Origin of the sequence: Couchioplanes caeruleus (assembly GCF_003751945.1) — a bacterium.
Lineage (GTDB): Bacteria > Actinomycetota > Actinomycetes > Mycobacteriales > Micromonosporaceae > Actinoplanes > Actinoplanes caeruleus.
In genome coordinates this window covers 276,822-389,559 of the sequence record NZ_RJKL01000001.1, presented here as the reverse complement: position 1 = coordinate 389,559, position 112,738 = coordinate 276,822, and the positions used below count along the sequence as shown (strand labels likewise).

The 112,738-nt window shown below is 70.7% G+C and carries 111 protein-coding genes, 1 tRNA gene and 2 pseudogenes (2 of these 114 only partly in view); 61 read left to right on the top strand and 53 right to left on the bottom strand.

The window, feature by feature from the left end:
- Positions 1–363, bottom strand: the 5' portion of a protein-coding gene (locus EDD30_RS01930) for an MFS transporter (RefSeq protein ID WP_244945069.1). The gene continues 1,182 nt to the left of window position 1, outside the view; the window shows 363 of its 1,545 coding nt (coding positions 1–363); its start codon is at positions 361–363; its stop codon lies off the left edge, out of view.
- A gap of 146 nt (positions 364–509) precedes the next feature.
- On the opposite strand from EDD30_RS01930, the gene EDD30_RS01925 reads away from it, so the two are divergent.
- On the top strand, positions 510–959 hold the full coding sequence (locus EDD30_RS01925; RefSeq protein ID WP_211278061.1) for a MarR family winged helix-turn-helix transcriptional regulator: 450 nt from the start codon (positions 510–512) through the stop codon (positions 957–959).
- Between the two features lie 515 nt (positions 960–1,474).
- Here EDD30_RS01925 and EDD30_RS01915 read toward each other — a convergent pair.
- Positions 1,475–1,726, bottom strand: a complete 252-nt coding sequence (locus EDD30_RS01915) for a hypothetical protein (RefSeq protein WP_143163054.1) — start codon at positions 1,724–1,726, stop codon at positions 1,475–1,477.
- On the opposite strand from EDD30_RS01915, the gene EDD30_RS38130 reads away from it, so the two are divergent.
- Positions 1,712–2,248, top strand: coding sequence for a hypothetical protein (locus tag EDD30_RS38130; RefSeq protein WP_143163055.1), 537 nt, complete (start codon positions 1,712–1,714; stop codon positions 2,246–2,248). The genes EDD30_RS01915 and EDD30_RS38130 overlap by 15 nt on opposite strands.
- A gap of 124 nt (positions 2,249–2,372) precedes the next feature.
- Here EDD30_RS38130 and EDD30_RS01905 read toward each other — a convergent pair whose 3' ends face one another.
- On the bottom strand, positions 2,373–2,759 hold the full coding sequence (locus EDD30_RS01905; protein ID WP_071809737.1) for a hypothetical protein: 387 nt from the start codon (positions 2,757–2,759) through the stop codon (positions 2,373–2,375).
- A 177-nt stretch (positions 2,760–2,936) separates the two neighbouring features.
- On the opposite strand from EDD30_RS01905, the gene EDD30_RS01900 reads away from it, so the two are divergent.
- A complete protein-coding gene (locus EDD30_RS01900; RefSeq protein WP_071809716.1) occupies positions 2,937–3,407 on the top strand; it encodes a hypothetical protein in 471 nt (156 codons plus the stop codon).
- Between the two features lie 117 nt (positions 3,408–3,524).
- Here EDD30_RS01900 and EDD30_RS41345 read toward each other — a convergent pair whose 3' ends face one another.
- The 3 genes from EDD30_RS41345 to EDD30_RS01885 form a co-directional block, all read right to left on the bottom strand.
- Positions 3,525–4,088 (bottom strand): sugar O-acetyltransferase, encoded by a 564-nt coding sequence (locus EDD30_RS41345; RefSeq protein ID WP_280526119.1) that lies wholly within the window; start codon positions 4,086–4,088, stop codon positions 3,525–3,527.
- Positions 4,089–4,910: 822 nt separating this feature from the next.
- Positions 4,911–5,171: a hypothetical protein gene (locus EDD30_RS38125; protein WP_143163056.1), complete on the bottom strand. Its 261-nt coding sequence runs from the start codon at positions 5,169–5,171 to the stop codon at positions 4,911–4,913.
- Between the two features lie 326 nt (positions 5,172–5,497).
- Entirely contained in the window at positions 5,498–6,082 is a 585-nt protein-coding gene (locus EDD30_RS01885) for a hypothetical protein (RefSeq protein WP_071809718.1), read from the bottom strand.
- Between the two features lie 211 nt (positions 6,083–6,293).
- Here EDD30_RS01885 and EDD30_RS01880 point away from each other — a divergent pair, with 211 nt between their 5' ends.
- The gene (locus EDD30_RS01880; protein WP_071809719.1) at positions 6,294–6,602 is read left to right on the top strand and encodes a hypothetical protein; all 309 of its coding nucleotides are present in this window, start codon (positions 6,294–6,296) and stop codon (positions 6,600–6,602) included.
- A 233-nt stretch (positions 6,603–6,835) separates the two neighbouring features.
- Here the strand turns inward: EDD30_RS01880 and EDD30_RS01870 are convergent, their stop codons facing one another.
- The 3 genes from EDD30_RS01870 to EDD30_RS01860 all read right to left on the bottom strand — a co-directional run bounded on the left by EDD30_RS01870 (position 6,836) and on the right by EDD30_RS01860 (position 9,364).
- The gene (locus EDD30_RS01870) at positions 6,836–7,159 is read right to left on the bottom strand and encodes a transposase (RefSeq protein WP_244945068.1); all 324 of its coding nucleotides are present in this window, start codon (positions 7,157–7,159) and stop codon (positions 6,836–6,838) included.
- Between the two features lie 796 nt (positions 7,160–7,955).
- A complete protein-coding gene (locus EDD30_RS01865; RefSeq protein ID WP_071809720.1) occupies positions 7,956–8,699 on the bottom strand; it encodes an ABC transporter permease in 744 nt (247 codons plus the stop codon).
- The gene (locus tag EDD30_RS01860; protein WP_211278062.1) at positions 8,696–9,364 is read right to left on the bottom strand and encodes an ABC transporter ATP-binding protein; all 669 of its coding nucleotides are present in this window, start codon (positions 9,362–9,364) and stop codon (positions 8,696–8,698) included. Before EDD30_RS01860 ends, EDD30_RS01865 begins: the two co-directional genes overlap by 4 nt.
- 189 nt (positions 9,365–9,553) lie before the next feature.
- On the opposite strand from EDD30_RS01860, the gene EDD30_RS01855 reads away from it, so the two are divergent.
- Together EDD30_RS01855 and EDD30_RS01850 are read left to right on the top strand one after the other, a co-directional pair.
- Positions 9,554–10,705 carry a sensor histidine kinase gene (locus EDD30_RS01855; RefSeq protein WP_123678020.1) on the top strand — a complete coding sequence of 384 codons (1,152 nt, stop codon included), beginning with the start codon at positions 9,554–9,556 and terminating at the stop codon, positions 10,703–10,705.
- Positions 10,702–11,304 carry a response regulator transcription factor gene (locus EDD30_RS01850; RefSeq protein WP_071809723.1) on the top strand — a complete coding sequence of 201 codons (603 nt, stop codon included), beginning with the start codon at positions 10,702–10,704 and terminating at the stop codon, positions 11,302–11,304. Before EDD30_RS01855 ends, EDD30_RS01850 begins: the two co-directional genes overlap by 4 nt.
- 105 nt (positions 11,305–11,409) lie before the next feature.
- Here EDD30_RS01850 and EDD30_RS01845 read toward each other — a convergent pair whose 3' ends face one another.
- Positions 11,410–12,813: a DHA2 family efflux MFS transporter permease subunit gene (locus EDD30_RS01845; RefSeq protein WP_071809724.1), complete on the bottom strand. Its 1,404-nt coding sequence runs from the start codon at positions 12,811–12,813 to the stop codon at positions 11,410–11,412.
- 88 nt (positions 12,814–12,901) lie between these two features.
- On the opposite strand from EDD30_RS01845, the gene EDD30_RS01840 reads away from it, so the two are divergent.
- Positions 12,902–13,444 (top strand): TetR/AcrR family transcriptional regulator, encoded by a 543-nt coding sequence (locus EDD30_RS01840; protein ID WP_071809725.1) that lies wholly within the window; start codon positions 12,902–12,904, stop codon positions 13,442–13,444.
- Here EDD30_RS01840 and folP read toward each other — a convergent pair.
- Positions 13,441–14,325: a dihydropteroate synthase gene (gene folP / locus EDD30_RS01835; protein WP_071809726.1), complete on the bottom strand. Its 885-nt coding sequence runs from the start codon at positions 14,323–14,325 to the stop codon at positions 13,441–13,443. The two genes, EDD30_RS01840 and folP, sit on opposite strands and share 4 nt — an antisense overlap.
- A 44-nt stretch (positions 14,326–14,369) precedes the next feature.
- On the opposite strand from folP, the gene EDD30_RS01830 reads away from it, so the two are divergent.
- A complete protein-coding gene (locus EDD30_RS01830; protein ID WP_244945067.1) occupies positions 14,370–14,729 on the top strand; it encodes a hypothetical protein in 360 nt (119 codons plus the stop codon).
- A 58-nt stretch (positions 14,730–14,787) separates the two neighbouring features.
- Positions 14,788–15,285 (top strand): hypothetical protein, encoded by a 498-nt coding sequence (locus tag EDD30_RS01825; RefSeq protein WP_123678019.1) that lies wholly within the window; start codon positions 14,788–14,790, stop codon positions 15,283–15,285.
- A gap of 38 nt (positions 15,286–15,323) precedes the next feature.
- Here the strand turns inward: EDD30_RS01825 and EDD30_RS01820 are convergent, their stop codons facing one another.
- Positions 15,324–16,130 carry a tyrosinase family protein gene (locus EDD30_RS01820; protein WP_071809728.1) on the bottom strand — a complete coding sequence of 269 codons (807 nt, stop codon included), beginning with the start codon at positions 16,128–16,130 and terminating at the stop codon, positions 15,324–15,326.
- Between the two features lie 56 nt (positions 16,131–16,186).
- Positions 16,187–16,621 carry a tyrosinase family oxidase copper chaperone gene (locus EDD30_RS01815; RefSeq protein ID WP_170047703.1) on the bottom strand — a complete coding sequence of 145 codons (435 nt, stop codon included), beginning with the start codon at positions 16,619–16,621 and terminating at the stop codon, positions 16,187–16,189.
- Between the two features lie 241 nt (positions 16,622–16,862).
- On the opposite strand from EDD30_RS01815, the gene EDD30_RS01810 reads away from it, so the two are divergent.
- The 5 genes from EDD30_RS01810 (at position 16,863) to EDD30_RS01785 (ending at position 20,911) form a co-directional block, all read left to right on the top strand.
- A complete protein-coding gene (locus EDD30_RS01810) occupies positions 16,863–17,273 on the top strand; it encodes a tyrosinase family oxidase copper chaperone (protein WP_071809730.1) in 411 nt (136 codons plus the stop codon).
- Positions 17,274–17,994: 721 nt separating this feature from the next.
- Entirely contained in the window at positions 17,995–18,843 is an 849-nt protein-coding gene (locus EDD30_RS01800; RefSeq protein WP_071809731.1) for a hypothetical protein, read from the top strand.
- A complete protein-coding gene (locus tag EDD30_RS01795; RefSeq protein WP_071809732.1) occupies positions 18,840–19,262 on the top strand; it encodes a phage holin family protein in 423 nt (140 codons plus the stop codon). Before EDD30_RS01800 ends, EDD30_RS01795 begins: the two co-directional genes overlap by 4 nt.
- A complete protein-coding gene (locus tag EDD30_RS01790) occupies positions 19,238–19,876 on the top strand; it encodes a DUF3618 domain-containing protein (protein ID WP_071809733.1) in 639 nt (212 codons plus the stop codon). Before EDD30_RS01795 ends, EDD30_RS01790 begins: the two co-directional genes overlap by 25 nt.
- Positions 19,877–19,948: 72 nt before the next feature.
- Complete coding sequence (locus EDD30_RS01785; RefSeq protein ID WP_071809734.1) at positions 19,949–20,911, top strand: TIGR03557 family F420-dependent LLM class oxidoreductase; 963 nt, start codon at positions 19,949–19,951, stop codon at positions 20,909–20,911.
- A gap of 8 nt (positions 20,912–20,919) precedes the next feature.
- On the opposite strand, the gene EDD30_RS01780 is transcribed toward EDD30_RS01785, so the two are convergent.
- The gene (locus EDD30_RS01780; RefSeq protein WP_084557815.1) at positions 20,920–22,317 is read right to left on the bottom strand and encodes an aldehyde dehydrogenase family protein; all 1,398 of its coding nucleotides are present in this window, start codon (positions 22,315–22,317) and stop codon (positions 20,920–20,922) included.
- Between the two features lie 139 nt (positions 22,318–22,456).
- On the opposite strand from EDD30_RS01780, the gene EDD30_RS01775 reads away from it, so the two are divergent.
- The 15 genes from EDD30_RS01775 (at position 22,457) to EDD30_RS01710 (ending at position 36,478) form a co-directional block, all read left to right on the top strand.
- Positions 22,457–24,100, top strand: a complete 1,644-nt coding sequence (locus tag EDD30_RS01775) for a carbamoyltransferase family protein (RefSeq protein WP_071809735.1) — start codon at positions 22,457–22,459, stop codon at positions 24,098–24,100.
- Positions 24,101–24,111: 11 nt separating this feature from the next.
- Positions 24,112–25,110, top strand: coding sequence for a glycosyltransferase family 2 protein (locus EDD30_RS41340; protein ID WP_071809741.1), 999 nt, complete (start codon positions 24,112–24,114; stop codon positions 25,108–25,110).
- Complete coding sequence (locus EDD30_RS01765; protein ID WP_123678743.1) at positions 25,107–26,684, top strand: HAD-IIIA family hydrolase; 1,578 nt, start codon at positions 25,107–25,109, stop codon at positions 26,682–26,684. The genes EDD30_RS41340 and EDD30_RS01765 overlap by 4 nt, the downstream gene beginning before the upstream one ends.
- The gene (locus tag EDD30_RS01760; protein ID WP_071809551.1) at positions 26,681–27,616 is read left to right on the top strand and encodes a glycosyltransferase; all 936 of its coding nucleotides are present in this window, start codon (positions 26,681–26,683) and stop codon (positions 27,614–27,616) included. The genes EDD30_RS01765 and EDD30_RS01760 overlap by 4 nt, the downstream gene beginning before the upstream one ends.
- On the top strand, positions 27,601–28,824 hold the full coding sequence (locus EDD30_RS01755) for a glycosyltransferase (protein WP_071809552.1): 1,224 nt from the start codon (positions 27,601–27,603) through the stop codon (positions 28,822–28,824). The genes EDD30_RS01760 and EDD30_RS01755 overlap by 16 nt, the downstream gene beginning before the upstream one ends.
- Positions 28,824–29,438 carry a D-sedoheptulose-7-phosphate isomerase gene (locus EDD30_RS01750; RefSeq protein WP_071809553.1) on the top strand — a complete coding sequence of 205 codons (615 nt, stop codon included), beginning with the start codon at positions 28,824–28,826 and terminating at the stop codon, positions 29,436–29,438. Before EDD30_RS01755 ends, EDD30_RS01750 begins: the two co-directional genes overlap by 1 nt.
- On the top strand, positions 29,435–30,832 hold the full coding sequence (locus tag EDD30_RS01745) for a PfkB family carbohydrate kinase (RefSeq protein ID WP_071809554.1): 1,398 nt from the start codon (positions 29,435–29,437) through the stop codon (positions 30,830–30,832). The genes EDD30_RS01750 and EDD30_RS01745 overlap by 4 nt, the downstream gene beginning before the upstream one ends.
- Positions 30,833–30,834: 2 nt before the next feature.
- Positions 30,835–31,515: an SDR family oxidoreductase gene (locus tag EDD30_RS01740; protein ID WP_071809555.1), complete on the top strand. Its 681-nt coding sequence runs from the start codon at positions 30,835–30,837 to the stop codon at positions 31,513–31,515.
- A complete protein-coding gene (locus tag EDD30_RS01735) occupies positions 31,512–32,441 on the top strand; it encodes a glycosyltransferase family 9 protein (protein ID WP_071809569.1) in 930 nt (309 codons plus the stop codon). The genes EDD30_RS01740 and EDD30_RS01735 overlap by 4 nt, the downstream gene beginning before the upstream one ends.
- Positions 32,425–33,393 carry a DNA topoisomerase IB gene (locus EDD30_RS01730; protein ID WP_071809556.1) on the top strand — a complete coding sequence of 323 codons (969 nt, stop codon included), beginning with the start codon at positions 32,425–32,427 and terminating at the stop codon, positions 33,391–33,393. The genes EDD30_RS01735 and EDD30_RS01730 overlap by 17 nt, the downstream gene beginning before the upstream one ends.
- A 63-nt stretch (positions 33,394–33,456) precedes the next feature.
- Positions 33,457–34,005 carry a hypothetical protein gene (locus tag EDD30_RS01725; protein ID WP_071809557.1) on the top strand — a complete coding sequence of 183 codons (549 nt, stop codon included), beginning with the start codon at positions 33,457–33,459 and terminating at the stop codon, positions 34,003–34,005.
- Between the two features lie 247 nt (positions 34,006–34,252).
- Positions 34,253–34,417 (top strand): hypothetical protein, encoded by a 165-nt coding sequence (locus tag EDD30_RS38660; RefSeq protein ID WP_170047695.1) that lies wholly within the window; start codon positions 34,253–34,255, stop codon positions 34,415–34,417.
- Between the two features lie 102 nt (positions 34,418–34,519).
- Positions 34,520–34,954: a hypothetical protein gene (locus EDD30_RS38120; RefSeq protein WP_143163044.1), complete on the top strand. Its 435-nt coding sequence runs from the start codon at positions 34,520–34,522 to the stop codon at positions 34,952–34,954.
- 479 nt (positions 34,955–35,433) lie between these two features.
- Positions 35,434–35,943, top strand: a complete 510-nt coding sequence (locus EDD30_RS38115; RefSeq protein WP_143163045.1) for a hypothetical protein — start codon at positions 35,434–35,436, stop codon at positions 35,941–35,943.
- A gap of 100 nt (positions 35,944–36,043) precedes the next feature.
- Positions 36,044–36,478 carry a hypothetical protein gene (locus tag EDD30_RS01710; protein ID WP_123678016.1) on the top strand — a complete coding sequence of 145 codons (435 nt, stop codon included), beginning with the start codon at positions 36,044–36,046 and terminating at the stop codon, positions 36,476–36,478.
- 247 nt (positions 36,479–36,725) lie between these two features.
- Here EDD30_RS01710 and EDD30_RS01705 read toward each other — a convergent pair whose 3' ends face one another.
- On the bottom strand, positions 36,726–37,763 hold the full coding sequence (locus EDD30_RS01705) for an FAD-dependent monooxygenase (RefSeq protein ID WP_071809559.1): 1,038 nt from the start codon (positions 37,761–37,763) through the stop codon (positions 36,726–36,728).
- 152 nt (positions 37,764–37,915) lie between these two features.
- On the bottom strand, positions 37,916–38,914 hold the full coding sequence (gene selD / locus EDD30_RS01700) for a selenide, water dikinase SelD (protein ID WP_071809571.1): 999 nt from the start codon (positions 38,912–38,914) through the stop codon (positions 37,916–37,918).
- A 288-nt stretch (positions 38,915–39,202) separates the two neighbouring features.
- On the opposite strand from selD, the gene EDD30_RS01695 reads away from it, so the two are divergent.
- A tRNA-Sec gene (locus tag EDD30_RS01695) sits at positions 39,203–39,298 on the top strand.
- A 142-nt stretch (positions 39,299–39,440) separates the two neighbouring features.
- Here EDD30_RS01695 and EDD30_RS01690 read toward each other — a convergent pair.
- From EDD30_RS01690 to EDD30_RS01625, 16 genes are all read right to left on the bottom strand, one after another.
- Positions 39,441–40,835 (bottom strand): tyrosine-type recombinase/integrase, encoded by a 1,395-nt coding sequence (locus EDD30_RS01690; RefSeq protein WP_071809560.1) that lies wholly within the window; start codon positions 40,833–40,835, stop codon positions 39,441–39,443.
- Positions 40,832–41,020, bottom strand: coding sequence for a helix-turn-helix transcriptional regulator (locus EDD30_RS01685; RefSeq protein WP_071809561.1), 189 nt, complete (start codon positions 41,018–41,020; stop codon positions 40,832–40,834). Before EDD30_RS01685 ends, EDD30_RS01690 begins: the two co-directional genes overlap by 4 nt.
- Positions 41,021–41,355: 335 nt before the next feature.
- The gene (locus tag EDD30_RS01680) at positions 41,356–42,552 is read right to left on the bottom strand and encodes a DUF3631 domain-containing protein (protein ID WP_084557748.1); all 1,197 of its coding nucleotides are present in this window, start codon (positions 42,550–42,552) and stop codon (positions 41,356–41,358) included.
- Positions 42,549–43,433, bottom strand: coding sequence for a bifunctional DNA primase/polymerase (locus EDD30_RS01675; RefSeq protein WP_071809562.1), 885 nt, complete (start codon positions 43,431–43,433; stop codon positions 42,549–42,551). Before EDD30_RS01675 ends, EDD30_RS01680 begins: the two co-directional genes overlap by 4 nt.
- A gap of 447 nt (positions 43,434–43,880) precedes the next feature.
- Complete coding sequence (locus tag EDD30_RS01670) at positions 43,881–44,234, bottom strand: hypothetical protein (protein WP_071809563.1); 354 nt, start codon at positions 44,232–44,234, stop codon at positions 43,881–43,883.
- 364 nt (positions 44,235–44,598) lie between these two features.
- Entirely contained in the window at positions 44,599–46,617 is a 2,019-nt protein-coding gene (locus tag EDD30_RS01665; RefSeq protein ID WP_071809564.1) for a hypothetical protein, read from the bottom strand.
- Positions 46,617–46,985 (bottom strand): hypothetical protein, encoded by a 369-nt coding sequence (locus EDD30_RS01660; protein WP_071809565.1) that lies wholly within the window; start codon positions 46,983–46,985, stop codon positions 46,617–46,619. Before EDD30_RS01660 ends, EDD30_RS01665 begins: the two co-directional genes overlap by 1 nt.
- A gap of 127 nt (positions 46,986–47,112) precedes the next feature.
- Positions 47,113–47,622 (bottom strand): hypothetical protein, encoded by a 510-nt coding sequence (locus tag EDD30_RS01655; protein WP_071809566.1) that lies wholly within the window; start codon positions 47,620–47,622, stop codon positions 47,113–47,115.
- A gap of 44 nt (positions 47,623–47,666) precedes the next feature.
- On the bottom strand, positions 47,667–48,182 hold the full coding sequence (locus tag EDD30_RS01650) for a hypothetical protein (RefSeq protein WP_071809567.1): 516 nt from the start codon (positions 48,180–48,182) through the stop codon (positions 47,667–47,669).
- Between the two features lie 79 nt (positions 48,183–48,261).
- Positions 48,262–48,756, bottom strand: a complete 495-nt coding sequence (locus EDD30_RS01645; RefSeq protein ID WP_071809568.1) for a single-stranded DNA-binding protein — start codon at positions 48,754–48,756, stop codon at positions 48,262–48,264.
- 93 nt (positions 48,757–48,849) lie between these two features.
- The gene (locus EDD30_RS38655) at positions 48,850–49,008 is read right to left on the bottom strand and encodes a hypothetical protein (protein WP_170047696.1); all 159 of its coding nucleotides are present in this window, start codon (positions 49,006–49,008) and stop codon (positions 48,850–48,852) included.
- Complete coding sequence (locus EDD30_RS38650) at positions 49,008–49,178, bottom strand: hypothetical protein (protein ID WP_170047697.1); 171 nt, start codon at positions 49,176–49,178, stop codon at positions 49,008–49,010. The genes EDD30_RS38655 and EDD30_RS38650 overlap by 1 nt, the downstream gene beginning before the upstream one ends.
- A gap of 84 nt (positions 49,179–49,262) precedes the next feature.
- Positions 49,263–51,014: a DUF2637 domain-containing protein gene (locus tag EDD30_RS01640; RefSeq protein WP_123678015.1), complete on the bottom strand. Its 1,752-nt coding sequence runs from the start codon at positions 51,012–51,014 to the stop codon at positions 49,263–49,265.
- On the bottom strand, positions 51,011–51,340 hold the full coding sequence (locus EDD30_RS01635; protein WP_071809400.1) for a hypothetical protein: 330 nt from the start codon (positions 51,338–51,340) through the stop codon (positions 51,011–51,013). The genes EDD30_RS01640 and EDD30_RS01635 overlap by 4 nt, the downstream gene beginning before the upstream one ends.
- Entirely contained in the window at positions 51,337–51,597 is a 261-nt protein-coding gene (locus EDD30_RS01630) for a hypothetical protein (RefSeq protein ID WP_071809399.1), read from the bottom strand. The genes EDD30_RS01635 and EDD30_RS01630 overlap by 4 nt, the downstream gene beginning before the upstream one ends.
- A gap of 23 nt (positions 51,598–51,620) precedes the next feature.
- Positions 51,621–51,863, bottom strand: a complete 243-nt coding sequence (locus EDD30_RS01625) for a DUF6284 family protein (RefSeq protein WP_071809398.1) — start codon at positions 51,861–51,863, stop codon at positions 51,621–51,623.
- 934 nt (positions 51,864–52,797) lie between these two features.
- Between EDD30_RS01625 and EDD30_RS01620 the strand changes: the two genes are divergently transcribed.
- A complete protein-coding gene (locus EDD30_RS01620) occupies positions 52,798–53,811 on the top strand; it encodes an NsdA family TPR-like regulatory protein (RefSeq protein WP_211278034.1) in 1,014 nt (337 codons plus the stop codon).
- Here EDD30_RS01620 and EDD30_RS40210 read toward each other — a convergent pair.
- The 4 genes from EDD30_RS40210 to EDD30_RS38110 all read right to left on the bottom strand — a co-directional run bounded on the left by EDD30_RS40210 (position 53,768) and on the right by EDD30_RS38110 (position 56,407).
- The gene (locus tag EDD30_RS40210; RefSeq protein WP_244945066.1) at positions 53,768–54,622 is read right to left on the bottom strand and encodes an NUDIX domain-containing protein; all 855 of its coding nucleotides are present in this window, start codon (positions 54,620–54,622) and stop codon (positions 53,768–53,770) included. The genes EDD30_RS01620 and EDD30_RS40210 overlap by 44 nt on opposite strands.
- Positions 54,623–55,232: 610 nt before the next feature.
- Positions 55,233–55,628 (bottom strand): sigma-70 family RNA polymerase sigma factor, encoded by a 396-nt coding sequence (locus tag EDD30_RS01610; protein WP_084557636.1) that lies wholly within the window; start codon positions 55,626–55,628, stop codon positions 55,233–55,235.
- 138 nt (positions 55,629–55,766) lie between these two features.
- Entirely contained in the window at positions 55,767–55,940 is a 174-nt protein-coding gene (locus EDD30_RS38645) for a hypothetical protein (RefSeq protein ID WP_170047685.1), read from the bottom strand.
- Complete coding sequence (locus EDD30_RS38110; RefSeq protein WP_143163019.1) at positions 55,925–56,407, bottom strand: hypothetical protein; 483 nt, start codon at positions 56,405–56,407, stop codon at positions 55,925–55,927. The genes EDD30_RS38645 and EDD30_RS38110 overlap by 16 nt, the downstream gene beginning before the upstream one ends.
- 346 nt (positions 56,408–56,753) lie before the next feature.
- Between EDD30_RS38110 and EDD30_RS41890 the strand changes: the two are divergent.
- Together EDD30_RS41890 and EDD30_RS01605 are read left to right on the top strand one after the other, a co-directional pair.
- Positions 56,754–56,927: pseudogene (locus tag EDD30_RS41890) on the top strand (HNH endonuclease); the annotation flags it as partial.
- A gap of 99 nt (positions 56,928–57,026) precedes the next feature.
- Positions 57,027–58,034 (top strand): hypothetical protein, encoded by a 1,008-nt coding sequence (locus tag EDD30_RS01605; protein ID WP_244945065.1) that lies wholly within the window; start codon positions 57,027–57,029, stop codon positions 58,032–58,034.
- Positions 58,035–59,048: 1,014 nt separating this feature from the next.
- On the opposite strand, the gene EDD30_RS38105 is transcribed toward EDD30_RS01605, so the two are convergent.
- On the bottom strand, positions 59,049–60,341 hold the full coding sequence (locus tag EDD30_RS38105; RefSeq protein WP_143163018.1) for a hypothetical protein: 1,293 nt from the start codon (positions 60,339–60,341) through the stop codon (positions 59,049–59,051).
- Between the two features lie 381 nt (positions 60,342–60,722).
- Here EDD30_RS38105 and EDD30_RS41335 point away from each other — a divergent pair, with 381 nt between their 5' ends.
- Positions 60,723–60,854: a hypothetical protein gene (locus EDD30_RS41335; protein ID WP_280526117.1), complete on the top strand. Its 132-nt coding sequence runs from the start codon at positions 60,723–60,725 to the stop codon at positions 60,852–60,854.
- Positions 60,855–61,320: 466 nt separating this feature from the next.
- Here EDD30_RS41335 and EDD30_RS01600 read toward each other — a convergent pair whose 3' ends face one another.
- The 3 genes and pseudogenes from EDD30_RS01600 to EDD30_RS01590 all read right to left on the bottom strand — a co-directional run bounded on the left by EDD30_RS01600 (position 61,321) and on the right by EDD30_RS01590 (position 63,735).
- Positions 61,321–62,220 (bottom strand): SRA domain-containing endonuclease, encoded by a 900-nt coding sequence (locus tag EDD30_RS01600; protein WP_071809401.1) that lies wholly within the window; start codon positions 62,218–62,220, stop codon positions 61,321–61,323.
- A 342-nt stretch (positions 62,221–62,562) separates the two neighbouring features.
- Positions 62,563–62,862, bottom strand: a pseudogene (locus EDD30_RS01595) (integrase); the annotation flags it as partial.
- A gap of 15 nt (positions 62,863–62,877) precedes the next feature.
- The gene (locus EDD30_RS01590; protein WP_071809394.1) at positions 62,878–63,735 is read right to left on the bottom strand and encodes a hypothetical protein; all 858 of its coding nucleotides are present in this window, start codon (positions 63,733–63,735) and stop codon (positions 62,878–62,880) included.
- A 180-nt stretch (positions 63,736–63,915) separates the two neighbouring features.
- Between EDD30_RS01590 and EDD30_RS01585 the strand changes: the two genes are divergently transcribed.
- On the top strand, positions 63,916–66,945 hold the full coding sequence (locus EDD30_RS01585; RefSeq protein WP_123678014.1) for a tetratricopeptide repeat protein: 3,030 nt from the start codon (positions 63,916–63,918) through the stop codon (positions 66,943–66,945).
- A gap of 37 nt (positions 66,946–66,982) precedes the next feature.
- Here the strand turns inward: EDD30_RS01585 and EDD30_RS01580 are convergent, their stop codons facing one another.
- Complete coding sequence (locus EDD30_RS01580) at positions 66,983–67,417, bottom strand: hypothetical protein (protein WP_071810331.1); 435 nt, start codon at positions 67,415–67,417, stop codon at positions 66,983–66,985.
- A 415-nt stretch (positions 67,418–67,832) separates the two neighbouring features.
- On the opposite strand from EDD30_RS01580, the gene EDD30_RS01575 reads away from it, so the two are divergent.
- From EDD30_RS01575 to EDD30_RS01530, 10 genes are all read left to right on the top strand, one after another.
- A complete protein-coding gene (locus tag EDD30_RS01575) occupies positions 67,833–69,083 on the top strand; it encodes an IS256 family transposase (protein ID WP_394328335.1) in 1,251 nt (416 codons plus the stop codon).
- A gap of 105 nt (positions 69,084–69,188) precedes the next feature.
- Positions 69,189–69,581 (top strand): hypothetical protein, encoded by a 393-nt coding sequence (locus EDD30_RS01570; protein WP_071810333.1) that lies wholly within the window; start codon positions 69,189–69,191, stop codon positions 69,579–69,581.
- A gap of 646 nt (positions 69,582–70,227) precedes the next feature.
- On the top strand, positions 70,228–70,887 hold the full coding sequence (locus EDD30_RS01565; protein WP_143163090.1) for a hypothetical protein: 660 nt from the start codon (positions 70,228–70,230) through the stop codon (positions 70,885–70,887).
- A gap of 98 nt (positions 70,888–70,985) precedes the next feature.
- Positions 70,986–71,477: a hypothetical protein gene (locus EDD30_RS01560; RefSeq protein ID WP_148088107.1), complete on the top strand. Its 492-nt coding sequence runs from the start codon at positions 70,986–70,988 to the stop codon at positions 71,475–71,477.
- Positions 71,478–71,522: 45 nt separating this feature from the next.
- Positions 71,523–72,851, top strand: coding sequence for an L-seryl-tRNA(Sec) selenium transferase (gene selA, locus EDD30_RS01555; RefSeq protein ID WP_123678013.1), 1,329 nt, complete (start codon positions 71,523–71,525; stop codon positions 72,849–72,851).
- Between the two features lie 2 nt (positions 72,852–72,853).
- Positions 72,854–74,593: a selenocysteine-specific translation elongation factor gene (selB, locus tag EDD30_RS01550; protein WP_071806804.1), complete on the top strand. Its 1,740-nt coding sequence runs from the start codon at positions 72,854–72,856 to the stop codon at positions 74,591–74,593.
- An 83-nt stretch (positions 74,594–74,676) separates the two neighbouring features.
- The gene (gene glgX, locus EDD30_RS01545) at positions 74,677–76,785 is read left to right on the top strand and encodes a glycogen debranching protein GlgX (RefSeq protein WP_071806805.1); all 2,109 of its coding nucleotides are present in this window, start codon (positions 74,677–74,679) and stop codon (positions 76,783–76,785) included.
- A gap of 99 nt (positions 76,786–76,884) precedes the next feature.
- Positions 76,885–77,616 (top strand): hypothetical protein, encoded by a 732-nt coding sequence (locus EDD30_RS01540; RefSeq protein WP_071806806.1) that lies wholly within the window; start codon positions 76,885–76,887, stop codon positions 77,614–77,616.
- Positions 77,617–77,731: 115 nt separating this feature from the next.
- Positions 77,732–78,661 (top strand): FAD-dependent oxidoreductase, encoded by a 930-nt coding sequence (locus EDD30_RS01535; protein ID WP_071806807.1) that lies wholly within the window; start codon positions 77,732–77,734, stop codon positions 78,659–78,661.
- Positions 78,662–78,740: 79 nt separating this feature from the next.
- A complete protein-coding gene (locus EDD30_RS01530; RefSeq protein WP_071806808.1) occupies positions 78,741–80,819 on the top strand; it encodes a PhoX family protein in 2,079 nt (692 codons plus the stop codon).
- Positions 80,820–80,930: 111 nt separating this feature from the next.
- Here the strand turns inward: EDD30_RS01530 and EDD30_RS01525 are convergent, their stop codons facing one another.
- The 6 genes from EDD30_RS01525 to EDD30_RS01500 form a co-directional block, all read right to left on the bottom strand.
- Positions 80,931–81,503: a GAF domain-containing protein gene (locus EDD30_RS01525; RefSeq protein ID WP_170047410.1), complete on the bottom strand. Its 573-nt coding sequence runs from the start codon at positions 81,501–81,503 to the stop codon at positions 80,931–80,933.
- A gap of 134 nt (positions 81,504–81,637) precedes the next feature.
- Positions 81,638–82,723: a hypothetical protein gene (locus tag EDD30_RS01520; protein ID WP_071806810.1), complete on the bottom strand. Its 1,086-nt coding sequence runs from the start codon at positions 82,721–82,723 to the stop codon at positions 81,638–81,640.
- Positions 82,720–83,427 carry a TIGR03943 family putative permease subunit gene (locus EDD30_RS01515; RefSeq protein WP_071806811.1) on the bottom strand — a complete coding sequence of 236 codons (708 nt, stop codon included), beginning with the start codon at positions 83,425–83,427 and terminating at the stop codon, positions 82,720–82,722. Before EDD30_RS01515 ends, EDD30_RS01520 begins: the two co-directional genes overlap by 4 nt.
- Positions 83,424–84,413, bottom strand: coding sequence for a permease (locus EDD30_RS01510; RefSeq protein ID WP_211277859.1), 990 nt, complete (start codon positions 84,411–84,413; stop codon positions 83,424–83,426). The genes EDD30_RS01515 and EDD30_RS01510 overlap by 4 nt, the downstream gene beginning before the upstream one ends.
- A gap of 110 nt (positions 84,414–84,523) precedes the next feature.
- Entirely contained in the window at positions 84,524–85,198 is a 675-nt protein-coding gene (locus tag EDD30_RS01505) for a GGDEF domain-containing protein (protein ID WP_071806812.1), read from the bottom strand.
- Between the two features lie 71 nt (positions 85,199–85,269).
- Positions 85,270–88,287: a putative bifunctional diguanylate cyclase/phosphodiesterase gene (locus EDD30_RS01500; RefSeq protein WP_071806813.1), complete on the bottom strand. Its 3,018-nt coding sequence runs from the start codon at positions 88,285–88,287 to the stop codon at positions 85,270–85,272.
- Between the two features lie 396 nt (positions 88,288–88,683).
- On the opposite strand from EDD30_RS01500, the gene EDD30_RS01495 reads away from it, so the two are divergent.
- The 7 genes from EDD30_RS01495 (at position 88,684) to EDD30_RS01470 (ending at position 95,599) form a co-directional block, all read left to right on the top strand.
- A complete protein-coding gene (locus EDD30_RS01495) occupies positions 88,684–89,616 on the top strand; it encodes a 5'-3' exonuclease (protein WP_071806814.1) in 933 nt (310 codons plus the stop codon).
- A gap of 10 nt (positions 89,617–89,626) precedes the next feature.
- Positions 89,627–90,769 carry an acyl-CoA dehydrogenase family protein gene (locus EDD30_RS01490; RefSeq protein WP_071806815.1) on the top strand — a complete coding sequence of 381 codons (1,143 nt, stop codon included), beginning with the start codon at positions 89,627–89,629 and terminating at the stop codon, positions 90,767–90,769.
- Between the two features lie 92 nt (positions 90,770–90,861).
- The gene (locus tag EDD30_RS01485) at positions 90,862–91,314 is read left to right on the top strand and encodes an Lrp/AsnC family transcriptional regulator (protein ID WP_071806819.1); all 453 of its coding nucleotides are present in this window, start codon (positions 90,862–90,864) and stop codon (positions 91,312–91,314) included.
- A gap of 232 nt (positions 91,315–91,546) precedes the next feature.
- Positions 91,547–93,307 carry an ABC transporter ATP-binding protein gene (locus EDD30_RS01480; RefSeq protein WP_123678012.1) on the top strand — a complete coding sequence of 587 codons (1,761 nt, stop codon included), beginning with the start codon at positions 91,547–91,549 and terminating at the stop codon, positions 93,305–93,307.
- Complete coding sequence (locus EDD30_RS01475) at positions 93,304–95,076, top strand: ATP-binding cassette domain-containing protein (RefSeq protein ID WP_123678011.1); 1,773 nt, start codon at positions 93,304–93,306, stop codon at positions 95,074–95,076. The genes EDD30_RS01480 and EDD30_RS01475 overlap by 4 nt, the downstream gene beginning before the upstream one ends.
- Positions 95,077–95,102: 26 nt before the next feature.
- On the top strand, positions 95,103–95,270 hold the full coding sequence (locus EDD30_RS38640) for a hypothetical protein (protein WP_170047570.1): 168 nt from the start codon (positions 95,103–95,105) through the stop codon (positions 95,268–95,270).
- A 137-nt stretch (positions 95,271–95,407) separates the two neighbouring features.
- A complete protein-coding gene (locus tag EDD30_RS01470; RefSeq protein ID WP_071808287.1) occupies positions 95,408–95,599 on the top strand; it encodes a CsbD family protein in 192 nt (63 codons plus the stop codon).
- A gap of 35 nt (positions 95,600–95,634) precedes the next feature.
- On the opposite strand, the gene EDD30_RS01465 is transcribed toward EDD30_RS01470, so the two are convergent.
- Both EDD30_RS01465 and EDD30_RS01460 read right to left on the bottom strand, forming a co-directional pair.
- On the bottom strand, positions 95,635–96,753 hold the full coding sequence (locus EDD30_RS01465; protein ID WP_071809189.1) for an IS630 family transposase: 1,119 nt from the start codon (positions 96,751–96,753) through the stop codon (positions 95,635–95,637).
- A gap of 190 nt (positions 96,754–96,943) precedes the next feature.
- On the bottom strand, positions 96,944–98,317 hold the full coding sequence (locus EDD30_RS01460) for a KamA family radical SAM protein (RefSeq protein WP_071807955.1): 1,374 nt from the start codon (positions 98,315–98,317) through the stop codon (positions 96,944–96,946).
- Positions 98,318–98,450: 133 nt separating this feature from the next.
- Between EDD30_RS01460 and kdd the strand changes: the two genes are divergently transcribed.
- From kdd to EDD30_RS01415, 9 genes are all read left to right on the top strand, one after another.
- A complete protein-coding gene (gene kdd, locus EDD30_RS01455; protein ID WP_071807956.1) occupies positions 98,451–99,509 on the top strand; it encodes an L-erythro-3,5-diaminohexanoate dehydrogenase in 1,059 nt (352 codons plus the stop codon).
- Between the two features lie 5 nt (positions 99,510–99,514).
- Entirely contained in the window at positions 99,515–101,056 is a 1,542-nt protein-coding gene (locus EDD30_RS01450; RefSeq protein WP_071807957.1) for an amidohydrolase, read from the top strand.
- Positions 101,057–101,058: 2 nt separating this feature from the next.
- A complete protein-coding gene (gene kamD, locus EDD30_RS01445) occupies positions 101,059–102,612 on the top strand; it encodes a lysine 5,6-aminomutase subunit alpha (protein ID WP_071807960.1) in 1,554 nt (517 codons plus the stop codon).
- The gene (gene kamE / locus EDD30_RS01440; RefSeq protein ID WP_071807958.1) at positions 102,609–103,343 is read left to right on the top strand and encodes a lysine 5,6-aminomutase subunit beta; all 735 of its coding nucleotides are present in this window, start codon (positions 102,609–102,611) and stop codon (positions 103,341–103,343) included. Before kamD ends, kamE begins: the two co-directional genes overlap by 4 nt.
- Positions 103,340–103,705 (top strand): 3-aminobutyryl-CoA ammonia lyase, encoded by a 366-nt coding sequence (gene kal, locus EDD30_RS01435; protein ID WP_071807959.1) that lies wholly within the window; start codon positions 103,340–103,342, stop codon positions 103,703–103,705. Before kamE ends, kal begins: the two co-directional genes overlap by 4 nt.
- Positions 103,702–104,970 (top strand): glutamate mutase L, encoded by a 1,269-nt coding sequence (locus tag EDD30_RS01430; protein WP_123678010.1) that lies wholly within the window; start codon positions 103,702–103,704, stop codon positions 104,968–104,970. Before kal ends, EDD30_RS01430 begins: the two co-directional genes overlap by 4 nt.
- A 525-nt stretch (positions 104,971–105,495) precedes the next feature.
- Positions 105,496–107,157, top strand: a complete 1,662-nt coding sequence (gene lnt, locus EDD30_RS01425; protein ID WP_123678009.1) for an apolipoprotein N-acyltransferase — start codon at positions 105,496–105,498, stop codon at positions 107,155–107,157.
- A gap of 14 nt (positions 107,158–107,171) precedes the next feature.
- Positions 107,172–107,963: a polyprenol monophosphomannose synthase gene (locus tag EDD30_RS01420; RefSeq protein WP_084557013.1), complete on the top strand. Its 792-nt coding sequence runs from the start codon at positions 107,172–107,174 to the stop codon at positions 107,961–107,963.
- Between the two features lie 177 nt (positions 107,964–108,140).
- Positions 108,141–108,689 carry an FxsA family protein gene (locus EDD30_RS01415; protein ID WP_071808140.1) on the top strand — a complete coding sequence of 183 codons (549 nt, stop codon included), beginning with the start codon at positions 108,141–108,143 and terminating at the stop codon, positions 108,687–108,689.
- A gap of 252 nt (positions 108,690–108,941) precedes the next feature.
- Here EDD30_RS01415 and EDD30_RS01410 read toward each other — a convergent pair whose 3' ends face one another.
- The 4 genes from EDD30_RS01410 to EDD30_RS01395 form a co-directional block, all read right to left on the bottom strand.
- Positions 108,942–109,280 carry an RNA polymerase-binding protein RbpA gene (locus tag EDD30_RS01410; RefSeq protein ID WP_015622005.1) on the bottom strand — a complete coding sequence of 113 codons (339 nt, stop codon included), beginning with the start codon at positions 109,278–109,280 and terminating at the stop codon, positions 108,942–108,944.
- A gap of 682 nt (positions 109,281–109,962) precedes the next feature.
- A complete protein-coding gene (locus EDD30_RS01405) occupies positions 109,963–111,372 on the bottom strand; it encodes a coiled-coil domain-containing protein (protein ID WP_244945064.1) in 1,410 nt (469 codons plus the stop codon).
- 68 nt (positions 111,373–111,440) lie between these two features.
- The gene (locus EDD30_RS01400; RefSeq protein ID WP_071808873.1) at positions 111,441–111,992 is read right to left on the bottom strand and encodes a histidine phosphatase family protein; all 552 of its coding nucleotides are present in this window, start codon (positions 111,990–111,992) and stop codon (positions 111,441–111,443) included.
- Positions 111,989–112,738 carry the 3' portion of a CbtA family protein gene (locus tag EDD30_RS01395; protein WP_084557420.1) on the bottom strand. 54 nt of this gene lie beyond the right edge of the window, so only the last 750 of its 804 coding nucleotides appear in the window; the start codon falls outside the window, past its right edge — the gene reads right to left on this strand; its stop codon occupies positions 111,989–111,991. Before EDD30_RS01395 ends, EDD30_RS01400 begins: the two co-directional genes overlap by 4 nt.

Below are 112,738 nucleotides of genomic sequence, written 5' to 3'. Positions count from 1 at the left end.
GATCGCCGTGGCGGCGCCCTGCAGCACCCGGGCGACGATCAACCAGCCCAGCGAATGGGTGGTCGCGGCCAGCACACTGCCCGCCACCATGACCACCATGACGGCGACCAGGGTGGACTTCTTGCCGTACTGGTCGCCGAGGCGGCCGAGCAGCGGGGTGAAGACGGCTGCGGAGAGCAGAGTTGCCGTGGTTACCCAGCTGACGTTCCCGGCGGTGGTGTGCAGCGTCTGTTGGATCAGGCCGAGGATCGGCACGACGAGGGTCTGCATCGCAGACACGATCATCGTTGCCACACCGAGGGCCAGGATCAACGCGGTGTCACCGCCGCGTCGCGACCGGACGCCGGAGGAGGGCAGTTGCACTGCACCGTATCCCTTCGCAGGCTGTGTCTGGCCAGGTCCACGCCCGCCAGCGGATACTTGATGAGTTGGAAACTTGATCTCCTCAAGCAAATCGACGGTAAACCTCTATGGTTGAGGTCGTCAAGCTTTTGTTCTACGCTTGCGACGTGAGCCACTCCTCTTCGGCCGCATCAGCCGCACCGACCACCCTGCAGCTCATGGAGCTGTTCGCGGTGGCCAGCACCGCCTACTTCCAGGAATTCACCGCGGCCGCGGCGCACCACGGCCTCACCCCGATGCAGGCGAAGCTGCTCAGCCAGCTGCGTCAGCCGCTGCCCATGCGACAGCTCGCCGAGCGCCTGGTCTGCGACGCCTCGAACATCACCGGCATCGTCGACCGGCTGGAGGCCCGTGGACTCGTGCGCCGGGAGATGAATCCCGACGACCGACGGATCAAGAACGTCGTGCGCACCGACGCCGGCACCGACGTCGTCCGGCGGGTACGCGCCGAGATGCAGGCCACCCACCAGGCGCTGGAAGACCTCAGTGCCGCCGATCGCGTCCTCCTGACCGACCTGCTGCAGCGCCTGCGAGCCTCCCTGGACCACCGCGGCTGACCGCCCGGTGGTCCGCTCTGGCCGGTGGCCGGCCGACGACATGGGCGTGCATGGTGGTGCGGTGACCTCCCGGCTTTCCGCGTTCGGATCGGCGTCATCGTGACGGTGACAGCCACGGCAGAGACTGAGCTCAGCCGGCCAATTCTCGCGCCAGCTATGGAAGCGGCTTGCGAGACTTGGCGACGGCATCCGCATCGCCTTACTCGCCCTCATCCCCCTGCATCCGGACGAGCTAGCGTCAAGATCGAAGGCGGGACTGAGGCGTTGATTGAAGTGCTCGATCGCGGTCGCGTCACGGAGTTGCTGGATCCACTCCGGCCGTCGTACGCCTGACACCTTGATCACGGTGTCCTGCAACGTTCAGGTGCGCTGATCTGCCGCCGAGAGCGGAATCGGCCGCTTGGTATCGGCCAGGCGTCGGAGCAATCAACTGCCAGGGATGCCGGCTTTCCGCTCGGTGCCGGTGTCGAGGAAGGTGGTGAGGTAGGCGTCCGGGGCGAGGGCGCTGTCTCGCATCAGGAAAAGACCTCGATGCCGTGACCGGGGCATTCCGGCAAGCGATACGCCTGAGCGAGACCGATGAAGACGCACCCGGGGATCGAACCGGCATGGTCATGGGCTTCGGACTCGGCGGCCTCGACAGCCGTCTCGAAGTCGGGAGCCGCCCATAGAGTCAGCCGCTCCTCGTAGGTGCTCAGGTCGGGCCTGCCAAACTGCAGCACCGTACGAACGCAGTACCAGTCGCGTTGTCCATGCTGATCGGCCATGTATCGAGCATCGCGCAGACCGAAGAAGGCCCGGTCCCATTCGGGCGTATTCTTCTGCCGCCGTCCGTGCACGGCGAGCAGCGCAGGCCGACACACGCCGTGATCGGCCGCCTGCTGCCTGATCTGCCGAAAGTAGTGCGTCGATCAGGCCAGGAGAGTCAATGCTGTCCTTGCCAACATCCTGACCTGATTCCATTCCGTTCTCCTGGCCAAGGCCTCGACTTGCCACAGGCCGGCGTTGTGCTCTCCGCTCATGAAACTGAGGTGTTGGTCGATCTCGGCCAGTACGGGCAACGCCGTGGCGTTCAACCAGCCACGCTCGATGAAGGTCGGTACCAGCCGGAAACCGTCGTCAAACTCCAGCGCCAGCTCGTCCACCAGTGGGAGACCTTTCTCTCCGAGCCAAGCGATCTGCGCGTCGCCCTCCAGGGCAAGCACGGCGACACAACGGACGAAAGCGGCAACGAATCTGGGGCCGGGCTGTTCCACGAGATCAGCCTATTGGCTCGCCCCGAGGGCTGACGCGGCGTGCTCATTTCGCCGCTGAGCACTCGCCGACGTCCGTCCGCCGTCACTCGCCGTAGGGCAGCGCCGACCCCTCGCGCGGAGGCGCACTTCTGCCGATGAGCGGACCGCCCGGTCGGACTCACTCTGGGGGGCCGTCTCCCGTTCGCGCCAAGCGCTCGCGACTCAGATACCGAACCGGCTTGCCGAGCGACTCCGCGTAGGCAATCTCCCGTCGGGTTGACTCACCTACGTAGCCGCCCGGATCCACGATGTACACCTCGTCAGCCATGCGAATCTTTTGGAAGTGCACGCCGCCGAGCCGCCCCTTCAGGTCCGAGCTGTCGGCTGTCCAGTCGTAGTCCGGCAGATCGGGGAGGCTGAACATTCCGAGGCTGATCACGACGCAACCTTCCATCGTGAGCCGCTGGTTGACCTTCGCGAACTCAGCCTCAAACTTGGTCGAGCCGCAGAGCGTGATGACCTTCGCCTCAGCCTCGGCCGACTGCGGCGCCTGCTGGTCCTCCATGCGGTTCATGATCGCTGAACGGCAGGACGGGTCTATCGCCGCCTCCTGGACGTCCGCTGATGGCCGCAAGTCGCGCGCTACACAGCGTTACGGCAGCCTACGCTGACCGGTGCCGGCTCGTGCCGAGTAGCGGGAACATGCGTGCCACGCCCGTAAGATCCGCGGATGCCGCCTTGTATGGACGTGTACGTTTGGCTGCCTCGCCCCGACGCGGGCCTTCTCCACCAATTCATCGAACGCTACGTTAACCGCGAGGATCCAGGCGATGACCGGCTCGCCGCCTTCAGCCGTGTCTATGTCGAGAACGCTGCGAGCGATGACGATCGAGCGGCTCTCGCTGATCTCAGACGCGGCGATGCGCTCGGCGACGGCTTTTCGCTGTACGTGAAGGCACGTACGCACTACGGAGCAATTCTCACGATCACGCGTGAGGGGGCCGCAGTGCTCGGCCTAAGCATCGACGATCCGGACGGCTCTGCGCATGTCCAACTACAGGCCCGCGCCTTGATCGAGCACCTGCGCGCTGAGTTCGCGTCTCCGGCCGGATGTGCGGGCGTGGAGCTAGCTCCACCTCACTCCCGGCAGGAGTGGGAGGACGATGGGCTGGTGCAAATTCGAGTAGGCCAGTTGCACCAGAAGGCGCCGTAGGCGTCCGGATCCGCCGCGATCCGCACGTGCTGAGGTTTGCCGTGGTTAACGGTCAGGGGTTGCGCGGTCGCCGGCCCGCAGCCTTTTCGGGCGCTGTACGCGGAAGGGCGACAACTTTCACGGTGCGGCGGAGGCCGGCTTGAGGCGTTTTCTCTCGACGATCGTGGTTGCCGTTACCACACTCAGCGGCGGCACGTCCTTGGCGACAACGGCGCCCGCGCCGACGACTGAGCCGTGACCGATCGTCACTCCCGGGGTGACGGTGGCTGCCGCGCCGATCCACACGTCGTCTTCGATGACGATGGGCGCATGCGTGATGAATTCGCGCCGCTCATCGAGTTCGACGGGGTGTCCGGCGGTGCTCAGAGTAACGCGGGGACCGATAAGGACGCGGTCTCCGATGGTGATGCCCCCGAAGTCGAGAAAGAAGCATCCCTGGTTGATGAAGACACGTTCGCCGAATGTAGCGCCCAGCCCGTAGTCGCAATGGAATGGGGGCAGGATGGACAGCGAATCAGGGACCGGCCGTCCGAAGATCTCTGTCAGCATCGTACGGCGTGCGTCGAGATCGTCGAACGGCAGCATATTGAGGCGGGATGTCAGCTTCATGACGATCTGCACCCGTTCCGCGAATGCTCGTGATTCGGGCGTCCGTGTCGGAAGGCGTCGCTCGTTGCGCACGAGCCGATGTTGGCACGGCGAGTCAACGACTGACTTCCTCATCTGCCGCCGCCCGTGCGCGCTGGCTGCCACCTCAGGGATCACGCTGCGTGTGCTCACCTCCGGCTCGCCGGCGCGAGCTCTTGGCTCCCCTCTGTGTGAGTACATGCTCACGCGATCCCACACAGTGGTGCGTCGTATGACGGTCATGGCTTGCGCGGCAGAGGCTGGCGCGGCGGCGTAACCTGTGAATTCAAGGCAGTTGATGGTGAGTAGGCGTCGATGCGCCGTGTCCTTTCGGCTGGTCCGAGCCCGGTGCCGAACGGGCGAGCGCTGCCCCGCCCCGATGGTGTCGCCGACGGACGACAGCGACAACGAGGCTGGTCCACAGCAGAAGGGCAATTGCTCCCTTCCCCACTCGCTCAAACGGTGGCCGGCCATCGCCTGCTGCCGCGTCACCCGTCCACATGAGCAGCATGAGCAGCAGCGGCCAGTACTTACCGGGACCCGGTAAGTGACCGGCTTTGGTGCGAATCGCGGCGGCCAGTACCCCGAAGCTGCCAACCACCGCCAGAAGAACGGCCAGCCCGTAATGCCACGTCTCAGGACGAAGGTTCACACCACCAGTATCAACAGGCCAGTTGCGCCGCCGTGCTCGCTTTGCCGTCGAACCCGCGTCCGTATCCTCAGTCGTCAGGTGCATTGATCTGCCGCCGGCCGTGCGTGCGGCGGGCACGGCCGTCACACTCCGTACGACCAGTTCCGGGCTCAGGCGCACGCTCGTGCCGAGTGGAGTGCGTCCGCCATGCCGAGGTTCGAACCTTGGTCAGAACGACGATCACGTCAGCACGCCTCTTCGATCACGAGCATGATTTGTCGATCTTCGTTACGAAACTCAGCCAGCCAGAAGGCGCTGTGGGGTGGGGCTTCGCCAACGGCGAACCGGTTCACTCGCTCCAGAAGCGAGTGGCGCTCCTGGTCGGACACCTCCCGTGGATGGGGACCGTGGGCGTGTATAACGCGTAGGCCGGACCGCTTCAGCAGTCGCCGCAGTGCCGGATTCCTTGCCAATGGGGCAGGCGCCTTGCCGGCCAGGAATTCCATTCAGCCAATAGTTGCCGTCGAACTCATCTTTTCATGGCCTTACAGGCCAGATGCCCGTATGGGCGCACTGTGATCAACAATCAGACTGAGGTGGCCTGATGGAAACGGCCAATTGGTATCTGTGGCAGAAGGAAGAGTCCCATGACCCCCCGGTGGCCCAGCGGCGCCATAAGCGCGCTGGGACCGGAGGGCAGAGACGACGCCGCTGAGCACAGCGTAGACGCATTGCCCCTCAGGGGAACCCTCAACGGCACCGGCCGACCTGGGCTGCTCGCGCCTTTCTGGGAACGCCGAGCCGGCACCAGCGCCCGCCGCGTCCCCGCCACCTACGCCGTCGCGGGCTCCGTCGCCAGGTTCACCGTAACCGGGGCCGCGTCGTTGGCCGGGTCGACATCGCGGCACTCGGCAGCGTCGCAGTTCAGGTGGGCGGTCAATGAGCCGGGCAACACCTCCGCCTCGTTGATCTTCAGGTCGAACGTCCACGTCCCGATTTGCCCAGGCATGTAGCCGTCCAACTCGATGACCGGTCCCTGGCACCAGTACATCGACTGTCCCGGCATCCGCCAGTTCGCGATATCGATGCGGCCGTCGACAACGGCGATGCACCCGGACGGGACAGCCGTCACCGCGGTGCCGCTGGGCACCGCGAAGAAGGCCCCCGGCTGGTCAGCGGCCTCGGTCGTCGCCGGGTAGATGTAGGCCGTGCCGGCATGGCGGATCTGCAGCGACAACGGCACGGTCTCACCAACGACGCCCGACACGGTCGCGGCATCCGCGACGAGGTCCACAGTCTCCGCCGGCTGATCGGCCGCGAACGCCGGGCCCGCGCCCACCGTGGCAGCGAGCCCCGCGGCACCGGCCGCGGCCGCCAGCCATTTCATTGAATTGATGAGCATCATGCAGTGCAGCATAGTAATCCGCGCAAACGATTAAACCCGGCGCTGCCAGCGTGACAGCCTCTTCTGCCGCCGTGCGTGTGCGCTGGGTAGCGCGGGCGGGTAGCGGTCGGTAAGCCGGCGGGGTGACTTCTTGCGGGACGGCCCGCTGTAGACCGGCGCCGCGCAGCTGGGTAGACCTGAACTGCCGGGACTGTTCGCTCAGATCGCCACTATCCTGTGACGGATGCCGTCTCCTGCACAGGTCGAGGTAAACGATCTCCGCCTAGAGGTCCACCAGGTCAAGGTCGACGCCAGCGGATCGCTCGTCGCGATCGTCCGGTGCCTAGCCGAACCGGTACCCGTGAGAAGCAGGATCTACCGGATCGGCGCGACGGGCGGAGCCGTAGACCTTGAGCTGACTGCCATCCACCGGTACGAGCGCAGCGTTGACGAGCTCGACACTGCGCATTCCGCCTGTGTCACGCTGAATGGCATCGGCGTCGACCTCGTGGCGGCCGGCCAAGTCCTGCACGCCCTAGCTGCCAATATCTAACCTCCGCTCCGATTCGGGCTGATTGACGAACGTTCGTCGAGGTGCGCTCATTTAGCCGGGACGTGGGCGGGGGTGTCCCAGCCGTGAGGCCCGCGATCAGACGGCCCGTCAACATTGCCAGAGGAACGCGGCGGTCGTGCATGCGCGGCAGTGGAAGCCATAGCCGCATCCGCCGCCGCCAAAGTTCATCGAGGTGTGGTGGTCGTGACCTTCCTCAAGCTGTACGACGAACGTCATCGGTTGCGCGCAGCTATCGCAGGTAGGCGTCTCATCGCTCTGCAGCCACGCGGGCCGGCCACCAACTGCCGGGTCAGCGACTCGACATCGATGCGGCCGTGGTGGAGCGCGTCATACATGGCACCGTGGCCGCGGCGGTGCTCCGGGGCAAGCGACAACCCGACCAGCGTCTTGACCGGCCCGTCGGTGCACGACAGCGCCTCGGTCAGCGCGAACGAGGCGTCTGCCCGCCGGGTCATGCATTGGTAGAGCTGCTCACGAAGCTCCGCCAACACATCGATCGCTTCTGCTCGGTCAGCCTTGACCGCCGCGACGATCATCGATAGGAGCGGACACGGTTCCGAGCGCCTCAGCATGCCGAAGCGTCACCCACCCAGGCACGAGATGACGCTCAGTCACAGTCAGCCGGCTCGAAGGCGGACCCTTCGAGTGCACGGATCTGGCCGATGTGCGGATGCCGACGACAGTCGTCCGCCGGTCGACAGGAGCGCTGTTGTCTCGTCGTATCCTCGCTAGGTGACAGAGGAAGAAGCTGCGGAGAGTGTCATCGATCGCCTGCTCCTGGCGCTGGCGGCGCAACTCGCTCTGTCAAAGGAGCCGGTCCTAGCCGCATAGAACGCGCGCTCGGCCCCACCTCTGCCCGCACAGGGCTCGCCCGTCGTACCTACCGTGGTCACCCGTAATGACGCTCGTGCTAGTCCGAGGGGACGCCGGGTAGGGCCGGAGGTTAAACGGCAAGCTCAGGTAGGCTCAGGTGTCGGTGGTGAGCTGATGCCATCCTGGGCCGGGGGCGCCGAAGAGCTTGCCTACCTGGCCGATCCTCCTGACCCGCACGTACGCGACACCCTCGCAAGCACCCTTCGGGTGTACCGCGGCCGCCAAGCGCGACGGCTCCGCGAGCGGCGGCAGCTCGACGACTCATCGGCGTCCGATCCCGGCACTCGCTGATCGACACCCTTGCACGACGCTCCACACGCGCCGGTGGCCCGCCGGCCGGCTCGCGGAGCTCCGGCCACAGCATCGCGGTGCCGTAGAGGCGTGAACTGCTCCGACGCCCGAAGCCGGCATGCCCGGGCCCCACGCCGCCCCGGCGAGAGGTGGCGGCGTGGGGCCGGTTCAGCGCCGGGAGTCCCAGCTGAAGACGCGTACGGCCACCGGGGTCACGACGGCGGCGAGCAGGACCAGCGCCGCGAGGGCCCCCGCCGAGCCGCTCGGCTCCGCCTCGTGCCAACCGATCCGGGTGAGCTGGGTGACGCCGACGCCGGGCAGTGCCAGCATCTTTGCTCCCACCTCGGCCGCCGGGATGGTCAGCGCCCAGAAGCCGCCACCGACGAACGCCAGCGCGATCGGTGTCGTCGTCAGCTGCGCGAGCTCCGGCGAGGAGGTGTACGCCGCCGTCGCCACCGCCATGACGCAAGCGACCGCGATTCCGGCGCCGAGCGCGGCGAGCAGTGGCAGCGGCCGGAGCGACGGGGGCCCGTCCGCGACGACCACGATGCCGAACAGGACGAGCGACTGCAGGACGGTCAGCAACGCGTACGGGGTCAGCACCCCCGCGATGACGGCCAGGTCGGGCGCTCCCGACGTCCGGAGGCGCTTGAGGACGAGCTGCTGCCGTCGCGCCGCCAGGGCTGTCGTGCCCGGCACGTAAGCGGTGAACACCAGCAGAGTGACGAGCAGCAGCCCCACGGAGCCGCCCCGGCCGGCCTTGCCCGTGTCGCCCTCCGCCCAGATGATGAGCAGTCCGATCGCGAACGGCAGCACGGCCGCCATCACCACGGCGAACGCACTGCGCCGCAGGGACCTCAGCTCGGCGCCGGTGATCAGCAGCCAGGCCGCCGGGCCCGCAGCTCGGCTCATCGGGTCCCCCGCTCGGTGGTGGGGCAAGCGGCTACCCGGTCGAAGGCCTCGGCGAGCGTTCCGGCGCCGCGCACCTGCGGCACCGTGCCGGCGACCGCGACGGTTCCGGCGTTCATGATGGCGACGTGTGAGGCTGCTACCTCCGCCTCCTCCAGGTAGTGGGTGGTCAGCAGGATGGTGACGCCGCGGTTCACCCGATCCCGCAGCACTCGCCAAGTCCTGGCCCGGGACTGCGGATCCAGGCCGGAGGTCGGCTCGTCGAGCAGCAGCAGTGGGGGATCGCCGCAGAGCGCGACGGCCAGGTCCAACCGGCGACGTTCGCCGCCGGAGAGCTGCCGCACCGGCACGTCGGCACGGGAGTTCAGGTCCAGTTCCTCGATCAGTGCTTGCACCGTACGGGCCACCGCATGCTGTCCGCGCAGGCGTAGCCACAGCCGGACCGTCTCGGCCACCGTCAGCTCGGGGCTGCAACCGCTCTCCTGCAGCACGACTCCGACGTGCGCGGCGAGGCGGCGCCGGTCCCGAAGCGGGTCGTGTCCCAGCACCCGAATGGTGCCCTCGGCGGGACGGCGATGTCCGAGCATCATCTCCATCGTGGTCGTCTTGCCGGCGCCGTTCGTGCCGAGCAGTGCGAACAGTTCGCCCGGACCGACGTCCAGGTCCACGCCCCGCACCACTTCTGATGCACCGTAGGAGTAACTCAGCCCATGACAGACGATCGGATTCATGCCCTTGAGTCTCGGCAGCGATCAGGCGAGGCCGTAGTGGCCTTCGTGCATCGGATCTGATGACAGATGTCATCAATGTGCCGGGCGAGGCGGCTTCCGCGCCGTGCCAGCGCGCAGAATGGTGGCGTGACCGCGTCGACCGAACCCTCCACTGGCCTGGTCCTGCTGCGCAAGCTCACGTGGTGGGGACTCGTCGGCTGCCTGGTGGGAATGGTGGTGATCCTCGCCTCCGAGGTGCGGACCGACCCCGCTCCGGCGGCCGCGGGCATGGTGCTCGCCGTCGCGCTGACGGTGTGCGCGGTCTCCGGTCGCCTCTTCGCCGTGCCGGTCCTCGGTACTCCGCCCCCGCCGGCCGTGGTCACCGCCGTGGCCGCGACCGGCGCTGGCGCGATCCTGCTCTACGCGCAGCGGGTGCACTCCGGCGGATTCCCCTGGGCACTGCCGTTGGCCGCGGTACTCGCCGCAGTACATGCCGGTGCCGGATGGCCCGGCCGCGTCGTCTGGCCGGCCGGGACCGCACTGGCGTTCGGCGCATCGCTGGCCGGCTCCTGGTCGATCGAGCCGGCCGCAGCGGCAGACGCCCTGACCGATGCGGGCATCACCGTACTGTGCGCCGCGGCCCTGTACGCGCAGGTGTGGATGTCTACTGTCGCGGAGCGCCTCGAGCAGGCCCGCAGAGCGGAACGAACCACCGCGATCACCGACGAACGGCAGCGTTTCGCGGCCGAGCTGCACGACATCCAAGGGCACAACCTGCAGGTCATCGCGCTCAAGAGCGAGCTGGCGGAACGGCTGGCTGACATCGATCCGGCACGGGCCGTCGCGCAGATGCGTGAGGTGCAGGTGCTGGCCCGCAGAGCCCTGGGCGACACCCGCGAACTCGTCCGCGGCTACCGCGCGGTGTCGCTGGAAACCGAGATAGCCAACGCCGCCCGGGTACTCGAGGCCGCCGGCATCGAGTCGACGATCTCCCGTCCCGACGGCCTACCGCTCCTACCGCCCACGGTGGGGAACCTGCTCGGCCTGGTGGCCCGGGAGTGCACCACCAACGTGCTGCGGCACAGCACCGCCCGTCGCTGCGACATCGTCCTGATCGCCGAAGCCGGCACCCTGGTGCTGCGCTTCGTCAACGACGCGCCGCTGGAGCCGACCGGGCCGGCGGGCGGCCTGGCCGGGTTGCGGGACCGCCTGACGGCCGCCGGCGGCTGCCTGCGATCCACCCGCACCGCGGACAGCTTCACCGTCCAGGCCAGCCTACCGATGCCGGCCGCCCGATGATCCGGCTGCTGCTGGCCGACGACGAGGACCTGCTCCGCGGCGCGCTGGCCGCCTTGCTCACGCTGGAACACGACCTGACCGTGGTGGCCGAGGCGTCGGACAGCGTCGCCGCGGTCGAGGTGGCCGTACGGCAACGGCCCGATCTGGCCGTCCTCGACCTGGAGATGCCCCCAGGCGACGGATTGCGTGCCGCATCCGAGATCCGGACCCGGCTGGCCATCCCGATAGTCCTGGTCACCCGGCATGCCCGCCCGGCGGTACTGCGGCGCGCACTCACCGCCGGGGTCAGCGGCTTCGTCCCGAAGACCACACCGGCCGCGCGGCTCGCCGAGATCATCCGGACCGTGCACGCGGGCCGCCGGTACGTCGACCCGGAGATCGCGGCGAGCGCCCTGACCGAGAACGAGTGCCCACTGACGCCCCGCGAACTGGAGGTCCTCGGAGCCGCCCGTGGTGGCGCCCCGATCGCCGACATCGCTGCGGCGGTCCACCTGGCGCCCGGCACCGTGCGCAACTACCTGTCCGCGGCGATGGCCAAGCTCGGCGCCGACACCCGGCACGCGGCGGCGTACCGAGCGTGGGAACAAGGCTGGATCTAGGGCGTGTATCGAAGTCATAGCCACTCGTTGATCGCGGCGATGGTCACGGTTGCTGCGTAGCGCACGGCGAGTTTCTCGAAGCGGGTGCAAGCGCCCGCGGACCGGCTAGTCCCGGGGCGCGGGCCGTGCGGGGAGCAGAGTTGCCACGACGGCGCCCACCGCGATCACGGCGGCGCCGACGATGACCGCCGGCACGACGCCGTCCACGAAGGACTGCGGCGAGGTGTAGCCACCGTACTCGCTGAAGACCGAGGCCAGGACCGCGACGCCGACGGCGATGCCCAGCTCGCGGATGGTGTTGTTGGCGCCGGAGGCGACGCCGTTCTCCTGCGGCCGCACGCTTGCCAGGGCCATCGTGCTGATCGGCGCGAAGGTCAGGCCCATGCCGACCCCGGCCAGGACGAACGCGACCACCAGGTCGCCGTAGGAGACGGTGGTCGTGGTCGCCACGGCGATCCAGAGCACGCCCGCGGCGAGCAGTGCCTGCCCGGCGACGATGAGGTTGCGCAGTCCGAGGCGGTCGGCGAAGATGCCCGCCAGCGGAGCGACGACCATCGGGGCCATGGTCCACGGCAGCGTGCGTACGCCCGACGCCAGCGGGCTGAGCCCCTGCACGACCTGGAAGAACTGGGCGAGCAGGAACACCGCGCCGAACGTGCCCGCCGAGAAGGTCAGGGTGACGACGCTGACCAGGCCGAACCCGCGGGAGCGGAACAGGCTGAGGGGCAGCATCGGCGTGGGGTTGCGCCGCTGCCACGCGACGAAGAGGGCGAGCAGGGCGCCGCCGGCGCCGAGCATGCCGAGCACCCGGGCCGACGTCCAGCCGTGCTCGGGGCCGTCCACCACGCCCCAGACGAGCGAGAGCATCCCGGCCGCGGACAGCAGCAGGCCGAGGGGGTCCAGCCGGGGTGCACCGCCGCGCGACTCGCGCAGCACGGTCGTCGCCAGCACGACGGCGAGCACCCCGACGGGCACGTTGAGCCAGAAGATCCACGACCAGTGCAGACCCTCCACGACGGCGCCGCCGACCACCGGGCCGACGGCGACGCCGAGGCCGTTGATGCCACCCCAGATGCCGACCGCGGCGTTGCGCAACTTCTCGGGTACGGCCTGGGCCAGCAGCGTCAGCGACAGGGGAGCGACGGCGGCGCCGGCCAGCCCCTGCACCGCCCGCGCCGCGGTGAGCATCCACGGCTCGGTGGCGAGCGCGGCGGCCGCGGACGCGAGCGTGAAGACGACGATCCCGGCGATGAACACCCGCCGGCGCCCGAGCCGGTCGCCCAGGGCGGCGGCGGTGAGCAGGAAGGCGGCGAAGGGCAGCGTGTACGCGTTGACGAACCACTGCAGGTCGGCCAGGGAGGCGCCGAGCTCGGTGCGGATGACCGGAAGCGCCGTGGTGACCACGAGGTTGTCGAGGGTGACCATGAAGGTGGGGATGCCGACGGCGGCCAGCACCGCGGCCAGCGGGCGGGTGGCCGGAGGTGCCGGCCGGTCGAGGACGGCGGTCATCGCGCGCTCCTAGTTGTTATTCACTGATAACTAACGACGCCGCCACCTTAGTTATCAACCGATGCCTTGGCAAGGTAGCGTCGGGAACGTGGCCCGCACCCGCCTTACCGCCGAGGAACGCCAGGAGCAGTTGCTCCGCGCCGCCCTGACCGCCTTCTCCGCCGGCGGCTACTCCGGCACCACCACCGACCAGGTCGCCCGGCTGGCCGGGGTGTCCCAGCCGTACGTGATCAGGATCTTCGGCACCAAGCAGCAGCTCTTCCTCGACACCGTCCGGCGCGCGGGCGACCGCATCGAGCAGCGGTTCCGGCGGGCCGCCGCCGAGGAGCCCACCCTGGCCAGCCTCGGCGCCGCCTACGACGACCTGCTCGCCGAGCGGGAGCTGATCACCGTGCTACTGCACGGCTTCACCGCGAGCGCCGACCCCTCGATCGGGCCGGTCGTGCGGGACTGCTTCGGCCGGATCTACCGTACGGTCCGGGAGCTGACCGGCGCCGGCGAGGACGAGGCCCGCGGGTTCCTCGCCGAGGGCATGCTGCTGACCTGCCTGGGCGCGATGCGCGTGGTCGGCCCGGACGCGGTGCCCCGCGAACCGTGGATGATCGAGCTGCTCGGCCCCGACAAGGCCTAAGGCATGTTGTGCCGGGTGTACGCCGGCTCGCGCAGTCCCAGCATCGCCTCGGTCATCCGGACCGCCTCCACCGCCGGACGCACGTCGTGCACGCGGACGATGCGGGCGCCGCGCAGCACGCAGAAGACGACCGCCGCCAGGGTGCCGGAGAGGCGTTCGCGCTGCGGCAGGTCGAGGGTCTCGCCGATGAAGTCCTTGTTGCTCACCGCCGCCAGCAGGGGATGGCCGATGTCCGCGATCTCGTGCAGGCGCCGGGTCACCTCCAGCGTGTGGAGCGTGTTCTTGTTGAGGTCGTGGCCGGGATCGATGATGATCTGCTCCGGGCGTACGCCGCGGTCCAGCGCCAGCCGGACCCGCCGCCGCAGGTAGTCCGCCACCTCGGCGGTCACATCCCCGTACGTGGGACCCGGGTACGGCGTCCGCGGCGCGGCCAGGCTGTGCGTGATCACGAGGGCGGCGTCCGTGCCCGCGACCACGTCCGCCATCGCGGGGTCCCGCAGGCCCGACGTGTCGTTGACGACCCCGGCACCCGCCTTGATCACCTCGCGGGCGACCTCCGGCCGGAAGGTGTCGACCGAGACCACCGCCATCCCCTGCGCCGCCTCGACCACCGGCAGCACCCGGTCGAGTTCCTCGCTCGTCGACACCTCCGGCCCCGGCGCGAACGGCACGCCGCCGATGTCGATCCAGTCCGCACCCGCCTCCGCGGCCGAGCGCACCGCCTCGGTGGCCCGGTCCAGGGCGAACGTGCGGCCCCGGTCGTGGAAGGAGTCCGGCGTACGGTTCACGATCGCCATCACCGCCACCCGGCGGGAGAAGTCGTACCGGCGGCCGCCGATGACCCGTTCGGCGCTGATCAGCGGGGGTGCGTAGTCACTCACGCCGGGAGACTAGCCCGGAAGTCCCGGCGACGTCCGCCGATGGGATGATCATCATCATCATGGAGCCGAGGTCATTGACCCAGCGGGAGCAGGCCGTGCTCGTGGCGCTGCTGGCCGTCGACTTCGCCGGTGTCGAGAACCTGCGGCGCCAGGCTCCCGAGGCGAGGGTGGTCGGCGTGTGCGGCTGCGGTTGCCCGTCCGTCGACTTCCAGCAGGACCTCGGCCGGGGGATGACGATCCAGGTCGACGCGGGCGTCCGTGATGGCTCGGACGGCCTGTTCCTGTACACGGTCGAGGACGCCCGGCGCGGGGAGCTCCTCGGTGGCATCGAGTGGGTCGGCGCCGAAGACGAGCATCCGGACGAGTTCCCCCCACCGGAGCTGCTGGACGTCCGGCCGGCGTGATCCTCCGGGATTCGGCGAACGCGCAGGGCCGGCCCGGGTCCTCCGCAAGGATGGGTACGTGTGGGGGTGGCTGCGGCGCCGCGTGCTGGCGCCCGTCGACATCGGGTTCATCGCCGACGACCCGGCCCTCGAGTACGAGGGTGCGACGCTGGCCGGTGAGCCGGCCGTAGTGGCGGCGCTCGCCCGGGCGCCGCGGGTGTTCCTCGCCATCGCCGACGACCCGGGAAACGCGGAGCTGGCCGTCGACCGCGAGGATCTTCCCGGCCTGCTGGAGGTGGTGACGGCCGACGGGCGGGCGTGGGAGCTTCTGATCGACTGCGGGGTCAAGGCCATCGTCGACACCGGCGGTTACACCGAGGTCTCCGACGACCTCGTGGAGCTGGCGCTCGCGCGGGGGCCCGGCGTCATCTCCACCGCGCACCTCGAGCGGGAGGTGTACTGGCTGCGCCTGACCCGGCCCGAACCGCCGGAGCGTGTGCTGGCGCGCTTCGTCGGCGCGGTCGTCGACGCACACCGGGAACTCGCCCGGCGGCTGGACATCACGCTGCCCGGCTGAGGCGGCACCCGCCGGGAGTGCCGCCTCGGGATCCGGGGTCAGGCGTAGCTGTAGTTGAGGGTGCTGATGTCGCGCACCGCCGACGGCGTCCGGCCGGTGGCGAACGGGCGCATCGTCTCGGCGTTGTCGATGACGCCGGTCGTGCCCGTGCGCGGCAGGTAGGTGTCGACGCCGCGGCTGCGCTGCCACTGCCACCACAGCCGGTCGACGTTGCAGTGGTGCAGCCAGAAGACCGGGTCGTTGGGCGCCTCGCGGGTGCCCATGTGACCGCCCACGTAGTTGTGCACCCGGTTGTGCAGGTCGATCTCGTTGCGGTTGCGGTAGCTGTTGATCACCGTCGAGTTCCACGGCGACTGGTCGTACACCGAGTAGCCCTGGACCGTGCTCACCGTGGTGGCGGTGGGGCGGGTGGCGTTCTGGCCGAGCCGGCGCTGCAGGAACGTGGTGGCGATGCTGCTCCGGTAGATCGCCCAGCCCCAGGACGGGCTGAAGTTGCCGCTGGAGACGCTGCCGCTGGTGATCGCGCCGAGGAAGTCGGCGGTGAACGGCGTGGCGCTGGCCGTCCAGTCCCAGTACGGGATGAAGATGTTCGGGTTGTCGCTGACCGTCTGCAGGTCGAACTCCAGCAGCCGCAGACACTCGCGGTGCCACGGGAAGAACGACGGTGACTGGTGCGCGTGGCTGATGTTGTCCGAGGTCCGGGCGAAGAATGCGATGTGCTGGTCGATGTACCAGTTGTAGTTGCGCCCGTTGGCGGACGTCGTCTTGAACTGGCGGAGTGCGTTGATGAACGCGGTCTTCTCCGTGGAGGTCAGAGCGGCGACACTCTTGCGTGCGACAGCCATTGTTCGGTCACCTTTCGAATGGTCGAGGAGGGGGGTGGGGCGTGTGGACACCGTGGTCAGTGGTGGTGCGCCAGGCCCGCCTCGTCGCTGAGCTCGAACTCGCCCAGGGTGTCGACCACCTTCTTGGCCAGCTTCTTCAGGCCGTCCTTGTGCTTGTCGCCGTCGATCTCCATCGGGTCGTAGTGGTTGACGGCGCTGATGTAGCCGACGCCCACGTGCGGTGCGGACCCGTCCTCCGGCACGAACAGCGTGTCGATGGGGGTCAGCGCGAGCTTCTTGTTGTTGATGTGCAGCTCGTGCTTGCCGTTGGAGTTGTGTTTACCCTTGATCTTCTTGCCTTTGTAGATCTCGTCGAAGTCGCGCGGATCCGCGGCGGCGCGCTGCGGTGCCGCGTCGGACCGGGCGGCGGTGATGCTCTGCACCCCCACCGCGACGGTCGCGGCGCTCACCGCTGCGGCGGCGCCGTAGCGCAGGACCTCACGTCGGCTCATGTCGGCCATAGGAATCCTCTTCTGGAAGAAAGCCATTCGGTACGGGCATCTTGTGGTCGCCCTTTTCCATCGACCGCGTCGACTGGAGAAAAGCTACTGCCAGTAGCCGGTGGCTCGCAATTGGACGGTCGTGGCGGATGACGAGCCTTTCAGCCATTGGGGATCGACATTCGTCACTGATAGGTGGACGATGGACTGCCCGTGCCTGGACGGAAAACAGGCAAGAATCCGAGGAGTTTCCATGCGAGCAATCCCCACCCTGGCGGCCGCGCTGGTGGTCACTGCCGGCCTGGTCGGCACCGCCGGCCCCGCCGGCGCGGCCGCCGCGCCGGAACCGGTCGCGCAGGCCGTCGCCGCATCGGCCGGCGCCGACCGGACCGGATTCTTCGCGCAGCGCTACGGCGGCCACCACATCATGGGCTGGGGCCGGGACGAGTCGGCCTGCGCCTACATCGACGGGATACAGCTAGTGCTCTACCCGCTCGGTAACAACCGGTATGTGAGCGCGCTGCAGGCGTACGAGGACGAGCGGGGGGTCAGGAACATCACCAAGGCCTCGGCGGACGTGCTCGGCGATGCCCACCTCGTCCCGCCCGCGGATCCGGTCGCGCACTGTCCCGTCTTCGTGGCCGGCCTGCCCGCGGGGAGGTAGTCGCCCCGGCGGTCGTCCTCAGGGCGACCGCCGTTCTCTTGCCAGACGCGAGCTCGACGCGTCGCGCTTCGCGGACCTGATCGCGTGGCTGGGCCGGTTCACCCGCCCCACGGGCGGGGAGCACCGCGCGCTGGTTCGGACCGTGGGAGGGCGACGCCGCTCCCGGCCGCACGATCAAGATGCAGAGGGCGAACGAGGACCAGGCACCCTGGTTCGACGTACGGATCGACGCCTGCGACCCGCCGCACCGGCTGGCCCTGCCGACGACCGGCGATTTCCGGAAGTTGGCGGATCGAGCTGCTGCTGTCGCGCGCCGGCGACCGGACCGAGCTGAGGCTCGTGCACCACCTCGACACCACCGACGGGGTCGGCGAGATGGGCCCGGGCTGGGAGTTCTACCTCGACATGCTGGTGGCGACGCGGGGAGGGCGCACCGGCGCCGAGCTTCGACGACTACTACGCGGCGATGAAGCCCTACTACGAGGCGCTCCGAAAGTGACCGTCTCCTGTGCACGATACGCAGCGTGATCACCGGGCGCGGCGGCGCCGGGCCTGGAGAACCGCGGCGCCTACGGTGGTGAACCGCCCGGGATACCCCGGGAGAGGCGAATCATGCAGCGAAAATACATTCATTGTGCCATGGCAACTATGTTCGGCGGGCCGCCGCGATGGGTAGCGAAAGGAGCGATGCACCAACGGACGAACCATCATGGAGGTAGCGATGAGTGACCCCGCTACGGGAGCCCGTGCACCGGACGCCACCCTCGGCTACGGCGAGGTGCCGGTCCAGCCGGTCGTCCCGGCCCACCCCGCCACCGAGGTGCCTTCCGGCACCCGGACGGACGAGGGAACCAGGGAGCAGGTCAAGCAGGCCGCGGGGGAGAGCGCGCACGCCGCCGGACAGGCCGCGGGCGAGGTCAAGGACACCGCCAGGGAGCAGGTCCAGCGGGTCGGTGCCGAGGCGAAGACCCAGATGAGGTCCGTCGCGTCCGACGTCCGCGACCGGGTCGGCAGCCAGGCCCGTGACCAGAACGACAAGCTCGTCGGGAGCCTGCGGCAGGCCGCCGACCAGCTCGACGAGATGCGCGGCGACCGGCAGGACTCGCCGGCCGCGGCGGTCGTCTCCCGGATCGCCGACGGCGGCCGGCAGATGGCCGACTACCTGGACCGCAACGGCCCCGAGGGCGTGCTGCGCGAGGTGACCGACTTCGCCCGCCGCCGTCCGGGCGCCTTCCTCGCCACCGCGCTGGCGGCCGGGTTCGTGGCCGGCCGGCTCGGCAAGGGCATCATGAAGGCCGACGAGCCGCGGGCGGGCGACACCGGCAAACCGCGGACGGACGCCTTCGTCTCCGGCACGGGCACCAGGAACGACGGCGGCTACGGCACGGGCGACCCGTACGACAGTGGCTACGGCACCGGCTCGACCGCCGCACCCGGTGCGACCACGGCGTACACCGACCCGGCCGGCACCACCACCGGCGGATATCCGGTCGCCGGCACCGAGTACGCCTCCACCGGCACGGGCAGGCCCGTGGTCGTGGACGAGGAATATCCGGGTGGCACCCGATGACCGTGCCGTACCCGACCGGCCACGACCGCGCCGAGGAGGTTTCCGCGACCTCCGTCGGCGAGCTGATCGGCAACATCAGCGACGACCTGTCCCAGCTCTTCCGCCAGGAGGTGGAACTGGCCAAGGCCGAGCTCAAGCAGGAGGCCGCCAAGGCCGGCAAGGCCGCCGGGATGCTCGGCGGCGCCGGGTTCGCGGGCTACCTCGCGGTGGTCCTGCTGAGCCTCGCCGTGGTCTTCGGACTGGGCAACGTGATGGACCTGGGCTGGGCCGCCCTCATCGTCGCCGTCCTCTGGGGCGCGGCGGGCGCGGTCCTCTACGTCACCGGGCGCAAGCAGCTCAAGACCGTCGATCCCATGCCCCGGCGCACCGTCGACACGATCAAGGAGGACGCGCAATGGCTGAAGAACCCGACCGGCTGAGGCAGGAGATCGAGCAGACGCGGGCCTCGCTGACGCGTGACGTGGACCTGCTGACCGAGAAGACGAGCCCGCGGCAGGTGGCCAGGCGCCGCTGGACCGCGGTGAAGGAGAAGGTCATGGGCACCTCGGAGCACGGAGCGCACGCCGCCGCGGGCATGGTGCAGGACACCAGGGCGCAGCTCGGCGACAAGGCGTCCCAGCTCGGCGACAAGGCGTCGGAGCTGGGCGACCGGGCCTCCGAGAAGGCGCACGACGTCGCCGGCGCCGTGAAGGGTGCACCGCAGGCGGTGACCCGGCAGACCCAGGGCAACCCGCTCGCCGCGGGCATCATCGCCTTCGGCGTGGGGATGCTCGCCGCCACGCTGATCCCGGTCACCGAGGCCGAGAAGCAGGCCGGGGAGCAGCTCAGGGAGCACGGCGGCGAGCTGACCGACCGGGTCAAGGAGGCCGCGACGGAGCTCAAGGACGACGTCACCGGCACGGTGCAGCAGGCGGCGGGGCAGCTCAAGGAGACCGCCCGCGACGCCGCGGAGACCACGAGGGAGCAGGCCCGGTCCTCGGCGCAGGACGCCAAGGACCAGAGCAAGCAGGCCGTGGCGGACGCCCGCTCCTAAGGCACCCACCACCGCGTTTGCCGCTTCCTGCCCGGGGCACACCTGGCAGGAAGCGGCAGACGAGGGGGCGGCATGAAGATCGGGTACAAGCTGGCGTCCGAGGGTTTCGGGCCCCGGGAGCTCATCGCGCAGGCGGTCGCCGCCGAACGCGCCGGGTTCGACTTCGTCGAGATCAGCGACCACTACCACCCCTGGCTGGACGCCCAGGGGCATTCGCCGTTCGCCTGGACGGTGCTCGGGGCCATCGCGGCGCGTACCGAGCGGATCGGCCTGGCCACCGGCGTCACCTGCCCGTCGGTGCGCTACCACCCGGCGATCATCGCCCAGGCCGCCGCCACCCTCGCGATCATGTCGGACGACCGCTTCACCCTCGGCGTCGGTTCCGGGGAGCGGCTCAACGAGCACGTCGTCGGCCAGGGCTTCGGCAACGTCCGCGTGCGCCAGGAGCGGCTGCGCGAGGCGTTGGAGATCATCAGGCTGCTGTGGCAGGGCGGCTACCAGTCGTACGAAGGAAAGTATCTGCGGCTCGACGACGCCCGCGTCTTCGACCTGCCCGACCGGCTCCCGGTGATCGCGGTCGCCGCGGGCGGCCGCGACGCCGCGACGATGGCGGCCGAGCTCGGCGACGGCCTGTTCGTGACCGAGCCGCGCGCCGACCTGGTGGAGACCTACCGCGCGGCCGGCGGCGCCGGTCCGCGCTACGCCGAGGTGCCGGTGGCCTGGGCGCCGACCGCGGAGGAGGGCGTACGGGAGGCGCACCGGACCACCCGCTGGGCGCTGACCGGCTGGAAGGTGATGAGCGAGCTGCCGAACCCGGCGAACTTCGAGGCGGCGTCGCAGACCGTCCGCGAGGAGGACGTCCGCGAGAAGTTCGCCGCCGGGCCCGACCCTGAGCCGTACGTGGAGGCGGTCGGAAATTACCTGGCGGCCGGCTACGACCACATCGTCCTGCAGAATGCGGGCCCGGACCCGGACGGCTTCATCGACTTCTTCCACAAGGAGCTCGGCGACCGGCTGCGCCACGCCGAGGGCTGAGCCCCCGCTCACCAGCCGGTGGGCGGGGCCTCGAGGTGGACCGCCTTCGTCACCGTCAGCTCGTCGAGCAGCTCCGGGCCGTACCCGAAGCCCTGCCCGCTGCCGCGGCGCGGGTGCGCGGCGCCGCCCGGGGCGCCGCCGAAGACCGCGTTCACCTTCACCGTGCCGACCGGCAACTCGCGCCAGGCGCGCTGAGCGTGGCTCATCTTGCCGGTCAGGACGGTGGCGGCCAGCCCGTACGGCGAGTCCGCCGCCCGCGCCAGCGCCTCGTCGAACGAGTCGACGGTGACCACCGGCGCGACCGGGCCGAACGTCTCCTCGCGCACCACGGCCATGGCGTCGGTGCAGCCGGCGAGCACGGTCGGTGGGTAGTACGCGCCCGGCCCGGTAGGCACCTCACCGCCGGCGAGCACGCGTGCGCCCGCCGCTACGGCGTCGCTGACCTGCGCGTGCACCGCGTCGCGCAGCCGGGTGTCGACCAGCGGGCCGATGGTCCAGCGCCGCGCCTCGGCGCCGAGTGCCGCCAGGAAGGGCTCGGCCACGTCCCGGTGGACGTAGATCCGCTCGACCGCCACGCAGATCTGCCCGGAGTTGGCGAACGCGCCCAGCGCGGCCTGTTGCGCCGCCCATTCGGGGTCCACATCGGCGTCCACGACGAGCGGGTCGCTGCCGCCGTTCTCGAGCAGCGCCTTCGCGCCGGTGCGGGCGCACGCCGCGGCGATCGACCTGCCGGTCGCGGTGGAGCCCACGTGCGCGACGACGTCCACCTCCGCCGCCGCGAGTGCCGCGCCGACCGGGCCGTCGCCGTGGAGCAGGGAGAGGACCCGGGCGGGGAAGTGCGGGGCGAGGAGCTGCGTCAGCCGCCAGCCCGTCGCCGGGGTGCGCTCGCTGGGCTTGTAGATCACGGTGTTGCCGGTGACCAGGGCGGCGCCCAGCAGTCCGCACGAGACCGCCACCGGGTCGTTCCAGGGGGTGACGGCCGCGACGACGCCGCGGGGGGCGTACGCCATCAGATCGATCGCCTCGTCGTTGCCGGCCAGGGCGCGTCCGCGGTGGACCGGGCCGAGCTCGGCGTACTGGCGCAGCGTACCGACGCCCGCGCCGATCGAGTCCCTGGCGTCGCCGGTGGGCTTGCCCATCTCCGCGTTCATGAGGCGCGCGAGCTCGTCCGCCGCCGCCTCCACCGCGTTCGCCGCCGCGTGCAGTGCCGCGGCCCGCGCCGCCGGTGCCGTACGCGCCCATCCCGGCGCGGCGTCGCGCGCGGCCTTCACCGCCGCCGACACGTCGGCGTCGGAGGCCACCGGCACGGTGGTGACCGGCTCGCCGCTCGCCGGATTCAGGACGGTCGTCGTGCGTGTGCCGCTGCCCGGACCCCAACTGGCATTGATGAGATGCTCCACGTTCATGCGCGCGGGGTTGCCCCCTCCGCCGTGGTCCAAACCTGACAAGTGCTTCTATCAGTGCTGGTCAGTGACTCGATCAAGAAGTTTGAAGAAGTCGTTGATCATGTGAGTAAGTCGGGGAGAGTGGGGTACCCGGGCGCCCATGCGTGTCCTGGGAATCAATGCGATCTTCCACGACCCGGCCGCCGCCCTGATCGTGGACGGCCGGATCGTCGCCGCCGCCGAGGAGGAACGCTTCAGCCGTCGCAAGCACGGCAAGCGTCCCGTGCCGTTCGCCGCCTGGGAGCTTCCCGAGCTCTCCGCCGCCTGGTGCCTCGAGGAGGCCGGGTTGAAGCCGGGCGATCTCGACGCCGTCGCCTACTCCTTCGACCCGGGACTCACCCGCGACGCGGCGAGCCTCGGGCTCAGCGACCCGTGGGACCACCTGCGCGTCGACTACGCCCGCCGGGCACCGCAGTTCCTCGCGGGCGCGCTGCCGGGGCTCGACCCGGAGCTGGTCCGCTTCGTGCCGCACCACGTCGCGCACGCCGCCTCGGCGGGACTGTCCGTCACCGAGGACAGCGCGGTGCTGGTCCTGGACGGGCGCGGCGAGGTCGCCAGCCACCTCGCCGGCGCCTACCGCGACGGGCGGCTCACCACGCTGGCGAGCCAGGAGCTGCCGCACTCGCTCGGCCTGCTCTACGAGGACCTCACCCGCCACCTCGGCTTCCTGCACTCGTCCGACGAATACAAGGTGATGGCGCTGGCCTCCTATGGCCGGCCGAGGTACCTCGACCTGTTCCGCGAGTGGGTGCACGCGAACGACGACGGCGGCTTCACCGTCGAGCGCATCGACTGGTCCGCGCTGGCCAAGGCGCGCACGGCCGAGGGCGAGATGACCGAGGCCCACGCCGACCTCGCGTCGAGCGTGCAGGTGCGCCTGGAGGAGGTGTTGCTCGACCTCGCCCGCTGGACGTACGAGGCGTCCGGTGGCCTCAAGACCCTCACCATGGCCGGAGGCACCGCGCTGAACTGCGTGGCCAACGCGCGCGTCGCCGCCGAGGGGCCGTTCGACCGGGTCTGGGTGCAGCCGGCCGCCGGCGACTCCGGCACCGCACTCGGCGCCGCGTGCGCGGTGGCCCGCGATGCCGGCCCGATCGCCGCGTTCACCGGCGCCGACCTCGGTCGTGGTTGGAGCGACGAGGAGCTGGAGGCCGAGCTGAGGCGGGCGGCGCTGCCGTACACCCGGCCGGAGTCCATCGCCGCCGAGGCCGCGCGGGTGCTCGCCGCCAACGGCATCGTGGCCTGGTACCAGGGCCGCAGCGAGTACGGCCCGCGCGCCCTGGGGCACCGCTCGCTGCTCGCGCACCCGGGCGACGCCGACACCCAGACCCGGATGAACAACGTCAAGGGCCGCGAGCAGTTCCGCCCGATCGCGCCGATGGTGCGCGCCGAGCGCTTCGCCGACATCTTCGACGGGGTCTACCCGAGCCCGTACATGCTCTTCGTGCACCGGGTCAAACCGGAGTGGAAGGACCGCATCCCGGCCGTCACGCACGTCGACGGCACCGCGCGGGTGCAGACCGTCCACACCGACACCGAGCCGGTCGTGGCGGAGATGCTGGCCGAGTTCGAGCGCCTCACCGGGCTTCCCGTGGTGGTGAACACCTCGCTGAACACCGCCGGTCGGCCGATGGTGGACACGCCCCGCGAGGCGATGGAGCTGTTCGGCTCCGCGCCGGTCGACCTGCTCGCGCTCGGCCCCTTCGCGGTGCACCGCGCGAAGGCCTTCGGAGACGGCCGATGAGCGGACGGTCGATGACCGGAATCTCGGTGGTGGTGCCCACCCTCGGCCGGCCCAGCCTGACCGCCCTGCTGGCGGCGCTCGCCACCGCGGAGCCGGCGCCGGTGCCGGTCGAGTTCCTGCTGGTCGACGACCGGCGCCACCCGGCGCAGGAGCTGCCGGTGCCGCCCGGCATCGACGTCAAGGTCCTCACCGGCCGGGCCGCGGGCCCGGCCGCCGCGCGCAACGTCGGCTGGCAGGCGGCGAGCCACGAGTGGGTGGCGTTCCTCGACGACGACGTGGTGCCGGACCCGGACTGGCTCGCCCGCCTGCACGACGACCTGACCGGCGCCGGCCCGCACGTCGGGGGAGTGCAGGGCGTCCTGCGGGTGCCGCTGCCCGCCGGGCGCCGCCCCACCGACTGGGAGCGGGTCACCGCCGGGCTCGCCGACGGCGCCTGGATCACCGCGGACATGGCGTACCGCCGCGGCGCGCTGGCCGCCGCGGGCGGCTTCGACGAGCGGCTGCCCCGGGCGTTCCGGGAGGACGCGGAACTCGCGCACCGGGTGCGGCAAGCGGGCTACCAGCTTGTCCAGGGGGTGCGGACGGTCACCCATCCGGTGCGTCCGGAAGACCGTTGGGTGAGCGTACGCACGCAGCGCGGCAACACCGACGACGCCCTCCTGCGCCGCCTCTATGGCCGCGACTGGCGTACCCGTCTCGAGATTCCACCGGGCCGCCGCCGCCGGCACCTGACGGTGAGTGCCGCCGGGATCCTCGCCGCGGCGTTCACCGTTCCCGCCCTGCTCACCCGGCGCCGGGCCTGGTCCGCCGCCGTGTCCGCCGCGGCCGTGGTCTGGGCCGCCGGGACCGCGGAGTTCGCCGCCGCCCGGATCGCGCCCGGACCGCGTACCGCCCGTGAGGTCACCACGATGGCGTTGACCAGCGTGGCGATCCCGCCGGTCGCCACCGTCCACTGGCTGCGGGGCTGGGTCCGGTGGCGCGGCGCCCGCCCGCTGGGGTCCGCCCGGTGAGCGGGCTGTACGACGCCGTCCTGTTCGACCGGGATGGCACGCTGGTCGTGGACGTCCCCTACAACGGCGATCCCACGCTGGTGCGGCCGATGCCCGGCGCGCGGGCCGCCCTCGACCGGCTGCGGGCCGCCGGACTGCGGCTGGGGGTGGTCACCAACCAGTCCGGGTTGGCCCGGGGCCGGTTCACCGCCGCGCAGCTCGACGCCGTCCACGCGCGGGTGGAGGAACTGCTCGGCCCGTTCGACGTGTGGCAGATCTGCCCGCACGACGACGCGGCGGCCTGCCGCTGCCGCAAGCCCGCGCCGGGGATGATCGAGGACGCCGCGGCCGCCCTCGGCACCGCCGCCCCGCGCTGCGTCGTCGTCGGTGACATCGGCCGGGACATGGTCGCCGCCGGTGCCGCCGGCGCCACCGGCATCATGGTTCCCACCGCGGTCACGCTGGCCCCCGAGATCGCCGCCGCCCCCGCCGTGGCCAGCGACCTGGGCCGCGCCGCCGACCTGATCCTGCAGCGGCAGGCGCTGGTCACGCCGGTCGTCGGTCGTCCACGCGCGGGCACGGTGCTGGTGGTGCGGTCCGACTCCGCCGGTGACGTGCTGCTGACCGGTCCCGGCATCCGCGCGGTCGCCGCGGGCGCCGAGCGCGTCGTGCTGCTCTGCGGCCCGCGCGGCCGGGCCGCCGCCGAGCTGCTGCCCGGCGTCGACGAGATCGTCGAGGCCCGGCTGCCCTGGATCGACCCGCAGCCGCGGGACGTCGACGCCGCCTTCGTCCGGCAGCTCACCGATCGGCTCGCCGCGACCGGCGCGGAGGAGGCCGTCGTCTTCACCTCGTTCCACCAGTCGGCGCTGCCGCTGGCGCTGCTGCTGCGCGCCGCCGGGGTACGCCGGATCACCGCGATCAGCGAGGACTATCCCGGGTCGCTGCTGGACGTGCGGCACCGCGTGCCCGCGGGACTGCCGGAGGCGGAACGGGCCCGCTCGGTCGCCGCCGCGGCGGGGTTCGCGCTGCCGGACACCGACGACGGCGGCCTGCGGGTCATCCTCGGGCCGGTCCGCGACGACGGCGACTACGTCGTGGTGCACCCCGGCGCCTCCGTCGAGGCCCGCTCGTGCCCACCCGAGACGATGCGGGCCGTCGTCGCCGCCCTCGCCGCCGACGGGCACAGGGTCCTGGTGACCGGTGGACCGGGGGAGCGGGATCTCGCCGCCTTCGTGGCCGGCACCGTCGCCACCGACACCGGACCGACCAGCATGGCCGGCCTCGCGGGCCTGCTCGCCGGGGCGGCCGCCGCGGTCGTGGCCAACACCGGGCCGGCCCACCTCGCCGCCGCGGTCGGCACCCCGGTGGTGAGCCTCTACGCCCCGACCGTCCCCTTCGGGCAGTGGGGTCCCTACCGCGTGCCGCACGTGCGCCTCGGCGACCCCGCCGCCGCCTGCCGGGACACCCGCGCCACCCGCTGCCCCGTCCCGGGGCACCCCTGCCTCTCGACCATCCGGCCCGCCGACGTCCTCGCCGCCCTGCGGCTGCTCGGCGTGCGGACCCCCGAGAACCGAACGGAAGAGGTCGCCGCGTGAACATTCTGCTCTGGCACGTGCACGGGTCCTGGACGACGGCGTTCGTCCAGGGCAAACACCGCTATCTCGTGCCGGTCAACGCCGGGCGCGACGAGTGGGGGCGCGGCCGGGCTCGCACCTTCGACTGGCCGGAGACCGTCGAGGAGGTCGACGTGGGCGCCCTGCGGCCGGACGACGTCGACGTGGTCGTGCTCCAGCGTCCCGAGGAGCTGGAGCGCGTCGCGCACCTGCGCGCGCCGAAGATCTACGTCGAGCACAACACCCCCAAGGGCGACGTCCCGCACTCGAGGCACCCGATGGCCGACCGGGACGACCTCGTCGTCGCCCACGTCACCCACTTCAACGAGCTGTTCTGGGACACCGGGTCGGCCCGCACCACCGTGATCGAGCACGGCATCGTCGAGCCCGCGGTGCGCTGGACCGGCGAGCTCGCGCGGTTCGCGGTCGTCACGAACGAGCCGGTCCGGCGCCACCGGGTCACCGGCACCGACCTCATGCCGCGGTTCGCGGCCGTCGCCCCGCTCGACGTGTACGGCATGGGCGTCGCCGGACTGCGCATGGAGAACGTCACCACGTACGACGATCCGCCGCAGGCGCGGATGCACGAGGCGATCGCCCAGCGGCGGGCGTACCTGCACCTCTGTCGATGGACCTCGCTGGGACTGAGCCTGATCGAGGCCATGCAGATCGGGATGCCGGTTCTGGCGCTGGCCACCACCGAGGCCGTGGCCGCCGTGCCCCCCGACGCCGGCGTGCTCTCCACCCGTGTCGACACCCTGGTCGAGGCGGCGCAATGGTTGATCGACGAGCCGGAGGCGGCCCGCCGGCTGGGCGAGCGCGCCCGCCAGGTCGCCCTGGCCCGCTACGGCCTCGACCGCTTCCTCGCGGACTGGGACCGACTGCTGGAAGAGGAAACATGCGCATCGCGATGATCTCGGAGCACGCCAGCCCGCTGTCCGCCCTCGGCGGCGTCGACGCCGGCGGTCAGAACGCCCACGTGGCCGCCCTGGCCGCCGCGCTGGCCGAGCAGGGCCACGAGGTCCGCGTCTACACCCGCCGCGACGACCCCGCACCGCCCCCGGTCGTCGAGGTCCACGGCTTCGAGGTGGTGCACGTGCCGGCCGGGCCCGCCATGACGCTGGCCAAGGACGACCTGCTGCCGTACATGGGCGACTTCGCCGAGTGGACCGCCGCCGACTGGCGCGGCACCTGGGCGCCCGACGTCGTGCACGCGCACTTCTGGATGAGCGGGCTGGCGGCGGTGACCGCCGCCCGGGCCTGCGACGTGCCGGTCGTGCTCACCTACCACGCGCTCGGCTCGGTGAAGCGCCGCCACCAGGGCGCCGCCGACACCAGTCCGGCGCACCGGATCTCCTACGAGCGCCAGCTCGGCCGGGTCGTCGACCGGGTCGTCGTGCAGTGCCAGGACGAGATCCGCGAGCTGCTGCTGATGGGCGTGCCGCGCACTCAGATGACGCTCGTGCCCTCCGGCGTCGACACCGCGCTGTTCTGCCCCGAGGGGCCGGCCGAGCCCCGCGACCCGCAGCGGCCGCGGATCCTCACCGTCGGGCGCCTGGTCCCCCGCAAGGGATACGAGGACCTCATCTGCGCCCTGCCGTCGGTTCCCGGCGCGGAGCTGGTGATCGTCGGCGGCCCGCCCGATGGCCGCCTCGACGACGACCCGTACGCCCGCCGCCTGCGCGCCCTGGCCGGGCAGTGCCGCGTGGCCGACCGGGTCCGGCTGGCCGGGGCGGTCGCCGCCGCGGACATGCCGCGCTGGTACCGCTCGGCGGAGGTGCTCGCCGCCGCGCCCTGGTACGAGCCGTTCGGGCTCACCCCGCTCGAGGCGATGGCGTGCGGCGTACCCGTGGTCGGCACCGCGGTCGGCGGCCTGACGGACACGGTCGTCGACGGCGTCACCGGCGACCTCGTGCCCCCGCGGGAGCCCCGCGAGCTCGGCCTGGCCCTGCGCCGGCTGCTCGGCGACGAGGTGCGCCGCATCTCGTATGCGGCGGCCGCGGCCGACCGCGCCGCGCACTCCTACTCGTGGCGGCGCGTCGCCACCCGGCTCGCGGCGGTCTACGCGTCCGTCGCCGGCCGGCACCTGACCAGCACGGAGTCCCGAGAGGCGGTTGTGTGATGGATCCGTTGGACACCCATGTGCGCGGCATGGCGGCGGCGCTGGGGCCGTACCGGGCCGCGGCGTCCGGGCGTCTCGCCCGCTGGGGCGCCCAGCTCGCCCGCCACCTCGGCACCGGCGGACGGCTGCTGGTCGCCGGCAACGGCGGCAGCGCGGCCGAGGCCCAGCACCTCGCGGCCGAGCTGGTCGGACGGCTGCGCGACGAGCGGATGCCGCTGTCCGCCATCGCCCTGACCCCGGACTCCTCGACGGTCACCGCGATCAGTAACGACTACGGCTACGACGAGGTGTTCGCCCGCCAGGTGCGCGCGCACGGCCGCCCCGGCGACGTGCTCATGCTGATGTCGACCAGCGGCCGCAGCCCCAACCTGGTGCGGGCCGCGCACGCCGCCCGGGAGCTGGGCGTGCGCACCTGGGCCCTGGTCGGCAACGGCCCGAGCCCGCTCGCCGAGGCGTGCGACGAGGCGCTGTGCTGCCCGTCGGACGACTCGCAGGTGGTGCAGGAGCTGCATCTCATCTCGGTCCACGTGATGTGCGAGTACCTCGACCGCGCGCTGCCCGCAGTGCTGGGAAAAGCCGTGGCCGCCCGGCGCGAGGCGGTGCTGGTGTCATGAGCGGCCGGCCCCTGCTGGTCGTGGTCGGCGACACCCTGCTCGACCGCGACATCGACGGCGCCGTACGCCGGGTGGCGCCGGACGCGCCCGCCCCGGTGCTCGACGAGAGGTCGGTCGCCGACCGGCCCGGCGGCGCCGGCCTCGCCGCCCTGCTCGCGGCCGGCCAGGACCACGACGTCGCGCTGGTCACGGCCCTCGCCGACGACCCTGCCGCGGCCCGGCTCAGCGAGCTGCTCACCGCCGCGGGCGTCGCAGTGTACGCGCTGCCGCTGCCGGGCGCCACCCCGGAGAAGATCCGCCTGCGCGCCGGCGGCCAGGTCCTCGTGCGACTGGACCGCGGCGGCGACCCGGAACCGCCCGGCGCCGCGCCCGAGGCCGCCCTCGAGGTGCTCCGCGCCGCCACCGCCGTCCTGGTCAGCGACTACGGCCGCGGCGTCACCCGGCACCCGGAGCTGCGCCATGCCCTGGAGCAGACCCGGGCGCCGATCGTGTGGGACCCGCACCCGCACGGGCCCGCGCCGGTGCCGAACGTGCGCCTGGTGACGCCGAACGAGTCCGAGGTCCGCGCGCTCACCGGCGACGCGGGCGGCGGCTCGATGCTCGCCGCCGTCCAGCGCGCCGGACATCAGCTCCGCCAGCGCTGGCGTGCCGGCGCGGTGGCGGTCACCGTCGGCCGGGCCGGCGCGGTGCTCTGCCACCACGGGCCGACGCCGCTGGTGGTGCCGGCCCCCGACGAGGCGGACGGGGACACCTGCGGTGCGGGGGACAGGTTCGCCGCCACCGCCGCCCTCGCCCTGGCCCGGGGCGCCCTCGTCTCCGAGGCGGTCCAGGAGGCCGTCGCCGCCGCTACCGCGTACGTGGCCGCCGGCGGTGTCACCGCGGCGCTGGCCCCCGAGCGCAAGCCCGAGAGCCCGGAGCGGATCGGCGCCGAGGAGGTGGGTCGGCTCGTCGCCGAGATCCGGGCGCGAGGAGGCACGGTGGTGGCCACCGGCGGCTGCTTCGACCTGCTCCACATCGGACATCTTGCGACCCTGAAAGCGGCACGCAAGCTCGGCGACTGCCTGGTCGTCTGCCTCAACTCCGACCGCAGCGTCGCCGCGCTCAAGGGGCCGGAGCGGCCGCTGACCGGACAGGCCGACCGGGCCCGGCTGCTGGCCGCCCTCGACTGCGTCGACGCGGTCGTGATCTTCGATGAGCCGACGCCCGAGGCGGTGCTCACCTGGCTGCGCCCGGACGTGTGGGTCAAGGGCGGCGACTACGCCGACGGCGGTCCCGACCTGCCCGAGGCCGCACTCATGCACCGCTGGGGCGGCCAGACCGTGATCGTGCCCTATCTCGACGGCCGCTCCACCACCGGAACCATCGCCGCGGCACGGGCCGCCACCAGGAGGTAACCATGGATGCAGTCATCGTCACCGGCGGCTCGAGCGGCCTCGGCGCCGCCGTCGTCGACGCCGTCACCAAGGCCGGCGGCCGGCCGTTCGTCATCGACCGGCAGCCGCCGAAGGAGGGCGTCGACTGGATCGAGTGCGACCTCGCCGACACCCGCGCCGCCGAGGCGGCCACCCGGGAGCTGATCGCACGGGCCGGCGGCAGCATCGACGGCGTGGTCACCGCGGCCGGCATGGACGTGCCCGGTGCGCTCGCCGACATCCCCGGCGAGATCTGGGACCGCATCGTCACCATCGACCTGCTCTCCACCGCCGCGGTCATCCGTGCGGCGGTCCCGGCGCTCGAAGAGACGCACGGCGGCGTGGTCACCATCGCCTCCACGCTGGGCATCAAGGCGGTCAGCGACGCGACCGCGTACTGCGCCGCGAAGTTCGGCGTCGTCGGCTTCACCCGGGCGCTCGCTGCCGAACTGGCCGGTCAGGTCAACGTCACCCTGGTCATCCCGGGCGGCATGCGTACGAAGTTCTTCGACGACCGCGACGAGCAGTACAAGCCCGGGGCGGACGCCATCCTCAACGACCCTGCAAACGTGGCGAACGCCGTCATGTTCGCCCTCGGCCAGCCGGCCGGCTGCGCGGTGCGCGAGCTGGTCATCGCCGCCGAGCAGGAGACCTCGTACCCGTGATCCTCGTGCTGCGCGCCCTCGGCGTGGGCGACCTCGCCGCGGGCGTGCCGGCACTGCGGGCGCTCCGGTCCGCCTTCCCGGCCCGGACCCTCGCGCTCGCCGCACCCGCCTGGCTGACGCCGCTGATCGAGCTGGTCGGCGGCGTCGACCGGATCGTGCCCGCCGACGGGCTCGGCGCGCCGCTGCCCGCGCTGCCGCCGGTGGAGGTGGCGGTGAACCTGCACGGCCGCGGCCCGCGGTCGCACCGCCTGCTGCAAGCGGTGGAACCGGCGAAGCTCTGGGCGTTTGCCAGCCCGGAGGCGGGGCATCTCGACGGTCCGGCCTGGATCGAGGAGGATCACGAGGTGCATCGCTGGTGCCGGCTGCCGCGTCACTACGGCGCGGCCGCCGATCCGTCGGACCTGATGCTGGCGGTCCCCGCCGTGGACGTGCCGCACGACGTCACCATCGTGCACCCGGGCGCGAAGTCGCCGTCGCGCCGGTGGCCGCCCGAGCGGTTCGCGGCCGTGGCCCGGGCCCTGGCGGCGGCCGGGCACCGGGTGCTGGTCACCGGTACGGACGCCGAGCGGGAGATCGTCCGGCGGGTGGCCACCCGCGCCGGACTGGGCCCGGACTCCGTCGTGCGCACCGGCCTGGACGAGTTGGCCGGCCTGGTCGCCCACGCCCGGCTGCTGGTCAGCGGCGACACCGGCATCGCCCATCTCGCCAGCGCGTACCGTACGCCGTCGGTGGTGCTCTTCGGCCCGATGCCGCCGCGGCGCTGGGGGCCGCCGCCGCGGCCGTACCATCGCGCGATCTGGCACGGCACCCGCGCCGAGCGCGGCGACCAGCCCGGTCCGGACGTCCACCCGGCCCTGCTGGCCGTCACGGTGGAGGAGGTTCTGGAGGCCGCCCGCGACGTGGAACGTCATGCGGTTAAGGCGTAGCGACCTCACCCGGCCGGGCTTCTCCCGCCGGCGCTGCGGCAAGGGCTTCCGCTACCTGGACGCCGACGGCGAGCCGCTGAAGGACGAGGCGGCGCTCGCCCGGATCAAGGACCTCGTCATCCCGCCGGCCTGGACCGACGTATGGATCAGCACCGACCCGCGCGGGCACGTCCAGGCCACCGGGCTCGACGCCGCCGGGCGCAAGCAGTACGTCTACCACCCGCGGTGGCGCACCGCCCGCGACGAGAAGAAGTTCGACCACGCCCGGGCGGTCGCCGAGCGGCTGCCGGAGATCCGATCCCGCTTGTGCACCGACCTCAGCGGCCGCGGCCTCAGCCGCGCCCGGGTGCTGGCCGCGATCACCCGCCTGCTCGACATGGGCATGTTCCGGGTCGGCAGCGACCAGTACGCCCAGCGCGAGGAGGACCCGTCGTTCGGCCTGTCCACCCTGCGTCCCGAGCACGTACGCACCCGCGGCGCCTACGTGGTGCTCGAGTTCACCGGAAAGTCGGGCAGGGAGCATGCCCACCCGGTGAGGGACGGCGAGGTCTGCCAGGTCCTGCGCGACCTGCGGCGGCGGCGCCGGGGCGAGGAGCGGCTGTTCGCGTACTGGGACCCGTCGGCGCGGCGTTGGCGCGAGATCCGCGCCGAGGACGTCAACGACTACCTGCGCGAGATCAGCGGCGAGGAGATGACCGCGAAGGTCTTCCGCACCTGGCACGGCACCGTCAAGGCCGCCGGGGAACTCGCCGAGGTGGGACCGAAGGAATCGGACACCGCGCGGAAGAAGGCCGTGTCACACGCCATGGAGGAAGCCGCCGGATTGCTCGGCAACACCCCGGCGGTGGCACGCAGCTCCTACGTGGATCCGAAGGTGATCGAGGCCTACGAGGAAGGCCGCACCGTGGCGGAGCCCACCGAGGAAGCGGTGATCGACCTGCTCACCGACTGAATCGGTCGCCGTGTCCGTTCGGGTGATTTCCCCCGTCCCCGCCGGACCGGGGAGGATGGTGCGGTGAGCGACGCATCGGTGACCACCGGCAAGCTGCTGCTCGTGGAGTACGAGCGGCTCAAGGAGGAGCAGAAGACCCGCATCGGCTTCCGCGACAACCTGATCTACGCGACGCTGGCCTCGATGGCCGGCGTCGTCGCGGCGACCCTGACCCCACGCGGCCACAGCGGCCTGCTCCTGCTGCTGCCGCCGGTCTGCGTGGTGCTCGGCTGGACCTACCTCGTCAACGACGAGAAGGTCTCGGCACTCGGGCGCTACCTGCGCCTGACGCTTGCACCCCGGCTCGCCGAACTGGCCGGTGCCCCGGGTGAGGAGGTCTTCGGCTGGGAGATCGCGCACCGCTCGGACCCCGAACGCCGGCTGCGCAAGGTGTCCCAGCTCGTCGTGGACCTGGGCACCTTCTGCCTGCCCGCGGTGAGCGCCCTGGTGGTCTTCTGGGTGGACGGCCCCGGCCGCGGCGACCTCACCGTCGTGTCGGTGATGGAGCTGCTGCTGGTGCTCGCCCTGGGCGTGCAGATCGTCCGCTACGCCGACCTCGCCCAGGGGCGCTGAGCGCCCTTCTCCGGTGGCCGGTGGGGCGCTCCGGCCAGACCTTGGAGTCTCACCCTTGAGCTTGTGATCTAACCTCCGGCGCCAACCCGACGTCGCTGCCGGCCACCCCGCCTCGTCACCAAGAGTGACTACGATGAGTGCCGGTGGAGGAGTCTGCGCGGGGTGGTGACGAGACCGAAGGTTCTCGTCGACGACCAACCGCCGGCCCGCCTCGGGCAGCGCCGGCGGCAGCGACCCTGGCTCGCCGGTGTCGCAGGGCACGGGCCAGTTCGTTGACGGCCCGGTGCAGCGCGGTGGCGTCGGCCGGGTCCGGCCCGTGGGTCTGCCAGCCCTCGTCCTGGGCAGCGTGGACCACATCGCGGGCGCGCCTAATCGCATGGTCGCCAAGAAGGAGGACATCTGGCGGAGGTAGTTCCCTAGCGTCGTCGAAGGAGGCAGAGACAGTCCATCGCGCAGCAGCCCCTGACTACAGCGGATCTCACCGGCCGCATCCACCGAAGGCGCTCAGCGGGTCTTGGCCGTCCTAGACAGCGCTTGGGTCCGCGTTGCTCGTCTGGCTGTCGATCTCGCGCTGGTCCGCGTCCCTGTCGCGGCTGTCAGCCTGGCTGTCCCGCTCGTTTGCCTGCCGGTCGCGTTCGTCGGCTCGCGCGTCGCGTCGGTTGGCCTGCCGGTCGCGTTCATCGGCTCGGCTGTCCCGCCTGTTTGCCTGGTGGTCGCGTTCGTTAGCTCGACCGTCTCGCTCATCGTCGCGCGCATCACGATAGTCCTGCCGTTCGTCCAGCCGCCGCTCTCGGCCATCCAATATCGCGGCGCGGTCATTCAACGCCGCGGTACGCAAGACCCTCTCAGTGTCGCGCTGCTCCGCGTCGATCTCCCGCTGTTCGTCGGATCGCTCCATGCAGAAAATATCGCTCAGGCCGAGCACCAACGCTACTCAAGCGCCTATTGATCGCCAGCGCTCGCACCGCAGTCACGGATTGCCTGCCGGACCTCTTCCGATGGCAACTTGTGACTTCGGAACGCTGAAGCTGATGCTCTCTCCGCCGCAGCGAAGCGGCGGGCGCGTGCAGCATGCTCGATCGCGCCCGGAAGGTGCGCCGCCGCGTTCTCGTAAAACCCGGCGCGCTCCTCCTCCGTGCACGCGATGGCGTCGGCCGTCTGCGCCAGCGTCTCGAAAAGTCTGGCCTGCTGGCCTTCAGCCCGGCCCGGGTAGCCTCCGCCGTGGGCAGCCGAACCTGAGCCGGCTGTGTTGCGTCCAGTCCCATCTTGATGACTATCCACTAGTCGCGTCGGTGCGCCACCGCACCCGCAGCGCTCGGCGGGCCGTGGCGGCAGTATTTCCGGAGTCGTCGAGGGAGGCGGAAGCTAGACAGCGCTTGGGCCCGCGCTGCTCGTCTCGGCATCGATCTCGCGCTGATCAGCGTCCCTGTGTCGCTCGTCGGCCTGCCTGTCTCGCTCGTCGGCCTGCCTGTCTCGCTCGTCGGCCTGCCTGTCTCGCTCGTCGGCCTGCCTGTCTCGCTCGTCGGCCTGCCTGTCTCGCTCGTCGGCCTGCCTGTCTCGCTCGTCGGCCTGCCTGTTGCGCTCCGATGCCTGCCTGTCGCGTTCCTTGGCTCGATGGTCCCGCTCGTCGTGACGGGCATCGCGATAGTCCTGGCGCTGGTCCAACCGCCGCTCTCGGTCATCGAGCTCAGCATGTCGCGCGTCAGCAAGAGTGTCGCGCTGCTCCGCGTCGATCTCGCGCTGGTCGTCGGCTCGGCCCATCCCAGGAATATCCCTCAGGATGAGCTCCGGCCGCTACGCAGGTCGCTGAGCTGCAACAGATCGATGGAGTCGGTAACTCTGGCGTCGTCGAGTGAGTCGGAAACACACCCGAGGCCGGCCGAGTATTCGCAGGTAGGGCAGCATCCGGTCGGTGGGCGGGCCTTCAGGCGGTCATAGAGGCGAACAAAACCGGACCATATCGGCGTACCCGAACGGACGAGACAGCGTTCGACGAAACGTGAGTGCTCCAGATCGGCGATCGCGCGATGATCACTTCATGACTGTGTTCGCCTGCCTGCGGTGCGGTGCCGTGCTGACAGAGGACCTGGAGGCGTTACCCCTCTCGGAACTCGACGAACCGGTGGCACCGTGCGACCTTGAGCCTGGTGAGGACTGTCCGGCATGGGTACCGCTGGGGAGGTTTGCCGTCGATCCCGATCCGTTCGGCCCTCCCCACGTGCCCAGTTCCACGGACGAGAGGATTCACGTCTCCGCGGGGCCCCGGAACACGGTTCTGATCCACCCGGACGATCTGATTGTGCGTCGTCTGCATCCTGACCTCAGCCGGCGGAATGGCTGCTGCGGCCTGGACGGATGCGACGGTCCCAATCTCGTGTGTGACTGCGGCAACGAGATTGCGACCGAATCGTCGGACTGCTGGACCTCGCGCGTTGTGCGCCTGGAACCGCTCGCCGTCGTCAGGACCGCGTAGCCCTCAGATGTGGCGACGCCATCCCGCTCGCCGCCGGTCCTGCCCGGCGGTGCACGTCCACTTCCTGCCCCAGGTCGACTGGCGGCGCCCGGGTAGGGCCGCGTCAGGGTTCTGGGTTCTGGCCCACTTCCGGTGATCGCTCCGGCTCGTCCCCGGACGCCGTGTGGGGCTTCTGTAAGGTTTCCGCGAAGAATCGCCAGCGGTGGTCGGACATCCTGATCTGTCGCCGGGCGTGCGCGGCGGTCCCTCACCGGGAGCCCAGGCGGGCGCTCGCGGCGACCGTCTCCTCCGTCTCGGCACGGCGGCGGTCCTCGTAGGCGGCGAAGGCGGTCGTCGGGTCGTCGTGGTCGTGCAGCGCCGTGGCCAGGGCCACGGCGTCCTCGATGGCCATCGACGCGCCCTGGGCGGCGGCGGGGACCGCGGCGTGGGCGGCGTCGCCGGCCAGGACCATGCGGCCGTTGTGCCAGTGCGGGGTGGTCGGGATGTCATAGGAGTCGCCGCCCACGATGTCCGCGCCGGAGGCCGCGATGAGCGCAGGGGCCGGGGTGGCGTCGTCGCGGCACATCGTCAGGGCCAGCTCGCGCCACTGCTCCGGGCGGAGCCCCGCGGCCGGCTCCTCGCCGTGGACGCGGGCGAACCACCAGGTCCGGCCGTCACCACCGGGCACGGTGAGGCCGAAGAACGCGCGGCTGCCGCGGACCATGTGGTACTCGTCCGGGTCGAGACCGGCCGGGTTGCCGGGCGCGTAGCCGTACACGACATGCTGGCCGGAGTATCGGGGCTCGGGCGCGTCCGGGTCGATGAGCCGGCGGGTCCGCGAATGGATGCCGTCCGCCCCGACCAGCACGTCGCCGGTGACCCGGCTGCCGTCGGCGAAGCCGACCTCGACGCCGTCGGGGCCGCTCGAGGCCCCGGTCATCCGCTTGCCGTGATGCACCCGGATGCCCCGCGTGATCGCGAGCTCCTGCAGGGCCCGGTAGAGCGCGGCGCGGGTGAGCGATCGGGCCGGGCCCTCGATCGGCCGGTGCCCGAGCCGCCGGCCCTGGGCGTCGAGCAACGCCACCGCCCGCGCCGGGAACGACACCGCGTTGACCGCCTCGGCCGCGCCGATCCCCGCGAGCGCGGCCATGCCGTTACGCATCACGGTGAGGAAGGCGCCCGCATCCGCGCCTCCGGACGCGTGTGCCTCGTACACCTCGGCCTCGATGCCGGCTTTCCACAGAGCGAGCGCGGTCGCGGTCCCCGCGACACCACCACCGGCGATGATCACTTTGTGGACGGTCATGCCCCCATCCTCCCGTACGATCCACTTCGTCCGCCGCCCTCACCCGCAGCGGATACGGAGGCTCCGATCGCCCATGCCCCGCGGACCCTGCCGATCGCACCCCTGTCCCGCGCGGAGCGCGGTGTGGGCGCCGCTGCGCGTCGCCGACCCGTTCACCGAATCTCCAGCGTCGTCCCGTCCGCGCGGGCCGCGACCAGCTCGCCCACCACCGGATAGCCCGGCACGACCCCGGCGACCAGCAACCCGCCGGAGGTCTGTGCGTCCGCCAGCAGCAGCAACTCGTCGGCGCTCACGCCACCGGCGTCGGCGTACGGCAACACCCAGTCGAGATTGCGTCGCGTTCCCCCGCTGACGTACCCGGCCGCCAGCGCTTCGCGCGCGCCGTCGAGGTACGGCACCGCCGCCGCCTCGATCCGGGCCGTCACCCCGCTGGCCCGGGACAACTTGTGCAGATGACCGAGCAACCCGAACCCGGTCACGTCGGTGGCACACACCGCCCCCGCCTCCAGGGCCGCCTCAGAGGCGGCCCGGTTGAGCTGGGTCATCGCGGCCACGGCCTGCGGAAAGACCTCGCCGGTCGCCTTGTGCCGGCTGTTCAGCACACCGATTCCCAGCGGCTTGGTCAGCGTGAGCGGCGTCCCGGCCACGCCGGCGTCGTTGCGCATCAACCGGTCCGGGTCGGCGACGCCGGTCACCGCCATGCCGTATTTGGGCTCGGGATCGTCCACACTGTGGCCCCCGGCGACATGACACCCGGCCTCCCGCGCCACGTCCAGCCCACCCCGCAAGACCTCACCGGCAAGCTCCATGGGCAGCTTCTCCCGCGGCCAGGCCAGCAGGTTCACGGCGACGACGGGGCTGCCGCCCATCGCGTACACGTCGGACAGGGCGTTGGCGGCGGCGATCCGCCCCCAGTCGTACGCATCATCGACCACCGGCGTGAAGAAGTCGGCGGTGGCGACGACCGCAAGTCCGGCCCCCCACCGCACCACGGCGGCATCGTCGCCGTCGTCGAGACCGACCATCAACTCCCCGGGCCCGTCCGGCGCCGCGGACCCGATCAGCCCGGCGACCACGGACTCAAGCTCGCCGGGCGGAATCTTGCAGGCGCACCCGCCACCGTGCGCGTACTGGGTGAGTCGTTCGCTCATCGTCACCCCCGCACTGTCCCACGCCCCACGCCTACCCGCGGGGCGCCTCGTGCCTGCTCTGATCCGGGGACATCATGGAAGGGCCTCTCCCGGGATGCAGCGAAGCATCTCGCGATATCCACGGGGGCTCGTCAATGGGACCGCCGCTGCGGCATTGCTCGCCGCGACGGTCGCGACGGGCGGTGGGCCCGCGCGCGCCGTGGGCGCGGCGACCACGGCCTCGGGCTCGCGTCATGCCCACGCTCCCGGCTGCAGGGCGCGGTGGGCCCAGGGGCTAGGGTGATCAACGGAGGCGTTCAGGTGGCTGGTGCCCCTCCCGGTCTTCAACACCGGTGTGACGCGGTATCCGGGTCAGGCGGGTTCGATTCCCGTCCGCCTCCGCCAACCAGCGAACACCCCGCCTGAGCTGCTCACAAGCGCCCAGGCGGGGTCTGCGGATCAATCTGGTTGGGATCTCACTAAGTCCCACTCATGACCGCTGTGGCCCACCGGTTGTGGCAAATGCGTGGCAAAGTTTGGCTCGGGATCATGTGTCGAGTTCGTTCGCGCCAAGGGCATGTTCGATGCGGCGACGAGCGGCCTCGTCCTGTCCCTCGATGCATTTCGCGTACACCTTGAGCAGCACGTTGACGCTGTGGCCCGCCCACTCCGCGACCTGAGTCGCCGGCACACCCGCATTGAGCCACAGGGACACGGCTGCGTGCCGAAGGTCGTACGGGCGTGCCGCGAGAGGAGAACGCTGCTGCGCTTCGGTGAAAGTCGCCCGGCGGGCGTGGCGCCACGCGTAGGCATAGGCCCACTTCGAGATGGGCCTCCTGCCGTAGGTCGAGCTGGAGAACAGCCTGCCGTCAGGTGCGGTGCCGTAACACGCGACGTGCCACCGCAGGGCCCGAACCAATATCGGAGGTGCCGGGACCGGGCGAGTCGCGGTCTTGGCGCGATGCTTCAACTCACGGTCCTCCAGGATCACACCGGGATCGTCGCCCCAATCCAGACCTGCGTGCTGAGTAGACCCGGTGAGGCGCAGGAGACCCCAGCCGGAGTCAGGCAGCTTGCAGTCATCGATCCGAAGGTGCACGACCTCTGCTGGACGCATGGCGGCGTAATACATGCAGGCGAAGAACGCGACCAGCCGTGGCGCCTGACGGCTTACGGCGGTCAAGAGTTGCAGCGCTTGGGCGGGGTTGATTACCGAGCGGCGGTCGACCTCGTCCTCCGACCGCGGTGCGATCCACTGAACGTGTTCCATCGGATGCGACGGCAGCCGGCGGAGCTCAACGGCGTACCGCAACGCGCTGTAGAAGACGCCTCGTTTGCGCGCCACTGTGGTGGCGGCAGCCGCTCTGCCATCCTGTCTGAGGCTCAGAGTATCGAGCGCCTTCCTAATGACCTCTGCATTGTTGAGGTCCGTAAGCTTCATCGTGTGGGCTTCGAGCCAGCGCACGGTTGGTGCCAGCTCGGCGGGTGGTGATCCGCCCTCACGGCGGGTCTTGTTGAACGACCAGGCGTAGAGCGCGCGCTGGATTTCAGCGTCGCTGGGAGATCCGTGGGTGGACGCGAGCAATGCTGGTGTCACGTTGGCAAGGGTCTCGGCGATGCTCCGGCGATGGCTCGCAGCAGCCCGCGGCCACTTCATGTCTACGAATTCGACGGCGTGCTCGTACCAGGACTTGCTGTTCAGCTTGCGGGCCATCGGTTCGGGCAGACCACTTGCGGTATCAAATGCAATGCCCTCGCGCTGGGCGGTGAGCAGCTTGGCCCGGAAGCTCTCAGCCAAAGGGCGAGTCTGGAAGGTTTCCCCGAAAGGCCGCGCTTCCACTCGCCATCGAGCGCGGAAGCTGTTGCGGGGCTTGCCCGTCTTGCGATCTTTGCCTTTGTGCTCGCGGATACCCCAGACGCGAACGTCGTAGGTGGTGTTCATGCGGCTTGCGGCTCCTCTCGACTCTCCAGCCAGGTGTCGTAGTCGGTGCGTCGGATGCGGAGTTGGCCGTTGGGCAGCTTGTAGGTGCGGGGTGCTTGGCCGAGGGCTTTCCAGCGGAAGAAGGTCGACTTGGGTACGTCCAGCTCGGCGAGGAATTCGGGCAGGGTGAGGAAGGTGCGCGCCATCGGGTTGGCCTCCCACTGCGGTGCGGTGCGGGGGCGCAGAACGGCCCTACGCGCCCGTCCTGCGCCTGGGGGTGATGCGTCGAGGGCGGCGGGTTCGCCGTGGTGAAGGGCTTGAGAGTGGCCCGTTGAGAGCGCCGTTCAGCCATGATCCGACCCTCGGGTGGGTGGTGGGGTGCGTCGATGCGGCTGTGGGGCTCTCAGCGGGCGGTCTTCGCGGGTTCGTGGAGGGGTGGTACGGCTTGTGGGGTGCTGTGGAGGGGGTCAAGCCGTACAAGCCGTACCGGGGGCCTGTTTTCGCAGGTCAGCCCCGGTACGGCTTTTCGGGGCTGGTACGGCTAAGCCGTACCGGCCTGGTCGTGGTACGGCTCAAGCCGTACCGGGCGTAGTAAGCCGTACCGGGGGTGAGCTGCGGATACGTCGTCTTGGTACGGCTTGTACGGCTCGGTGACTGCGTCCGGGTCAGGTGGCGGGCAGTAGCGTTCCCACGCGTCGGTGAACGCGTGCCGGTAGAACCCCTTGACCCGGCCGGTCGGAAAGCGGATGTTCTCCGAGCCGATCTCGTACTCGCGCAACAGCACGCCGAGCTTCATCGCAGTCAGGCCAATGCCGTTGAGCTCGGCCCACGGGGACTCGGGCAGGGCCTTGAGCCGCTCGAGCAGCACGATGGACGGGATGACGTCGAGGTCCCCGAACGCGGTGCGGCAGTCGATGAGCAGACGGAGCCGGTCGGAGTATTCGGCGTCGCCGTCGCGGGCCGCGTTCAAGGCGAGCGCGGCGGTGCGGGCGCGGGCGGGCCAGTTGCCGCCGGCCAGGTCGGCAACCGCGATCAGCGGCTCCCAGGTGTCGGCGGCCCGGTCTTCCAGCGGCATCGCCGGTTCGGCCTTCTCCAGTTCGATCATGTTGGTGCGCAGCCAGGCGGTGAGGTCGGCGGCGATGGTGCGCAGGGCGGGGCCGTCGCGGCGTTGCCGAAATGGGGCGACCTTCTCCGCCGAGGTGCGGCGGCGCATCTTGATGACCACGGCGCGGTCCTCGATGGTGTCGGGCATGGAGCCGATCCCGGCGAGCGCGGCCATGGCGAAGGTAGCGATCTGTTCGACCTGCTGTTTCTGCTGGTTCCATCGGATGGTGGGTCGTCCGCGTTGGTGGCCGGCGTTGAGCAGGCCGCGGAGGTCTTCGTTGGCTTCGGCTTGTTTGCCGCCGAAGATGGTGTCGGCCTCATCCAAGAGGATGGTGGGTGGGTCGTCGGTGCCGATCGACCGGTAGATCGCCGGGGTGGACGCGTTCACTGTCATGATCGGCTTGTGGCAGGTCTCGCTGACCACGTCGAGGAAGCGGGATTTGCCGCACCGCTTCTCCGGCGCTTTGATCACCATCCGTGGGGCGTGCGTCCACGCCGGTTGGGCGTGGCTGGCGGCGATCCACAGTACGGCTGCGTCGATGGCCTCGGGCGAGGGCAGGATCACGTACCGGGTGAGGGCACCGTGGAGGCGGTCGAGGATGGCGGCGCCCTCGATCGGCTGGGGGTCGGTCATGCGGCAATCCCTTCGGTAGCAACGGATTCCGCGCGGAACCCGCCGACGATCGCGGCGTGAATGTCGCGGTGGACCTGTTCGGCGCGCAGCCCGGCGTCGTAGAGCGCCGCGTAGGCGTCGTGGTGGGTGAGCGCGCCGGCAGCGACCATGCGGGCGACGCCGCGTGCGGCGCCGTAGAGGGTGGTGCGGCGACGGCCCTCGGGGGCGCGGGCGACCGCGTCGAGGTGCGCGGCGAGTAGGGCGGGCGGGGATGAGATGCCCTGCCCGTTCGTCGTCGGGGTCGGGCGGGCGGCGGGTGTTGCGGCCGGCGGCGCCTCGGCGGGTCGGGCGGAGGCGATCAGCGGCGCGGGCATCTCATTGACCGGCCAGTGACCCACCCACCTGTACGGGCGTCGAGTGCTCGGGTGAAGGGAGGGTGGGGCGACGACGTAGCCGCCGTCGGCCTTGATGTCGATGCCCGGGTACCCGCGCAGCTTGGCGGCGAGGGTGCCGCCGGGGTGGCGGTAGTACAGGTGCCAGCCCCCGGAGCCGGTGTAGACGCACCGGGTGGGCGTCATCAGGTCAGGCAGGATTCGGCCGCCGTTGCGTGGGTCGATGTCGATGACCGCCAGGTCACTGACGTGGCCGGTGCGGATGGCGAGCATGCCGCCGGGCACGGCGTGGACCATGGCGGTGATGCGGTGGGGGTCGCGGGTGGCGGCGTAGAAGCCGTGGCAGGTCAGGCACTCGCAGGCCTCGGGGTCGTGGCGGGTGTGCTGGCCGGCTTTCGGGCAGGCGGGGCAGTTGGCGACGGGTCGTTTGGTGCGGCCGAGCAGGAACACGGGCCAGCCGTCACGGGCGAGCGTGAGGGCCGCTTGGAGCAGCTGCGGAGGTTCGGGCATGGGTAACTCCCAGAACGAGGTCGGGGCCGCGGACCCGGGCGGGTGGTCTTCGGGCCGGTGGGCGGGGTGAGCCGCCGCGGAATCCGGCGGTGTATGCCGGAACCGCGGCGGGATAGGCGCGGTGCATAACGCCGTGGCGGGCCATGCGGGCGGTGTAGCCGTCGACCGGATCGGATAGCGACACGGCGGTGGCCGGGCAGGCGAAGCGTTCATGCAGGCGGATGAACGCCATGGCCATCGCGGAGGAACCGGCACGGCCGTTGCTGGCGCAGTACACGCAGGCCCACCGCACTTGCGGCGGACCGACTGCCGCGGCTTGCGGGTCGCATCCGGGGTGGGTGCTGTGCCCGCCCGCGGCGGCGGCCGGATGCAGTGGCACCCCACACCCGGCGGCGCAGAGACGCCACCCGTCCGGGCGCGCAGGTGGGCCGCTGATGGGTGGGCGCATTAGAGCAGGCAGTAGACGACCGTGCCGAGCACGCCGGCGAAGGCGATCAGGATGGCGGCCAGCGTGGCGAGCCGGGGCAGCCCAGCGCGCAGCTCCCACCGGTAGCGGTGAGCGAGCCCGGTGACGAGGACCAGGGTCGCGGCGAGGGCAGCGACCGCGGCGAGTCGGGGCAGCCACCAACCTGCGGTGCGCACCGCGAACCACACCGCGGCGGTGAGCAAGACGAGGAACAGCAGGACGGGCAGGGCCCGCCGGAGGGACCAGCGGATGATCTCGAAGGCTGCGAACCAGCGCCACAGACGCCGACCGAATTCGTGGGCGGCGCCGCGCCGGGCGTGACGGAACCAGGACATGCCGGAATGTCACTTTCTGTAGATGCCGGTGAGATTTCACGGACGGCACTTCACGGACTTCACGGGAGGCTTGCGCGCGCGCACGCGCACGCATAGACGGGCCTGTACGGGTATGCGTGAAGTCCGTGAAGTGCGTGAAATACCCGCCCGCACCCGTGACCGTGCGTGACGGGCAACGCGGGTTTGCGCGGGGGCGGATTGGGCTAGCCGGTGCCGACGCAGCGGCGGCAGCCGTGTGCGCGGCTGCGGAACTCACGCGGCCGGCGCCAGGTGCTGCACAGCGGGCAGCGGATTGCGGTGATGCGGGCGCCGCGGGCGCCGGGCCACCGTGCGGCAGCCCGGCGGATCCGGGCAGCGAGGCCGGTCATGCGGTGGCGCCCGCAAGGGCGGGCACGCCGTCGGGTTCCGGCGGCACGATCTCGTACACGCCCCTCGCCTCGGAGCGGCGCAGCAGCGGCGCCGGTCCATGGCAGAACTCGCCGAGGATCTTCGTCAGGGTGGGCGGCTTCAAGCCTTCCTCCCCGACCAGACCAACGATCGGGGCGAAGTTCGACGGGCGGACTTCGCGGCGGCCGTTGCCGTAGGCGGTGACAATCGCTTTGCGGATCATCGCGCGGATCTCGGCCGGGCTGTACGTGCGGCCGTTCTCGGGTTCGAGGTCGAGCGGGATCCGCCGCCGGGGTGGGACGGTGATCGGTTCGTGCGGGTCCTCGTCCGGCGGGCAGTCCGGATCGACTGGCGGCGGCGCCAGTTCGGGATCGTTGTCGAGGTCCGGGTCGTCGCGATCATCAGCGGTGTCCTGCGCCGCAGCAGTGGATACCGCTGGCGCGACCGGCACGGCGGTCGCCGCGGTACCGGCCGGGGCCTCGCCGATGCTGGCCAGGTAGGCGACCAACTCAGCGACCACCTGGTCCCGATCGATCTTGTAGGTGCGTCCGGGCAGGGACCAGTCGTCGGGGTCGGTGCCGGGTAGCTCGGCGTAGAGGGCGCCGGGCTTGCGGTTCTTCCACGACGGGTCGGCACCTGCTTCGATGGTGTCCTCCGACAGCACCCGGGCGGCCTCGGCGATGTCGCGCACTCCCATGCAGAGCACGCCACCGATGGTGGAGCGCACTGAGGTGGGGAGCCGGTCGCCGGTGGCGCGTTGGATACCGAGCAGCACGAACATGCCCACCGAGCGGACGGATTCGGCCAGCTCGACCAGGGTGTCTTCGGCCTCGATGAACTTCGACGCTTCGTCCACGATGACCACCCGGAACTTCGGGCACCTCGCGCAGCCGGCGACCCACTGGTCATGGCCGTGCCCGCCGATCTGCGCGGCCCGCTTCGCGACCTCCGGGATGAGCCCGTCGAGGTAGCGCTCGCCCTCGGCCGGGTCGTGGATCATGACGTGCATGGCGTCGCGGAACGCCTTGGGCAGTTGCAGCCCTTTGCGGCCGTCGATGTAGACGACCTCGGCGTCGCGGCGTGAGCGGGCCTCGCAGGCCAGTTCGAGTTGCAATGCGGTCTTGCCCGAGCCGGCTACGCCGAGTGCGACCAGCACACCGATCGCGTTGCGATCCTGCTTCGGGTCGCCGGGCAGGATCAGCGGGATCACCGATCCGGTCTGATACACGGCGATCCGGATGGGTGCGGCGATGGATCCGCCGGGCGCGGACAGGCCGGGCCAGGCGGGCGGGTTTTCCAGCATGTCGACCGGGGAGACCTCCATACGCCCGACCCGAGGGGTGTTGCGGTCCGGGATCATCCGCACCCCACCCACCGGCACATCCAGCGACGACGCGATGGCGGTGCGGACCTCCTTCTTCGCCAGGTCACCGAAGTTCCCGCCATGCACCATCTCGGTGTGGGTGACGATCCGCCCGTCAACCACCTTGGGTTTGCCGGTCTTGCCGATGTCCTGCAACTCCCGGACCCGCTCACCCAGCTCACCGAACGCAGTGCCGCGGGCGTCGTCGCCGTGCCCGCGCAGCAGTTTCGTGGTGGCCAACAGGATCGAGGCGGTGACCATCACCAGCAGGTACACCATCACCGAGTCGCGGCTCCAGCCGCGGAAGGTGAGCACGAACAGGCCGACACACGAGCAGCTCGACATGAGCAGCGATGCCACTCGTAGCTCGAGTTTGCGGGCGCGGCCGACGCCCCAAGTGGTCCACACGATGGCCGCGGAGCAAGCGACGATCAGCGCCGAGCGCCACGCGGCCTCCCACACGGTGGGTTGGGCGTAGGCGCCCCAGATCAGCGACAACACTCCGGACAGGATCAGGTTGATGACCGCGGCGAGGGGTGGGACGACGTAGGGCAGCGGGTTGCCCTTGACTTCGTACGCGGCGCCACGGGCCACATCGCCGTAGCCGGCAGTGCGATGGGTGCGGCGGGTCATCAGGCCGCCTGCCCGTTGCGGTTGTCGCGGCTGGTCACGGTGAAGTCCGAGACGCCGGGCCTTTCGTCGTCGAGGGCGATCAGGAACGCCTCGAACCGGTTGCGGCACACCCGCGCGTAGGCGGCGATGGTCAGGAACTCGTCGGCGGCCTTGACCAGGGGCCGGGCGACCTGGCGGCCCCAAAACTTCGCGCGCATCCGCGACAGGCCGTTGCGCCGGCCGTAGCGTTCGATCTTCATCCGGATCAGCCCGGCCAGCTCGTCGATCTCGTCGTGACCGGCGATGCCGAGCTGCCGGAGGCCTTCCAGCAGGTGCAGCAGGTCTTCATCGGTCTTGATGTCCACGTCGGGCATCAGGCGGCGAGCCATCACGTGTCCTTCCATGAGGGTCCGGGCAGCGCCGCGCCGAGGAGACGCTCCCGGCGCGGCGCGGCCCATCACGGGCTACAGGGCAGGCGCTACACGGCGCCGGGAGCGGTGGAACTGGTGAAGCGGGTTAGCGGGGCAGGTACTCGGCGCCCTTGTCGGTGAGCCGCACGATGAAGATCTCGGTGCACCGACGCGCGTCGGGGGTCAGTTCGAACTCCCCGAAGTCGAGCAGTTCCACCGCGATCAGCCGGCGGCGCTGCATGGTGATCACGTCGTCGATGACGATGGTGTTGCCGACGAACAGCGTGGACAGCCGGATCGGCGTCCGGTAGGCGCCGAGGGTGAACCGGATTTGGTTGCCCGGGTCGTCGAGCACGGTGTGCAGGCCGGGGCGGCTCAGCCGCAGCCGCAGCCGGGCGACGAGCGTGGTGTTCATCAGTGCGGCCAGGCCGGCTCGCTGGATTTCGTCGTTGCCGAGGATGGCGGTGATCAGGCCGCGGTCTTCCAGGTCGATCAGGTCGGCGTCGCCGACGTACTGCAGCTTGCGGAGGTGCAGCAGGGACGGCCGTAGCGTGTGCATCTTGTGGTGGTGCAGGTAGTTCAGGACGCGCCATTGTTCCGGGCTGAGCGGTGTCACGGCGAGGTTCCTTCCGCACAGGGGTGGGCTGGTCGGTGGCTGGCTCAGAGGTAGGCGAGGAAGGCCCGGCCATGCTTGGTCATCAGTGCGTGGGCGTGGCTCGGACAGTCCCACATCTGGCTGACCGACACCTCGATGTCGGTGCCGAGCGCATAGGCGGTGATCAGGCCGTTGTTGGCGATGTCGCACAGCTCGTCGTGGCTGACCGGCGTGGCGAGCCGGTGCATCAGGAAATCGAGGCTGAGCGTGCGGTGCACGCGTAGGGCGCACAGCACCAGGTGTTGCGGGTCGTGGTGTGCGCGGTAGATCCCGGCCCGGGTCAGCCGCAGCCGGATGGCCTTCTCGGGCAGCCGCTTGAGCGGTCCGCGGGTGCACTCCTCGCCGCCGACGCGGCTCTGCACGAGGCCGCGCTCGACGACCTCGACCACGTCGTCGCGTGCGACGGCCTGCTTGGTCATGACGTCGGCCAGGCTCGGGCTGGTGCGGCGGCTGAGCTGGTCCGGGTGGTACAGGTAGCTGATCACGCGCCATTGCTCGGCGCTGAGTTTGCAGGTACTCACGAGCAGAGGTCTCCGATCAGGTGTCGGATGGTGCCGGCTCGAAGCTCATGCCGGCCGCGGGTGCGGCCGGCGAGCCAGATCAGAACGGGGGCTTGTCGTCGGCCGCGGTGCCGGCCAGGGCGCCGACCGTGGCGGGCACAGAGAACGGGTCGTCGGCGGATCCACCACCAACGACGGGCGCCATCGCGCCGCTCGGCGCGGCGCCGGTGCGGGTCAGCTTCATGACCTTGGCGCGGGCGTAGCGCAGCGACGGGCCGACCTCGTCGGCTTCCAGCTCGATGACGGTGCGCTTCTCGCCCTCGCGGGTCTCGTACGAGCGTTGCCGCAGCCGGCCGGTCACGATGACCCGAGCGCCCCTCTTCAGGGACTCGGCGACGTTCTCCGCCGCGTCGCGCCAGATGTGGCAGGACAGGAACAGCGGCTCCCCATCGCGCCACTCGCCGGACTGGCGGTCGAGCTGGCGTGGGGTCGAGGCGATGCGGAAGTTGGCGACCGCGGTCCCGGACGGGGTGAAGCGCAGGTCGGGGTCATCGGTGAGGTTCCCGACGACCGTGATGGTGGTCTCTCCAGACACAGCGGATTCCCTTCAGAGGGTGGGATTCAGGGCGCCGCCGGGCGGCCGCGCCCTGCAGAAAGGGCGGATCAGGAGGGCGAACCCGAGGACGGTTCAGGCGGCCGTGTCGTGGCGGGCAGCGCCCTCGGCGACCTGCCGGCGGTAGTCCTGCGCGCGTGGGTAGCGGGCGTCCGGGTCGGTGTACGGCCGGGACTCGGAGTCGACTGAGGCCAGCAACCGGACGGTGGCCGGGTCGACGCGTCGGCGGCGCATCAGCCGCGTGAGCGCGGCCGGATCACCGGCCGCCGGTGCTCAAGGGCAAGGGTGTCGCAGCCGTGCGGGCAGCGTGCTGGGGCGGTCGTCTGCGGGACGCGGGCGGTGTGGCCGCAGGCGGAGAACGTCGTCTCCACCAGCAGCCGGACGGGAACGGTGGTGGCGGACATACTGAGCACCTCTGTGGTCTCAAAGGGCTGTCGAAGACGCGGCACAGCACGGTTTGCGGGCCAGGACTGTGCCGCCGGGCGCGGTTACGCGGCTCTGCTGCGGGTGAAGAAGTCCGGTGCGGCGGCGCGCACCGCGCGTACCGTGCGGTCGGTCGTGCCGGCCAGCGACGCGATGTGTTTCTGGCTGGCGCTCGGGTTGTCCCGGTAGGCGGCCAGAACTTTGAGGACCGTTTCGGGGCTGGTGCGCGCGACGGCCGGCAAAGGCCGGCCGTCGAACTGCGGCACGGCTCGAGCCGCCGCTAGTTGCTCGCGCAACACGGTGACCTGCTCGTTCATACTGCTCAGCGCGCTGGTCAGTCGGTCGCGCTCACGGCCGCGGTCCGCGGCGGCCTGCTCCGCGACCAACGCTCGGGACTCGGCCAGCGTCCGGTCTTGCTGTTCGCGGATCACCTGCTGGCTGAGCCGCTCGACGTCGCGGCCGATCGTGTCGGTCTGCCCGCGCAACTGCGCCGCCCGGACGGTCTCGGTTTCGACGCGGTGGCGCAACGCGGTCAGGGCTGCTTCCGCTTCCTGCCGACGGGCCACCTCCGCCCGGGCCGTGGCGGCTTCCGCGTCCGCCCGGCGTTGCGCGTCGCCGCAGTGAAGTGCTTCTGCTTGCGCCCGTTGCCGCTCAATGGCGGCCGATGCCGCTTCCGTTTCCGCCCTGGCGGTTGCAGCGGAAGCACGTGCTTCCGCTTGCCCGAGCGCCATGCGCGCCGCGTCGGCTTGCCTCCGCGCCGTCTGCGCGTCGAGGTGCGCCCGTGACGGCAACGCCAGCAGTGGCGCCGGGGTGCCGGTGTGCGACAGCCGGACCAGCGCGGCGAGCGCCGCCCCGGCGTCGCCCTTGCCCGCCGCCTTACAGGCCGCGCGGCGGGCCAGCCTAGCGACCTCTTCCGCCAGCTTCCGGCGGTGCCGGGCGGCGGCCTCCGCCTCGATCCGGCGCCGCCGCGCGGCCGTGGCCTGCTCGACGCGAGCGATCAGGCCGGCGGCACCGGGCGACAGCCGGTCCCGCACGTCGAGCTGCCACGCGGCGAACGTCTCGCGCGGAAACGCCAGCCACCGGCGGATCCCGAACCGCTCCCCGGGCTCGGCGATCATGCCCATGGCGCGCAGGGCCTTGCGGTGCTTGGCGCCCGAGCGGATCTCGAACACGATGATCCCGACCGCCGACAGCGCCGACAGCCCGACGGCCTTGACCATGTCTGGCTGGTGGCCGAGGTAGTTGATCGCGACCGCGGCGGCCGTCGCGACCGCCACCAATGCGCGCGCCGCGACGGCGCGTTCCCCGGCGAGTCGCTGCTGTTGCGCGGTCAACGCCATCGCCAGGCCGGTGCCCTCAATCGCGATCGAGGCGACGACCGCGGCCGGCATCCACACATGGTGGATCCGGGCCGCGTCGATCTGCCCGTACACGGCGCCGGACACCGCCAGCCCGTAGATGGTCGAGGAGTAGACCGCGGCAGCGTTCGCGCGCACGTACCCGCTCGCGGCGGCCCGCCGGTCGGTCCACCGGGCGTGAGTAGCCTGCCGGCGTTCGCGCTTGCGGGCACGCCGGGCCTCGCGCTTGGCCGCCCGACGCTCGTCACGGCTCGCCTTCAGCTTGTCACGCTCGGCGGACAGCCGTAGCTTGCCCTGCGCCTCACGGAGCCGACGCTCGGCCGCCGCATCCTGATCGGCGCGCCGCTGTTCGGCCTGCATCCGGGCGAATTCGCCGTCGGCCAGCGACCGGGCAATCCGCCGGTTCGACGCGGCCAGCTCCGCTAGGCCCGGCGTGCCGGTCGTCGGGTAGAGGCTCATGGGGCCGCCTCACGGGGAACCCACGTGCCGTTGTGCCAGGCCGGGTCCCGCGGGTCGGCGCCCTCGGGCGGCTGATACTTGGCGAGCTTGCACAGTGCCGCCCAGTACCGGTCGCGCTGCTGGTGGTGGTGGAGCACTGCCGGGGTCTTGGCCAGCCAGCGGCGGATGATCTCGAAGCCGATCCGGGAGACCGCTTCCCCGGCGAGGTAGTCGCCGTGCGGCGCCGGATTCGCCTGCGCCACATGCCACAACATCGCCAAATGCTCATCGGTGTAACGAGCAAGCCGGTCTAGATCGAGGCTGATCGTGATGTCCAGGGCGGTCACCGCGCCACCGCCGTCCGGATTTCCGAAGCGTCGCGAAACACGCACGGGTACAGCGGCTCGCCGTTCTCGTCGCCGGTCGGCCGGGCGCCGTCCACGCAGACGTCCCACTCGTTCGGGCCGCACTGGCCGAGGATGTAGCCCGGCACCCACGGCCACGTGTCGCGGTCACCGTTGCACTGCTCGTCGGTGAGCGGGTACCGGACCTCGACGGCGGACTCGTCGGGAAAGCTGCCGTCGTTCTCCGCGTACAGGTTCATGGATTGGTTCTCCTCACCAAGGGTCAGGCCGCGGACCGCAGCTCGGCCACCGGCCGCGTCGCGCGGGTGGCCGTGCGGGTTACCTGGGCGGCGCTGCGGCGCGTACGCCGCCAGTCCAGCTCGGTCGGGCCCCCGCGATCCGCGGCGTAGATCTCACGAATTTCGGCGTCCAGCTCGGCCAAGTCCGCCTCGATCTGCGGCCACTCGGCCTCGATCGCGGCCAGTTCACCCGGCGACGGTTCGCCGGTCTCGAAGTCGATCGACATGGGTAGGAAGTCCTTCCGGATTAGGCGGCCCGGACCGGCCGGCGGCGCGTCGCGCGCTGCCGCGGCCGGTCCTGGCACCCCAGGCAATGGGTCTCGTTCGGCGCCAGCGACGCCAGGCCGCCACAGCCGTCACATTCACGCCAGCACGTGCCTTGAGGTGCAGAAACACGGAGCATCGAAGCGAGAGCAGGCATGGCACTGGCCTCCTGGCTCGATCGGAAAGTCGAAGAAGAAGGGCGCCGCGCGGCGGCGCACCCATGTTTGGGCGCTGCCTGCCGCGCGGCGCGGCACAAGATGTCAGCGACGGCTTCCGGTCTCGCTCGCCTCGCTCACCCGGGACCTACCGGGGTCGGCCGCCATGCGGCTCAATGCGAGGTAACTACCGCTTACGGCGTAGCCCTGTCGCTGTGCTGCTGGCGCCGCCCGCATGCCGTCTCCCGACGGACTGGGTAGAGCGCCTGACCGTTCGGTGTGCAGGTCCGGTCAACGCTGCCTCTATGGAATTCAGCAATGAACAAGCCCAGCCGTGCGGCCCGAACTGGTCCTCAAAGGAACCGTGTAGAGGCACAGTACTAACAAAGTTAGTACTGTGCAACCGGCCATTCTGCCGCCGTTGGCGTCAGTTGCTGGCTGTGAGTTCAGCTTGGCGGACCGAAGGGCTGCCGGGCAGAGGACTCCGGGGGACTCCGGGGGACTCGTCCGCCGGGCGGCTGCCTGCCATGATGGCCGAAGAGGGATCGTGATCCGCCGATGGGTGGGAGCCGCCGCGGTGATGTACGGAACCGATCTTGATGAGTTGTGCAGGGAGCGCGGTTGGGTGAGCCGCGCTCGGCTCATGCACGAGCTTCGAGCGGCGACGCGCCGCTTGGCAGCTACTGCGCCCACCGGTCACAAGAGGCGCACGGAACTGCCTGGCGACGACAGCCTGGCGAAGATGATCCGTGACTGGGCACGCGGAAGACGCGCACTCGGAAGTGAGTACGCAGAGATCTTCACCGAGACGTTCGGCGTGCCGTTCTCGACCGAAACACCCGCGGCCGTAAGCGAATCTACAGGCATCGACTTGAATGCCGAGCTGGCGGCACGACTGACCTCCTCGGCCGCACTCGACGCCAGCCTCATCAAGCTGTTCGAGGATCAGACATCGTCGTTCCGCGTACAGGACCGGCAGCTCGGGGCCTCCAGGCTGATGCAGCAAACCGAGGCCCACGTGGCACAGATGACCGACCTGTTGGAGTACTCGCTACCCGGCGCGCTTCGCACCGCGCTGGCCGCCGCCGTCGCTGAGGCAGCGGCGCTGGCCGGCTGGCAGGCACTCGACCTCGGCGACCCAGGCAAGACGTGGGCCATGCATGAGAAGGCGAAGAGCGCCGCTCGGGAAAGCGAAGAGCCATCGATCATTGCGCACGTCACCGCGCAGCAGGCGTACGCGCTGCTCGATCTCGATCGCGCTCCGGAAGCTGTGAACTTGATTCAGCACGCCCGGCAGGAGGCTGCCGATCGAGTGCCGTCCCTGCTGCGATCGTGGCTTTGGGCGGCCGAAGCGGAAGCGCTCGCCTCAGCGAGGGAACCGGACGCGGCCAGGGTAGCGCTCGACAGTGCTGCTCAGTTCCTACCCTCGGGCGGTCCTGACGAGACGTTGCCGTTCCTCTTCCTCAGCGACGTTCACTTGGCTCGCTGGCGCGGGCACTGCCTCGCTCGACTTGGCATGAGCGAGGCCGTCGATGATCTCTCTGTAGCAGTCAAGAGCCTTGATCCATCATTCACTCGCGCCACCGCGGGTCTCCGGTGCGATCTAGCCTTGGCCTATTCCGTGCGGGGCCAGCACCACGAGGCACGCGCCGAGGCCCGCATGGCCGACGAGCTGGCCACGCGAACCTCGTCGGTACGTCAGCGCAGGCGGATCAACCGGCTGCTCCAGAGCGGTACGGCGCACTCGGGCCGCTGATCGCGAGGACGTGGAGCAGCGCGACCAGCGTCCCCGAGTTGCTGACTTGTCCCTCAGCGATGATGCTCGGGACCTGGGGGAGCGGCACCCACTCCATGCGCTGCATCTCCGTGGTCTCCGTCGGCTCGCCGATTCGTTCCGCACCGCGCGCGATGAACACGTGGTGAGGCGTGTTCGCCATTCCGATCATGGGCTCGAATGTCACGAGGTGTTCCACGTTGCGCGGCCGGTAGCCGGTCTCTTCCTCGACCTCGCGGGCAGCGGTCACCGCGGGTTCTTCCCCGGCGTCGACCAGCCCTCCGGGGAGCTCCCAATTCCACAGGTCAGGCACGAAGCGGTGACGCCACATCAACAGCACATGCGTGAGGTCGTCATTCAGTACGGCGGTCATCGCGGCGGTAGGCATCCAGACCGTGTGGTGCTCGAATCGCTGGCCGTCAGGCAGCTCGACATCGGTCTTGTAGAGATTGATCCACTCGCTCTCGTACAGCGGCCGACGGCCGTGCACGATCCAGCGACTGTCGTCGTCAGGCGCAGGCGTCTTGATCGGCGGAAAGTCGGCGGCCGAAACCGGTCGTCCCTCGCCACGAGGCCGACCACCGACACCGGCACGCGTCCGCGAGGCCTGCCAACTGGTGATCCGAGCCGGCTTCCACAGGTGGGTACGGCTACCGATGGTCTGATCCGGCGCGGGCATCTGCCCGCGCTTGCGATAGCTGCTGACGGCCCCCGGCTCAATGCCGAGGTAAGCCGCAACGTCCTTGGTTGTCCACCAGTCGGCTGCCGGGTCCGGCCGCGATGTCGTAGTCACCCACTCATCCTCTCCGATCGCGGAGGGTACTCGACCGACTAGCGGCCCGCTCGCTTCGTTTGACAGTCGGCATGTTGGCACCTGACCTCAAAGGCGCCGGAAGGCGTACGCCAAGTGATCTTGACTTCGGGAAGCCTCGGTCGGTCCAAGACGACGGGCTTCAGTAGAGGCGGCGTGCCACATGAGTGTCACTTTAAGCGCGACGCCCTCATCGGGTCATACATCTGCCTCAATCAGCAGCTCGTCACCGAGCAGGCAAAACACGTCCATTCCGAGCGCATGCACAGCAGCAATCAATGCGTCAGTTGGCGGCCAAAGTTAGCTCCTATCCATGGCTGGGCCTGCCTAGGCCGGATCCCGAAGGGCCTGACCCAGGCTCATCGCAGCCTAGAGCAACGTCCTAGCGGCATTGCAAGAACCGTAGAATAGCTTTGGGAGCAAGACTTTCCAATTGCTGAATTCTCTCCATTGCCCCGCCGCACTGTGAGGCCGACGGACAGCGGGAACCCTCTGCCATGAACTCGTTTATGTTTCGCCCGACCTCGCTCACGATGGACAACGCGCTCTCAAGGGTGAGTGAACCCTCGGTTATCCCCTTCACGCTTGTCAGTCATCGGCTTCCCTTTCCCTGAGTCAACCGCTCGATCAATGATCGGCGGGCTTTGCGCAGACTGCTCCTGACTGCCTCGGGGGTAATGTCGAGTTCTTCGGCGATCTCAGCCGGAGCATATCCGTCGTATGTCCAAGCCATGATCTGCCGCTGCCTGGGTGGCAACTCCTGGATCGCAGCGACAATTCGTCTACTTTGCTCGGAAAGATCGGCGTTGTTTGCCAACAACGCAGGACGTTCGGGGACTTGGTCCGTCAAGATCTCGTAGTCCAGCTCCGCCACTCGACGCGCTAGCTCTCGCGCCGCAACGCGGCGGGCCCAAGCGCGCGGCGTCGCAAGCGACGGGCCCTGCGGGCCGCCCTTGACCTTGGAACCTCTGCGGACCCTCGGGCAGATTGGTCAATGGGCAGGCCGATGGCCTGCCCCATCAGGTCGCGCACCGCCGCACCCGGCACCGACTCGGCAACCATGTGGGCCGGCGTCAAGACAGGATCGACACCCGGGCGCAGCGGACAACAACGTCCACTTCCCAAGTCAGGCATCGTTGGTTGTGGAACCCTTTTTTACCATCTTGAGCAACACATCTAAGTAGTCACGTTTAGCGAGCTTTGCGGCCTTGGCTGCCCTTCGTGCAGATAAAGCCGAGATCAATGTCGAGGCTGCGGCGGACGCGCCTGCAACGACGGTCGCAATCACTTCCGGGTCCACCGCGCCACCTCCGCTTCAGCGTCTCTGCCTACGCCGATCATGATGTTTGCGATAGTGGCAATTGCGGTTACGACAGTTGCAACAATTGCGCTGCCCCATTTTTCGAAGAACTGCACCTCATTGGACCCTGATGCGGATAGGGCCCAAGCAAGAACCAAGTATATCATTGCGCCAGCATTTGCGCCCAGCGAAGCGTGCATCCGGCGATGATGCTTATTTCCTTGCGTCAATGCTTCGCCGAAGCCGGACAACAGGATGCCTATGTTGAGTGTGTAAAGATTCTGAACTTTGATGGCTTCGACGTGCAGGAGGCCGCCGAGCACCAGAAGCACTACAGGCAAGCCTAGTGTCCAGACGGTAAAGCTCGTGAGCTTATCGCCAAGCTTTTCCTTATATAGCTCCTTCTCGGTTTTTGGTGTGCCGTTTTCCGTGACGTTCGGATCTGGAGGAGGTGTTGAGCCTTCCATCTATAGGCACCTATGTGATCATGTTTGGATGGCGGACGACTCGGAACTTCGGGACAGGATTGTACGCCACAACCTGCATAATTCATCGGGCACCACCCGAACGATTCCTCGGGGCTGGTGCCGGACCGCTATGCCCAGAGGGGGCGGCGGCAAAGCGGGATCCTGGTCACGGCAGCCGCAACGGAGCCGGATCATGGCCACGGCCGGACATCCGCAGGCGTGGATGAGCGTTAGGAGCGTCCACAAGCCTTGAAGGGTGTCCTTTATGGCCCGTGTACGCCTGAAAGTACGATTGCGGTCTAAAGGGGAGGCGCTCATGATGAGATACGCCTGAGGGGAGCAGTCCGTGGCGGTCAGCAAGCGTCTGCGCTTCGAGGTCTTCCGAAGGGATAACCATACTTGTCGGTACTGCGGTCGTACCGCGCCAGAAATTGTCTTAACTATCGATCATGTAACGCCTGAGGCGCTGGGTGGTCGTGACGAACCGAGCAACCTTGTCGCGGCCTGCTCCGACTGCAACGCCGGCAAGACTTCTGTCCCGCCCGGCGCAGACTTAGTTGATGGCGTGACTGATGACGCTTTGCGGTGGAGTAGAGCGCAGTGCAGAGCTGCTGCTGCGATGCTCGCTGACCTGGAGAGAAGGCAGGCGGTTAGGTCCGCTTTCGAGGAGGCATGGAGCAAGTGGGGATCGGGCGAGGGTAAGGGCCGGGTCCCGGTTCCCAAGCCGACCGGTTGGGTTAATTCCGTCGATAACTTCGCTGCGGCAGGACTTCCGGTGCCGATCCTCCTTGAATGCCTTGATAAGGCAATGAGAACCGAGAAACTTGCACCGGATTCCATCTTCCGATACATGTGTGGAATAGCGTGGAATAAAGTGACGGAACTTCAAGAAGCGACGGCTGGCATCCTCATCTCTTCCGACGATGACGGCGACGCTGGAGATCTGCAACCCGCAGAAGATTTCGCGAAGGAACTATTGCAGTATTTTGAAGATGATGAGGTTGAACGGTTCACTGCGGTAGCAACCGACCTAGCGGAGGAGTCAGCCGACAACATCAAAAATACGGCCGTCTTGACGCAGGCTCTTGACGGTCTATTGTACGAGCGTCACTTTGTGCGACATGCAATATCGGGCCTTCTCGAAAACCTGCCCAGTGAAGAAAGGGCTAGGTACGGGGAGGCAGTGAATGCCGAGGGTCGGGACAGCTCAGAGTCCGAGCGACTTGCCTCCATGTTGTGGCACGTTGCCGCCCAGCTTGCAACCGAGTTCTTGATGCGGCTGCCGAAGGCTGAACGGATTGAGTGGCTACAGGGGGCTGAGGCGGGCTCGCCTTACGCTGCTCCGCACATGCTTCTCGTATCTGCGGCTAGAGCCGCCCGACTATGGAAGTTTGAAGGCCGCGTGGCCACCGGTATGTGCCATGGTCCCGGTGACCATGGTGGGCGATGCCCCACGAAGGCTAAGTATAAGGTTTGGTACGAGGCCTGCGCGGATTGCCAAGTAAGATGTGTTGGTCACGTCGACTACTGCGAGAGGCACTTGGGACAGCTTGTCGACAATGCACCGGATGGGTCGAGCAACATCGCAAACTATGAGGAAATTTCAGATGACCCTTGGGCGTTCTAACTTTGCACAGTTCGCCCGACGACGGCTTTCGTAATTGTAGTAAACGCGGCGGCTCCAAAAGTTGCCTCGATTCCGCGACCGGTCGGCGTAACCGATCACGGGGATTTCGAGGCTCTGCCCCTCGATACCGGTAGCACGTCCCCGACGAGTAATACTTCGGGGGCCCGGGGGATCGACCAGCTCAGCCACCCGATCGGGATATGACTGAACCGGTTCGGTGCTGGGCTGGTCATACTCAGCCGCGCCCATAGGACGAGGCGGTACCGCATCGCTCCCAGGCGAGCCGCCCCCAGTCGCCACATATTGGGGGTGGAGGCTTCACCACGGAGGCGATCAACGCGCCTTTCCGTAAAGATGCCCGGACTGGGGAGACGGGCGGTGGCCGATACTTCTGCTGCTCAGATCAGGTCAAGCTCGACGCTGACACTTGACTGCTGTCCTCAAGCCGGGAGAATGGGCCCCTGTCGAAGAAGCTGCCGGAAGAACCGAACTTTGACTGTGTCGTCGCTACAGACTGGGGCTACCGGAACCAACAGATCTGGACGCGAGAGTCGACAGACGTATGGACCAGCAGCTCATACGGGTACCTCAGTTGGGCCGAACTCCAAGAGCAAGGCGAGATCACCATCCTGACGCCAAGCAACCCTGACGCATTCGAGGCCGGCCGCAAGGAAGGCCGGTTCGAGGTGTTGCGAGAGGTTGATGCAAGCCTCAGGAAGATCGGCGAAGCCACGTACAAGATTCAACAGTGATGCGCTGGCCTACGCCCGAGTCAGCGCCGCTTGGGTGACTAACTGAGTTACAACACGACGCTACGAGGACGGACGAGCACGGACGTCGGCGGACCGTCTCCGCAGTTCATAGCGGGGAAGCCCACAGCTGAGTACGCCATGATCGTTCCTTGACAGGGAAGAGTTAGCAGGCCCTAGGCTCGGCGATCTTGCCGACCATCGCCCTAGCAGTGGCGATCGACATCGTAGTGGATTCTATCGGTGCGATGTCCCAATGGTTGATTCACTGCCCGTGGTGTGCGTCAATGATGATCCTGATGATGCGGTCGAGTTCTGCCCAATCCTCGTCTGGGAGTGGGCCTCCCCGAGCTATGGCGGCCTCAGCTTTACGCTGAAAGTTCCGCTGGATGGCCCGTTTGTTCGTCACTTCGCCCTGGTAACGCCCAAGGCGGCCATCGAAGCCTTTCAGCTCTACAGGAAGCAAGTTCCCATCGTCTCCTGTCAGGACGTCTCGGCCCACATACATCTCGATGCTGCAAGCAACACCGTTGACGTCCGTTGTGCGCAACATGCCGCCAGCAGACATGCGAGAGCCGGGAGGGTCGACAGTGGGGTACTCCCTCCCCAGGTCTAAGGTGGGGTACCGCCGAATAGCGATGTTATCTGCTACGTCCCTCTGGTTCAGCGACCGCAGCTCGTGTTCCGCTGCGGTGTCGTTATCGAAGAGCGCTACAACCCGGTTCGAGACTCCGGCAGAAGAGAACGCTTTCACCATCCGTACCAGTGCTGACGCTCCACCCTCAGGCTTAGCCGGCGAGCGAAAGTCCATGAACTTGATCAGATCGCTCATGTGAGGATAGAGGACTTGCAGGGCTGCGCGGAGGATCGCTACGTCGGTAGAGCCTTCCGTCAGCACCACAGTTGGCGAGTATTTAGAGCCTGCCGCCTGGAATGCTCGAAGGGAGTCAGAAACCGCTGTGGTCGCGTTCGTCAGGGGTTGGCTAAGCAGGTCATTGGGGATACGAAGCGTGACCTCTTCTCGCGGGAAGGCGAGAAGTAGTAGTCGGAATGCAATTAGGCAGTCCAAATCGCGGAGCAGTCCCACAAGCCATTCGATGCGGTCAGGGGCGATACCTACCATCAATCCGCGGTGTGCCTCACGCTTGGCTGCAGCCCGTACCAGCGAGATCCATTTTGGCAGGTCTAGATTGAGTAGAATTAGCTCTTGCCGAGCGTGATCTTCGAAGTGCCGCCATCTCTTCTCTGTCTCCTCCCACAGTGGATCGGGATAGAGAATATCTAGATCGGAGACTTCCCGATCCTTGCCGCCGGCTGATAGGGACTGCGTCAGTTTCGCGTCAAATGCCGCCTCAGCCTCGGCTGGGCCAATGCCTAGAAGGTCTAAGCGGTCAGCTATCTGCTGAGCCGGCATCCTGTAGCGAGTCTCTCCCACTGAATGCTCCACCGCGTCGTCGCGAAGCGCGATGAGGAGTCTCGGCAACTGGTCGCTGCCGACGTTGAAGACTCTGTGGTGGCCGATCTCCAGTCGAGTCGACCTCAGTCGGATGCTAGCCACGACAGGAGTAAGAACAGCCTTCCACGGCTGGGGTCGGCGTTTGCCGAGCCACCAGAGGCGCACGGACCGAGTCAACGACCGAGGGCTCCGTCGCACTGTCAGTGCCACCATCGGGCTGGTAGGTGGGAGTTATGACCAGCTGTTTGCTGCATACAACGCACTGTAGGCCGATCCTGACCTACCGTGCGGCTATAGAGGGCTCGGCCGTTGCCTGTTGCCCACGGCGTGGGGAAGATCAATAAGGCATCGACGATCATTAACACTGCCGGCACTGTCATCCTTGCGGCGTTCGGCGGAGGAATGACCGTGGCTGGCCAGGGCGGTGACTTGTCGGCCGTACCACTGCCGGCAGCCCCTTATGCAGCGCCGGGAGCGTGAGTCATGACCAGCGATCCGATCGATGACGAACTGAACCGGATGGCCGGTAACCCGAAGGTGGCCAAGGCGATCAAGGAAGGCCTTGAGCGGCTGGGCAAGGGGGCCGCCGGGCCAGACCTGCAAGAGATGGCGTAGGAGCTGCTGGCCGGGCGGACCAGCTTGCGGACTGTCGGTGCCAGCTCGGCCTATGCGGCGCAGCTGACTTCAGCCACTGAGGCCTTCACCAGGTGGCGCGCCGAGCTTTCACCTTAGGAGCGTCTGGAGATGGAGCGGGCGGCGAAGGAAGAGTTCGGTGCTGGAAGACGCGGGACCCTCGATAGAGTAGGCGACGAAGATCGCTAACCATTGACGAAGCAGGGCGGGGACGTTCACGCAGCACCTCGGCACCTGAGTTGTCAGCTGCCGGCTCCCTGGGTGACTAAGTGAGTGACAATCGCCAGTGATTTCGCCGGACACCGGTGGACGGCGGTGGACGCTTAAGAGTAGCTCAAACGGCCAATGTGCCTGGCTACACAAGATCCAAAAGTGCCTGGGGTCAAGGAGTCCCTTAGGGGACAGTAGGGCGGAGCCCGACGTACCACCCGGACCCTGATAGGACCGGTCACGGCTCAATCCGAATGAAGGTCCCGGCCGTAGCTTCGTACACGCAAGCGATGTTGACGCTGCGAAGCAGGTCCACCAGGTCCGGCCCTGGGTCGGAGGGCAGCAGGACGGCGCGGGACTGATGTTCGACATGCCGCGCGTAGTCCAGCACCTGGCCCAGCGCCAGCCGGACGTGATGCCGTGCGGCCGTACTCTTCGCCTCGACGAGCTCGAACCGGCCGCCGTCATAGAGATCCGTGTAGAGAGCATGCCCAAGGTGGGGGAGCCGGATTTCCTTGCGGGTAACCGTTGAACCGGTCGCCTCGAGCCACGCGGTGTAGCGGCGGACAAGGTCCGCCTCGCGTCGTTCTGCGATCGTGGGCTCTCTCCGTGGCTCCGTCTGGAACGTCTCCGCTTGATAGGCCTCCATCGGTACATCCCGGACCGATGGCTTCGTGGCCGCTGGTGCCACATTCGAGCTTGTCGGTTCCTCGGCGTTCACCGGTAGAAGCCGAAAGACGATGACCTTCCGCAAGTCGCCCAGGCGGTCCGACGCCTCCTCTGGGTACCAAGGATGGTCCGTGTCAACGCGGAACTCGCCGACATAGCGCACACGAGACCGGCCTGCCTCCCTGAACAGCCGCGGTCGGAGCCCGAGCTGCTCGTGGTCGCGTAGCTGCAGATTGCCCCGAGTGAAGACCTGGTCCTCGAGCTGTCCCTCCCCGGTGTAGTGGAAGGCGCCGTCCGACTTCCAGTCGTCGAAGTTGTAGCCGTATCGGGTGCCAGCGGAGGACGAGAAGAGCAGCAGGTTGTCGCTGTAACGAACTCGAGTCATGCCGTTTTGACGCGAGCCGCCGCCTACGAGCTCGTGAACCTCGCGACGCGACAGCTCGTCGCCAGGGCTAAGATCCCATGCCATGTCGGGACCGTACGGCACGCGTCCGACACTCTTGGTGGCCCCGCGCTGACCATCCGCGGCAAATGCGTGGCAACGAGCTGGCGGCTGATAGCGTTTGCGCAGCTACGGTGGGGGAGCGGCCCCGGCCTTCAACACCGGTGTGACGCGGTATCCGGGTCAGGCGGGTTCGATTCCCGTCCGCCTCCGCCAAGCAGCCCGCACCCCGCCTGAGCTGCTGAAAGCGCTCAGATCAGGGTGCGCGAGTCGTCCTCCGCCCGGTACCACCGAGTCGCGCTCAGGACCATCACGGCCCACTGCTCGCGGCAGATCCGCGGCAACGTCTGGCGATGGTCAGGCTTCGGCTGCCTCGTCTCGCTCGTCGAGTGCCCGCTCGATCCTGCGCCGCGCGGCTTCCTCCTGGCCGTCGATGCACTTGGCGTAGACCCGAAGCAGCACATTGACGCTGTGGCCCGCTCGGCGACCTGGGTCGCCGGTACCCCGGCGTTCAGCCCCACAGCGACACGGCCGCGTGGCGTAGGTCGTACGGCGTGCTGCGAGGGGAGAACGCTGCTGTGCTTCCGTGAGCGTCTCCACACGGGCGCGACGCCGCGCACGGTCGGTGGCATCGGCACGAACTCGGCCCCGTGTATTTGACGGCATTGGGTCTTGAAGCGACCGTCAGGCTCCTCGCAGAAGGACGAACGGTACGTCGGCGGGGATCCCTTCTGCGGTGCGGCAGGCGACCACGACAAGCCACATCGCGCCCGACCTGACCTGATCCCGGACCGCGCATCGGTGGTTTCCGGGGCCGTAACCGCTCACCATCGCGTCGCCGGCCAGCGTGTCGAGGGTCGGCAGGCGGACGAGGTACTCGCCGGTGCCGACACGCTCCACCGTGTTGTGATCACCGGTGGAGTTGTACTGGTACGCGAGGTCCGGCTGATAGAAGGACACAGTCGGCCGGGTGGCCCGAAGGTAGGCGCTCGGCTCCTCGGACCGCGGCGGCCGGCCCGGGGCCGTCAGCGCGAGGTAGGTGTAAGTCAGCGCAAAGGTAGCGTTCACGGCGACGCCCGCCGGTGTCCCGCCGGGGGTGGGAGAGACGCTCACGGTGAGGGAACCGGCGCTGAAGCAGGCGACCTCGATATCCGTACCAGGAACGTCCCGGTCCATGATCGCCACAACGTCGGTAACGCCGCAATAAGCGCCGTGCCCGGCGCCGTTCACCTCGGTGATCACCGCGACGCCGCTGGAATGGAGACCTGGAAGCCACACGGTGTATCGCCCGATGTCGGTGCGTATGACGTAGTCGATGTACCCGGTGGAGTCGTTGGAGCCCGGTCCGGCCGCGTACCATTGCCGCGCCGGATGTACCGCCACGTCGTTCACCACGTACGCATGCCCGTACGTGGCGCCGACCATCTTGACCCCCTGCGCGGGCGGGGACGGCAACGCCGCCGCCGCGGGCGTGGCGCCCCACAACGTGACCAGCGTCGCCGTGATCGCCAGGGCGGCTGTGGTCGTCTGTCGTTGAGCCATCGTCATCGTCCTCCCATGCCGGTGCGAGGGCACCTTGTTCTGTCGACATCAAGACGGCACGCTGGCGCCTGCCCGGCGGCGGCGGCGAGCCTTTGTCGACAGGATGGCCGCGCCCGTCATAGCGGGATCAAACCAGCTTCAAACCGGCCGCCGCGGCGCCGGACCACCCGGGAGGCAACCATGCCCGCTCTGGCGACCAACCCGTTCGCCGGCCGGGTCACGATCGTCCTGGCCGCCGCCGGCTACGGCAAGACCCGTGCGGTACGCGCGTGGCTCGGCGACACCGCAGCCACCTGGCACAGCGGCGCCGACCTCGCCGGCGAGGCGGCCACGGGCGACGGCGATCGGGTCACGGTGGTGGACGACCTGCACCTGGCGTCCGCCGGCGCGCTGGCGGCGTGGCTGGCGCCGGCGCTGAAGGCGGGTTCCCGCCTGATCCTGGTCACCCGCAGTCCGGTACCCGGTGCTGTGCTGAGGTCGTTTCCCGATGTGGCCGTCGAGGTGGGGCCGGCCCGGCTCGCCTTGACGCCGGAGCGCACGGCCCGGCTGTTGCGTCGCCGCTACGGCCTGGCCGACCGGGACCTCGCCGCGCGGGTGCACCGGCTGACCTGCGGCTGGCCGGTGCTCACCCACCACCTGGGCGCGGCCCTCGCGGCCGATCCTGCGCTTGCTGATGCCGGTGGCCCGAGCGAGGAGACGCTCGCCGTACCGGGCACGCCGGTCGCCGGGTACCTCGCCGCGGAGGTCCTGGACGTGCTGCCCGCGGCCGGACGCCGGCTGCTCGCCGACGCCGCCCTGCTCGGGTATATCTGTGCCGAGCTCGCCGCCGAGCTCGGCTACCCGCGGCCCGGGCAGGCGGTCGGGGAGCTCGCCCGGGTCGGCCTGGTCACGTCCCCGACCCCGGGCCACCCGTGGTACCGCCCGGTGCCGATGGTCGCCGCGGTGGTGGGTGTGGGCGGGAGGCGGCCGGCCAGCCGGTCCGCGCGGGTGCTGGCCGTCGCCGCCGACTGGCATGGCCGTAACAACCGCCCGGCCGAGGCGTTGCGGCTACGACTCGCCGCCGACGACCACGCCGGGTGCGCGTCCATCGTGGCCGCATACGGCACGGAGCTGCTCGCTGGTGGGGCAGCCACCGAGGTGGTCACCGCCGTACGCGCCCTGCCACCGAGGTTTCGCGACCACCGGATCGAGTTGCTGCTCGCCGAGGGCCTGGAGATCATCGGTGATTCAGCCGGTGCGGTGGCGGCGTACGCCGTGCTCGCCGGTGACGCCGAACGGCTCCCGCCGGCCATCGCCTGGCGGTACGGCGTCGCCGTCTACCTGTGGGGCGATCCGCGCCAAGCACTCGACATCCTGCGGCGCGGCGCCCTCGCCCGAGAGGACACCGCGGACGAGGCGCTGCTGCTGGCCTGGACGGCCGCGGCTCACTGGCTGGCCGGCGACACGGCATCCTGCCGGGACCGGGCCGTACGGGCGCACCGCGCCGCCGCCGCGGCCCGCGACGACCGGGCGCTGGCCACCGCCCACGTGGCCTTGGCGCTGTGTGCGAACCTGGATGGCGATCCGGTGGCGCTACGGACCCACTACGCGCGGGCGCTGGATCTGGCCGAGGCGGCGGGCGACGTCGTACAGGCGATCCGGATCCGCGCTAACCTCGCCGCCGGACTGGAACGCGAGGCCCGCTTCCCGGAAGCCCTGCAGATGGTACGCCCGGCGGTGGCGCTCGCCGAGCGCTGCGGCCATGCGAGCATGCTCGCGATGTCGCTGTGCAACGAGGCCGCCCTGCTGCATCGGCTCGGCCACCTCGACGACGCGGTCGGGCGGCACCGGCGGTCGGTCGAGCTCTACCAACGGATCGGCTCCGACAAGGTCGCGTACCCGCTCAACGGCCTCGGCGACATCCACCGGCAGCGTGGGCGGCACAGCGAGGCGCGGGCTGCGTACGAGGAGGCGGTGCGGGCGGCGACCCGGGACGGCAACAGGCAGAGCCTGGTCCCCGGATTGGCGGGGTTGGCGCGGGTGATCGACGGTGATCCGGCGGCCGCGGCCGAGATCGCGGCGCGGGCGCTCGGCGTTGCGGTCGGGCCGCAACGCACCGCGGCGCTCCTCGCCGCCGGCTGGGTCGCGCTGCGGTCCGGTGATCGGTGCTACGTGCAACGGCAGTCAATGGCCGCCGCCGACTCCGCGCGGTGCCACCGCGATCACACCGGGCTGGCCGAGGCTTTGGAGCTACGCGCGGCCGCCAGCGACCCGCATGAGGCCCGGCAGGCGCTCGCGGAGGCGCTGGCCATCTGGCGGAGCGGGGACGCGGTACTGGACGCCGGCCGGGTGAGCATTGCGCTGGCGGCACTGCCCGGGACGCGCGCCGAGGACCGGCTGGCCGCCCGGCTGGCCACCACCCGGCTCACCGCCGCGGGCGTCATGCTTCCCCCGCCGTCCCCGCCCGTCGTGGGCGAACCGGCCGCCGTGCGGATCCGCGTCCTCGGCGGGTTCACGGTGCTCATCGACGGCGAGCCGGTGCCGGCGTCGACCTGGAAGTCCCGCAAGGCTCGTGACCTGCTGCGTATTCTGATCGCCCGCCGTGGCCGGCCGGTGCCCCGGGAGGAGCTGATCGAGCTGCTGTGGGGGGAGGCGGCCGGCGATCCGGGCGTCGGACACCGGCTGGCGGTGGCGCTGTCCACCGCGCGCGGCGTGCTCGACCCGCGCCGCTGCGCTCCATCGGACCACTTCATCGCCGCGGCCCTGGCGAACCTGCGGGTGAGCCTCGACCGGCTGGATATCGATGTCGAGGCGTTTCTCCGGGACGCGGCCGACGGCCTCCGGCTGCTCGCTGACGGCGCGGGCGACGACGCCCAGATCGCGCTCGCCGCCGCGGACCGGCGGTATACCGGCGACGTCTACGACGACGAACCGTACGACGACTGGGCGCGGCCGCTGCGGGAACACGCCCGGGCGGTGCGCCTGGATGTCCTGCGCGCGATGGCCGATCTCCGCCGCGGGCGCGGCGAACTCGACGAGGCGGTGCGCTACCTGCGGCGGATCCTCGAGGTCGAGCCGTACGACGAGCGCGCGCACCGCACCCTCGTCGGTGTGCTCACGGACGACGGCCGGCACGGCGAGGCACGGCGAGCGCTCGCCCGGTACGCCGCCGCGATGCGGGAGATCGGCGTCGCGACACCCGTGATCCAGGCGTCCCCCACGTCCTTCTAGCAACGTGGGGAACGCCTGGATCATGGATGGGTTGGTGCTATTCGGGCGGCGGCGGCGGTGGGTTGACCGTAACCTGGCAGTCATTGCACTTGACCTTGATGATGATCTGGACCTGGCTGGGCCACGTTCCACTGGTCAGCTCGTCGAGCGTGAGGTCGAGGCTCGGCCCGTCGATGAGATGCACCATGGCGTAGCTGGGGACGCCACGCCCGCCGTCCACAGTGATCGACAGGTCGCTCGCCGGCACCGACCTGCCCAGGGCGTTCTCGGCCCGCCGTTTGAGGTTGCGCAGGGTAAGCGTCGGCGGTGCGGCGTCGACCGCCGCCACCTCGACGTACACCTCCTCCGCCGGGACGGTGGTCACGCTCGCCGCCTCCCCTACCGTGGGTGCCATGAGCAGTCCTCCCAGCATCGCCAGCAGGAGGGCGATCGCCGAGCCGATCCGGCGGTGCCTACTGTTGCCCTTGTTCACGGGGGATTCTCCTTCCGCCATTGCGCCGCCTGCAGTGGCGGCGACTGCCCACGAGGTTCGGCGGCGACGTCATGGCGCCGTCAAGTCCGGCTCAAATGGCAGCCCCGCTGACCCTCTCCCCGTGATCCACGCGTTCCTCAAGTCGTGAGTCAGCGTGTGGCAGCTCGTCAAGGAGTGCACCGGAAGGGCCTGTCGGCGCTGCGGGGGAGTGAGGTCAGCCGTGCGCGATCGAGCAATGCTCGGAACCTGTGGATGAGCGTTGGGAGGCGTACCCTCCCGACGAGTCCAGTCCAGGGAATCGAGTAGGCCCGCGTTGTTAGCGCGGGTTGGGAAGGGTACGCCGATGCTTACCGTAGTCACTGACAGCGAGCCGACGCCAGCGGACCTGACATCGTCGGTGGCCGACGTCGCTCCGATGGCGGCCGGATCGTCTGGTGGGTCGTTGATCGACGAGATCGTGCGGGATGGAGCGCGGCGGATGCTGGCCGCCGCGTTGGAGGCCGAGGTCGCCGCGTACATCGCCGCGCATGTCGGCGAACTGGACGAGCGGGGTCGGCGGCTGGTCGTGCGCAACGGCCATGCGCAGCCGCGGCAGGTACTCACGGCGGCCGGGGCGGTCGAGGTGGTCGCGCCGCGGGTCAATGACAAGCGCGTCGACGAGACGACGGGCGAACGGCTCCGGTTCGCCTCGCTGATCCTGCCGGCGTGGTGCCGCAAGTCGCCGAAGATCACCGAGGTGCTGCCGCTGCTGTACCTGCACGGTCTGTCCAGCAAGGACTTCGGCCCCGCGTTGGAAGGCTTCCTCGACACGGATGCGGGCCTGTCCGCGGCGACGATCACCCGGTTGACCGTGCAATGGCAGGACGAGGCCCGCGCCTTCGCAGACCGTGATCTGTCCGGTGCGGACTACGTGTATCTGTGGGCTGACGGCATCCACCTCAACGTGCGACTCGAGCAGTCGAAATTGTGCCTGCTCGTGATGATCGGCGTGCGGGTCGACGGCACCAAGCAGCTCGTCGCGCTGACCGACGGCTACCGCGAGGCGACCGAGTCGTGGGCCGACCTGCTACGCGACTGCAAGCGCCGCGGCATGCGCGCCCCGGTACTGGCCGTCGGTGACGGCGCGCTCGGCTTCTGGGGCGCGCTGCGCGAGGTGTTCCCCGAGACGAAGGAGCAACGCTGCTGGTTCTACAAGATCGCCAACATTCTGGCCGCGCTACCCAAATCGGCCCACCCCGCCGCCAAGAAAGCTCTCGCCGAAATCTGGAACGCCGAGGACCGCGAGCACGCCCGCCGCGCCGTCGCCGCATTCAAGCTCGCATACGGCGCCAAGTTCGCCAAGGCCGTCGCCAAGCTCACCGACGACCTGGACGAGCTACTGCGCTTCTACGACTACCCGGCTGAACACTGGGTGCACCTACGCACCACCAACCCGATCGAGTCGACCTTCGCCACCGTCCGTCATCGCACGAAGGTCACCGAAGGACCCGGGTCGAAGGCCGCCGGCCTCGCCATGGCGTACAAACTCATCGAGGCCGCACAGGCCCGCTGGCGTGCCGTCAACGCACCCCACCTCGTCGCCCTGGTCCGCGCCGGCGCCCACTTCGAAGGCGGCAAGCTCGTCGAACGTCCACAACCGGCCACCCCGCATGGCAGGGCGGCGTGACCGCCACCCGGCCGCTGGCCGCCACCACTGCCGAACTGCCCGACGCCCAAGCGCTCGTGTTCGAGTACATGGCCAGCACCCTGCACGAGGCGGGACACGCTCACTATGGATCTTGAACGGCGCGGTTACGTCTCCATCGGACCCAGGCCCTACCTCGACCGGTTCATCGCGGCGTACCGTCTCAGCGACGCGGACCGACGTGACAAGATCCGATCTCGCCCGGCCACCTACCAGATCGGAGACCAGCGGTTCGATCGCGAATTCCTGGTGCACCGGTCAGTCCTCCGCCCGCATGGCCAGTTTCGGTGTGCAGGAGACGCCGAAGCCGCCGACTTCTGCGCGGAGATCGTGGATGAGTTGGTGGCCCGATTCGCGGTGCCTCGCGAGGAAGCCGTCGCCAGAGTCAACCAACAGTGGACCCACATGTGGATCGTCGGACTCGATCTCGTCTATCACCGCACGCCAGATGACTGGGCAGCGCACATATACCAAAGGTGAGCTTCGGATGTCCCGCATGCCGCCAGACCATGGCCATTACCGGGTCGTGGCACACCCCCGACAACCGGTAGGTCACCGACTGGGCCACCGGCAAGCCCAGTACGGACAGGCGAGTGTTCGAGACCCACCAAGATCACTTATCCACAGGTATTGACAATTGCTCTGCGCGATCTGGGCAAGGTCTGTCACGGCCTCACCCGCCTGCTTTGAGTAGCTGCGGGACTTCGACCGGACGCTGCGAGCCGGAAACCACCCCGAGACGACGCGGTACAACTAAGTGCCGCGAACACCGTCGGGCAGGGTCCGGTAGTCGTTGATCTCCCAACCTTGGGACTGCCACTTGTCGTGGACTGTGCGGAGCGCCGCGACGTGCTACTCCGCAGGCATCGTCACGTGGGCGAAGCCGGCGAGGTCCCAGCGACCGTCGCCTGCGATCTCGCCGAATACGAACATTCGAAAGATCGGGTTATGTGATGGCGCGGTGATCTGTCGGATATCGCTTGCGGAACGCCTGGCCACCCGTCGGCGCCTCCTCTACAGTCACATTGATCGATGGCAATGTCCTATCTGGTCGGACCTTTGTGCTCCACTGTGCATTCCGTGGTGCGGGAACAGGGTCCCCGGTAGGTCTGCCTACACACCGGACATGAAAGAGGTGGACATGCGCAGTCGTGCATGGAGAATCCGCGCCCGGGCCGCAGTGGCAATCGCCGCCGGTGTCATGGCCTTGGCCGCGGGTGGCACTCAGGCTGCCGCCAGCCCGGCCGCCGTCGCCGGCTCGTCGAATTCGGCGGCGATCGACGTCGTCCATGGCCCGCTCAATCTCATTCTTCCGGGCGTCGAGGTCGGGAACCCCACCGGAGGGCTGGCGAGCGCCGACACCGTCACGGCGTTCCACGGCTTCAGCACCTTCCGGAGCATCAGAATCGAGTCCCAGGGCTTCGACCTCGAAGGACGCATCCAGGGTAGGCTCCGGACCCACAATTTCGAGAGCCTGTGGCAGGTCTACAACCTCCCGTCATCGTCCGGCTGGAGCGCGTGGGTGTTCAAATTCAAGCAGGACACCAGTCAGAGCGTCCTGAAGGAGACGTTCCACCGTGAAGAGCTGATCGATGTCAACATCGATATCAGCTTCAGGGTCTCCGCGGCCGCGTTGAGGAACGTTTCCACCCTCCGCGTCGGTTTCGAAACGCTGAGACTGGAACTTGACGGAGAGACCAAGGACTTCACGGTCGTCAACGGAGCCTCCGGCGGCGCCAGGGATCAGAACGGCAACGAGGTTCCGGTGGAATTCGAGCCGGTCTGACAGGCGAAGAGCGGCGATTGGTGCCGAGGCGTGTCCCGGCACCAATCGCGCGTCGAGACGACAAATGTGTCAGTCGAGGGGCCAGCATGCTATCCATTGTGAGCACACCGGTGTCACTGCGGGCGTGGCGGCGGAGAATGGCGAGATTCGCCGCGGTCGCCGTCACCACCACGGCAATCCTCGCGGCGCTCCTGGCCGGCGGCTCCGGCGCCGCATCGGCGGCCGGTGCGCGCTTCGTGCCGGAGGCCACCGATGCCGACTGGGACGGCGCCGTCGCCACCGTCGTCTTCCAGGAGGTGGAGGTGGCGTTGGAGAGTGGCGTCACCTCGATCTCCGTCAAGGCGACCGCCGACGTGGACATCGTCTGCACACGAGGCGAGTCGACGATCACCATCCACAGGTCCGCGACCGCCACGGAGGTCGACGACTATCCGATCAGCGACGACGGTACCGTCGCAGGCATCGCCAGGTTGCCGCTCAAGGTGACGGGGTTGCAGGTGCCCGGCTACTCTTGCGCGGCACAGCGCTGGTCCGTCACCGCCGTCCTGGAGGACTTCTGGACCGGCGCAACCCTCGTCCACAAGGCCTGATCCGGTAGGTTGGTTCTGCTGCATCGGCCGCGGAGGAGGAGCGCTGTGGGGCAGACGCCGGCGGACCCGCGGCGGCGGATCCCGCGGACCGACGCCGTGCTCGGCGATCCCCGCCTCGTCGCCGCCGCGGAACGGCTCGGGCGGGCCCCGGTCAAGGCCGCCGTCGTCGCCGCTCAGGGGCGGGCGCGGGCCGGGGACATCGATCCCGGAGACGTCGTCGCCGTCGCTGTCGCCGCGCTCCCGGCGGCGCCCGGTGGCCTGCGTCGCGTCATCAACGCCAGCGGGGTCGTCCTGCACACGAATCTCGGCCGCGCCGCGCTGTCGGCCGCCGCCGTCCGGGCCGTGGCCGCCGCCGCCGGGCACACCGACGTCGAGCTCGATCTCGGCACCGGCCGGCGGGCCCCGCGGGGCCGAGACGCGCTCGCCGCGCTCGCCGCCGCGGTGCCCGCCGCAGGCGGTGTGCACGTGGTCAACAACGGTGCCGCCGCGCTGGTGCTGGCCGCCACCGTGCTGGCCGCCGGGCGGGAGATCGTCGTCAGCCGCGGGGAGCTGGTCGAGATCGGCGACGGGTTCCGGCTGCCGGACCTGCTCGTCTCCACCGGCGCCAAGCTGCGCGAGGTCGGCACCACGAACCGCACGTCCGTCGACGACTACGCCGTCGCGGTCGGGCCGGAGACGGGGTTCGTGCTCAAGGTGCACCCGTCCAACTTCGTCGTGCGCGGGTTCACCCGGGCCGTGCCGGTGGAGCGGCTGACCGGGTTCGGCGTCCCGGTCGTCGCCGACATCGGTTCGGGACTGCTCGGTCCCGATCCGCTGCTGCCGGACGAGCCGGACGCGGCCACCACCCTGGGGCAGGGCGCCGATCTCGTCATCGCCAGCGGCGACAAGCTGCTCGGCGGTCCGCAGGCCGGGCTGCTGCTGGGGGAGGCCTCGCTGGTGAAGCGGCTGCGGCGGCATCCACTCGCGCGGGCACTGCGGGTGGACAAGCTCACCCTCGCCGCATTGCACGCGACCGTGACGGGTCCGGAGACGCCGACCTGGCAGGCTCTGCGGACAGACATCGACGACCTTCGGGTACGCACGGAGCACGCCGCCGCCACCCTCGCCGCCGCCGGGGTGCACGCCGAGGTCGTCACGTCGGTGGCCGTGGTGGGCGGGGGCGGCGCGCCGGAGCTGGAACTGCCGTCGTGGGCCCTGGCGCTGCCCGAGGGTTACGCCCAGCCCCTGCGTCTGGGGGAGCCACCGGTCGTGGGGCGGGTCGCGCGCGGCCGGCTGCTGCTCGATCTGCGCTGCGTACCGGCCGGAGAGGACGCGGCTGTCGTCGCCGCGGTCTCCGCCGCGGCGCAAGCGTCCACACTGCCGGCGGCGGAGTGACGATGCACGTCGTCGCGACCGCCGGGCACGTCGATCACGGCAAGTCGACGCTGGTCCGTGCCTTGACCGGGATGGAACCCGATCGCCTGGCCGAGGAACGCCGCCGCGGCATGACGATCGACCTCGGGTACGCCTGGACCACCCTGGACCCGGGCGGCACCGTCGCGTTCGTCGACGTCCCCGGCCACGAGCGGTTCGTGCCCACCATGCTGGCCGGGGTGGGGCCGGTGCCGGCCGCGATGGTCGTCGTGGCCGCCGACGAGGGCTGGATGCCGCAATCCGCGGAGCATCTGGCGGCGCTCGACGCCCTCGGGGTACGCCACGGGTTGCTGGTCGTCTCGCGCGCCGACCTCGCCGATCCGGGGCCGGCACTGCACGCGGTCGCCGCGCGGATCGCCGCGACCTCGCTGGGTGCGGTCGAGGCGGTCGCCGTCAGCGCGGTGGCCGGGACGGGCATGACCGAGCTGCGGGCCGCGCTCGGCCGGCTCGTCCTCGGGCTGCCCGCGCCGCCGGAGGAGCCCGTACGCCTGTGGGTCGACCGGGCCTTCACCATCCGGGGCGCGGGCACGGTGGTGACCGGGACGCTCGGCGCGGGCGAGCTGCGTACCGGTGACGAGCTGGAGCTGACCGGAGCCGGACGGCCGGTGCGGGTGCGGGGCCTGCAGTGCCTGGGCGAGCCGGTCGCGGCGGTCCGCGGCACGGCCCGGGTCGCCGTCAACCTGCGCGGGGTGGCCAGGGACGAGGTCGCACGCGGGGCCGCGTTGCTGGCGCCGGGGCGTTTCGTGCTCACCGACCTCGTCGACGTGCGGGTTCACGGCGATCCGGTGGCCGAGCTGCCGGGCTCGCTCACGCTGCATGCGGGGTCGGCCGCGGTGCCGGCACGGGTACGTCCCCTCGGCGCGGACACGGCACGTCTGCGGCTGGCCCGGCGCGTGCCCTTGCGCGTCGGCGACCGGGTGCTGCTGCGAGACCCCGGCCGCCACCACGTCGCGGGCGGGGTGACCGTGCTCGACGTCGTACCCCCGGCTCTGCGGCGGCGGGGTGCGGCCGCGGCCCGGGCGGTCACGCTGTCCGGGATGGACGGCGTGGCGGACCTCGCGGGCGAGCTGCGGCGCCGGGGTCTGGTCCGCCGCGACGACCTGGAGCGGATGGGGGTCCCGCCGGACGGCGAACCGGTGGCGGGCGCTTGGTTCGCGGACCCGGAGCACTGGGCCCGGCTGCGGGAGCGGCTCGCCGAGGAGGTCGGCGCCTACGCCGTGGACCGTCCGCTCGAACCCGGGGCGCCGCTGGAGGCGTTGCGGCACCGGCTCGGCCTGCCGGAGCGGTCGCTGGTGGAGGCACTGGTGGCGCCCCCGCTCGTGCTGCGGTCGGGGCGGGTCTCGGCCGGAACCACCGGCGTGCCGGCCGAGCTGGTCGCCGCGGTGGAGCAGGCCTTCGACGCCGCTCGGCCGTTCGCGGCGCCGGAGACCTACCGGCTGGCCGAGCTGGGGCTCGGGACGCGGCAGCTCGCCGCGGCGGTACGGGCCGGTCTGGTGGTCCGCCTCGCGGAGAACGTGGTGCTGCCCGCGGACGCGCCGGAGCGGGCGGTGGGCGTGCTGGCCGGCCTCACCCAGCCGTTCACCCTCAGCGAGGCCCGCCGGGCGCTGGACACGACCCGGCGGGTGGCGGTGCCGCTGCTCGGCCTGCTCGACCGCACCGGCGCGACCCACCGGCTGAGCGACGACCGCCGTACGGTCGCCTGAGCGGGGTTGGTGCGGATTCGGCCGGGGTAGGTGCGTGCCATGACCGCCACCGGCACGCTGAGCGCCGTCGAGGGGACGATCGCATGAGGATCTGGCCGGGCAATCCCTATCCACTCGGAGCCACCTACGACGGCGGCGGCACCAACTTCGCGCTCTTCTCCGAGGTCGCCGAGCGCGTCGAGCTGTGCCTGTTCGACGACGACGGCGTCGAGACCCGCATCGAGCTGCCCGAGCGTGAGGCGCTGGTGTGGCACGGATACCTGCCGCGGATCGTGCCCGGGCAGCGGTACGGCTACCGGGTGCACGGCCCGTACGACCCGTCGCGGGGTGTGCGGTGCAACCCCCACAAGCTGCTGCTCGACCCGTACGCGAAGGCGATCGAGGGGCAGCACGAGTGGGACAACGCGCTGTTCTCGTACCACTTCGGCGATCCGAGCTCGTACAACGACGCCGACTCCGCTCCGTACGCGATGCGCTCGGTGGTGGTGAACCCGTACTTCGACTGGGCCAACGACCGGCCGCTGCGGATCCCGTTCCATCAGACGGTCATCTACGAGGCGCACGTCAAGGGCATGACGATGCGCAACCCGCGGATTCCCGGTGACGTCCGGGGCACCTACTCGGGCCTGGCCCACCCCGAGATGATCAAGCACATCCAGCGGCTGGGGGTGACCGCCGTCGAGCTGATGCCGGTGCACCAGTTCGTGCACGACAGCGGGCTGGTCGAGCGTGGGCTGAGCAACTACTGGGGTTACAACACCATCGGCTTCTTCGCCCCGCACAACGACTACGCCTCGTTCGGCGGTCGGGGCGGGCAGGTCCAGGAGTTCAAGTCGATGGTCAAGGCGCTGCACGCGGCCGGCATCGAGGTGATCCTGGATGTCGTCTACAACCACACCGCGGAGGGCAACCACCTCGGCCCCACCCTGTCGTTCCGGGGCATCGACAACCCGGCGTACTACCGGCTCGTGGACGGCGACAAGCAGTACTACTACGACACGACCGGGACCGGGAACAGCCTCAACGTGCGCCACCACGAGTCGCTGCGGTTGATCATGGACTCGTTGCGCTACTGGGTGACCGAGATGCACGTCGACGGCTTCCGCTTCGACCTGGCCGCGGCGCTGGCCCGCGAGTTCCACGAGGTCGACCGCCTCGCCGCCTTCTTCGACCTGGTCAACCAGGATCCGGTGGTGAGCCAGGTCAAGCTGATCGCCGAGCCGTGGGACGTCGGCGACGGCGGCTATCAGGTCGGCGGCTTCCCGCCGCTGTGGACCGAGTGGAACGGCAAGTACCGCGACAGCGTCCGCGACTTCTGGCGCGGCGAACCTGCCAGCCTCGGCGAGTTCGCGTCGCGCTTCACCGGCTCGTCGGACCTGTACGAGATCGACGGCCGCCGCCCCATCGCCTCGATCAACTTCGTCACCGCGCACGACGGCTTCACGCTGACCGACCTGGTCTCGTACAACGGCAAGCACAACGAGGCCAACGGCGAGGACAACCGCGACGGCGAGAGCCACAACCGCTCCTGGAACTGCGGCGTCGAGGGCCCGGCCGACGACCCGGAGATCATCGCGCTGCGCGAGCGGCAGAAACGGAACTTCCTCGCCACGCTGTTGCTGTCGCAGGGCGTACCGATGATCGCCCACGGCGACGAGCTCGGCCGCACCCAGCACGGCAACAACAACGTGTACGCCCAGGACAACGAGCTGAGCTGGATCGACTGGGCCGACGCCCGGCACCACGACGTGCTGACCCTGTTCACCCGGAGCCTGACGAAGCTGCGCGCCGAGCACCCGATCTTCCGCCGCCGGCGGTTCTTCACCGGCGGACCGGCGGGTGAGTCCAAGCTGCCGGACATCGCCTGGCTGCGCCGCGACGGCGAGCCGATGACGCCGCAGGACTGGACGGCGCAGTCCGGCATGACGATGACCGTCTTCCTCAACGGTCACGGCATCCCGGAACGCGACGCCCTCGGCGAGCCGATCATCGACGACTCGTTCCTGGTGCTGTTCAATCCGCTGCCGGCGCGGGTCACCTTCCTGGCGCCGCCCCGCGACTACGGCCGGACCTGGGAGAAGGTGATCGACACGGCCGACCCGCTGCTGGCCGGCCGCCGCCGGTCGGTCCGGGCGGCGGGAGCCCTGGAGGTCGGCGGCCACACCATGGTCGTCCTGCGCTGCAGCTACTGAGAGTCACCTTTGCGGCAACGTGGACGTCGTCTTGCGGTGGCCTTGAGAGTCTGCTGGCATCGTTTCTCACCTCGGAACACGATGGGAAGGAATGAGCAGATGAAGCTGGCACGCCTGGCCGCCGTCCTAGGGGTGGCCGTGACGGCCGTCCTGGTGGCCCCGCATCCGGCCTCGGCTGCCGCGACCATCCCCGGCACGCCGATGGGCCTGCGGAACGTGCGCTCGGCCCAGAACGCCGCGCAGACCCTGGTGTACTGGAAGCCGGTCGCCGGAGCCACCAACTACCGGATCAGCGTTACCGACGGCGCCACCAACTGGTCCTACGTCGTCGCCGCGACCCAGCCGCTGAACGCCGGCGGCACCCACCAGGTGACGGTCGCCACCCCGGACAAGTGCTCCCGCTACAAGATCACGGTCGCGTCGCGGGACGCCGAGGGCCAGGGCAGCAGCATCTCCGTCACGGAGAAGTCGCTCGCCCCGACGACGGTGATCAAGGCGAAGGCGGTCCGCACAGGCGACGGCACCAAGGCGACGTTCACCTACACCGCGCCGCAGTGGAAGGGTTACCTGGGCGGCCCGACCGGCGGGGCGCAGGCCGACGACACGGCCAACCCGAAGATGAGCTTCACCAGCACCGCCCAGCTCATCCGGATCGTCGACAACAAGGTCATCGCCACCAACACCGCCACCGGTGCCGCCTGGACCAAGGCGCGGGCCCTGAACTTCAGCGGGCTGGACCTGAAGCGGGCGTACGTTCTCAAGATCACGAACTCCAACAAGTGGGGCAGCTGCGCCGCACAGACCGGCCGGATCCTGCTCAAGGCCAACTGACGTCATCCCATCCCCCCGCGGACTCGCCCGGCCCTCGTGGCCGGGCGAGTCCGCGTGTCGGTCGCCAACCCGACTGTCACGCACCCGGCGACCGGTCATGGCGCAGGATGACGGGATGGCGGATGTCATCGTGGTGGGCGGCGGGATCATCGGGATGACGGCGGCGATGCGGCTGCGCGAGCGCGGCCTTGACGTGACACTCTGGAGTCCGGACGCGCCCGCGGACACGGTCTCCGCGGTCGCCGCGGCGTCCTGGTATCCGACCGGGCTCACCTTCGAGCCCCGGGTGCTCGCCTGGGCCGCGGCGACGTACGCGCACTTCCGCCGCCAGGCCCGCGACGGCGTGCCCGGGGTGATGGTCCGCGAGACCCGCAACCTCGAGCGCGACGGCGCGACCGGCGAGCCGTGGTGGGCGCCGGCCGCCGGCCGGGTGCGCTACCTGCCGGCCGATCCGCCGTGGACCCGCGAGGTGCGCTTCGACGCCCCGGCGGTCGAGATGGACGTCTACCTGCCGTGGTTGCGGCAGCGGTTCGAGCGTGCCGGCGGGCGGGTGGTGCGCCGCCGGGTCGACCGGCTGGAGGAGGCCCTCGCGGAGGCGCCGGTGATCGTCAACGCCACGGGCCTGGCCGCCGGCTCGCTCTGCGGCGACCCCGACGTGTACCCGGTCCGCGGGCAGATCGTGCTGGTCGCCAACCCGGGCGTCTTCGTCTCGGTGCGCGACCTGACCCGGCCCAGCACGTACGTGCACCCGCGCACCCGCGACGTCGTGCTGGGCGGCACCTTCGACGAGAACAGTTGGAACACCACCCCCGATCCGGCGACCCGCGCCGCGATCGTCGAGCGATGCCTGACGCTCGTGCCGGAGCTCGCGGGCGCACCGGTGGTGGGGGAGAAGGTGGGCCTGCGCCCGGCCCGGCGCGGCGGACCGCGGGTCGAGGTCGAGAAGATGTCCGGCGGGACCGTCGTGCACGCGTACGGCCACGGCGGCGCCGGCATGACCCTGTCCTGGGGCTGCGCGGACGAGGTCGCCTCGCTGGCAACTTGATTGCCGAGCGTTAACCTTTCGTTTACACAGAGTCCCGCTTAGACTCGCCGCAGTCGATCTGCGAGGAGCTCTGAGGGTGATGTCCGGACCACCGAGGCCCAAGCCGATGCCGCTGCTGTCCACCCACTCCGGCCGCGACCCCATGACGTGCCTCCACCGGTGCGGCAACGCCTGCGACCATCCGGTTCCCAACACCTCCGCCAACCCTTACCTCGGCGACCTGGTCCGTGCCGGGATGACCCGGCGGGGCCTCGTCCGGCTCGGTGCGGCCGGCGCTCTGGTGCTCGGCTTCGGCGCCGGGTCGGCTCCGGCCCGGCCCGCGCAGGCCGCGACCGGTCCCGCGGCCGCCGCTCCTCCCTCCGCGGGCGGCGAGCTGACCTTCGTCCCGATCCCGCCCAACACGCTCGACGCGGTGATCGTGCCCCACGGCTACGACTCCGCCGTGGTGATCCGGTGGGGCGACCCGGTCCTTCCCGGCGCGCCCCCGCTGGACGTGCATCGGCAGACCGCCGACCGGCAGGCTGCGCAGTTCGGCTACAACAACGACTTCGTCGGGGTGCTGCCGGTGGGTCGGGACGGGCGGCGGGCGCTGCTCGTGGTGAACCACGAGTACACCAACGAGGAGCTGATGTTCCCCGGCTTCACCACCCTCGAGGCGATGACCACCGGCCAGATCCAGACCGCCATGGCCGCGCACGGCCTGTCCGTCGTGGAGATCGAGCGGGTGGGCCGCACCGGCGAGTGGCGCCCTGTGCGCGGCAACCGGCTGCCGTACAACCGCCGCATCACCGCCCTGCGCACGCCGTTCGACTTCACCGGCCCGGCCGCCGGGTCGTCGCTGCTGCGGACCGCGGCGGACCCGAAGGGGCGGACCGCGATCGGTACGCTCAACAACTGTGCCGGTGGTGTCACGCCGTGGGGCACGGTGTTGTCGGGTGAGGAGAATTTCAACCAGTACTTCGTCGGCGGTGATCAGGCCCCGGAGGCGCTGAAGCCGAAGCTTGCCCGGTACGGCATCTCGATCACGGCGCGGTATCCCAGCGGGTCGCGGCGGTGGGAGCGGGCGCAGGAGCGGTTCGACCTGGCGAAGCACCCGAACGAGGCGCACCGGTTCGGCTGGATCGTCGAGGTGGATCCGCACGATCCGCGGTCGCGGCCGCGTAAGCACACGGCGATGGGCCGGTTCAAGCACGAGGGCGCCAACGTGATCGTGGCCAAGAGCGGTCACGTGGTGGCGTACATGGGTGATGACGAGCGTTTCGATTATCTGTACAAGTTCGTCTCGGCGAAGAGGTTCATTCCGGGTAACCGCCGGCACAACCTGATGCTGCTGGAGTCCGGCACCTTGTATGTGGCCAAGTTGACCGGTGACAGCCCTCCGGCGGAGATCGACGGGACGGGCAAGTTGCCGTCCGACGGCGCCTTCGACGGTACCGGCCGCTGGATCAAGCTCGCCTCCGGCCAGCGGTCGCACGTCCCGGGCATGAGCGTCGTGGAGGTCCTCACGTACGCCCGCCTTGCCGGGGACGCGGTCGGCGCGACCAAGATGGACCGCCCCGAGGACGTCCAGCCGAGCCTGGTCACCGGAAAGATCTATGCGGCGCTGACCAACAACACCAACCGGGCGGTCGGCACCTATCCGGGTGTGGACGAGGCGAACCCGCGGGCGGCGAACAAGCACGGCCAGATCTTCGAGCTGGTCGAGGACGGCGGCGACCACACCGGGGACAGTTTCACCTGGTCGCTGCCGATCGTCTGCGGCGACCCGGCCGACCCGTCGACCTACTTCGCGGGCTACGACAAGGGGGCGGTCTCGCCGATCTCGTGCCCGGACAACGTCGCCTTCGACAGCGCCGGCAACCTGTGGATCTCCACCGATGGCAATGCGCTGGGCAGCAACGACGGTCTGTTCGCCACCGCGATCGAGGGTCCCGAGCGCGGCCATCTCAAGCAGTTCCTCACCGTGCCGATCGGCGCGGAGACCTGCGGGCCGTTCATCACCGGCGACGACCGCTCGGTCTTCGTCGCGGTGCAACACCCCGGCGAGATCTCCGGCGCGTCGCTGGAGAAGCCCGCCTCCACCTGGCCCGACGGCGACTTCGCCAAGCCGGCGGTGGTGGTGACCTGGCGCCTCGACGGCGGCCCGGTCGGGAGCTGACAGGCCGGTGCAGGCGGGGCTGGAGACGGCCCGGCCCGGCAGCAGGCCGCCGGTGTGGGCCGGGCTGGAGACGGCCCGGCCCACACCGGCGACCTCGGACTCTCCAGGTCGTCAGCGGCCGGCCTCATGGGCGGCGTACCGATGGCCCAGGGGTGGCATCGGCCGGTCGACTCCGACGGCCTGTCGGTACGCCATGACGAGGGCACAGATGTCCGCCACGGCCCGCAGGCAGGTGCGTTGCGCGGCGGTGAAGAGGTGCCCGCCTTCGTCGTGAATGACGCCGATCGCACCCATCGGGACGCCGCGGACCATCACCGGCACGGCGGCGAAGGCGCGTCCCCACAGGCCGCCGGCGGTCGGGTACGCGGCGGCGATCTCGGCCGCCGACGACAGCCAGACCGGCCGCTCCCGGGCGATCGCGTCGGTCAGCGGATACCGCGGTCCCACCCGGAGGGCGCCGCACCGGCTGATGCGTCCGCCGCCCTCGGTGACCATTGCCAGGTCGAGCGTGCTGCGGTCCCGCAGGGTGCCGAGCACCGCACTGCCGGCGCCGGTGGCGGCGATGGCCTGGCTCAGTCCGAGTTCCAGCATGTCCGCATCGGACGGTGCGGCGGCCGCCGCACCCAGCAGTAGGTGCACCCGGGACAGTGCGTCCGCGGATCCGCTTTCCTCATCCGGGCTCATGTGGCGCATCCCTTCCCGAAGCAGTGAACCGGCCTGGAATGCATCCTGCCGCGTAGCCGGAGGATCTTTCTACGCCGTTCACCCGAATGATTGCCATATGGCAAGCACCGTGCGGAGGGTGGACGATCGGTCGGTCAGACGGTGCGCAGGTCCAGCGTGTGCCAGACCAGGGAGTCCTGGTCACCGGTGGACCACCACAGCACGCCGTTGCGGGCGTACGCCGCCTCGGCGGCCGCGCTGACGTCGACCGTGCGCCCGTCGCGCAGGTCGTGGACGAGCAGGCCCTCGGTGCCGGTGAGGGCCGAGTTCGGGTCCGCCTCCGACAGGATCTCGAAGCGGTCCAGGACGGCCACGTCCGGGACCGCCGCGCCCGCCGTGCCGTCGGCGATGCGACGCCGCCCGGTGCCGTCGGGCCGCATGGCGTCGATGCGGGCCAACCCCTCCGAGGTCAGCACCAGCACCCGGCACCAGGCGGGGCCGCAGGTGGCCAGCTCGGTGCCCGACGACGCGACCCGCACTTCCTCGGGGGAGGCCAGGGACCGCAGCCTGGTGGTGCCGGTCTGGTCGCCGCTCCCGTCGGTCAGCCAGGGCCAGGTCGTCAGGGCCCAGGTGCCGGGCTCCCGGCGTACGGTGACGGCTCCTCCCGCCAGCGGGACCGACCGGATCTCGGTGACCTCCGGGTCGTCGGCGGCCGCGGCCCACCAGGCCCGGCCGTCGGCGATCACCACGTCCCACTGCGAGCCGAAGAAGACCGCGTTGCCGGTGTCGCGGGTGAGGCGCCGGACCTCGGTGCCGGAGGTGGTGGCCGCCCAGACCTCGGTGGGCCCGTCGCCGGCGGACTCGGTCCACACCAGATCGGTGCCCGAGACGGCCATCGTGGCGAACTCGGGATGCGACTCCAGCGGGCGCCGGCGCAGCTCCCGCGGCGTGCCGTCGGCCCCGCGCAGCACGAGCCGGAGTCCGGTGCCGTCGGGGCTGGGCGCGGTGCCGGCGCTGGTGCGCGCGTCGAGGAAGATCAGCGGTTGGTAGACCGGCCCGTCGGGCAGGTTGCCCGGGATCTCGGCCCGAGCGGCGCCGGGCCACGCCTGCGCCAGGCTCGTCCGGCTTGCGGGCGCGGGCTCGTCACTGCCCGGGGGATACGCGAGCAGCAGCCCGGCGGCCACCAGCGAGACCGCGAGCGCCACCCCGGTCGGGACGCGCCACCGCCGGCCACCGCTCATTCGTACTGCTGCTTCGGCGCGGCGATCTCCTGCCAGCTCTGCACCTGCAGATACGGCACCTCGGCGCCGTTGACCGGATCCTCGCCGACCCGCTCGGAGTATGTGCCGACGACCTGCACCCATGTGTCCGGGGCGACGCCGGCGGGGCCCTTTCCGGCCAGCCCCACCTTGATCGGGCGGCCGTCCGCGGCGCAGCAGGACAGGACCATCCGGGCCAGCATGGGCTCGCCGTCCGGGCCGGGGGTGACGAAGCCGGAGAGCCGCAGCGTACGGCCGGTGAGGCTGCGACCCTCGTCGAACACCGCCCGGGACGCGTAGTCCAACAGGCCCACGTCGACGGGATCGCCGGCCGGCAGCGGCGGGTAGTCCGACTCGGAGCTCTGCGCGGCCAGCACGCTGCCGGCCTGAGCGGCGGCGTACGACCCGAGCGCGGGTGGCGCCACGAGCAGCAGGCCGAGCACCGGCAGGATCAGCAGCCAGCCGACCCGAGGCTCGTGGTGGTGGTGCTCCTCGGGTTGCGGCCGGCGGGGGCGCAGCTCGTACCAGAGCGTCATGACGCCCGCCGCGACCAGCAGCAGGCCCGCGCCGATGAGGAAGGGCCGCAGGCCCTCCTTGACGTAGCGCAGGTAGAGGTCGCCGAAACTGGCCTTGAGGATCGCTCCGCCGAAGAGCATCATGATCACTGCCTGGGCCTGCCGGTTCACAGCAGCACCGCCCCCGCGACCGAGCCGACGAGGACCGCGACGGCGAACGTCACCGGGGCGAAGCGCGCGGCGAAGCGGCGGCCGAACACGCCGGTCTGCATGCTGATCAGCTTGAGGTCGACCATCGGGCCGACCACCAGGAACACCAGCCGCGAGGTCAGCGAGAACTGCGACAGCGAGGCGGCCACGAACGCGTCGGCCTCGCTGCAGAGCGACAGCAGGACGGCGAGCACGGCCAGCGCCAGCACGGACAGCACCGGGTTGTCCGCCAGGGCGTTGAGCCAGGCCTCCGGCACCACCACGTTGATCGTGGCGGCGGCCGCGGCGCCGAGGACCAGGAAGCCGCCGGCGTGCATGACGTCGTGGCGTGCGGCCGCCCAGAACGCGTTGCCGCGGCTCATGCCCTCGAGGTCCGGGCGGTGCGGCAGCTTGATCCACTCGGCCTTGCCGAGGCGGAGCCAGAGCCAGCCCATCACGACCGCCACGATCAGGCTGGCGCCTCCGCGGGCGACGACCATCGCGGGATCGTCCGGGAAGGCGACCGCCGTCGCGGTCAGCACGATGGGGTTGATCGCCGGTGCGGCGAGCAGGAACGCCAGCGCCGCCGCCGGGGTCACGCCGCGGCGGATTAGCGAGCCCGCGATGGGTACGCTGCCGCACTCGCAGCCGGGCAGCACCACGCCGGCCAGGCCGGCGGCCGGCACGGCCAGGGCGGGGTGCCGGGGCAGTGCGCGGGCCCAGAACGAGCGGGGCACGAACACGGCGATGACCGCGGACAGCGCCACGCCGAAGACCAGGAACGGGACGGCCTGCACCAGCACGGAGACGAAGACCGTCGTCCAGGTCTGCAGCCGCGCGTCGGAGACGAGCGTGGCCAGCGGTCCCCGGAGGACGACGAGCAGCACCAGCAGGACCGCGAGGACCTCGACCGAGCCGAACCGGCGCCCGGTGTCCGGTGCCGGCGCGGCGGCCACCTCTTCGTCGATCTGTTCGGTTGCTGTCACGGGGGGCGCTCCGGGTCACGGTCGGGTGCGGGCCGCGCCCCACCCTACCGGGTCGCCCCGCCCGCCCCCGCCCCGCGATCGGGTGAAGTCATCTATGCTGAGCTGCGCATATGCGCATCCGGCCCGGCGCCGGCGCCGGCGGCCACGACCCGGTTGCGCCCGGCCGCCTTCGCGGCGTAGAGCGCGCCGTCGGCGCGCGCGACGAGCTCGTCCGAGGTCTCGGCGCCGTCCCAGAGGGCGACGCCCGCCGAGAACGTCTGCCCGAGCGGCGTCGCGGCCAGCGCCCGGGTGACCGCCGCCCGCGCCCGGTCGAGATCCGCGCCGGGCAGCAGCACGGCGAACTCCTCGCCGCCGTCGCGGGCGAGGGTGTCCACCCGTCGCAGCGCCCCGTGCCAGGCCGCGGCGGCCGCCTTGAGGAACCGGTCGCCGGCGGCCGGCCCGTGCTCGTCGTTGAACTGCCGGAACCGGTCGAGGTCGAACACGGCGACGCACACCGGCGTGCCCTCGCGCCGCGCGTGCTCCAGAGCGCGGGGCAGCTCCTCGTTCCAGGCGCGGCGGTTCGGCAGGCCGGTGAGTTCGTCGGTGCGCGCCAGCTCGCGGATCTGCCGGGACTGCCCCGTGACCTGCCGCGAGAGCCGGGCCGTCAGGACGACCAGCACGGCGAGCAGCGCCAGGGCGGCGACCTGCCAGGCCGTCGTCCACCTCGGATCGTCCGGCAGCAGCCGGAATCCGGCGATCACCGCCGCCGTGGCGGCCGCGACGGCCATCCAGCCTCGTCCTCGCATCGAACCGCCTCTCGCACGCGTCGCTCGTCGTGGTGCACCCAGGGGCCGCCCGGTCAGGCGGCCACGACCGTGCCGGTCAGCGCGGGGATCTCGGGCGCCCACACCGGACGGGAGAACAGATAGCCCTGGCCGTACGGGCAGCCCATGTCGGCGAGGACGGCCCGCTGCTCCGCGTCCTCGATGCCCTCGGCCACCACCGCCAGGTGCAGGTTGCGGGCCAGCGTCACGATCGCGTCGACCAGCGCCCGCTGCTGCTCGCTGCCGATGATGTCGTCGATGAACGACTTGTCGATCTTCAGTACGTCGACCGGGATCTGCCGCAGGTAGCTCAGCGACGAGTAGCCGGTGCCGAAGTCGTCGATCGCCACGCGTACGCCGAGCGCGCGCAGCTCCTCCAGATCGGCGCAGACCTGCTCGGCGTCGCGCAGCACCAGACTCTCGGTGATCTCGAGCTGGAGCCATCCCGGCTCGGCCCCGGCCGCGGCGAGGGCGTCACGCACCTGATCGACGAAGCCGGGCTGGCGGAACTGCCGTGCCGACACGTTCACGCTGACGTAGCGCGGCGCCGGTCCGGCGCTGTCGGCCCGCCACTGCGCCAACTGGCGCAGGGACTCGCGCAGGACCCAGGCGCCGAGCCCGACGATGGCGCCGCTCTCCTCGGCCAGCTCGATGAAGTGGTACGGCCCCAGCAGACCCCGCTGCGGGTGCTGCCACCGGACCAGCGACTCGACGCCCACGACGTCGCGGGTGCCCAGGTCGACGATGGGCTGGTACTGCAGGACGAACTGTCCCGCCTCGACCGCCTCGTGCAGCGCGGTGCGCAGGGCGAGCCGCTCGACCATCGCGGTGTGCAGCTCGCTGCGGTACCGCTGCCAGGTGCCCTTGCCCGCGCCCTTGGCCAGGTAGAGCGCCAGGTCGGCGTGGCGCAGCAGCCCGGTGGGACTGTCCGCGTCGCGGTTGGTGGCGATGCCGACGCTGGCCGCGCCGCTGACCACGTGGCTGCCGCCGAGCCCGTCGCTGACCTCGATCGGCGCGCTGAGCGCGGCGACGATGCGCGTCGCGACCTCCTCGGCCGCCCCGGCGTCCGGGGCCGCCGCGACCAGGACGGCGAACTCGTCGCCGCCCATGCGGGCCGCCGTGTCGCGTGCGCCGATGGCGCCGGCGATGCGCTGCCCGACGGCGACCAGCAACTGGTCACCCACGGCGTGCCCGAGCGAGTCGTTGACCTCCTTGAAGTCGTCGAGGTCGACGAAGAGCACGCCGAGCTCGCTGCCGTCGCACGCGGCGGCGGTGAACGCCTGCTCGAGCCGGTCGCGGAAGAGCACGCGGTTGGCCAGGCCGGTCAGGCCGTCGTGGAACGCCTGGTGGGCCAGGTCGTTCTCCAGGCGGCGGCGCTCGGTCACGTCGCGCACGGTCAGCACCAGTCCGCGTACGGTCGGGTCGTCGCGCAGGTCGCGGGCGGTGCACTCGACCTGGAGCAGCCGGCGGTCGGCGCAGACGGCGGTGAGGTCCGTGCCGTCGCCGCGCCCCGCACGGGCCCGCTCGAGCAGGGCGGCGAGGGCCTCGTGGTGGGTGTCCGCGATGAGCCGGGACAGCGGGGTGTCCACCAGGTCGGGGCGGCCCAGGACGGTGCCGGCGGCCGGGCTCGCGTACCGGATGCGGTCGTCGTCGCCGACGATGAGGATCACGTCGGAGGCGCTCTGGATCAGCGTCCGGAAGTAGGCCTCGCCGTCGCGGCGGCTGATCTCGGCGGCCAGGGCGATCCGGTCCACGACCATGCCGACCTGGGTGAGCAGCGCCTGCATGGCGGGGCGTACGGCGCGCAGCGTGCCGATCCGCGCGGCGAGCTGGAGCGTGATGCGCTGCGGCGGCGTGCCCGGCACGACGATCGCGGCGTGCAGCGCGCACGGGAAGCCCGTGGCGGACGGGTCGGTGGAGGCGAGCGTGACCTCCAGGTCGAGCGTGTCGTCGTCGGCGACCGGCACAGGCTCGCCGGTGAGCAGCGTGTAGGGCTCGTCCGGCGGCATGATCGTGGCGATCGCGGTGCGCACCGCGGCGAGCACGTCGTCGGTGGTCGCGGCGCCCGCCAGCGTGGCGGCGGCCTGGCGCAGGGCCCGCTCGCGGTGGTTGGCCCGGCGCTGGTCGGTCAGCAGCCCGCCGACGCGGGCCATGACCAGCAGGATCAGCGCCGCGGAGCCGGCCGCGATGACCGGGGCGTCGACGACACCGCCGGTGAGGTGCTGGGTGATCAGGACACCGGGCGCGATGAGCACGGCCATGGTCAGCAGGGCGAGGCGGCGCCAGCGGGCGGTGACCGGGGCGGTGTCGGCCGGGGTGGCGTCCGTGCTGAGCCAGGTCATGGACGGGTGCAGCGCGGCCAGGCCCATGGCGGCGTAGAAGACGACCCAGCCGAGGTCGATCGCGCCGCCGACGTCCCAGGAGTTGTCGAGGCGGGCGAGGCCGTAGACCACGTCCGAGACGAGCACGCCGACCACGCCGGCGCAGAGCAGGCCGACGGCGGCGGGCTTACGGCCGGGCGCGGTGAGCAGCCGCAGCAGCATCGCGAGCGCGAGCACGTCGCCCAGCGGGTACGCGATGGAGATCGTCTTCTCCATCAGCGTCAGATCGGTGGCGCGGGTGTACGGCGCGATCAGCCAGATCCAGCACAGCAGGCCGAGGCTGACCGTCGGCACCAGCCCGTCGAGCAGCGCGGCCCGGTTGCGGTCGCCGGAGCGCGCCCGTACGAACAGCACCAGCCCGCCGGCGAGCAGCGGGTAGACGAGGATGTACAGCACGTCGGACACGACCGAGACCCATGCCGTACGGCCGCTCGTGAGCCCGATGAAGCCGAAGGTGTCACCGGCGCTGAAGAACAGCAGCGCGGTCGCGAGCAGGTACCACGGCGAGCGACGCTCGGGCCGGTGGATGCGCACGCCCAGCAGGATGCAGGCCACGCCCGACAAGCCGATCGCGGCCCAGGAGTACATGTGTGACTCGGGCCAGGCGTAGAAGATCGCGGTGAGGAGGGTGAACCACGCGACGAGGCATCCGCGAGCGAATCGCGTCGTCATGCGGGCTCCTGTTCCGGCCGGGTCTGGGGGTGACACCCTCTCCATCGGCCCGGCGGCGGCGTTCCTGACCCGCCGCGCGCATCGCAACCGGATTACGCCCGACCCGGCGTGGGCGTTTGCGACCCCGCTGCCCGTATCGTCACCCGCTTGCGCCCGGCCCGGCGGACGCCCGGGAGCCGTCCCCGGGCGACGACCGGGCGTGACGTCCCGGGTCCGGCGACGTCTCGCCGGACCCGGGACGCGGCGGGGTCGAGCGCAGGCGGTAGCGCCGCGCGACCGGCACCGCCCGATCGGGGCCGGTGGGGACCTCCCTGCAAGCACGGTGCCGGACAGATGTGACGTACGGGTGAACACGGCGTCCGCCGGTTGTCGGAGGGCGGCACTAGGGTCGGTGCCGTGACCGAACGACCTCTGCTGGCCGTGGACGCCCCGAGTCTGTACTTCCGGGCGTTCCACGGCATCCCCGAGTCGGCCGCCCGGACCGCCGCGGGGGAGCCGGTGAACGCGATCCGGGGCTTCCTGGACATGCTCGCGCAGCTCATCCGCACGCGCCGCCCGGGGCGGGTGGTGTGCGCGCTCGACGCCGACTGGCGCCCAGCGTGGCGGGTGGCGCTCGTGCCCTCGTACAAGCGGCATCGCGTCGCCCACGGCGACGTGGAGGAGGTGCCCGCCGCGCTGGAGAAGCAGATTCCGGTGTTGTTGCAGGTGCTCGAGGCGGTCGGCATCCCGGCCTTCGGTGTCGCCGGCTACGAGGCCGACGACGTGCTCGGCACGCTGGCCGCCACCCAGCCGGGGCCGGTCGAGGTGGTCTCCGGCGACCGCGACCTGTTCCAACTCGTCGACGACGCCCGCGGCACCCGCCTGCTCTACTGCGGCCGCGGCGTGGCCAAGCTCGAGGACAGCGACGACGCGGCGGTCCAGGTCAAGTACGGCGTCCCGCCCCGGTGGTATGCGGACTTCGCGGCGATGCGCGGCGACCCGAGCGACGGCCTGCCGGGCGTGCCCGGGGTGGGGGAGAAGACGGCGGCCCGGCTCATCGCCCGCTACGGCGGTGTCGAGCAGATCGTCGCGGCCCTGGACGACCCGGCGTCGGGCTTCGCACCCGGGGTGCGGACCAGGCTCCTGGCGGCGAAGGACTACCTCGCGGCGGCGCTGCCGGTGTGTCGGGTGGCGCTGGACGTGCCGCTGCCGGCGTTCGACCCCACGGTGCCGAGGGCGCCGGAGGATTCCGACGCGCTGCTTGCGCTCGCCGAGAGGTGGAATCTGGCCGGTTCCGCCCGGCGCCTGATCGATGCCCTCGGCGTGACGGCGGAACCTAACGGCCGTTAAGCTTGCGGGCGTGACGGTCGAGCGGATTCTTCCCACCGAAGAGGCATACGAGTTGCTGGGGCTCACCCGGGAGATCGCGCAGGGCGAGCTCGCCCCGCAAGTCGCCCGGTACGAGCAGAAGGGTGAGTTCCCCCGCGACATTCTGCGGACCATCGGCCGGGCCGGCCTGCTGGGCCTGCCCTACCCGGAGGCCGATGGCGGCGGGGGCCAGCCCTACGAGGTGTACCTCCAGGTCCTGGAGATCCTCGCGTCGTCGTGGGTGGCCATCGCCGAGGCCGTCAGCGTGCACACCCTGTCGTGCTTCCCGGTGGCCGCGTTCGGCACCGAGCGGCAGCGCAAGTCCCTGCCGGAGATGCTCGGCGGCGAGTTGCTGGGGGCGTACTGCCTGTCCGAGCCGCAGGGCGGCAGCGACGCGGCGGCCCTGGCCACCCGTGCGGTGCGCGAGGTCGACGAGTACGTGGTGACCGGCACCAAGGCGTGGATCACCCACGGCGGGCGCGCGGACTTCTACAACATCTTCTGCCGCACCGGCGGCCCCGGCCCGGGCGGCATCTCCTGCCTGCTGGCCGACGCGGCCACCGGGGGACTGCTGCCGCAGGCGCCGGAGCGGCTGATGGGCCTGCGCTCGTCCGCGCCGGCCCAGATCGTGCTCGACGGTGCCCGCATCCCGGCCGACCGCCTCGTGGGCGAGGAAGGCGGCGGATTCCGGATCGCCATGCAGGCGCTGGACGCGGGCCGCCTCGGCATCGCGGCGTGCGCGGTGGGACTCGCCCAGGCGGCCGTCGACTACGCGGCCGCGTACGCGAAGGAGCGCACCCAGTTCGGCAAGCCGATCGCCTCCTTCCAGGGTCTGGGCTTCATGCTGGCCGACATGGCCACCCAGGTCTCGGCGGCCCGGGCGCTGATGCTGGAGGCGGCGCGGCTCAAGGACGCCGGCCGGCCGTTCTCGACGGAGGCCGCCAAGGCGAAGCTCTTCGCGACGGACGTCGCGATGAAGGTGACGACGGACGCGGTGCAGGTGCTGGGCGGATCGGGTTACGTGAACGACCACCCGGCCGAGCGGTGGTTCCGCGAGGCGAAGGTGCTGCAGATCGTGGAGGGGACCAACCAGATCCAGCGGCTGGTGATCTCCCGCTCGCTGACCCGCGACTGAGCCGGCCCGTCTCGTATGGACTTTCCGCAGGCCGGGAGCGGTATGCCGGAATGGGTGCGGGGCGGCTCAGCGTCGACCGGTATCTTGACGCGGTGGAAGAGATCGACCGGGCGATCGTGGGCGCCCTCACCGCGGACGGCCGGCTGTCCTACACCGTGCTCGCCGAGCGGGTCGGGCTGAGCGTGTCGGCCGTGCACCAGCGCGTGCGCCGCCTCGAGCAGCGGGGTGTCATCAACGGGTACACGGCCGTGGTCTCGTACGAGGCCCTGGACCTGCCGCTGACCGCCTTCGTGGCGATCCGCCCGTTCGACCCGTCGCAGCCGGACGACGCGCCGGAGCGGCTGCGCCACCTCGCGGAGATCGACTCCTGCTACTCGGTGGCGGGGGAGGATTTCTACCTGCTGTTGGTCCGGGTGGCGAGCCCGGCCGACCTGGAACGGCTCCTGCAGGAGATCCGTACGGCGGCCAACGTCACGACGCGCACGACGGTGGTGCTGAGTACCCCGTACGAGAACCGCCCGCCGCGGATCGCCGATACTGACTAGCCTCCTAGGATGCCCCAGGCGGTGTGATCGTCCCTTCCGATCGGGGTAGCGCCGAACGCTATGCCGCCGACGGCATAAGCCCGGATTGAGATAAACGTGCGACCCTGACCGCCCGCCGCTACCCACTTCATCCTAGGATGCTCTACGCGACGTGATCCGGCTCTCGGTAAAGCGAATTGCCCCGGGCGGCGCCGGGGGTGAGGATTGACGCCGATCGACTTCGGGGGTGTCGATGATTGCTGCCCGCCTGCGGCTGTTGCGTCTGTTGGCCCGCGGCGGCGTCGGGCTCGCCGTCCTCCTCGTCCTTCTCCAACTCATCCGAGCCGTCGTGCCGGTGGCGCTCGCGCTCGCCGTGGGCCGGCTGGTGGCCGACCTGCTTGCCGCGCGGACCGGGGCAGACGCGGCCGTCGCCGCGGTCCTGGTCGCCGCGGCGTTCCTCACCGACCAGATCGTCTGGCTCCTCATCGATCCGGTCCGTACCCTGCTCGTCAAGCGGATCGACGGCGACCTACGGGCCCGGGTGCGGGTCCTGGCGGCCTCGGTGCCCAGCCTGGATGTGCTCGAGAGCGAAGCGTTCCAGGACCGGATGGCCCGGGCCGTGGACTCCGGAACCGGCGTCGCCCGGGACCGGTCGGTGGGCAACGCGGCGGCGGGCCAGCTCGAGTTGACCGTACGGATGCTCAGCGCGGGTGCCGCGGCGGCGCTCTTGGCGACCTGGTCGCCGCCGCTCGCGGCCGGTCTGCTGGTCCTGGCCCTGGCGGTCCGGGCATGCGTCCGCCGGCAGTGGATGCGCATCATCGACAAACTGGATGCCGACACGGCGGGCCAGCGATACGAGTTCTACCTGGCGTCACAGGCGGTCGTCGGCGCGCCCAAGGACGTGCGGCTCTACGGCCTCAGCGACTGGTTCGCGGGTCGGTTCCGGGCCGCGGTCGCGCGGACGTACGCGCCCGTCTGGCGTGAGCTGCTCGGGGTGCTGCCACAGCAGTGGTGGGCCGCGGGCATGTTGCTGGTGGCGAGTGCGGCGGCCCTGGGCGTGCCGGCCGTCGCGGTGCTGTCCGGCGACGCGGATCCCGCGCAGCTCGTCACCGCGGTCATCGCCGGTCTCGCGGTCCTGAACATCAGCGCCATGGGCATGGAGGCATACGACATCGAGTACGGCCTGCGCGGGCTGGCCGCCGCCGACGAACTGGCCGACCGGTGCGCCGCCGCGGCGCCACGCCCCGAGGTCGTGGCCGCCTCGCAGGCTCCGGTCGTACGGTTCGACGACGTCGTCTTCTCCTACCCGGGATCCGACCGTCGCGTCCTCGACGGCCTGAGCCTGACCCTGCGCCCGGGCGAGGTCGTCGCCGTGGTCGGGGAGAACGGCGTCGGCAAGACCACCTTCGTGAAGCTGATGGCGGGTCTGTACCGGCCGGATTCCGGACGGGTCACCGTGGACGGGGCCGACCCGCACTCGCGCCGCCCGCCGATCACCGTGCTGTTCCAGGACTTCGTGCGCTATCCGGCGAGTCTGCGCGACAACGTCACGCCGGCCGTGCCCGAGCGCGGCGCGGATGACGATGCGGTCCGCGACGCGCTGCGCCGGGCCGGCGCGACCGGCCTGCCGGAGGACCTCGGCACCCTGCTGTGGCGGGAGGGTGCCGGCGGCACCGATCTGTCCGGCGGCCAGTGGCAGCGCGTGGCGCTGGCCCGCGCGCTCTTCGCCGTCGGCGCCGGGAAGCGGCTGCTGGTGCTCGACGAGCCCACCGCCAGCCTCGATGTGCGGGCCGAAGCGGAATTCCACGAGCAGGTGATGTCCCGGGTGCGGGACACGACGACCGTTCTGATCTCTCACCGGCTGTCCACGGTCCGGTATGCCGACCGGATCCTGCTGTTGCGGGACGGCCGGGTCGTCGAGGACGGCACCCACGACGAACTGCTCGCGGCCGGCGGCGGCTACGCCACGTTCTTCACCACCCAGGCGGCCGCCTTCGGCGGGGAGGACGCATGACCGACTGGTTCCGGCTGCTGCGGGACATGGTCCGGCTCACCGTGCGGGCCGGGCGGCGGCCCGCCCTGATGCTGGCCCTGTGCACCGTCGCCCAGGCCGGCGTCATCGCCGGGATCGGCCTGAGCCAGCGCAAGCTCGTCGACGACAGCGCGGCCGGTCGCGGCGCCGGGGTCGTGGTGGCCGTCCTGCTCGGCGCGGCGGCGTACGCCGTCTCGGCGACGGCCGGCCGGGTGCGCGGCAACCTGCAGGTCTACCTGGTCGGCCGGGTCCGGGGCATGCAGAACGAGCGGACCCAGCGCCTGGTCTCGTCCATCCCGACGCTCGCCCACCTCGAGCACAGTCCCTTCATCAACCGGTGGGACCGCCTCTTCGAGAGCTCGCAGGCGCTGGCGGCGATGCCGTGGTCGGCGCTGAACGCGGTGGTGGCCGCCGCCGGCCTGGCGGTCACGGTCGGGCTGCTCGTCTCGGTGAGCCCGTATCTCTGCCTGCTCGCGCTTCTCGGGGTGCCGCTCTATGCTTCGGCTCGCCGCGCGGACCGGCTGCTGCGGGAGGCCCGGGACGCTGCGACCGAGGCGCTGCGCCTGCACCACCGCCTGCACGACATGTGCGTCGAGCCGGAGTCGGCCAAGGAGGTGCTGCTGACCGGCGGCGCCCAGCGGTGGAGCCGGCGGGCCACCGATCTGTGGGAGGCGGCGGCCGGGGGCGAGGCGGCGGCCCGGCTGCGCGGCGCCGCCTGGCAGGCCGGCGCTTGGGTGCTGTACGCCGCCGGGTTCGCCGCCGCTCTGGTGCTCGTCGCCCAGGAGATCCGGTCGGGCCGGACCGGCGTCGGTGCCGTCGTCCTGGTCGTCTCGCTGGCCACCCAGCTCCAGGGTCAGTTGCGCATGGTCCTGGAGAGTCTCACGGAGACGGCGGAGGCCGGGCAGGTCGTGTCGCACTACTGGTGGCTCAAGCGCTACGCGGCCGCCGCCGAGCGGCCGGGTGCGCCGGTGCCGGTCGTGCTGCGCGACGGCATCACCCTGTCCGGTGTGGGCTTCCGGTATCCCGGGGCCGAGACCGACGTGCTGCACGACGTCGACCTGCATCTTCCCGCCGGTGGCACGGTGGCGATCATCGGGGCGAACGGCGCCGGTAAGTCCACCTTGATCAAGCTGCTCACGGGCATGCACGAGCCGAGCACCGGCCGCATCACGGTGGACGGGATGCCGCTGGCCGGGCTGAGCGGCATCGGCTGGCGGGCTCGGCTCTCCGGCGTCTTCCAGGACTTCGCCCGGCTGCGGCTGCGGGTGGGGGAGACGGTCGGGGTGGGCAACGTCCGCTTCGTGCGGGACCGCGCCGCGGTGGCAGCGGCGATCGACCGGGCGGGCGCGCCGTTGCTGCGGGGGCTCGACACCCGGCTCGGCGCCGCCTTCGGCGGGGTGGAGCCGTCGCTCGGGCAGTGGCAGCGTCTGGCTCTCGCCCGCTCGTTGATGCGCGAGGTGTGCGGCGACCGTGTGCCGCTCTGCGTCGTGCTGGACGAGCCGACGGCCTCGCTGGATCCGCTGGCCGAGCACGAGCTGTTCCGGCATTTCGTCGGCCAGTTGAGCCGCGCCCGGCGCGCCGGTGCGGTCACCGTCGTGGTCTCGCACCGCTTCACCACCGTACGGATGGCCGACCGCATCGTGGTCCTCGACGGTGGCCGCGTGGTGGAGCAGGGCAGCCACGCGGAGCTGATGGCCGCCGGTGGGGGATATGCCGAGTTGTACCGGCTGCAGGAGCGCGCCTATCGGTGATGGCACCCGGTGTCTAGCCTGGGCACATGGAGAAGCACGCCGAGGAAATCAAGCCTGAGCAGGACTTTCGGCACCTGCCGCCGCGGATCACCCCCGAGGAGATGGTCCCGGTGCAGCCGCTGGTACAGGCCGCCCATGACCCGATGAACGGCGACGCCAACGACTGGCACGTCCGCCAAGGCTGGGCCGTCTGACGGCCCTTCCCTATATCTCAGGATCCTAGGATGCTTTACGCGGCGTGCGCCCGGTTACACCGGGTTTCACACAGGAGCCCTTCGGGCACTGAACTCACCAGCAAGAACAAACAAGTTCGAGCGGTGAGAGGTTGACGATGAGCTTCACTGACAAGGTCAAGAACAAGGCCGAAGAGCTGACCGGTAAGGCGAAGCAGGGCATCGGCGACGCGACGGACAACGAGCGGCTCATCGCCGAGGGCCAGGCGCAGGAGACGGCCGCGCACGCGAAGCAGGCGGGTGAGCACGTGAAGGACGCCGGCAAGGACGTGCGGGACGCCTTCAGCTAGTGCGCTGTCCATGAACGTTCACCGGGTCTGAGCGGTCAGGCGGCTTTGGTGCGGGGTCGGCCCCAACGCTGTTGGCGTTCGCTGCGGACGCGGGCTCGTTCACGGCGTTGAGCGGCAAGGACGTCGGGGTGGCGGGCGTTGGCGTTGCGCCAGCGCAGATACCTCTGCAGCTCGCGGGTCTGGACGGTGTGGTTCGGGTGGTTCGAACCGGCCATCGTGAACGTTCGGAGCGGCCCGAACTGCGCCTCGATCGGGTTCGCCCAGGACGTGCTGGTGGGGGTCAGGCAGAGCTCGACCTTGTTCCGGGCAGCCCAATCTCGGATGGTCGGGGTCTTGTTCGCCGACAAGTTGTCCATGATGACGTAGATCGGTGCCCCGTCCGGCCGCGCGGCCCGGATCGATTTGAGCGCGGACAGGGTGTGGTCTGCGCCCTTGCGGCGGCGAACCACACCCCAGAGCTGATCGTCAGCGAAGCTGTAACAGCCGTGGAAGTAGCGGATCCCGTGCGTGCGCGTGTAGGTCGCCGGTAGCCGGTCCGGACGCTTGCGCTTCTGCCAGGTGGTGCCATGGTGCGGGCGGATCGACAACGGCCCGAACTGGTCGAACGCGAAACACCGCTGCGGGAACTGTGTGGTGACCCGCTCAATGCGATCGAGTTTCGTGTCGAAGTCCGGATCCGTGGATTCCTTCCACGTCCTCGTGCGCTGCCAGCTGACGTCGTTGGCGCGCAGCAACTGCCGCAGCCGTTCCCGGCCGCAGACCACCCGCCGATCAGCGTCTCGGGCAAGATAGTCGGCGAGTTTCCGCAGGCTCCAGCGGGTGAACGGGCGTCCGAGTTTGCTCGGGCGCGTGGTGGCCGTCGCGACGATGAACGCCTCATCGTCGTCATTGATCCGGCGGGGACGGCCTCCCGCCCACTGAGGGTCCAACGCGCGAAGACCCATCTCATTGAACAGATGGATCACGTCGCGGACGGTGTCCTCGTGCGCCGCCACGAGACGAGCGATCGACACCACCGGCGTCCCCGAAGCCGACGCCATGATGATCAGCGCCCGTCGCACCCGAACCGAGTCGTGCTTACCGCGCCGCACCAGTTGCTGCAGTCTGCGGCCCTCATCCTGCGTCAACCGCCGTGCCCGAACCGGCTCGGCCAACCCGCTCACCCACTCTCAACGGCGAACATCACCGCCGTCGAGAGTGATCCCCCCAGCCCCATACCGCCCGGACGCCACACGGCGTGTCACCAACCCGGTGAACGTTCATGGACAGCGCACTAGGCCGCTGCGCAGACACACGAAAGGGCCCCGGGAGCTTCTCCCGGGGCCCTTTCTCACGCGGCTCGTGTCACTCGGCGCTCTGCTTGCGCCACCATTCCTGGCCCGCCTCGGGCAGCGTGTCGATCGGGTCGTAGTACGCGTAGAGCTTGTTCAACGCCTCGGCGTCGTCGTGCTCGATGGACGTGCGGTAGTTCTTGCTCCAGTACGAGATGCCGTTCTCGCGGTCGTACTCGGAGACCATGTGCACCCAGCGCTTGCCGACGAACGGCACGTCGCAGACGATGCGCGGGGTGGCGTATCCCGGCAGGTAGCCCATGATGTCGTGCTGGAGCTGCTGGGCGTGCCAGACCGGGACGCGCCAGTGCTCGGCGTTGGGGATCATGTCGCACATGTAGAAGTAGTACGGCAGGATGCCCGCTTCGCCCTGGAGCCCGAAGCAGAGGTCGAGCAGGTCGGTGCTGGTGGCGTTGACGCCGCGCATGAGCACGCCCTGGTTGCGGACGTCGCGGACGCCGACCTCGATGAGCGTACGGGCGGCGCGGGCGACCAGCGGCGTCAGCGAGTTGACGTGGTTGACGTGGGTGTGCACCGCGAGGTTGACGCCGCGCCGTTCGGCGGTGATGGCGACGCGGTGCAGGCCCTCGACGACGTCGGGCTGGATCCAGTGCTGGGGCAGGCCCATGAGCGCCTTGGTGGCGAGGCGGATGTCGCGCACGGTGGGCACGGAGAGCAGGCCCATGAGGTAGGTCTCGAGCTGCTTCCAGGGGACGTTGGCGACGTCGCCGCCGGAGACGACCACGTCGCGCACGCCGGGGTGGGACTTGAGGTAGGCGAGGTGGGCGTCGTAGCGGTCGACGGGCTTGAGGGTGAGCTTGAGCTTGTCGACGACGGGGGTGCTGTTGCCGACGAGGTCCATGCGGGTGCAGTGGCCGCAGTACTGCGGGCAGGTGCTGAGCAGCTCGGCGAGGACCTTGGTCGGGTAGCGGTGGGTGAGGCCTTCGGCGACCCACATGTCGTGCTCGTGGAGGCTGTCGCGGCTGGCGTGCGGGTGCGACGGCCAGTCGAGGCGGCGGTCGGTGGCGACCGGGAGCATGTAGCGCCGGACCGGGTCTGCGTAGAACGACTCCGTGTCGGGGGTGCGGTCGGGCACCATGGTGTTGAGCATCTGCGGCGGGATGAGCATCGACATGGTGGCGAGGCGCGCCATGTCGGTCTCGAGGTCGGTGTAGAAGCGCTCGTCGAGCAGGTCGCCCATGACGTTGCGGAGCTGCTTGACGTTCTTGACGCAGTTGACGCGCTGCCACTGGGCGGATTCCCACTGGGCGGCGGTGATGTCGCGCCAGCCGGGGAACCGGGTCCAGTCGGGCTCGACGAGGGGCCGGCGCCGGTACTCGTACGGCTGGCCGGCGGGAGTTTCCGGAGCGGTGGCCGGCTGAGTCACCGGTGGCCTCCTGGGGGGTCGGGGGTAGTCAGCGATCACGATACTGGAGAATCTTCGGTCTAGAAACCGTAGGTCCGGAGGATTTACGGTGTAGCAGCGTTGCAGCGCCTTGTTTCTCGTGAGGATGGTGAGTATGTCGTTCGCTGTGGGTCTGTCCCGGGTGCTCGAGCCGGCGGGTGTGCTGCCGCAGGCGGCGTGGCGGTTGGACGCGCGGCCGGAGATCGGGCCGGACGAGGTGCGGATCCGGGTGGAGCGGCTGAACCTGGACGCCGCCAGCTATCGGCAGCTCGCCGGCAAACATGACGGCGACGGCGCCGCCGTGCGTGCCGAGGTCCTGGAGATCGTGCGGACCCGCGGCAAGATGCATAACCCGGTGACGGGCTCGGGCGGCATGCTGATCGGGGTCGTGGACGAGGTGGGCCCGGAGTCGCCGCTGCCGGTGAAGGTGGGCGACCGTGTGGCGACGCTGGTGTCGCTGACGCTGACCCCGCTGGTGATCGACGACGAGCTGGCCGGCTGGGACGGCCTCGGCGAGCAGGTGCCGGCGTCGGGGCACGCGATCCTGTTCGGGCGCTCGGTGGTGGCGGTGCTGCCGCAGGATCTGGCGCCGGAGCTGGCCCTGGCGGTGTTCGACGTGTGCGGTGCGCCGGCGCTGACGGACCGGGTGGTGAAGGCGTACGTGGGTGCGGCCGGGATCGCCGGTGACCGCGAGCCGGTGACGGTGGCGGTGCTGGGCGGGGCCGGTAAGAGCGGGTCGCTGGCGTTGACGGCGGCGCGGCTGGCGGGTGCCCGTACGGTGGGGGTGGTGGTCTCGGAGGCCGAGCGGGACGCGCTGACGTCGGCGGGCCTGGCCGATCACGTGGCGATCGCCGACGCCCGGGATCCGGTGGCGGTGTCGACCGCGGTGGCGGACGCGCTGGGTGCGCCGGCGACGGTGACGGTCGTCTGCGTGGACGTGCCGGGCTGTGAGCACGGCGCGATCCTGTCGACGGGTCACGGCGGCACGGTCATCTTCTTCTCGATGGCGACGAGCTTCTCGGCGGCGGCGCTGGGCGCGGAGGGCCTGGCGGCGGACGTGACGATGCTGGTCGGTAACGGCTATCTGCCGGGGCACGCGGAGTTCGCCCTGGATGTTCTGCGGCGTACTCCCGCGGTGCGCGCGTTGTTCGAGGCGCGGATCGCGGCACACTGACGTTCATGACTCTCCCCTCGACGCTCTACCGCAATGGCCGGTTCTTCTCGGCGGCGGCTCCGTGTGCCGCGGCGATGCTGGTCCGTGACGGCCGGATCGCCTGGATGGGTGCGTCCGCGGACGCGCCGACGGCCGACGCGGTGGTGGATCTGGGTGGTGCCCTGGTGACGCCGGCGTTCGTGGACGCGCATGTGCACGCCACGGACACGGGGCTGGCGGCCGACGGCCTGGATCTGTCGGGGGTGCGCTCGGCGGGGCAGTTGCTGGCCGCGGTGGCGGCGTTCGCGCAGACGCGGGCGCCGGACGCGGTCGTGCACGGGCACGGGTGGGACGAGTCGACGTGGGCGGATCAGACGCCGCCGGACGCGGACGAGTTGGGCCGGGTCGCCGGTGGGCGGCGGGTGTACCTGTCGCAGGCGTCGGTGCATTCGGCGCTGGCGTCGCGGGCGCTGCTCGCGGCGTGCCCGGGCATCGAGGCGACCGGCGGGTACGACGCGTCGGGGTGGCTGCGCGAGCACGCCCATCATGCGGTGCGCGCGGTGGCGCTGGGGTCGTTGACGCCGGCGCAGCGCGAGGCGGCGCAGCGCTCGGCGTTGCGGCTGGCGGCGTCGCGCGGGGTGGCGTCGGTGCACGAGTGCGCGGGCCCGGGCACGTCCAGCGAGCAGGATCTGGCCTCGGTGCTGGCGTTGTCGGGCCAGGGCTTGCCTCGGGTCCTGGGCTACTGGGGTGAGCTGGGCGGTGCGCAGCGCGCGAAGGATCTGGGTGCGGTGGGTGCGGCCGGCGACCTGTATGCGGACGGGGCGCTGGGTTCGCGCACGGCGTCGGTGGGCACGCCCTACGCCGACGGCGGCGGGTGCGGCGAGGCGTTCGTGTCGGCGGAGCAGGCCGGGGCGCATCTGCTCGAGTGCATCGAGCTGGGTGTGCAGGGTGGCTTCCACGCGATCGGGGACGCGGCGATCGCGAGCGTGCTGGACGGGTTCGCCATCGCGGCGCAGGCGGTCGGCGTGGAGCGGGTGCGCGCGGGCCGGCACCGGATCGAGCACGTGGAGCTGGCGGACCGGGCGATGATCGCCCGGATGGTCGAGTTCGGGGTGGTGGCCAGCGTGCAGCCGGTGTTCGACGCGCTGTGGGGCGGCCCGGACCGGATGTACGCGCAGCGGCTGGGTGTGGACCGGGCGCTGGCGTCGAATCCGATCGGGGCGATGCACGCGACGGGGGTGGCGCTGGCGTTCGGCTCGGACGCGCCGGTGACGCCGCTGGATCCGTGGGCGGCGGTGGTCGCGGCGGCGGCGCCGCGCAATCCGGTGTTCCGGATGGGTGTGCGGGCGGCGTTCGCGGCGTCGACGCGCGGTGGCTGGCGGGCCGTGGGGATCGACGACGCGGGGGAGCTGGCGCCGGGCGCGCAGGCGACCTTCGCGGTGTGGGACACGCCCGCGGGTCTGGACGGGGGCTTGCCGGCGCTGCTGCCGGGGCCCGACGGTGACGTACCGGCGCGGCCGGTGTGCCGCCGGACGGTGTTGTCCGGCGAGACGATCTACGAGGAGTGACGGTGCGGAAGCTGGGTCTGGACCCGGAGGTGGTGCGGCGGGCACGGGAGCTCGCCGCGCGGGCGGGACAGCCGGTCGTGGATCTGGCGCGGTCGCACACGACCGTGTCGGTGGAGCGGGCCGTGCTGCGGCTGGCGGGTGTGCGGGGCGCGGACTCCGACGGCATCCCGTGGGTGAACCGGCTCGTGGACGCGGTCCGCGCGGACGTGGGCCTGGGGCACGGGGTGGCGGTGCCGGTGTTCCATGCGCTCGCCGCCGAGGGCCTCGACGACGTGACGGTGCTGGCGCAGAAGGCGGCGGCGGGTGCGGTGCGCTTCGCCGTACCGGAGAAGAAGGCCGAGGTGACCGCGGCCAAGCGGGCCGCGCGGCGCGCGGCCAACGCGGGTCTGAAGGTGGTGGACCGGCGCCGGGTGGAGCGGGACCGGCTGATCAAACGGTACGGGGATCCGCCGCGGCGGCCGTGGATCTATCTGATCGTGGCGACCGGTGACATCTACGAGGACATTCCGCAGGCGCAGGCGGCGGCGCGGGCCGGCGCGGACGTGATCGCGGTGATCCGGTCGACGGGGCAGTCGCTGCTCGACTACGTGCCGGAGGGTGCGACCCGGGAGGGTTTCGCGGGTACGTACGCGACGCAGGAGAACTTCCGGCTGATGCGGGCGGCGCTGGACGAGTCGTCGAAGGAGCTGGGCCGCTACGTGCGGTTGACGAACTACGCGTCGGGTCTGTGCATGCCGGAGATCGCGGCGCTGGCGGGCCTGGAGCGGCTCGACATGATGCTCAACGACTCGATGTACGGGATTCTGTTCCGTGACATCAACCCGATCCGGACGTTCGTGGACCAGCGGTTCTCGCGGCAGGTGCACGCCCGGGCGGGCATCATCATCAACACCGGTGAGGACAACTACCTGACCACGGCGGACGCGGTCGAGGCGGCGCACACGGTGACGGTGTCGCAGCTTCTGAACGAGTTCTTCGCGCACGAGGCGGGCCTGGAGGACTGGCAACTGGGTCTCGGGCACGCGTTCGAGATCAACCCGGAGCTGCCGGAGTCGTTCCGGCTGGAGCTGGCGCACGCGCTGCTGGCACGGGAGCTGTTCCCGGATGCGCCGCTGAAGTGGATGCCGCCGACCAAGCACATGACCGGCGACGTGTTCCGCGGCAATCTGCTGGACGGCTTCTTCAACCTGGTGGGCGCGCTGACCGGTCAGGGGATCCTGCTGGTGGGGATGATGACCGAGGCGGTGGTGACGCCGTGGCTGTCCGACCGCGACATCGCGCTGCAGAACGTGCGGTACGTGCTCGACGGCGCCGGCAACCTGCACGAGGACTTCGTGCCGGCGCCGGGCGGTTTCATCCAGCAGCGGGCGCACTCGGTGCTGGGCGAGGCGGTGGAGCTGCTGGAGCGGGTCGTCGACGACGGCATGCTCAACGCGATCGCGGACGGCACGTTCGGCATCATGAAGCGGCCCGCGGACCGGGGCAAGGGCCTCGACGGGGTCGCGAAGCACGACGCCGACTACTTCAACCCGGTGACGGAGGCCCTGGAGGCATGAGCATCGTCCGGCCCTACGGGGACACGACCGGTGACGGCATGGTGCAGGTGTCGTTCACCCTGCCGCTGGTGCACGACAAGCGGGCCGAGGGCGCCGCGATCCAGTTGGCGAACAAGATGGGCATGGACCCGGCGATGCTGGTGCACGCCAAGCCGATGGGCGAGGGCTTCACCTTCTTCGTCGTGTACGGCAAGGTGAACCACCTCGTCGACACCGAGAAGGTGCAGGTCGTGGAGCGCGACTTCCCGCTCTTGTCGGCCAAGGAGGTCAACGCGGTCATCAAGCGCCGGATGCGGCGCCGGATGAATGTGGTGGGCGCCTGCATCGGCACGGATGCGCACACGGTCGGCATCGACGCGATCCTCAACCTCAAGGGCATCGCGGGGGAGAAGGGCCTGGAGTCGTACCGGGAGATGTCGGTGACGAACATGGGCGCGCAGGTGTCGGTGCCGGACCTGGTGGAGACGGCGAAGGCGTGCAAGGCCGACGCCGTGCTGGTGTCGCAGGTGGTGACGCAGCGCGACGCGCATCTGCTGAACACGCGGCAGATGTCGGCGGCGTTCCGGGAGGCGCTGCCGGCGGGCAAGCGGCCGCTGCTGATCGTCGGCGGGCCGCGCTTCGACGAGTTGATGACCGAGGAGCTCGGTGTCGACCGGATCTTCTCCCGGGGTACGACGCCCCGGGAGGTCGCCTCGTACCTTGTTCACGCGCTGACCGGGAGTTCCGCATGATCACTGTGAAGCATCGTCGTTACGTGCCGTACGCGCACGCGCACTACGCGGGCAATCTGGTCGACGGGGCGTACTCTCTGGGCCTGTTCGGCGACGTGGCGACCGAGGTGTGCATCCAGCTCGACGGCGACGAGGGTCTGTTCGCGTCGTACGACGACGTGCAGTTCAAGGCGCCGGTGCAGGCCGGTGACGTGCTCGAGGTGGCGGCGACGGTGGTGAAGATGGGCACCCGCTCGCGCAAGATCGAGTTCTCGTCGACCGTGGTGTGCCGGGGCTCGGGCGGTTCGTCGGCGGCCGTGTTGGACGAGCCGATCGTCGCGGTGACGGCGACGGGCACGGTGGTCGTGCCGCCGAAGGCGTGAGCGAGGCCGTTTGCGTGGACGTCGGGTCCACGTACACGAAGGCCTTGCGGGTGGATCTGGGCTCCGGGCGGGTGCTGGCCCGCTCGGAGGCGCCCACCACGTCGACGTCGGACGTGCTGCACGGCTTGGACGCGGCGGTGGAAGCCGCCGGCGGCGCCGCCGACGAGCTGTTCGTGTGCTCGTCGGCCGGTGGTGGACTGCGGCTGGCCGTGGTGGGCTACGAGTCGTTGGTGACGGCCGAGGCCGGGCACCGGGTCGGTCTGTCGGCGGGCGCGCAGGTGGTGCACGTGGCGGCGGGTCTGCTGGACGGCAAGGCGATCGCGGCGCTGCGTGCGGCGCGACCGGACGTGATCCTGCTGGTCGGTGGGACCGACGGCGGTGACGAGGAGACGCTGCGGCACAACGCGGGGCGGCTCGCGACGTCGCGGATGCGGGTGCCCGTGGTGGTGGCCGGCAACGCCGACGCTCGTCCGGATGCGGCGCGGGTGTTGACCGAGCGGGGCGTGCCGGTGGTGGTGACCGGCAATGTGCTGCCGCGGATCGGGGTGTTGGACGCGTTGCCGGCGCGGGCGGCGATCCGGGAGATGTTCCTGCGGCACGTGATCGGCGGGAAGAGGCTGTCGAAGGGCAGGCGGTTCGCGTCGTTGGTGCGGTGTGCGACGCCGGACGCGGTGCTGGCCGGGGTGTCGCTGCTGGCCGACGAGACGGCCGCCGGGGTGCTCGTGGTGGACGTGGGCGGGGCTACCACCGACGTGTATTCGGCGTTGGTGCCGGACGGGGAGTTGGAGCACGGCCCGCAGCGGGATGTGGCGGGCACGTTGTGGCGGTCGCGGACCGTGGAGGGTGACCTGGGCGTCGGGGTGGGTGCGGCCGGGGTGGTCGCCGCCGCGGCCACCGAGAAACTGCCCGGGCCGGATATTTCGGGTGGAAGGCCGTATGACGTGGCGGTCGACCGGGCGCTGGCGTCGACCGCGGCGATGATCGCGCTGCGCCGGCATGCCCGCGGCCATTCCCCCGGGCCGGGGCTGCCCCGCACGGGCGGGCGCGACCTGCGCGACGTGCGGCTGGTCGTCGGTTCCGGCGGGGTGCTGCGCCACGGCGGCGGGCAGGCCGTGCTGGATGCGGTTCTCGGCGACACCGCCGGCGGCTGGGCGGCCCCACGCCAGGTCCGGCGGGTGGTCGACACCCGGTACGTGCTGGCGGCCGCCGGCATGCTCGCCGAAGATCATCCGGCGGTCGCGGCGGCGTTGGTCAACAGCCTGTGACGGCGTGTCGCCGCGCTTCGCCCGCGCGGCGACACGCCGGAGAATGCGACACGCCCGGGCACGGGTGACCTGGTTGACAAGGCGGCGGGGGTGCGGCGTACCGTCGATGGGTCCTTTTCCGGGAAGCGGTTGTTGTTCGCTTCGTTCCTTCGCTCAATGGCCACGCGGCAAGACCGAACGCGCGTACGCCAGGTCCAGGGGGTGGGGGTCGACGGGGCGGCGCGGACCGGCCGCGACTTTCCGGGGCGGGCGGGGTGGAACGGGGCCAGTAGACAACGGCACGACGCCGGCAGCCAGCCTGCGGCGGGTCGGTCCGAAGGTCACGCGACGCCACGCCGGCGCACCGGCTCGGAACGGGATCTCTGGGAGCAATCGGGGCACGGCCCGCGGGCCGTGCCCCGATTCCCTCGGCCCCTCGGCTCACGCCCCCTCGGCCTGACGGGCGGCGTTTCCCGGCGTCCTCCGCGTCCGGCCGGTGGCGCGACGGTTTCGTGACCGCTGCCGGGTAGCCTTCCGCGGGTGGATTTGTCGACGCTTCAGCCCGCACCCGCGCCGGCCGGCGCCGTGACGGCCCCGCCGCGCGGGCCGCGGCCGCTGCCGCGGTGGGCGTCCGTCGTGCTCGCTCTCGCCGCGGGCGCCGGGCTGCTGCTGTCGTTCCCACCGTACGACCTGTGGTGGCTGGCGCCGGTCTCGGTGGCGCTGCTGGCCGCGGCGGCGCACCGCCGGCGGCTGCGGGCCGGCTTCGGCGTCGGCATGCTCGCCGGGCTGGTGCTGTTCGTGCCGCTGCTGGACTGGACCCACATCGCCGCCGGGTGGCTGCCGTGGATGCTGCTGTCGCTCGCGCAGGCCGGATACCTGGGTCTGCTGGGCCTGGCCACGGCGTGGCTGTCGCCGCTGGTCGACCGGTTCCGCGCCGCCTGGCCGTGGGTGGCCGGGCTGCTGTGGGTGACACAGGAGGCGCTGCGGGACCGGGCGCCGTTCGGCGGGTTCCCCTGGGGGCGGTTGGCGTTCGCCGCGCAGGATGCGCCGGCGCTGCGGCTGGCCGTGCTCGGCGGCGCGCCCCTGGTGACGTTCGCGCTCGCCGCCGCCGGCGGTGCCCTGGTGGCGCTGGCGTGGCAGGCGGTGTCGTCATGGCGCGGCCGCACGCCCGCGGTCGGCGACAGGGACCCGCGGGCGTGGCTGGGCGCCGCCGGGTTCGCGGTGGCCGCCGCGGCGCTGCTCGCCGGCCCCGCGTTCGTGCCCACCGCCGCGCCCGCGTCGCAGACCCGTACGGTCGCCATCGTGCAGGGCAATGTGCCGCGTCTCGGGCTCGACTTCAACGCCCAGCGCGCCGCGGTGCTGCTCAACCATGTACGCGCCACCGAGAGGCTCGCCGCCGAGGTGCGCGCGGGCGGCAAGCCGCAGCCGGCGCTGGTGATCTGGCCGGAGAACTCCAGCGACATCGACCCGCTGCGCGACCAGGACGCCGCGCAGAAGATCGCCGGGGCGGCGAACGCGATCGGCGTGCCGATCCTCGTCGGCACGGTGCTGCGCGGCGACGTGCCGGGGGAGATCCGCAACGCCGGAGTGCTGTGGATGCCGGTCACCGGACCCGACCTCGCCCAGTTGTACGTCAAGCGGCACCCCGTGCCGTTCGCCGAGTACATGCCGATGCGCCCGATCGCCCGGCTGGTCTCCACCAAGGTCGATCTGGTGCAGAACATGCTGGCCGGCAGCACCCCGGGCGTCATCCGCACCGAGGCGGCGACGATCGGCGACGTGATCTGCTTCGAGGTCGCCTACGACGGCATCGTGCGCGACACGGTGACCGGCGGCGCACAGATCCTCGCGGTGCAGACAAACAACGCCACCTTCAATGAGGCAGAGGCACGTCAGCAGCTTGCGATGGTGCGGCTACGCGCTGTCGAGCACGGCCGGGAGGCGCTGATGGTATCGACGGTCGGAGTGTCCGCGTTCGCCGGCCCGGACGGCCGGGTACACGCCTCCACGGGATTCAATGTGGACGCCGTGGTCCTGCGTGACATGCGGGTGGGCGGACCGCGTACGCTGGCCACTCGTCTGGGACAGTGGCCGGAGCTCGCTCTGGTCGCCCTGACTTTGCTCGTCCTGGCCGGGGCGGTACCACTCCGGCGACGCCGCCGGAACAGCGACATGATCGACGCACAGGGAAAGACGGAGGAACGGTGAGCGACGCGAACCCGATGGCAGCGGGCTCGGACGGGTACCCAGGGGTCGGCCGTGTCCTCGTGGTCATCCCCACCTACAACGAGGCCGACAACCTGCGGTTGATCACCGAGCGGGTGCGCACCGCGGTGCCGTCGGTCGACATCCTCGTCGCCGACGACAACTCACCCGACGGCACCGGCGCCATCGCCGACGAGATCTCCGCCGCCGACGACCACGTGTTCGTGCTGCACCGCGCCGGCAAGGAAGGCCTCGGCGCCGCGTACGTCGCCGGATTCGCCTGGGCCAAGGACAAGGGCTACGACGCGGTCGTCGAAATGGACGCCGACGGCTCGCACGCCCCCGAGGAACTGCCGAAGCTGCTCGACGCCCTGCGCGACACCGACGCGGTGCTCGGCACCCGCTACATCCCCGGCGGCAGCGTGCACAACTGGCCGCTGCACCGGCTGCTGCTCTCCCGCGGCGGCAACATCTACATCCGCATGGCGCTGGGCATGCCGTTCAAGGACGCCACCGGCGGCTACCGCGCCTACCGCATGCCGGTCCTCGACGCGATCGACGTGTCGACGGTCGCCTCGCAGGGCTACTCGTTCCAGGTCGAACTGGCCTGGCGCACCTACCGGCACGGTTTCCGGATGGCGGAGGTGCCGATCACGTTCACCGAGCGCGAACACGGCGTCAGCAAGATGAGCGGCAACATCTTCAAGGAACAACTGCTCAGGGTCACGCTGTGGGGTGCGGCGGCCCGCAAGGAGACGCTGCTGAACAAGTTCGGGCGTACGCGGAAGCAGCCGTCGACCTGGCCGTGACCGCGCACCGGCGTGTCATGCTGGACGAGCCGGTGTGACATGGGATGGCCTCGCCGCCCGATGCCCCGCCGGCCGTCGGCCCGTCGTCCTGTCCCGCGCGGAGCGCGGGTTCGTGCGTGGGTCGCCGCCGTCCGTTCGTGCGTGGGTCGCCGCCGTCGGTGAGGGAGGGTGACGGAGTTGCGTCGAGGCCTGGCTCTACTTCCGCTGGGGCTGTTGCTGCTGGCCGTGGCCGAGATCGCCGTGTTCGCCGCGGTGGCGCACGCCCTGGGCGCGGGCTGGGCGGTGCTGCTCATCGCCGCGTCCAGCATCGCCGGGACGGCGCTGCTGCGCCGTGAGGGCATCCGCGGATGGCGGGCGTTCCGCGCCGCCGCCGAGCAGAGGCGCCCGCCCGGACCCCAGGTCAGCAACTCGCTCGTCGGTCTGCTCGGCGCGCTGCTGCTGGCGATGCCCGGTTTCGTCTCGGCCATCGCCGGCCTGCTGCTGATCGTGCCGCCGGGACGGATCCTGGCCCGGCGCGCGGTGGAACGCTTCACCGAGCGGCGGGTGCCGTCGGCGGTCGCCGGTGACCTGTTCGGGCCCCGGCGGGTACGGGTCCACCAGGCCGACCCGGTCGGCGAGCCGGCGCCGCAGTCCCCGACGGTCGCGACAGGGGTGGTCTCGCCCGGGGAGGTCCGACCCGGGCCGGTCGTCACCGGTGAGGTCGTCGAGGGCGAGATCATCCGCTGACCCGGGCGGGCTGCATCCGCTCATCGCACTGTCGGGAGCTCGCCCGCGCTGGTGCTTCCCCGCGCGCTGTCCCTTCGGCGGTCCGGTTTCCCGCGTGGTGTCCCTTCCGCGGTCCGGTTCCCCGCGTGGTGTCTGTCGCGCGTGGTTGTTCCCTGCGTGCCTATTCGTCGGGCGGCGTTGTGTCCCGTTGGGCGGACACAGCAAATCGCCGTCCCGCCCTGGTGTGGCGAAACGGCGATCAGATGCCGTGGATCAACGACCGCGGCGGGTGCGAACCTCCTGGAGCCGCTCGTTGAGGATGTCCTCCAGCTCCGAGATCGACCGCCGCTCCAGCAGCATGTCCCAGTGGGTGCGCGGCGGCTTCGCCTTCTTCTGCTCCGGCTCGTTGCCGTCGACCAGGCGCGCGACGCTGCCGTCGAACTTGCACTCCCAGGTGATCGGCACCTCGGCGTCGACGGCGAACGGCACCTCGAACTGGTGACCCTTCACGCAGAGGTACTCGCGGGTCTGCCGGGGGGCCAGCTCCGTGTTGCGGTCGGACTCGTAGCTGACTGCGCCAAGTCGGCTGCCGCGCAGCATGCGTTCGCCCATGATCGGCTTTTCCCCTCGCTCGTGGTGCTGCTTCCGTTGGTGTAACGAAAGGGGCGGTCGCGAGATTCCTGGCGACCGCCGTGTGTGTGTCGGCGGTGTTAACGCTTCGAGCGTAACCGGCAGCGTCCCCTATCGGCCGTCTCCGCCCGTCCTGAAGTGGACCTTGGTCCACTTTACGGCACAATGAGAGATCTACGGATAGTGCGATGCCGGTCACGCGGGAGCAAGGCCCCGCTCGCTGACCGGCATCGGACGAGGGACCCGCCTCCGCCCTGCGGCCCTAGCCTATCCCGCCCCCGCCAGCCCGGCAGCCGCGCCCCGCCCGTGTCCCCGCCAGCCACCTACCTACCAGCCCGGCCGCCACGCGCCTCCACCAGCCTGCGGCCGCGCCCTCCCGCGTCCCCGACAGCCCACCTACCTACCAGCCCGACCTCCACCAGCCTGCGGCCGCGCCCTCCCGCGTCCCCGACAGCCCGGCCGCCGCGACCCCACTTCGGGCGGCGCTGGACGAGTCGTCGAAGCTCGCCCGACCCGCCCGGGGCACCGCAATCGCGGCGCCCGGACATCTCGGGCGGGCGGCTGGATCCGAGCGCCTTCGGGAGTTGCGTGCGGCCCAGCGTCGCCTGAGACGCGCGGGACCCGACCGCGCGCTTCGGGCCCGACCGCTTTGGGGCCGAGCGGACTATCGGTTTGAGCCCAGGGCTGCGAGCGCCGAGGCCAAGTCGCTGACCTGGGCCGACAACTGCGCCACCCGCTCGTGTGCGGCGTCCACGTCCGTCCGCGCCGCGTCCAGCCGCCGCCTCAACTCCTCCGCGTCGCGTTCGGCGGCTCCCCGCACCTCGGCGATCTCGGCCGTCGCCCGTTCCCGCGCCTGCCGGTCGCGGTCGGCTCCGGCCCGCACTTCGGCGAGCACACGCTGCGACGACGCGGATTCCTCCGCCGCCCGTGCCGCCTGCGCCTGGGCCTCGGCAACCTGCCCGACGGCCCGTTCGACGTCGGCGCGCGCGGCGTTCAGGGCCGCCGTGGCCTCGTCCCGTGCCGTGCGTGCCTCGTCGCGCTCCTGCAGCGCTGCCTCGCGTGCGGCGTTCGCGCCGTCCCGGTCACTCCGGGCCGCACGCAGATCGGCTAGCGCCTGGTCCAGTTCGCGGGCGCGGGTCGCGGATTCGTGGCGGGTGTCGGTCAGCTCCCGGCGTACGGAATCGATCTGATGGCGGGCCTCGTCGCGCTCCTGGCGCATCCCGTCGGCCTCGCGGCGGGCCGCGTCGCGGTCCGCCTCCGCGCGCATCCGCAATGCGGCGGCCGCGTGGGCCTCGGCCAGTGCCTCGTCGCGGGACGCGACCGCCTGCCGCGCATCGGCCGCGGCGGACTCCGCCAGCCGGTGCGCGGCCTGCGCCGCCTGCAGCGCCTCGTCGCGTTCCGCGCGGGCGGCCAGGGCCTCCTGCACGGCGGTGGCGGCGGCGTCGGCGGCCCGGTCGGCATCGCGCCGGGCGTCGTCGCGCTCGGCGTGCGCGGCCGCGACCTGCCGCGACGTCTCGGCGCGCACCTCGGCGACCTGCCGTTCGACCCCGGACGGGGACATCTCGGCGTGCAGGGCCTCGCTGAGTGTGCCGACGAACTGGTCGAGGCGGTCGACGAGTTCCCAGGTGCGGGCCACCTGTCCGGCCAGACCTGGCGAGGAACGATGCCGCATCCGGACGTTGCGGGACGCGCGCTGGCATTCGCCGTCGTTGTCCCGGCAGTAGCGGAACGGCCGTCCGGCCGAGGCCCGTTGCGGCACCGGCCGGCCGCAGTGCGCACACGGCCGCGTCTCCGGCGGCGGCTCGGCCGCGTCGAGCTCGCTGCGCGACCGGTCGTAGGTCGCGACATCAGACTCGGCCGCGTCACGTTTCGCCGCGTCAGGTTCGGCCATGTCAGGTTCGGCCATGTCAGGTTTCGCCATGTCAGGTTTCGCCGCGACCTGCGTCGCCGCGACCGGGGGCACCGTGGCCCGGGGCGCGGCGGTGCGGCCCGGCGGCTCGCCGGGGATCGCCACGGTCAGCACGGCCTGCTTCGGCACCGGCCGCGTCGGCGGGGAAACGTCGTCTTCTGCCATCGCGACCCGACCCTAGCGCCACCCACCGACAACATTCGGCCACCGCGCCGATCATGGGCACGGTGCGGTCATCCCGCGGCGGGGAAGTGCAGGTGCCAGCGATGTGCCCGGTAGGTGAGGCGGGTCAACGACAGCGGTGCCACGTCCAGGCTCCAGATCGCGTCGTCGGGCAGGGCGAGGGCGTGGGCGATCGCCGCCCGTACCACGAGGGGGTGTGCGACGGCCACGACCCGCTGGCCGGCCATCGCGTCCAGCCAGGCGCCGGTCCTGCCGCGGACCGAGGCCAGCGATTCGCCGCCGTGGGGTGCGGACCGGACATCGGTCAGCCACTGCTGCAGGCCGGCGGGATCGGCCGCGGACACCTCGTCGAGGCTGCGGCCGTTCCACTCGCCGAAGTCGGGATCGGCCAGCGCCCGCTCGACGGCCGCCGAGTGGCCGAGCGCCTGTGCGGTCTCGCGGGCCGCCCGTGACGGCGCGCAGACCCACAGGTCGCCGCGGCCCAGCGGGGACATGGCGAGGGCGGCCCGGCGGCCGCCCTCGTCGATGTCGTCGTCGCCGCCGAAGTGCGCACCCCGCAGGGCCGCTGTCGGGGCGTGTGCGAGTAGCCGCAGGCCACTCACACCGGCACGGACTCCGTCCTCCCGCGTCCCGTGACGGCTTCGCTCGAAGCGGAGCGCGGCAGCAGGGCGGTGAACGCCAGCCCCAGCGCCGCCCAGAGCGTCACCTGGGTGCCCAGCGAGGTGACCCGGAAGTTCCACAACAGGCTCGGCGGGAACGTCTCCGGCACCTCGTCGATGTTCGGCAGCAGCACGTAGCCCACGACCACGACCACCAGGAAACCGCCCAGGCCCGCGGCCGCACGGACCCAGTCCGCGGCGCCGGCGTGCGGTGCCCGGGCCGCGATCACGGCCGCCCAGACGGCCGCCAGGCCGATCACCACGATCGACAGGTAGCTGATCGTGCGCTGGTTGATCGTCGCCGGGTCGCCGACAGCGGGAGGATTCGGCGGATACTTCACGAACGGCACCAGCACCATGCCGAGCAACGCCGCCGCGGCCAGGCCCAGCGCCGCATGGGAGTCATGCTCGGTGCGCAGCCGCCGGCGCAGCAGCGTGTACGCCGTGGCGAGCAGGCCGCCCATCGCCACGCCGAACAGCGCGGTGGCCAGGAACAGCCCGCCCTTCTGACCGTGGCGGGACACCAGGGCATCCTCGCCGTGGTGGTCCTCGGCGGCCGGCGCCCCGGACGCCGCCTCGGCGTGCGCGGCGGCCTCCTCGATCGCGATCGCCGCGTCGACCTTCGGCTCGCCCAGCGCGTACGCGAAGGCGCCGGCGAGCAAGCCGGCGATGAGGCCCGCCAGCAGCCC

Coding starts and splice junctions, on each gene's coding strand:
- EDD30_RS01775 (WP_071809735.1), top strand. CDS start 22,457: ATGCGTGTCCTGGGAATCAATGCGATCTTCCACGACCCGGCCGCCGCC.
- selD (WP_071809571.1), bottom strand. CDS start 38,914: ATGAGCGAACGACTCACCCAGTACGCGCACGGTGGCGGGTGCGCCTGC.
- EDD30_RS01620 (WP_211278034.1), top strand. CDS start 52,798: ATGATCCGTGACTGGGCACGCGGAAGACGCGCACTCGGAAGTGAGTAC.
- EDD30_RS01600 (WP_071809401.1), bottom strand. CDS start 62,220: ATGGCATGGGATCTTAGCCCTGGCGACGAGCTGTCGCGTCGCGAGGTT.
- selB (WP_071806804.1), top strand. CDS start 72,854: ATGCACGTCGTCGCGACCGCCGGGCACGTCGATCACGGCAAGTCGACG.
- EDD30_RS01590 (WP_071809394.1), bottom strand. CDS start 63,735: ATGGCTCAACGACAGACGACCACAGCCGCCCTGGCGATCACGGCGACG.
- EDD30_RS01800 (WP_071809731.1), top strand. CDS start 17,995: ATGAGTGACCCCGCTACGGGAGCCCGTGCACCGGACGCCACCCTCGGC.
- EDD30_RS01780 (WP_084557815.1), bottom strand. CDS start 22,317: ATGAACGTGGAGCATCTCATCAATGCCAGTTGGGGTCCGGGCAGCGGC.
- EDD30_RS01575 (WP_394328335.1), top strand. CDS start 67,833: ATGGCGGCCGGATCGTCTGGTGGGTCGTTGATCGACGAGATCGTGCGG.
- EDD30_RS01470 (WP_071808287.1), top strand. CDS start 95,408: ATGAGCTTCACTGACAAGGTCAAGAACAAGGCCGAAGAGCTGACCGGT.
- EDD30_RS01660 (WP_071809565.1), bottom strand. CDS start 46,985: ATGGCTCGCCGCCTGATGCCCGACGTGGACATCAAGACCGATGAAGAC.
- EDD30_RS01500 (WP_071806813.1), bottom strand. CDS start 88,287: ATGACGACGCGATTCGCTCGCGGATGCCTCGTCGCGTGGTTCACCCTC.
- EDD30_RS41335 (WP_280526117.1), top strand. CDS start 60,723: ATGACCAGCGATCCGATCGATGACGAACTGAACCGGATGGCCGGTAAC.
- EDD30_RS01790 (WP_071809733.1), top strand. CDS start 19,238: ATGGCTGAAGAACCCGACCGGCTGAGGCAGGAGATCGAGCAGACGCGG.
- glgX (WP_071806805.1), top strand. CDS start 74,677: ATGAGGATCTGGCCGGGCAATCCCTATCCACTCGGAGCCACCTACGAC.
- EDD30_RS01405 (WP_244945064.1), bottom strand. CDS start 111,372: ATGGCAGAAGACGACGTTTCCCCGCCGACGCGGCCGGTGCCGAAGCAG.
- EDD30_RS01845 (WP_071809724.1), bottom strand. CDS start 12,813: ATGACCGCCGTCCTCGACCGGCCGGCACCTCCGGCCACCCGCCCGCTG.
- EDD30_RS01820 (WP_071809728.1), bottom strand. CDS start 16,130: ATGGCTGTCGCACGCAAGAGTGTCGCCGCTCTGACCTCCACGGAGAAG.
- EDD30_RS01785 (WP_071809734.1), top strand. CDS start 19,949: ATGAAGATCGGGTACAAGCTGGCGTCCGAGGGTTTCGGGCCCCGGGAG.
- EDD30_RS41340 (WP_071809741.1), top strand. CDS start 24,112: ATGACCGGAATCTCGGTGGTGGTGCCCACCCTCGGCCGGCCCAGCCTG.
- EDD30_RS01745 (WP_071809554.1), top strand. CDS start 29,435: ATGAGCGGCCGGCCCCTGCTGGTCGTGGTCGGCGACACCCTGCTCGAC.
- EDD30_RS01675 (WP_071809562.1), bottom strand. CDS start 43,433: ATGCCCGAACCTCCGCAGCTGCTCCAAGCGGCCCTCACGCTCGCCCGT.
- EDD30_RS01475 (WP_123678011.1), top strand. CDS start 93,304: ATGACCGACTGGTTCCGGCTGCTGCGGGACATGGTCCGGCTCACCGTG.
- EDD30_RS01850 (WP_071809723.1), top strand. CDS start 10,702: ATGATCCGGCTGCTGCTGGCCGACGACGAGGACCTGCTCCGCGGCGCG.
- EDD30_RS01410 (WP_015622005.1), bottom strand. CDS start 109,280: ATGGGCGAACGCATGCTGCGCGGCAGCCGACTTGGCGCAGTCAGCTAC.
- EDD30_RS01640 (WP_123678015.1), bottom strand. CDS start 51,014: ATGAGCCTCTACCCGACGACCGGCACGCCGGGCCTAGCGGAGCTGGCC.
- EDD30_RS01630 (WP_071809399.1), bottom strand. CDS start 51,597: ATGAACCTGTACGCGGAGAACGACGGCAGCTTTCCCGACGAGTCCGCC.
- EDD30_RS38125 (WP_143163056.1), bottom strand. CDS start 5,171: ATGGAATTCCTGGCCGGCAAGGCGCCTGCCCCATTGGCAAGGAATCCG.
- EDD30_RS01750 (WP_071809553.1), top strand. CDS start 28,824: ATGGATCCGTTGGACACCCATGTGCGCGGCATGGCGGCGGCGCTGGGG.
- EDD30_RS01810 (WP_071809730.1), top strand. CDS start 16,863: ATGCGAGCAATCCCCACCCTGGCGGCCGCGCTGGTGGTCACTGCCGGC.
- EDD30_RS01420 (WP_084557013.1), top strand. CDS start 107,172: ATGGCAGCGGGCTCGGACGGGTACCCAGGGGTCGGCCGTGTCCTCGTG.
- EDD30_RS01570 (WP_071810333.1), top strand. CDS start 69,189: ATGGATCTTGAACGGCGCGGTTACGTCTCCATCGGACCCAGGCCCTAC.
- EDD30_RS01730 (WP_071809556.1), top strand. CDS start 32,425: ATGCGGTTAAGGCGTAGCGACCTCACCCGGCCGGGCTTCTCCCGCCGG.
- EDD30_RS01565 (WP_143163090.1), top strand. CDS start 70,228: ATGAAAGAGGTGGACATGCGCAGTCGTGCATGGAGAATCCGCGCCCGG.
- kal (WP_071807959.1), top strand. CDS start 103,340: ATGATCACTGTGAAGCATCGTCGTTACGTGCCGTACGCGCACGCGCAC.
- EDD30_RS01685 (WP_071809561.1), bottom strand. CDS start 41,020: ATGGCGCGCACCTTCCTCACCCTGCCCGAATTCCTCGCCGAGCTGGAC.
- EDD30_RS01710 (WP_123678016.1), top strand. CDS start 36,044: ATGACTGTGTTCGCCTGCCTGCGGTGCGGTGCCGTGCTGACAGAGGAC.
- EDD30_RS38640 (WP_170047570.1), top strand. CDS start 95,103: ATGGAGAAGCACGCCGAGGAAATCAAGCCTGAGCAGGACTTTCGGCAC.
- EDD30_RS01830 (WP_244945067.1), top strand. CDS start 14,370: ATGATCATCATCATCATGGAGCCGAGGTCATTGACCCAGCGGGAGCAG.
- EDD30_RS01795 (WP_071809732.1), top strand. CDS start 18,840: ATGACCGTGCCGTACCCGACCGGCCACGACCGCGCCGAGGAGGTTTCC.
- EDD30_RS01690 (WP_071809560.1), bottom strand. CDS start 40,835: ATGAACACCACCTACGACGTTCGCGTCTGGGGTATCCGCGAGCACAAA.
- EDD30_RS01815 (WP_170047703.1), bottom strand. CDS start 16,621: ATGAGCCGACGTGAGGTCCTGCGCTACGGCGCCGCCGCAGCGGTGAGC.
- EDD30_RS01605 (WP_244945065.1), top strand. CDS start 57,027: ATGCTCGCTGACCTGGAGAGAAGGCAGGCGGTTAGGTCCGCTTTCGAG.
- EDD30_RS01740 (WP_071809555.1), top strand. CDS start 30,835: ATGGATGCAGTCATCGTCACCGGCGGCTCGAGCGGCCTCGGCGCCGCC.
- EDD30_RS01885 (WP_071809718.1), bottom strand. CDS start 6,082: ATGCTGCACTGCATGATGCTCATCAATTCAATGAAATGGCTGGCGGCC.
- EDD30_RS38650 (WP_170047697.1), bottom strand. CDS start 49,178: ATGTCCGCCACCACCGTTCCCGTCCGGCTGCTGGTGGAGACGACGTTC.
- EDD30_RS01450 (WP_071807957.1), top strand. CDS start 99,515: ATGACTCTCCCCTCGACGCTCTACCGCAATGGCCGGTTCTTCTCGGCG.
- kamE (WP_071807958.1), top strand. CDS start 102,609: ATGAGCATCGTCCGGCCCTACGGGGACACGACCGGTGACGGCATGGTG.
- EDD30_RS01670 (WP_071809563.1), bottom strand. CDS start 44,234: ATGTCCTGGTTCCGTCACGCCCGGCGCGGCGCCGCCCACGAATTCGGT.
- EDD30_RS01535 (WP_071806807.1), top strand. CDS start 77,732: ATGGCGGATGTCATCGTGGTGGGCGGCGGGATCATCGGGATGACGGCG.
- EDD30_RS01530 (WP_071806808.1), top strand. CDS start 78,741: ATGTCCGGACCACCGAGGCCCAAGCCGATGCCGCTGCTGTCCACCCAC.
- EDD30_RS01680 (WP_084557748.1), bottom strand. CDS start 42,552: ATGACCGACCCCCAGCCGATCGAGGGCGCCGCCATCCTCGACCGCCTC.
- EDD30_RS01915 (WP_143163054.1), bottom strand. CDS start 1,726: ATGGCCGATCAGCATGGACAACGCGACTGGTACTGCGTTCGTACGGTG.
- EDD30_RS01520 (WP_071806810.1), bottom strand. CDS start 82,723: ATGAGCGGTGGCCGGCGGTGGCGCGTCCCGACCGGGGTGGCGCTCGCG.
- EDD30_RS01525 (WP_170047410.1), bottom strand. CDS start 81,503: ATGAGCCCGGATGAGGAAAGCGGATCCGCGGACGCACTGTCCCGGGTG.
- kdd (WP_071807956.1), top strand. CDS start 98,451: ATGTCGTTCGCTGTGGGTCTGTCCCGGGTGCTCGAGCCGGCGGGTGTG.
- EDD30_RS01905 (WP_071809737.1), bottom strand. CDS start 2,759: ATGGAGGACCAGCAGGCGCCGCAGTCGGCCGAGGCTGAGGCGAAGGTC.
- EDD30_RS01705 (WP_071809559.1), bottom strand. CDS start 37,763: ATGACCGTCCACAAAGTGATCATCGCCGGTGGTGGTGTCGCGGGGACC.
- EDD30_RS38110 (WP_143163019.1), bottom strand. CDS start 56,407: ATGGAAGGCTCAACACCTCCTCCAGATCCGAACGTCACGGAAAACGGC.
- EDD30_RS01755 (WP_071809552.1), top strand. CDS start 27,601: ATGCGCATCGCGATGATCTCGGAGCACGCCAGCCCGCTGTCCGCCCTC.
- EDD30_RS01900 (WP_071809716.1), top strand. CDS start 2,937: ATGGACGTGTACGTTTGGCTGCCTCGCCCCGACGCGGGCCTTCTCCAC.
- EDD30_RS01625 (WP_071809398.1), bottom strand. CDS start 51,863: ATGTCGATCGACTTCGAGACCGGCGAACCGTCGCCGGGTGAACTGGCC.
- EDD30_RS01865 (WP_071809720.1), bottom strand. CDS start 8,699: ATGAGCCGAGCTGCGGGCCCGGCGGCCTGGCTGCTGATCACCGGCGCC.
- EDD30_RS01540 (WP_071806806.1), top strand. CDS start 76,885: ATGAAGCTGGCACGCCTGGCCGCCGTCCTAGGGGTGGCCGTGACGGCC.
- EDD30_RS01870 (WP_244945068.1), bottom strand. CDS start 7,159: ATGATCGTCGCGGCGGTCAAGGCTGACCGAGCAGAAGCGATCGATGTG.
- EDD30_RS38130 (WP_143163055.1), top strand. CDS start 1,712: ATGCTGATCGGCCATGTATCGAGCATCGCGCAGACCGAAGAAGGCCCG.
- EDD30_RS38655 (WP_170047696.1), bottom strand. CDS start 49,008: ATGCGCCGCCGACGCGTCGACCCGGCCACCGTCCGGTTGCTGGCCTCA.
- EDD30_RS01480 (WP_123678012.1), top strand. CDS start 91,547: ATGATTGCTGCCCGCCTGCGGCTGTTGCGTCTGTTGGCCCGCGGCGGC.
- EDD30_RS01505 (WP_071806812.1), bottom strand. CDS start 85,198: ATGGCCGTCGCGGCCGCCACGGCGGCGGTGATCGCCGGATTCCGGCTG.
- EDD30_RS01585 (WP_123678014.1), top strand. CDS start 63,916: ATGCCCGCTCTGGCGACCAACCCGTTCGCCGGCCGGGTCACGATCGTC.
- EDD30_RS01665 (WP_071809564.1), bottom strand. CDS start 46,617: ATGACCCGCCGCACCCATCGCACTGCCGGCTACGGCGATGTGGCCCGT.
- EDD30_RS01880 (WP_071809719.1), top strand. CDS start 6,294: ATGCCGTCTCCTGCACAGGTCGAGGTAAACGATCTCCGCCTAGAGGTC.